This window comes from Streptomyces pacificus (genome assembly GCF_011766325.1).
GTDB lineage: Bacteria > Actinomycetota > Actinomycetes > Streptomycetales > Streptomycetaceae > Streptomyces > Streptomyces pacificus.
This window is the reverse complement of sequence record NZ_BLLG01000017.1, coordinates 1-115,343: the sequence shown is the minus strand read 5'-3', so window position 1 is coordinate 115,343 and position 115,343 is coordinate 1. Positions and strand designations below refer to the sequence as shown.

Sequence of the window (115,343 nt, the reverse complement as noted above, 5' to 3'; positions counted from 1 at the left end):
GCTCCGAGGTGAGTCCGGCCTTGCCGAGGTAGCCGCGCGCGAGGCCGCGTCCGGAGACGAAGAGTTCGCCCACCACGCCGGGCGGGACCGGACGAAGGCGGTCGTCCAGGACGTAGCAGCGCGTGTTGGGGTCGGGTCTGCCGATGGGGACCCGGCCGCCGGGCCGGCCGCCGTGCTCGCGCGCGGCCCACAGCGTGGAGTTGACCGTGGCCTCGGTGAGCCCGTATGCGCAGATGAGGTTGACCGTGGCGCCGAAGCGCTCGAACAGGTCCGGCGGCACCGTCTCCGTGCCGACGAGGACCGTGGCGCCCTCGGGCAGCTCGCAGCCCGGCGGCAGCGCCGACACCAGCGACGGCGGCAGGATCATATGGGTGATGCGCTGGTCCGCGAGGAAGTCGCTGAGGGCGGGGCCGGCGACCCGGGCCTCGTCGGTGATCAGGACGAGCCGTCCGCCGTGGCACAGGGCCATCGACAGCTCGAAGGCGAACACGTCGAAGCCGATCGAGGCGAACTGCAGGACCCGGCTGTCCGGTTGCAGGCCCATCCGGTCCACGGCGGTGGCGACGAGGCTGGCGATGCCCTCGTGCGGTACGACGACGCCCTTGGGGCGTCCCGTGGAACCGGATGTGTAGATCACGTAGGCGGCCTGGTCCAGGCCGATCGGTCCGCCGCCGACGGCGGTCTGCGGGGGACCGTCCGGTTCGGCGGCCACGGAGGGCTCGTCGAGCAGCAGCACCCGGGCGCCCGTCACGTCCGGGATCTTCCCGGCGACGGACTCGGTGCCGACCACGAGGGCCGCCCCCGAGTCCTCGATAATGTAGCGGAGCCGGTCGGCGGGGTGGGCCAGGTCGAGCGGCAGGAACGCGGCGCCGAGCTTGAGCACGGCGAGCACCGTGGCGACCATGTCGGCGGAGCGGGGCACGGCCACGCCGACCACGCTCTCGCGGCCGACGCCCCGCACGGCGAGCAGCCGGGCGACGCGGTCGGAGCGCTCGTCCAGCTCCCGGTACGTCACCGAGCGCGAGCGGTCCACGACGGCGACCGCTCGGGGCCGCTCGGCGAGCCGCCGGGCGAACATCGCCGGCAGGGTCTCCTCGTCGACCGGGCGCGGGGCGCCGTTGAACGTCTCCAGGACCAGGTGACGCTCGTCGGCGGTGAGGATCTCGGCCTGCGAGACGGGTCGCTCCGGGGCGGCGGCGAGGGCCGCGACGAGCGCGCGGAGCCGGTCGCCGATCCACTCGGCGGTCTCGTGGTCGAACAGTTCGGTGGCGAACTCCAGCCGGCAGACCAGGGAGCCCGCGGCGCCGTCGGCGTCCGTGTGCTCGGTGAAGCTGAACACCAGGTCGAACTTGGCCGAGCGGATGCGGAACGGCACGTACTCCACCCGGAGCCCGCCCGGTGCGAATGTGTCACCGGTACGGGCGTGATAGCCGACCATCACCTGGAACAGCGGGTTCCGGGAGAGCGACCGGGTCGGGTTGAGCTTCTCCACGACGGCCTCGAACGGCACGTCCGCGTGGGAGAAGGCTGCCAGGCCGGTCTCACGGACCCGGGTCAGCAGTTCGGTGAAGCTCGGGTCTCCGCTCAGGTCCGTGCGGAGCACCAGGGTGTTGACGAAGAAGCCCACCAGGTCCTCGAGCGCCTCATCGCCCCGGCCCGCGATGGGCGAGCCGAGGGGGATGTCCGTGCCCGCGCCCATGCGGTGCAGCAGGGCGGCCACGGCCGCGTGCACCACCATGAACATGCTGGCACCGGTCTTCCGGGCGAGCCGCTTCAGCCCGTCGTGGACATCGGCGCCGAAGTCGATGTCCAGCTCGGCTCCGGAGAAGGCGGGGCGGGCGGGACGGGGCCGGTCGGTGGGCAGTTCGAGCTCTTCGGGGGCGCCGGCGAGGGCCGACTGCCAGTAGTCCAGCTGCCGCGCGGCCAGGCTGCCCGCATCGCCCGGATCGCCGAGCAGCCGCTGCTGCCAGAGGACGTAGTCGGCGTACTGGACGGCCGGCGGCTCCCAGTCCGGGGCGCTGCCGTGCGAGAGGCGGGCTTCGTACGCGGTGCCCAGATCGCGCAGGAACGGGCGGTCGGACCACTCGTCGGTGGTGATGTGGTGCAGCAGCAGGATGACGACGTGGTCGTCGGGTGCGACCTCCACGATGGTGGCGCGCAGGGGGAGTTCGGCGGCGAGGTCGAAGGTCCGGCCGGTCTCGGCGTCGACGATGCCGGGCACTTCGTCCTCGGTGGCGCGGACGAGTCCGACCGCCGGCCGGGCCTGCCATGCCGGCAGGACCCGCTGGAACGCCTGGCCGTCGCGCTCGGCGAAGACCGTGCGCAGGGCCTCGTGACGGGCTGTGACATCGGCGAGCGCAGTCGTCCACGCCTCGACGTCCAGCGCTCCGCGCAGCCGCATGACCAGCGGGAAGTTGTACGCGGCTGAGGCGCGATCGAGCTGCTGGACGACCCAGAGCCGCCGCTGGGCGTGGGAAAGCGGCAGCTCTTCGGGGCGCTCGCCCGCGGTCAGCGCCGGGCGGGCGGGGCCGCCGGGGCGGGAGGCGCGTTCCACCAGCTCCGCGGCCGTCGGCGCCTCGAACAGGTCGCGGATGGCCAGTTCGGCGTCGAGCGCGGTGCGGGCGCGGCCGACCAGGCGGGTGGCGAGCAGCGAGTGGCCGCCGAGCTCGAAGAAGTCGCTGTCGATGCCGACGCTGCCCTCGGGCAGGCCGAGGACCTCGGCGAAGAGGGCGCAGAGGACCTCTTCCCGCGGCGTGCGCGGCGCGCGGCCCGGGCCCGTGCCGCCGAAGTCGGGGACGGGCAGCGCCCTGACATCGAGCTTTCCGTTGACGGTCAGCGGCAGCGTGTCCACGGCGACGAGTGCGGAGGGGACCATGTAGTCCGGCAGGCCGGCCTTCAGATGGTCGCGCAGCCGCTGAAGCATCTCCTGCCCCGCCTCGGCGCCGTCCTCCGCCACGAGGTAGCCGGCCAGGCGCCTGGTTCCGGCGGCCTCGTTCACGACCACGGTCGCGTGCGCGACCTCGGGGTGCGTGGACAGGGCCGCGGCGATCTCGCCGAGCTCGACCCGGTAGCCGCGGATCTTGACCTGGTCGTCGGTGCGGCCGAGGAAGTCGAGCAGGCCGCCGGGTCGCCGGCGTACGAGGTCGCCGGTGCGGTACATCCGCTCGCCCGGCTCGCCGAAGGGGTCCGCGACGAACCGCTCGGCGCTCAGGCCGGGCCGGCCGTGGTAGCCGCGGGCCAGGCCGGTGCCGGCGATGTACAGCTCGCCGGGGCAGCCCGGCGGGACGGGGCGCAGCATCGCGTCGAGGACGTAGGCGCGGGTGTTGCGGATGGGCAGACCGACCGTGGAGGTGGCGCTGTCCGTCGTCGAACCGCCGAGCGTGTTGATCGTGTACTCGGTCGGCCCGTAGAGGTTGTAGCCGTAGGTGCCGTCGGTGCGGCTCAGCTTCGTCCACACCGTCTCGGACACCGCCTCGCCGCCGAGCAGGACCAGTGCGGGGCGGTGCTTGCCCGCCGCCTTGTCGTGGTCGAGCAGGCCCTCCTCGATGAGGAGCTGGGCGTACGTCGGCGTCACATTGACCACGTCGACCCGGTGCCGGTCGCAGTAGGCGACCAGGGCCTCGGCGTCGCGGCGCAGTTCCTCGTCGCAGATGTGCACCTCGTGGCCCTCGACGAGCCAGAGCAGTTCCTCCCAGGACATGTCGAAGGCGAAGGACACGGTGTGCGCGATGCGCAGTCGCCGTCCGCCGGCCGAGGCGATGGCCGGGTCGAAGATCTCCTTCTGGTGGTTGAGCTGCATGTTCGTCAGTCCCCGGTAGGGGGTGACGACGCCCTTGGGCCTGCCTGTGGAGCCGGAGGTGTAGATGATGTACGCCGGGTGCTCCAGCCGGTCCGCCCGGTCGCGGGCGAACGCGGGCCGCTCGGCATCGGTGACCTCACCGCCGGGGAGCGCCGCCAGTTCGGCGGCCACGGCCTCCTCGTCCAGGAGGAGTTCGGGCGCTGCGGGGCCGTTCTCGCCGCGAAGGCCCGGGGCGACGGCGGTCGTGGACAGCAGGCAGAGCGGCCGGGTGTCCTCGACCATCAGCCGCAGCCGGCCGGCCGGGTGGTCGAGGTCCAGGGGCAGGTAGGCGGCACCCGTCCGCAGCACGGCGAACAGCGCGGCGACCATGTCGATGGAGCGCGGCAGCGCCAGGGCGACGGCCTTCTCCGGTCCGGCGCCCCGGGCGAGGAGGAGCCGGGCGATCCGGTTGATCCGCGTGTCGAGTTCGGCGTAGGTGAGGGCGCGCTCGCCGAAGACCAGAGCCACGGCCTCCGGGCTGCGTGCCGCCTGGGCGGCCAGCATGTCCGCGACGGTCTCGTTCGGCACCGGCTCCCGGCTGCCCGCCCAGTCGGCGGCGAGGGACTCCCGCTCGCCGGGCAGCAGCAGGTCCAGGGTGCCGACCCGGGTCGTGAGGTCGCCGATGAGCCGTTCCACCAGGGTGCCGAAGCGGTCCAGCGCGGCCTCGGCCTGCTCGTCGTTCACGAGGTCGGGCCGGTACTCCAGCTTGGCCCGGACCGTCTCCGCCGGGTTGACGATCAGCGTCATCGGGTAGTGGGTGGCATCCACGCTGCCCACCCCGGTGATGCCGTGGCGCTCGGTGAGCTGCCGGAAGGCGCCTTCGTCGGCGAAGTTCTGCAGGACGTACAGGGTGTCGAAGAGCGTCGGATGGCCGCCGGCGTGCTGGAGTTCGGCGAGGCCGAGGTACTCGTGGTCCATCACGGCCGCGCGCTCGGTCTGGATGCGGCGCAGCAGGTCCCCGACCGGCTCGGCGGGGTCGAGGGTGATCCGCTGGGGCACGGTGTTGAGGAACATGCCGATCGTCGTGTCGACGCGGGGCACGTCCGCCGGGCGTCCGGCGACGGTGGCGCCGAACACCACGTCGTCCCGGCCCACGGTGGAGGACAGGACAAGCGCCCACGCGGCGCAGAGCACGGCGTTGACGGTCAGTCCGTGCTCTCGCGCGGACGAGCGCAGCCGCTCGCTGAGGGCGCGTCCGAGGTCGAGGGTGCGGCGGCGCGGGATCGTCGGCTCGTCGCCGCGCTCGCGGGCGACGAGGGTCGGCTCGTCGAGCCCGGCGAGGGCGCCGCGCCACGTCTCGCGGGCCGCGTCGGGGTCCCGGCCGGCGAGCCAGCCCAGGTAGTCGCGGTAGCTGCCCGGTTCGGACAGGTGGCTGTCGTCGCCGGACGCCGCGTACAGCCCGAGGAGTTCGTCCAGGAAAAGGGACTGGGACCAGCCATCCCATGCGACCAGGTGATGGCTGAGCATCAGACGGTCGGCGGTGCCGGTGAGCCGGATCAGGGTGAGCCGGAACAGCGGCGGCGCGGCCAGGTCGAACCGCTGCCGCCGGTCGGTGTCGGATATCGCGGCGAGCCGGGCCTGCCGCTCGGTCTCGCCCAGCCCGGTCAGGTCGATCTCGGTCACCGGCGGGGGCAGTTCGCCGGCCGGGCACACGAACTGGACCGGCTCCGGCAGGCCGTCGCCGGTGATGCCGGCGCACAGGCTCGGGTGCCGGCGCAGCAGGGTCGCACAGGCGGCGCGCAGCCGCTGGGCGTCGAGCCGGTGGTCGAAGTCGAAGGTGTCCTGGGCGGTGTAGACGTCCAGTGCGGTCGTGTCGTAGCTGGCGTGGAAGTAGAGGCCTTCCTGGAGTGGCGACAGCGGCCAGATGTCGGCCACCGGCGCCGGGCTGACCCGCTCGACCAGCTCGATGTCGGCCTGGGTGAGGGCGACCAGCGGCACGTCCGAGGGCGTGAGGGAGCGGCGGGCGCCGGGCGCGGCGGTCCGGGCGACGAGTTCGCGCAGGGCGTCGGCCCAGGCGCGGCCCAAGTCGTGGACGTCGTTCTCGGTCAGTACGGTGCCGTCCGGCCAGGTCCAGGTGGCGCGCAGTTCGGGGCCGTCCGGGGTCTCCGCGCACACCGCGTTGATCTGGAGCGGGTACGGCAGGGCCAGGTCGGCGTCGGGGCCGAGGGACAGCGCGTCCGATTCGGCGGCCGGGGCCCAGTCGGCGGCCTGGCCGGCGGGCAGCCGGCCGAGGTAGTTGAACAGCACCTGGGCGGTGGACAACCGGGCGAAGACCGGGGCGAGCTGCGGGTTGAGGTACCGCAGCATCCCGTATCCGGCGCCGGAGTCGGGTGCGGAGCGGACCGACTCCTTGACCTGCTTCAGCGCGTCGAGCGGGTCCTCGGCTGCGGGCAGGCGGACCGGGTGGAGGCTGGTGAACCAGCCCACCGTGCGGGAGAGGTCGGCGTCGGTGACGCCGTCGCGGCCGTGGCGCTCCAGATCCACGAGCAGGTCGCCGTCCTGCCCCGGGCGCCGGCGCGACACGGCAAGGCGCAGTGCGGTGAGCAGCACCTCGGTGACATCGGCGCCGGCCGCGGCGGGCACGGTGGTGAGCAGCGCCCGGGTCTCGTCGGTGGGCAGGGTGACGACGTGCTCCCGCGCTGCGCCGGCGGTACCCGTGCGGGTGGCTCCGGGGACGAGCTCGGCCCCCGGCGCGAGGGTCTCGGCCCAGTAGGGGAGTTCGGCCTGGCGCCGCGGGGAGGTGGCCTGTTCGGCGACCTCGCGGGCGAACCCGCGCAGGGAGGTCGGCACCGGTTCCAGGGCCGGGCGCTCACCCCGTGCGACGGCGTCCCACGCGGCGGCGAGGTCGCCGAGGAGGACGCGCCAGGACACGCCGTCCATGACGAGGTGGTGGACGACGAGCAGCAGGCGGCCGGGCTGCTCGGCACCGGCGTCGAACCACACCGCCTGCACCGTCGCGCCGCTGTCGGGGTCGAGGCGGTTGGCGGCCGCGTCGGACTCCTCGCCGATGACCGCTCGCAGTGCGGTGCCGTCCGTCGCGCGTACGTCGACACGGCGGAGCAGCGGGGCGGCGTCGACCGTGCCGGGGGCGGAGGTCTGTGCGGACCACAGGGCGGGAATGGCGGGCCCCAGGTCCATGCGGGTGAGGGTCAGGCGCAGGCCGTCGTGGTGGTCGAGTACCGCCTGGAGGACACCGGTCAGCTTCTCGGCGTCCGCGGTGGCGGGAACCTGGAGCAGCATCGAGAGGTTGAAGCGGCCGATGGTGCCGCCGTCCTCGCGGAGCTGGTGGACGATCGGGAGCAGCGGCACGTCGCCTACGCCGCCGGCGTCGGCGACCGGGGCCGGGGCGGGGTCCGCGCCGGTGACGGCGGCGGCCAGGGCGGCCGGGGTGCGGTGCTCGAAGACCTCGCGCGGGGTCACCGCCAGGCCCGCCTTGCGGGCGCGGCCGGAGAGCGCCATGGACAGGATGCTGTCGCCGCCGAGCACGAAGAAGTCCTCGTCGGCCTCGACGGTGTCGAGGCCGAGGACCTCCGCGAAGATCGCGCACAGCCGGTGCTCATGGCCCTCGCGAGCACCCCCGCCATGCCTTCTGCGGACCTCGGGGGCCGGAAGGGTCTTGTGGTCCACCTTGCCTCCGGGGGTGAGGGGCAGTGCGTCCAGCCGGACGAAGTGGCTGGGCACCATGGGCGCGGGCACGAGGTCGCTCAGCGCGGCGCGTACCGCGTCGGTGTCCATGTCGGCGCCGGCGGCCGGGACCAGGTAGGCCACCAGCTGCTTGACTCCGCGCTCGTCGTCGCGGGCCACGACCGCGACGTCGCCGACGGCCGGCAGCTCGCGCAGCCGTGCTTCGATCTCGGCGGGTTCCACCCGGTTGCCCCTGATCTTGACCTGGTGGTCGGTGCGCCCGAGGTAGGTGAGCACACCGTCTCCACTGAACCGGACCATGTCTCCGGTGCGGTACATCCGCTCTCCCGGACCGCCGAACGGATCGGCGACGAAGCGCTCCGCGGTCAGTGCGGTGCGTCCGTGATAGCCGCGGGCGAGTTGTCCGCCCGCGATGTAGAGCTCGCCCGGCTCGCCCTCCGCGACGGGGCGGAGGTGGCGGTCGAGGACGTACAGGCGGGTGTTCCACACCGGGCGCCCGATGGGCACGGTGCCGCTCTCCTCAGCGGTGCCGCCCGCCTGCCAGCCGGTGACCTGGATGACGGCCTCGGTCGGGCCGTACAGGTTGAACAGCGGCACGCCGGTGCGCTCCCGCCAGCGGCGGGCCAGCGGCACGGGCAGGGCCTCGCCGCCGCTGAAGGCGCGGCGCACGGTGGTCCACCACTCCCCCGCCTCGTCCTCGGCGAGCAGCGCTGCGTAGAGGGAGGGCACGAGGTCGATGCCCGTGACCCCCTCGCGGCGGATCAGCTCGGCGAGGTACGCGGGGTCCCGGTGGCCGTCCGGCCGGGCGATCACGACGGTGCCGCCGGTCAGCAGCGGGGCGAAGATCTCCAGGACGGACGGGTCGAAGCCGGTGGAGTACTGGTGCAGGACCCGCTCGTCGGGGCCGTAGCCGAAGCGGTCGGCGGTCCAGGCGAGCTGGGCGACCACGCCGCGATGGGGCACGACGACGCCCTTGGGCCGGCCGGTGGATCCGGAGGTGTACATCACGTATGCGGCGCCGTCCGGGTGGACGGGCACGGAGGCGGGCGGCGCCCCGGGAACGGCCGCTTCGCCGACCGCGACGTACGCGACGCCGTCGAGGGCGGGCAGCCGGGTCCGGGACGCGGCGGTGACGATGACGGTCCGCGCCCCGGAGTCGGTGAGCAGATGGCGCACCCGGTCGGCAGGGTGGTCGGTGTCGACCGGCAGATAGGCCGCGCCCGCCTTGAGCACGCCGAGCAGCGCGACGAGCGTCTCGGCGGACCGGGGCACGGCGACGGCGACGACGGACTCGGGCGTGACGCCCTCGCCGAGCAGCCGGTGCGCCAGGGCCTCGGCGCGCGCGTCCAGTTCGGCGTACGTGGTCCGGCCGGCCTCGTGGGCCAGCGCGGTCGCGTCGGGGGTGCGGCGGGCCTGCCGGGCGAAGGCGGCGTGGAGCGTGTCGTCGGGCAGCTCGTGCGCGTGGTGCGGGCCGGTCAGCCGGTCGAGGGCCGCGCGCTCCTCGTCGGCGGTGAGGAGAGGCAGCCGGGCGACCGGGCGGAGCGGGTCGGTCACGATCCGGCCGAGCAGGCTCCGCAGCCGGTCCGCGAACCGCCGCGCTGCCGCGTCGTCGAGGCGGGCCGGGTCGTGCTCCAGGCGCAGCCGGAGCCGTTCGCCGGGCAGGACGGTGAGCGCCAGCGGGTAGTGGACGGCGTCGCGGATGTGCGAGGCGGTGACGCGGACCTGTCCCGCCGGGTCGGACGGCTCACCCGCGTCGGGCAGGTTCTCCACGACGGCGAACGCCTCGAACAGGTCACCGCGCCCCATCATGCGCTGGATCTCGGCGAGCCCCACGTGCTGGTGGTCCAGCAGCTCCGCCTGCTCGTCCTGGAAGCGGGTGAGGACGTCCACGAGCGACTGCTCGGGCTGCCACCGCAGGCGGGCCGGGAGCGTGTTGATGAGGAGGCCGACCAGCGTCTCGACTCCCTCGACGGCGGCCTGGCGGCCGGAGACCGTGTTGCCGAAGACCACGTCCCGCGAGCCGGTGAGGTCGCCGAGGAGGAGCCCGAAGCCGCCCTGGACGACGCTGCCGAGCGTCAGCCCCAGCCTACGGGTGCCGGCGGCGAGAGCTGCCGTGTCGGCCTCGGACAGCTCGGCGGTGACCGTGCCGGTGGCCTCTGCGGCGGTGTCCGCGGTGCGTACGGGAAGCCGGGCGGGTCCGTCGAAGCCGGCGAGGGCGTCGCTCCAGGCGCCGAGCGCGGAGTCCCGGTCGCGGGCGGCGAGGCAGCCCGCGTACGCGCGGTATGTCGGGTCCTCGTCGGGGCGGGACGTTTCACCGCCCGGACGGTAGCCGCTCAGGAGTTCCCGCATGAGCAGGGACAGCGACCAGCCGTCCACCAGGATGTGATGCAGCGTCAGTACCAGCTGCGACCGCTCGGCGCCGTAGCGGACGAGCGCGGCCCGAAGCAGAGGCGGGACGCCGAGGTCGAACCCGGCAGCCCGCTCCTGCGCCGCGACCTCGCCGGCGGCAGCGGCCTGCCGCCCGGCGTCCAGAGCGGACAGGTCGGCGTAGCGCCAGGGCAGCTCGGCCCGCTCGCCGATCAGCTGGACGATCCGGCCGTCGGGGAGCTGCTGGAAGGCGGCGCGAAGCAGCGGGTGGCGGTCGAGCAGGTGCTGGACGGCGGCCCCAAGGGCCTCGGGGTCGACGTCGCCTTCGAGTTCGACGGTGTCCTGTACCGCATAGCCGTCGGCACCGCCCTGGTCGACGACCGCGTGGAAGTAGAAGCCCTCCTGGAGCGGTGTGGCCGGAAGCACATCGGCGAGCTCGGGAACGGCCGCGGCGCACTCGGCGCGCTCGGCCTCGCTGAGAGTGACCAGCGAGAAGGGGGCGGGGAGTTCCCGTGAGGCGTTCGTGCCGTCCCCGTCCCCGTCCCCGGAGAGGCGGGCGAGAGCCGAGACCGTGCGGTGCCGGAAGACATCGCGCGGGGTGATGCCGAGTCCGGCCTCGCGGGCGCGGTTGACGAGCTGGATGGCGACGATGCTGTCGCCACCCAGCTCGAAGAAGCCGTCGTGGACGCCGACCGAGGGCAGCCCGAGCACCTCGGCGAAGAGCGCGGCGAGAGCCGTCTCGGCGGATGTGGCGGGCGCGTCGCCGCCGGCCGGGGCGGTCCACCGCGGCGGCGGCAGGGCGCGGCGGTCCAGCTTTCCGTTGGGGGTGAGCGGAAGCGGTCCGTCGAGGCGGACGACGGCGGACGGGACCATGGAGTCGGGCAGGCCGCCGGCGATCCGGGCCCGCGCGTCCGCGACGGCGGTGTCCGGGTCCACTCCGGTCTCGGTGACCAGGTAGGCGACGAGGCGCTTGACGTTCCGGTGGTCCTCGCGGACGAGGACGGCGGCCTGGGCGATGCCGGGGCAGGCCATGAAGGCGCTCTCGATCTCGCCGGGCTCGATGCGGTGGCCGCGGATCTTGATCTGGCCGTCGGCGCGGCCGAGGAACTCCAGGTTGCCGTCGGCGGTCCAGCGGACGCGGTCGCCGGTGCGGTACATGCGCGCGCCGGCCTCGTCGGCGAACGGGTCGGCGACGAAGCGCCCTGAGGTGAGACCCGGTCGGCCGAGGTAGCCGCGTGCGAGGCCGCGGCCGCCGACGTACAGCTCGCCCTCGGTGCCCACCGGCACGGGGCGCAGGGAGGCGTCGAGGACATAGGTGCGGGTGTTGGGGTCCGGCTCGCCGATGGGCGCGGGGCCGGGCCGGTCGGGATCGCAGACCCATAGCGTGGAGTTGACGGTCGCCTCGGTGAGGCCGTAGGCGACGACGACCCGGAGGCGTCCGGCCCAGCGGGCGATGAGCTCACCGGGCACGGCCTCCGTGCCGACGATCAGCACGGATCCGCCGGGAAGTTCGCAGTCCTGCGGCAACGCCGAGACGAGCGACGGCGGCAGGATCATATGGGTGGCGCGGTGCCGGGCGATGTAGTCGGTGAGGGCCGGTCCCGCGACGCGCCGCTCGGCGGGTACGACGATGATCCGGCCGCCGACGCACAGCGACATGACCAGGTCCCAGACCGTCACGTCGAAGCCGACGGAGGCGAACTGGACGACACCGCTGCCGGGCGTGATGCCGATGCGGTCGGTCGCGGTGGCGATGAGACTGCCGACGCCGTCGTGCGACACCACGACGCCCTTCGGGCGGCCGGTGGAGCCCGAGGTGTAGATGACGTAGGCCGCCTGGTCCAGGGCGACGGGCACGCCCGGGTCGCAGGCGCCGGACGCGGCGAGCTCGGCCACGACGGACGGCTCGTCCACCAGCAGGTGCCCGGTGCCGGGAACGTCCGGCAGGCCGGCGGAGAACGCGCGCGTCGTGATCACCGTACGGGCGCCGGCGTCGGCCAGCATGTAGGCGATGCGGTCCTGCGGGTGGTCGGCGTCCAGCGGGAGGTACGCGGCGCCCGCCTTCATCACGGCGAGCAGCGAGACGACGAGTTCGGGCGAGCGCGGAAGTGCGACACCGACGACGTGTTCGGCGCCGATGCCACGCGAGATGAGCAGCCGCGCGAGCCGGTTGGCGGCCGCGTTCAGCTCCGTGTACGTGAGCTCCCGGTCCTCGCACACGAGGGCCGCGGATTGCGGCGTGCGGAGCACCTGCCGCTCGAAGGCGGCGGGCCAGGACACCCCGGGTACCTCACGAGGTGCCGTGCCGAACTCGCCCAGGAGCTGCGCGCGTTCCTGGGAGGATGTCATTTCGATGCGGCCGAGGGGCTGGTCGGCCGCGTGGGCGAAGGCGTCGAGGAGGAGGCCGAAGCGGCGCTGGTGGCCGGCGAGCGCCTCCTCGTCGCACACGTCCGCGTCGGCGTCGAACAGGATCCGCACGGCGTCGCGTCCCGACTCGGCGACGGTGACGGCCAGGTCGCTCACCGGGCCCAGCCACTGGGGCCGGAGGTCGGAGTCGAGGTCGCCGAAGAGCAACCGGCCGGTGCCGGGCAGGATGTTGACCGCGGGTCCGACGAGTTCAGCCACGCCTTCGGTCAGGCCCAGGTCCCTGGCCAGGTCCTCGGCGCGGTAGCGCCCGTGCTCGAGCGTTTCGGCGATCCGGTCCCGTACCTGCGCCATGAGTTCCGCCGGGGTCATGGCCCCGTCGACGCGCAACCGGAGCGGCAGGATGTTGGACACCATACCGGGCACGTCGCGGACCGCCGGGTCCTGCCGGGTGGTGACGGGCAGCCCGAGGAGGACGTCCCGCGCACCCGTCACACGGTGCACATAGGCGGCCACGGCCGCCACCAGCAGCCGGGACATCCGTACGCCGGCACCCGCCGCGGCCGTGCGCAGCCGTGCGGTGTCCCGCCCGGAGAGCTCCGTGGTGCGCCGGTGGCGGCGGGATGTCAGCGTCGAGGAGCGTTCGACGAGGCGGACCGGCTCGGGCCGGTCGGCGAACCGGGCGAGCCAGTACGCCCGGTCGGCGGCGCGCTGCTCCGACTCGCGGTAGAGCCGCTCGGAGTCCAGCAGGCGCGTGACGGACCAGTCGGCCTCGCCGGCCGCCTCACCGGCGGTGTAGATCTCACCGGCCCTGCGGGAGAGCAGCGCGATGCCCACCCCGTCGATGACCACGTGGTGGTAGCGCTGGTGCCACAGGACCCGGTCGTCCGCGAGCCGCAGCAGGGTCTGGGCGAAGAGGGGACCATGCTCCGCGAGCCCGGTCGCGCGGGTACGGTCCTCCTCGATCCGGTCCCGGGCGGCGTCCTCGGGGTCGGGTGCGTCGCGGAGATCGAGGAGGGGGACGTCGACCGGGAACCGCGCCGGCCACCGGCGCGGGACCCCGTTCTCGACAGCGAAGCGCATATGCAGGCAGTCGGCCTCCTCCGTCGCCTGGCGGATGGCCGCGACAAGGCGGTCGAGGTCGGCGTCCCCGCGCAGTTCCAGGGTGAACGAGAGGCTGAAGGCCGAGCTGTCCGGCTCGATCTGCTGGGCAAGCCAGATGCCGGATTGCCCGCCGGTCACTGGCGTCCCGGCAGCGGAGGTCGGGGCCGACTCGGCGTCAAACATCGTTCGTGAGGCCTTTCCCTGACGTGGTGCTGAGGGGAGGTGGTTTCTGCACCGCGGTGGTGGGCGGCGGCAGGATCCTGTCGACGGCGTACGGGGCTTCTTCGTCCGGGCGCAGGCCGGGCGCGGTGCGGCGCGGCGCGGTGCGGGTGCGCCCGGCCGGTGGTGCCGGCCACCGGACGGGCGGGGGTGCGGGGAGCGGCCGCCGGCTCCGGGGCGTCCGGACCGGGTGCCCTACGGGACGGCCTCGAGCATCGGGACGACATGGTCGATCGCGTACGGGATCGACAGCACGGTGTTGAAGGACAGCGCGGCGCCGATGTCCGGGCTGTCGTACGGCAGGAACAGGTGCCGGTTCTCCTGGTTGGCCTTGGTCTTCTGGTACAGCGGGTCGGCCTTCAGGGCCTTCTCCGTGTCCGGCGTGCCCAGCCACACCGTGCGGTCGGCCTCCATGACGTCGAAGCGCTCGAAGCTGAGGTCCGCGACGTTCTCCTCGCCGAGGGCGGCCCGGTATGTGTCGGACGTGGTGAATCCCATCTCCGTCAGAAAGGCGACCTTCGGGTCCTTCGGGGAGAAGGCGGAGAACTTGCCCGGCTCGTAGGGCTCGCCCACCGTGACGGTCTTGCCCTTCCACTCGGGGTGCTTGTCGCGGACGGCCTCGAAGCGGGCGTCGATACCGGCGATCAGCTCCTCGGCCTCGGCGCTCTTGCCCAGCGCCTTGCCGATCTGCCTGCTCATGTCCTGCCAGGGCGCCTGGTAGTCCTCGTGGCCCTTGGGCTGGGCGACGACCTCGGCGATCCTGGACAGGGTGTCGTACTGCTCCTCCTTCATGCCCGAGTACTGCGCGATGATCAGATCCGGCTTGAGAGCGGCGATCTTCTCGACGTTGTACTCGTCGCGCTCACCCACGATCCGGGGCGGAGCCGACCCCCACCTGTCCTTCACCCACGGCCACTTGCCGTACGGCTCCTCCTTGAACCAGTCCACCGCCCCGACCGGCTTCACGCCCAGCGCGAGAACCGCGTCCTGGTCGGACAGGCCCAGCGTGACGACGTTCTTCGGCTCCCTGTCGATCGTCGTGCTGCCGTACTTGTGCTCCACCGTCACGGGAAAGGCGGCGGAGGTCTTGCCCGCTTCTCCGGACGGCTTGGACTCGCTCTTCTCGGAACCGCCCCCGCAGGCGGACAGGGCGAGCGCGGCCACCGCGGCGACGGCCCGTCGAGTGATGTCTCTGGCGAACCGCGCCAGAGCGGAACGTGGTACAGGAGACACGGGCGTTCCTTTCACGGGGGCTGCACGGTGCCCGCCCGGACCTCCGGGGGTGGCGGTGCTGCCGGCGATGCGGGCCAGTGGGGCTGGAGGGTGCGGGGCCTCCGGGCCGGGGCACTGCGCCGGCCCGGGGACTCCTAGCGGACGGAGCCGACGCCGCCGGCGACCGGCCGGGCGGGTTCGGGCACGGCCTCGGGGTCCCGGTCGAGGATCGAGTCCAGGATCTCGCCGACCCGTATCGCGGTGTTGGACAGCAGGGAGGAGGTGATGCCGTGGGTGTGCTCGGTGCCGCCCTGGAGGTAGATCCCGCAGCGGAAGTCGGGGTCGGTCCTCACGCGGTAGTCGCGCTCGACACGGACACGGCCCTGCTTGTCTCGGTGGCAGCGGTCCGCGACCTCGCCGAGGAGGACGAGGCCGTCCGCCTGCCGGTACCCGGTGGCGCACACCACGACGTCGGCGTCCAGCCGGGTCTCCTCGCCGGTGACCAGGGATGTGACGGTGACGCGGATCCCCTCTGCCGTCTGCTTGATGTCCGTCAGGCGCGAGACGTTGAGGAAGCGCAGGCGCTCGGTGCCGAGCACCTTCTCCTGGTACGCCTGCCGGTACAGCTCGTCGATGAGGTCGATGTCCACCACGGAGTAGTTGGTGTTGCCGTGGTAGTCCATCAGCCGGCGTTTGACGCCCTCCGGCGCGGTGAAGTACTCGTCGACCGCCTGCGGGTCGAAGATGCGGTTCGCGAAGCTGCTGTCGTCCGCCGGGCTGTAGCCGTACCGGGAGAAGACGGCGCAGACCTCGGCCTCCGGGAAGCGGCGGTGCAGATAGGCGACGTTCTCGGCGGCGCTCTGACCGGCGCCGACCACGACGAAGCGGGAGGGGGTGGCGCCTTCCAGACCGTCCACCTTCTCCAGCAGGTCGGAGTTGTGCCACACGCGGTCGGCCCGCTCGACGCCTTCCGGCATGACCGGGCGCAGCCCCGTGCCGATGACGAGGTTGCGGGCACGGTGGACGACGACCTCGTCGCCGGACCGGGCCGTCACGTCGAGGTACTCCACGACACCGCCGCGCACGACGGGTTCGACGGAGACGACCTCGTGGCCGTACGAGACCATGTCGTCGACCTTCGCCGCGGCCCACTCGAAATAGTCGTGGAACTCCACGCGCAGGGGGAAGAGGTTCTTGTGGTTGACGAAGTCGATCAGGCGGCCCTTGCTCTGCAGGTAGCGCAGGAAGGTGTACTCGCTGCTCGGGTTCCGGAGCGTCACGAGGTCCTTGAGGAACGACACCTGCATCGTCGCGTCGTCGATGAGCATGCCGCGGTGCCAGCCGAAGCTGGGCTGCTGCTCGAAGAAGTGGGCGGTGACGGCCTCCTGTCTTCCGACGCGCGCGTTGTGCTCGCTGAGCGCGATCGCCATGGCCACGTTGGACGGCCCGAATCCGATGCCGATCAGGTCGTGGATCAGTGGTGCGTCGCCAGGAAGAGCCTGTGACATGTCACTCCCATTCGTGCGGGACAGCCGCCTGCCGGACGTCCGGTCAGGCGTGGGGAAACGGGGAGTCCGGGCACACCGGTGACCGGCAGCCGAGTAGAACTTAGGTAAAGCTAACCTGATCCGCCCGCGCTGTCGACCGGGCAAAACAGACAGCCACCCCGCCCGGGACTGAACGAGCCTGAAGGCAGGGCCCGTTGCAACCTTAGGTAAGCCTTGCTTTACTTACCCTCGCCATTCGCTCTCCCGAGGAGGAACCCCGATGCGGGTCGTCATGTTCGGCTATCAAACCTGGGGCCATCGCACCCTGAAGGCGCTCCTGGACTCCGAGCACGACGTGGCGACGGTCGTGACGCACCCCAAGAGCGAGCATGCCTACGAGAAGATCTGGAGCGACTCGGTCGCCGAACTGGCCGAGGAACACGGCATTCCGGTCGTCATCCGCAATCGGCCCGACGACGAGGAGTTGTTCGACCTCCTGAAGTCGGCCGACCCGGACATCATCGTGGCCAACAACTGGCGGACCTGGATCCCGCCGCGGATCTACGGCCTCCCCCGCCACGGCACGCTGAACATCCACGACTCGCTGCTGCCCAAGTACGCCGGCTTCTCCCCGATCATCTGGGCCATGATCAACGGCGAGTCGGAAGTCGGCGTCACGGCGCACCTGATGGACGAGGTCCTCGACGCCGGCGACATCGTGGAGCAGCGCGCGGTCGCGGTGGAGCCCACCGACACGGCGACCGACCTCTTCCACAAGACGGTCGCCCTCATCGCGCCCGTCGCGATCGGCGCCCTCGCCCGAATAGCCGCCGGCGAGACCGAGTTCACCAAGCAGGACCGCTCCCAGGCGACCTTCTTCCACAAGCGGTCCGAGAAGGACATCCACGTCAACTGGGACTGGCCGGCCGAGGTCCTGGAGCGTCTGGTCCGCGCCCAGTCCGCGCCGTACCCGGCCGCGTTCACGTTCCACAAGGGCAAGCGCCTGGAGATCCTGGCGGCCGTCGTCTCGGAGGGCCGCTACGGCGGCACCCCCGGACGCATCTTCTACCGCGAGGACGACGGGGTGGTCATCGTCGCTGGCGCCGACGCCCGTACCGGCCGCAACCACGGTCTGGCCATCACGCGCGTACGGACGGAGGACGGCAGCGAACTGCCCGCGACCGAGTACTTCACTTCCCTGGGCGGGTACCTCACCAGCCGCCCGTAGGGCCGGGGCCGCGCGGGCCCCATTGGGCTCCGGCGCCCCCGGACGGTCCCGGGGGCGCCGGTATCGACGGCATGTGCGGTCCGCGCACGCGTTCCTCGAGCGGCTCACCGACGCATCCCTGGTCGGCCCCGGTGTGCCACTGGTCCTGGAACGCACGTACCGTTCCGACTCGACCGCGGCGGGCCTGCTGGGCCGAGGCTGGGCGACACCGTTCGACGCGAAGCCCACCGTCGTGGCAGGAAAGGCCACCCACCGGGCGGACGACGGGGCGTCATCCGTGATCACGCAGAACGGCGACGGGACGTGCAAGGCCCCGGCCGGGTCGGCGGCCGAGCTGGTCAAGGGCGCCATCAGGCGTGATGCGTGCTCGGATCTTGGACAGGGGGCCGGGTGGACGGCGAAGGGCGCGACCGTCCATGATCACGTGATTCCACTCGCATGATCGTGAAGGCCGCGCCCGCATGCCGTCCTGCCCGACCCTGCCCACGCCGCGCCAACTCGCCGATCAACATGGCCTCGTTCTTGAGGAGCTGTGCACCTCCGAGCGACTGCCGTCGTTGTCGGAGGCTGTCCGGGCCGTCCCCGACCCGCGCACATCGCACCCGGTCACGCACGCCTGGCCGATGCTGCTCGGCCTCGTCGCCTGCGCCACGCTGTGCGGGGTGCGCTCACTGCGCGGAGTGATCCGCTGGGCGAGCGGCCAGGGCGCCGGCACCCTCGCCGCGCTCGAAGTTCCCGACGGCGCCCCGCAAGAACGCACAAACGAGTGAAGGAGAGGCCGCGTGACGCGTACAACGCCGGAGCGACCCCTGGACATCGAGGCGGTCTTCCCCGCCCTCACGGCGCACCGGGGGACGGCGACGCGACTGCACCCACGGCCTGGTTCGCCCGAAGTCGGGGACAGTTCGGTGGGCGGCCCGTTCCTGTGGCCGGCCGATGAACCGTGGCCGATGTGCACTGCGCCGCACGACCGGACCAGCGGCTACCGGCCGGCCGACGTACGCCGCCAGCGGGCCATCCTCGCCGAAGCGTGGGGCCGAGCATCTCCGCAGGGACCGACCGACGCCGAACGGGCCGAGTTGGCCTCCCTCACCCCCGGCCCCCACGCACCCCATCTCGGCGAGCGCGACCCCGTCCCGTTGGTCGCACTGGCCCAGTTGACGGCACAGGATGTTCCCGGTCTGGAAGGACCGGAGGGGTGCGACGTCCTCCAGGTGCTGTGGTGCCCCTTCGAGGCACACGGCCCGCGCGGCAACGCCTTCGACGTCGTGCTGAAGTGGCGCCACCAGGCCGATGTCAAGGACGTCCTGGCCTCCCGGCCCGAGCCAGTCGTCATCGGCCGCGCCCAAGGGCTGCCCGACCCCTGCGTGCTCGACCCCGAGCAGGTCGTGGAGCACGAGTACATCGAACTGCTGGACGAGGACCTCCAAGAGGCCATCGAGGAGTGGGAGGAAGGCCAGGAGGAGGCCGCGGACGGGGCAGTGGACGAGGCGGTGGACGGGGCCACAGAGTCGGTGAGCTACCCCACATACGAGGCATACGAGGCGGCGATGCGCGCCGCCGAGCAGCATGCCGCCCCCGTCGCCACCTACACCGGTGACCTGTCGATCGCCCCCGGATGGAAAGTCGGCGGCTTCGCCTCCTGGCACCTCACCGGCCCCGCCCCGGTCGAACGCTGCGCCTGCGGCACGCCCATGAGCCTGCTCCTGACCGTCACGGAACGCGAGTGGGACAACGGTACGCAGAGTTGGGTACCCGCAGAGGACCAGGAGCTGATCGGTGTGAAGGGCGCGAACATCCCGACCGCCGTCTCTCCTGCCCGCGGCACCATGTACGTCTTCACCTGCCCCATCGACCCCTCGCACCCGCACCGAACCGCCTTCCAGTGACCATGCTGCCACGTGTCGTGCTCAGGGTTCGTGGGGCCGCTATGGAGCGCCAGGTCGTCATCGACGCCGGCACCCGCCTGGACGTCGTGGTCGGCCGGCCGCTCGCCGGGAACCGCGATGACGGCAAGGTGAGCTGCCTCAGGGGAGTGTGGGGCGCAAAGAGGATGCATGTGGGGGCGCGCAGAGGCGCGTAGGCATGCAAGATGCGCCATCGGAATGCCTGCGCGTTGCACTGCCGACATCGCCAAGGGCGGCAGACTCACCTCCAGATACATCAGTGCAGTTCGGGGCGGAGCCTTGGGGGGCGTGTGGTGCTCCGGCTCTGTGCTGCGCAGGTTCTTACGCTCGGCGCCGGCCGGGTGCTGCGGCATGGGATGCGTCAGGCGCGGGGCCGGTTCTGCTGCACGATCGGGATGCATCGCTCATGGAGCGCTCGGGCGCAATAGACATACACCATTGTGGTACATGCGCTAGTCTTGGTACATGTCGATGAAGCGCACTAATGTCTACGCCGATCCGAAAGACCTCGCGATCATCAAAGAGGCTGCGAAGCGGCGCGGTATCAGCGAGGCCGAGATCATCCGCCAGGGCATCCATCTCGCGGCCATGGCCAACCGTGTATGGGACGAGCCTCTCTTCTCCCGCACCTTCCGGGGAGCGGGACGCACTCCCGGTAAGCCTGACGTGCGTGACGCTGTCGCCGACGCGGTGCGCCGCGAGACCGGGACCGGGACCGGGACCGGGACCGGGACCGGGACCGGGACCGGGACCGCTGCGTGATCGTCGTCATCGCGGACACCTCCGGGCTGCTTGCGGCGCTCGACTCCGGCCACCCCGAGCACCAGGCGTCGAACGAAGCCATCATGGTTGCCGGGCTCCTGGTGATGTCCCCGCTGCTGCTCGCGGAGATCGACCACGTCGCCACGCGCGAGCTCGGTCGTGAAGCGGCCCTCAGCGCGGTCGACGACATCCGCCACTGGGTGCGCCGAGGACGCGTCGTTCTGCCCGAGATCACGGAGGACCACCTGGGTGTCGCCCAGTCGGTGCGCGCCCGCTATCGCGACTTGGACCTGGACCTCGCGGATGCGGTGAACGTGGCCCTTGCCGCTGAGTACGACACCGACGCGGTACTCACGCTCGACCGTCGCGATTTCCGGGCTGTGCGCCCGTTGGGCCGGCACAAGGCGTTCCGGGTGCTGCCCGACGACCTTCCGATCTGATGTTGGATCTGTCCGGCTGTGTCGTCAGATTCCGTTGGTCGTGACGCTCGCATGACGCCCGCGGCGCGCGTGGACTCTCCGATGAGGCGGGAAAACCTATCTGACCTGCAGTTTCCCGGATGCGGTTCCGGCTGACGTCTTTTCGATGACGTCGCACGTGGAGTGCGTGGCGATTCTGGAGCCTGCCGAGAAGGGCCTCTGACGCGTACATGGGCAGCAGGTCAGGGTGGGGCGGGCAGGGTCGGGTGCCCGGCGGCCGTGCTGGTCGCCGGAGTGCCGGCTCTGGTCGTTCGGGCCGCGCCTTCCAGAGGGTTGAGGCAGCGCACCGAGACCACCACCACGCACGCAGAAGCAGATCCTGACCGCCCTCGGACTGACCGAGCCGCCCCGCGTCTTCGAAGCCACCCCAAGCCCCTGACCAGCACGTTTCCCTCCGCCTCGCGACACGCCCCGTCCCTGGGTGAAACAGGTATTTCCGCAGGTCAACGCCATGATTCACCGAGTAGAGCGCCCGCACCCCTGCGGAACCCGGGCTCCGCTGACGCCGTCGTGTGTCCGAGGTCTCGAGTGGCTGGTATCACCTCGCCACCCAGATACCAGTCCGGTATCATTCCTGTATGGCGATGACACTCCGACTCCCCGACGACCTTGACGCGAAGCTCACCGAGCGAGCTCGTCGGGAGCGCCGAAGCAAGCAGGAACTTGCCATTGAGGCCATCCGTGAAGCCCAGGATCGGGCCGAGCTGAAGGTCGATGACGTTCTGGCCGAACTCATGGACAGTGATGCGGAGATCCTGGACTACCTGAAGTGACCGACGTCCGCTATGTCCAGATCGATGAGATCCTGGCCATCGCTCGCATGGTCACCGATACCGAACACAGTGTGCGTGACATGGGACTTCTGGTGTCAGCGATCGAACGGCCCCGGATGAGCGTGTTCGGGGTCGAGCTGTATCCCACGCTGCATGAGAAGGCGGCGGCACTGCTGCACTCCGTCGCCCGTAATCACGCGCTGATCGACGGCAACAAGCACACCGCCTGGCTTGCCATGCGTGTCCTCCTGCGGCTCAACGGCGTCAGCGCCAGTACCGCCCCGCCGCCCGTCTCCATTGCCGGCCCGTTCGTCGAGGAAGTCGCGCAGGACAACATCGATACACCGGCCATTGCCAAGCGTCTGTCGGTCTGGTTCCCCGTTTCCTGACGGTCGACGTCGTTCAGCGGTCTCTTCCCAACCCGAGTGCAGGGAGTGAGCGTCCGCGGGTCAGTGCGTTGCGGCAAAGGGAGTCCCTGTTCGATGAGCGGGGGCTTCTTCGTGTGCGGGGCATGACCAGTCGGGCGCCGGCGCCAGCGCCAGCGGCATGCTCCGCAGCTTCCTCGAGTCACTTGAGGTTCCTTTCGACCGACCCCTTGCTTGAGCTCTGGAGCAGCGCGACACGAAGCAGTGGCATGAGCACTCCCTTTGTGGCGGTACGGGGCGCGGGTGAAGTCTCCCTCATTGATCGGGCCTTGTGCTGGATGCTGCGTATATGGATTCAGGTGCGACGCCTCGCTCGCAGGGAGAGGCCCGGCGGGCTGTTGCTCGCGGTGCTCGCCGTCCGGAAACGGCCCGCTCTCCCCGCGACGTCACGGTCGAGTGCAAGGTCATCGAACCAGGACCCCTTCGCGTGGCCGCCGGCTTCGTTCAAACGCTCGCGTCGGCATCCATTCGAGGGGTCTGGGGCGGATCGTGCGGCAGCTTCCCGGCCGACCGCAGGATGATCACGTAGGACGCAGCGTGGCTCGCCCGGTGGGACCGGTGGTCCCACCGGGCGCTGCGGACTCACATTCATCGCCGGGTCCGGGAACGCCGTGCGTGTTTGCCACTCCCTGTGGGCAAACGGCCGGCTCGCCTCACGGGCGTCGGCCCGGAGGCGTTCTGGCTGCCTTCGTCGAGCCCGGGTCACCGGGGGCCGGAGACACCTTCACCACCGTCGAGGAGCATGGATGCACCTGATTCCGTCGGAGCAGGAGAAGCTGCTGCTGAGCGTGGCGGGGATGCTCGCCAGCTACCGCAAGGAGCGTGGCGTCAAGCTGAACTACCCCGAGGCTGTGGCCTACATCAGCTGTTGGGTCATCGAGGAGGCCCGGGCGGGCAACTACACCGTCGACCAGATGATGAGCGACGCCGGCGTTCCCCTGGAGCAGCGGAAGGGCGACACCCTGGGCGCGGGCGAGAGCGTCCTCACGACGGCCGACGTCATGGAGGGCGTCGCCGAGATGCTCCACGTCCTCCAGATCGAGGCGACGTTTCCCGACGGCCGCAAACTCGTCACCCTCTACGACCCGATCCGCGCCCCGAAGGCCGCCCCGACGCCCGCCCCGATCCACTGAGGACGGACCTGTGCCCTACTTCCAACCGCTGGCAGCGAAGCCCACGCCGACCGTGTGTCCGGGCGTGCGACCTGAGTGCCCGGTACCTGCCGAGTCCTTGCCGCCCTCCGAGCTGGATCCGGGCGAGGTCCACGACTTCTCCCGGTACGAGGTGGGCGGAGTGTGGGTCAGGGAGCCGACCGCGGAGCATGTCCTCAACTCCGTGGAGGGCAAGGCGACGGTCTATGTGGTCAACGTCGGTGACCGAGACATCCAAATCGGTTCGCACATCCACCTGGCCGACGTCAACGAGGACTTGCTGTTCTTCACTGACGAGGAAGCCGCCGCCGAGGCGGAGAAGGCGCTGACGGACCCGCGGCTTTCGCGGCTTGAGCAGATCGCCGCCGCCCGCCAGTTGGCGCACGACCGGTCGAAGACGCCGGGAGTGGCCCCCTGGGGCTACCGCCTCGACATCGCTCCCGGGGACTCCATGCGGTTCAGCCCGGAGCACGCGCCCAGCGACGCGATCGAGGTCGTACCGATCGGCGGGAATCGACGTGTTCCGGGCCTGCGCAAGGACAAGCGGCCCGGCGACACCGATCTCGACTGACCGCGCCCTCGTAAACCCGGCTGGAGCAGAGCAATGGCGAACATCACGCGGAAGCAGTACGCGAAGTCCTACGGCCCGACCGTGGGCGACCAGGTCCGCCTGGGCGACACCAACCTCTGGATCGAGATCACCGAGGATCTGACCTTCGGCGGTGACGAGGCGATCTTCGGCGGTGGCAAGACCATCCGCGAGTCGATGCTGCAGGGCAGCACCACCAGCGCGCAGGGCGCCCCCGACACGGTAATCACCAATGTGATCATCCTGGACGTCGCTCCCGCCCTGAAACGGCGGCGCAGCGACACCATCGTACGTGCCGACGTCGGGATCAAGGACGGTCTCATCGTCGCGATCGGCAAGGCCGGCAACAGCGACGTCATGGACGGGGTCACCGACGGGCTGGAGATCGGCCCCTCTACGGACGTGATCTCCGGCGAGGGCAAGATGCTCACCGCCGGCACCGTCGACACCCATGTGCACATCATCTCCCCCTCGGCCGTCATGGAGGCCGTGGCCACCGGCACCACCACGCTGATCGGCGGCGGCGTGGGCCCCTCCGAGGGGACCAAGGCGACCACCGTGACCCCTGGCCCGCAGCACCTGGTGAACCTCCACCGCAGCTTCGACGACCTGCCGGTCAACGTCATGCTGCTGGGCAAGGGCAATACCGTCAGCGAGGACGGCTTGGACGAGCAGGCGCTGGCGGGCGCCGGCGGATACAAGATCCACGAGGACTGGGGAGCCACCCCGGCGGCTCTGGACGCCGCGCTGAAGGCCGGAGAGGAGTGGGGCCTGCAGGTCACCCTGCACGCCGACTCCCTCAATGAGGCCGGCTTCGTCGAGACCACCCTCGATGCCATCGGCGGGCGCGGTGTTCACGTCTTCCACGCCGAGGGCGCCGGCGGCGGGCACGCGCCCGACATCCTGAAGGTGGCCGCCGAGGAGAACGTTCTGCCCGCCTCTACGAACCCGACGCTGCCGTACACCAGGAACACCCTGGCCGAGCACATCGACATGCTGGCCTCCGCCCACCACCTCGACCTCAGCAACAAGAACGACCAGGCGTTCGCCGACTCCCGGATCCGCTCCACCACCATGTTCGCCGAGGACGTGCTGCACGACATGGGCGCGATGTCCATCACCTCCTCCGACGCCCAGGCCATGGGCCGGATCGGGGAGGTCGTGACCCGCACCTGGCAGGTCGCACACGTCATGAAGGAGTGGAGCCACAAGACCTTCCAGGACGCGGACTTCTTCCACCGGTCCGGTCGGGGAGTGGGCGACAACGCCCGCGCCCTGCGCTATGTGGCCAAGTACACGATCAACCCCGCCATCGCCCACGGCATCGACGAGTACGTCGGTTCCGTGACGGAGGGCAAGCTGGCCGACCTGGTGCTGTGGGACCCGCGGTTCTTCGCCGTACGACCCGAGATCGTCATCAAGGGCGGAGCCATGGTGCTCGGCAACCTGGGCGACCCCAACGGCTCGGTGTCGACGCCTCAACCGACGCTCCTTCGCCCGGCGATGGCCCATGCGATCGCGTCCCAGCTGTCCTACTCGTTCGTCTCGGGCAAGGTCCTCAACCCGCCGCCCGGCACCGACCCCTACGATCCGGTGAGGGGCAAGGGCGTGTTCAAGGACTCTCTGCGCGCCACCCTCGGACTACGGCGTGAACTGAAGGGCGCCAAGCCCGTCAAGGACGTCGGGAAGGCCGACATGGTCTTCAACGCCGAGCGATTCGGCATCGACATCGATCCGAGTACGTTCAAGATCGCGGTGGAGATCCCGGAGCTCGCCACGACACGGAATCACAGCCTCACCAAGCACAAGAGCCGAGCCGGATTCTGGTATCTCGACCAGCCGAATCCGCCGAAGAACCTGCCGCTCGCCCAGCGCTATCTGATGTTCTGAGGCGCCCTGTGAGCACCACCTCCTCACTCCTGCTCGCCCTGCTGGGCGACGCCCGGCTCCCCTCCGGGGGACACACACAGTCAGCGGGTCTGGAGCCGGCGTTGCGGGCCGGTACGCCATCGGCCCAGGCGCCCGCCTATCTGCGTGCCCGCCTCCGTACGGTCACACGTGTGGAGGCGGGGGCCGCCGTGGTCGCCCGTGCGGTGGCAGCGGATGACGGCGACCTGGCCGAGGTCGAGGCCGCCTGGGCGGCCCGGACCCCCAGCCAGGCGCTGAGGGCCAACGGGCGGCGCCTGGGGCGTGGTTACCTGCGCGTCCTGCAGACGCTGTGGCCCGGCCCCGTGGACACGCGCGCACGCACCTGGTCGCGTCCCGTCGTGCTGGGGCTGCTCGCCCACCGCGCCGGGATGGGTCCCGCCGACCTGGCCCGCCTGGTCGGGTACGACGACGTCCAGACCGTGACGGCGGCCCTGCTCAAACTCGAGCCGCAGGACCCGCTGCTCATCGCCGCGTGGGTGAAGGACCTGCTGCCCGACATCGACGAGATGGCCACTCAGGTCGCCCACCTGCACACCACCGAGCAGATCCCGGCCCAGGGCGCCCCTCTCATCGAGCGCTGGGCCGAGACCCACGACACCACCACGGAGAGACTCTTCAGTGCCTGAGAACACCACCGCCCCCACCCGTGCCATGCGTCTGGGCGTAGCCGGTCCCGTCGGCACCGGCAAGAGTTCGCTGATCGCGACCCTGTGCCGGGCGCTGTCCGGCGAACTGCGCCTGGGTGTCATCACGAACGACATCTACACCGACGAGGACGCCCGCTACCTCAAGAGTGCCGGGGTGCTGGACCCCGAGCGGATCCGCCCGGTGGAGACGGGCGCGTGCCCGCACACCGCGATCCGGGACGACGTGACCGCCAACCTGCTGGCGGCCGAGGACCTGGAGGCCGACTTCGGCTCGCTGGACCTGGTCATCATCGAGTCCGGCGGCGACAACCTCACCGCGACATTCTCCCCGGCCCTGGTGGACGCCCAGCTGTTCGTCCTGGACGTCGCCGGCGGCGGTGACGTCGTACGCAAGGGCGGCCCCGGCATCGCCCGCGCCGACCTGCTCGTGATCAACAAGACCGACCTGGGCCCATACGTGGGCGTGGACGTCGAGCGTATGGCCCGCGAGGGCCGCGAAGCCCGCCGAGGGGGCTCGGTGGTCGCGCTGTCCCGACACGACGAGGAGTCCATCCGGATGCTGACCGGCTGGGTCCGCGACACCCTCGCCCGCTACCGCGCCGGCGACCACACCCCCGTCGACCCCGGCCCCATGGCCCCGCACTCCCACGCCGACCGGGACGGCAAGGGCGGTCACACGCACACCCACGCCGACAGCGCGACCCACACCCACGACCAGGCACCCGCGCATGCAGGGCCCAGCGCGTGACGGGCCCGACCCGCCTGGGCATCGCCCCCACGGGAAGCCGCTGCCACCTCCACCACAAGACCGGGCACCTGACGGTGCGGGTCATGAACCAGGACGCAGACGGAGCCAGGGTGGGCCTGCTCGCCACCCAGGCACTGCTGCTGTCCGGCGACGACGTCCGCATCGAGGTGGACGTCGCTCCCGGTGCCTGGCTCGACGTCGTGGAAACGACCGGCACGGTCGCCTACGAAGGCGAGGCACCCTCATCCTGGACAGTCGACGCCACCGTGGGTGACGGAGCCATCCTGACCTGGGCAGGCAAGCCGTTCGTGGTCTCGGACGAGATCGCAACCCACCGTCGCACCCGGATCCGGCTGCAGGGCACCGGCAGGGCACTGATGCAGGAGAAGATCGTACTGGGGCGTGCCGGGCAGCTGGGCGGGGATCTGAACATGTCCCTTGAGGCCAGCGACGACACCGGGCCGCTTCAGGTGGAATGCCTGGAGCTGGGCCAGGAGGCCCGCCGGATGCCCGGCATCCTCGGAAACCTACGCTCACTGGACACGGTCACCGCCCTGGGATGGACACCTGAACCAACCGGTGAACCTGAGGCCGGCACCACCGGCCCCGGGGAAACCCACTTCCCCCTGGACCGGTCAGGCGCCGTACTGCGCTGGATGGGCATCGGCCGATTCCGTGACCGGTTGTGTGACGCCACCTTCACCGCCTGGCACGAGGAAGCCATGCGCGACTACCGGCACCGACACGCCACCCAGCGCCTGCGTCCCGCACAGGCGGAGACCCGGCCCTGACGGTACCGAACCTGTCCGCGCGGCCGGGGCGGGCACGAACCGGGACCGGCGCCCGGGTGGGAGAGCCGGGCGGGCCCACGGAGCCCACGCGGGGGCCGGCTCGTCGGCAGTGGACCGCTGATCATTGACACATGAGCCGAATGCCCCTGACCGTCGCCCTCATACACATCTGACGCCCCGGCAGAACGAGCGTCAAACGAGCGTCGAGATTGTCTTGCCCTGGCTCCGCGGTAACCGGAGGACATCACTGCGATCCCCCCGTTCCTTGGTCGAAACCGCAGGTCAGAAGTTTTTGCCCGACAAGCGACGCACGTTCACGTCGTATGCCCATGGAAACATGTGGGCGCGACCCACCCGAAACTGGACAATCAGCAAACTAGCAGGTCAGCGGCCCTTTTCAGCAGGCTCAAGGATCGCCACGCTCCACATGCGAGGTCATCGGAAACATGTCACGATGTGCCATCGGGGGAGAACGTGCAGGTCAGCCTGGGTTTACGGTCCCGCCAGCAGGCTATCGGACGCCCGGAGCGTCGAATGAGCGTCACAGCCGCAGAGGGGGTCGCTGATCGAACCGTTGCTGCCCGAGCCGGGGCCGAAGCTGGACGCGGGCTAACTCACCGTGAGGGAAGGCGCCCGGCATCCTGGGTCGGCTCCTGAGCAAGCCCTTCCACACCAGTTCCCGCGCCGTGGGCCGCAGCGGCTCAGCCGGCCGCCGGGCTCGCGGCCGCATGCTTTCCGGCCGCACATCAGAAGTGTTTCGAACCACTCACCCGCGAGTCTTCGGGCCCCCGGGGCGGCACGTAGGCCGACGTCCTGCGATCGGGCCGCCGCGGCGTCCCGTAGTACTAGGCTGTTTTCGTCCCACTTATGGGGCTTCAGTGGTGCGGTCCGATATCTCACGTCCCTTTGCGGAGGCGTTCGCTGATCTGCCTCCCCAGAGCAGGTGTGAGGTAGCCGGATGGAAGGTCCACACCGAGCGACAGCGCGAGGTCGGCGGCGTACAAGTCCACGGCCGATTCAGTGAGGTCCGCCAGGTTGGTCGCCGCTTCCCGGCCGCGTCGCCAGCCGATGAGCAGGAGAACGGCGCCGACCAGGGCCGCTGGCCACCACTGTGTACCCAGGCACAGGTAGAGCAGGCCCCAGCCGCCCTGAATCGACGCGCCGGTCAGTGCCGCGCGGGCCGCGATCAGATCGTTGCGGCAGGTTTCAGGCAGCAAGGTCCACAATCGTGGCCAGGCGTACGGGAAGTCGAGCCCGTACTGGCCGTGGACGCGGACTCCCACGCCTCGCAGCCGGTCACCGATCCACGTCGGTCGGGCCGGCTGGGTGAGCGCGATGGCGTTGCGGGCTTCGGCGAGAGCGGCTCTGTCGACCTCGGAGACACGCTCGTCCGTGGATGCGCTCTCGACCGCGGAGTGCGCGCGACGCCACCGGTCCTGGCGTCGTCGGATGAGCCGGCCGGTCAACCACACCGGACCTGAGAGCAACCACACCCTCTCCACCACGCCGCCGAGTCCGCGCGCCAGCAGCCCGATGCCGGCCCCGACCCCCAGGATCACCACGGACAGCAGGACAGCCTGCACCGGGCGGAGGTCGAAGTGGGCGATGAAGTCCTCGGCGGCGCGGGCCAGTCGCCGCCAGTCCAGGGCGTCGCGGTGCCCGAGCACGGACCCCGCCGTCACAAGGGCGGTGAAGAGCGCGCCGGGCAGGGCCAGCACGCTCACCCAGCGTTCGGCGAGCTTCTTGCCCAGCTCGGACAGAAAGGTGTTCATCCGAAGGACATCGGCTCGCCGAACAGGGCGCATTCGGGCAGCGGGCCGCCCGGCGCGCGGTGCTTCCAACGTGAACAGCGCCGGCCCGGACAGGTGTAGAAGCCGGCCGGTGGCGGTGCGGGCGCCTGGCCGGGTGCCGGCTCGTACCCCCGCCGCCGCACCGGCCAGCCCAGGCGTCGGCGGACCTCTTCCGCCACGGCTGCCGCCGTCCGCGTACCGTTGCGCAACTCGTCGACGGCCCTGTCCAGATCGACGGCCCACTCCTTCTTTGCCGCCCATGTGCGCAGCTGCGGCAGGTCATCGCAGATCCACGTGAGTTCGCTGATGTCCGCAGCGGTGGGTTCCACCTGTTCGCCCCCTCTACACGCCCTTCACGGAATAGTCTCATTGGTCATACGTGTGAGTCATGAGTTCGGCGGCATTCCACGCGGCCACCCAGGGGCGTCATGAGCATCGAAACACTCACCTTCGCCATGGAGGACCGGCTCGCCGCCTTCTCCGCCAGCGGCGACCCCGCAGTCCTGCGGGGCCCCGAGGCACAACAGCTCGCCGAGCGCCTCTACTACGCCATCGACTGGCTGGCTCCCCAGACCGAGAAGGTGGAGACCGCGCGGGCGTTCAACGTCGCCGTGCTGCTGGCCAGCTTCCACTGGCAACGCTTCCAGTACGACGGCTCGGACGCGGACGCCGGGCGCGGCGGTCTGTTCTACAAGATGGTGAGCCAGGTGGCCCCGCACTGCGTACCCACCGACCTGTTGGAAGTGTTTATGGAGCAAGGGGAACCGATACGCGACACGCCCACAAGTCAACTGACCGCGTTGACGGCCCGGGGCGTCAGCCTGCTCAAAGAGGCGGAGATCAACGGAGATGCCCGGCTACTCGACGACGCCGTCGCCTTGTGCCTGTTCGCCGTACGGGCGAACCCACGGCAGGACGTAGTGTGGGCGGAGTCCCTCATCATGCTCGGGAATGTGCTCACCCGCCGGTACGAGTACACGGGCGACGCGGATTCCCTGACCCGAGCCTACAACGTGACGCTCATGGCCGAAGACGTGCTCCCTGAGGGTGACCCGTACCGCCCGAAGTGCTTCTCGACTCTCGGGCACATCGCGATCAGACTGTACGAGCGCGAAGGGGACCTGGACAGGCTGGACCTCGCCATCCGGGCGTTACGCGAGGCAGCGTACGGTGCCCCCGGCTACGACCAGTACCGCGCCGCCTACCTCACCAACCTCGCCACGGCCCTGAGCCAGCACTACGGTCACACCGGTCGGTTCGAATCCGCCACCGAGGCGCTGGAAGCACAGTTCGAGGCGGTCCGGACCACCCCGCGCGACCATCCGGACCTGCCGAGCCGACTGATGAACCTGGCGGCGGCGCTCCAGGGCCACCCCGGAACGGTCCCGAACGGAGTCGACCGACATGATGAAGCCGCCGCCCACATACGGCACGCCCTCTCGCTCACCACAGATGGCCATCCGGACCGGCCCCGCGGCCTGCGCCTCTTGGCCGGTGTCCTACAGAAGCGCTTCACGTCGAAACACGACCCCCGCGATCTCACCGATGCCGTCGAGGCAGGCCGGGCGGCGGTCGAGGCGTGCGGGGTCGGCAGCTACCAGCGGCCGTACCTGCTGCGCGGCTTCGCCGAGGCCCTGATGGCGTACGCCGACCACTTCTCGGCGGTGGACCAGCTCGACGAGGCCATCGGGGCGCTGAGAGAGGCCGACGCGCTCCTACCCAAAGACCACCCGTACCGCAGGGACACCCTGATGACGTTGGGGTACGCACTGCGGGACCGCGCCGGCGCAGACCCCGCCGACCGCGAGCAGGCGCTGCAGGCACTGCGCGACGCCTCCTCGATCACCTCCGCACCGGCCCGGGACCGCGCCTGGGCGGCCGTCGCGGCCGGGTACCTCGCGGCCGACTCGGAGGACTTCACCGGCGCTGTCGAGTCCTTCACCCTCGCCCTGGAGCAGCTGGAGCTGACCGCCTGGCGCGGCCTGGACCGGGCCGACCGGGAGCGCCTGATCGCGGAACACCCGAACTTGGTCGCGCACGCCGCCGCCGTCGCCGTACGGGCCGACCGGGCGGAACGCGCGGTGGAACTCATCGAACAGGGCCGTGGCATCCTGCTCGCCCAGGCCCTGGAAGCCCGTACCGACCATAGCGAGCTGCGCGCCCTGGCGCCGGAGCTCGACCACCGGCTCCGTCAGGTCCTCGACGAACTGGACCGGCTGCCCGACGGTTCGTACAGCACGGCCGCGGAGGAGGTGCACGAGCGCCGGCGTGCGAACGACCGACGCGCGGCCCTCGCCCGGGAGCGGGAGGAGGTCCTCGCCGACATACGCAAAGTATCCGACCTTGCCGACTTCCTGCGGCCGCGGCCCTTCGCCAAGCTACTCGTCGCCGCGGAGCGCGGGCCGGTGGTCCTCCTGTGCGCGAGCCGATACGGGTGCTACGCCCTGCTCCTGAGCGGGGCGGGGGTGCAGGTGCTCGACCTCAAGCTGGACGAGCGGCACGTGGCCAACCGGGTCATCCGCTTCACCCGCGCTGTCGACGGCGAACCGTCACCGCTAAGGGCCAGTGAGGCCCTCGTGGACGGCCTGTCCTGGCTGTGGGCAGTCGTCGCCAAGCCGGTGCTGGAAGCGCTGGGCCACACCAAGCCGATCGGCCCCGGGACCGAGTGGCCCCGTCTGTGGTGGTGCCCCACCGGACTGTTCACGCTGCTGCCCATGCACGCTGCGGGACATCATCGCCCGGAGAGCGGCGGTGACGCGGTGCTGGACCGCGTCGTCTCGTCCTACACCCCCACACTGCGGGCCCTGCTGTACACCCGAACGCATCCGCCGAAGCACCCCTTGACGCACCCCCGGCCGCCGAGCGCCAGGGAGGCCGCACGCGGCCTCATCGTCTCCATGCCCTCGACTCCGGGCTGGCCCGACCTTCCGGCCGCCGAGCAGGAAGCCCGGGCAGTGCACCGGCGGCACCCGGACGCCGAACTCGTCACCGGCCCCGCCGCCACGGCGCCGTCGGTTCGAGAGGCCCTCACCCACTGCTCCTGGGCACACTTCGCGTGCCATGGCAGGCAGGACCTCGGTCACCCGTCGCGCGGCGCGCTCATCCTGCACGACGGTCCGCTGACACTGCGCGACATCGTGAATCTCCGGTTGCCGCATGCGCAGTTCGCTTTCCTCTCAGCCTGCGAAACCTCGCGCGGCGGCATCGTCCTGGCCGACGAGGCCATCAGCTTCGCCACAGCACTCCAACTCGCCGGCTTCAGGGACGTCGTCGGCACCCTGTGGTCCATCGACGACACCCTCGCGTCGGACATCACCGACCTCGTGTACGAGCACATGTCTCGTCGGCCCGCGCCTAACCCGGCGACCGCGCTCCACGCCGCATTGCACGCCGTACGGGCACATCACCCCGACGACGTGATGGGCTGGGCACCGTACGTCCATGTAGGCCCGTAAGAGGTCGTTCGGTTGGTGACCGAACGACCTGGGGACTGGCGAAGGTGGACCCACCGGGTACGCGGCGGTAGACGAGGCGCGCCACGTTGGCGACCTGCTCCAACGACTTCTCGGCGTCCCGCAGCAGCGCTCGAGGCGAACACGATCCCGGACACCCTCATGTCGCGCCGCGGATCGATGCGGTAGCGGTACGGGCGCTCCTCCACGATCTCCATGGCACCTCCAGGATTCCTACTTCCAGGGTCCGCCGCTTCCCGGTCGCCGCCGAACCGGGCCCGGGCGCGAGTTCCGACCTACGCGCGCAGCTTCCGCCCCAGCCACAGCCCCTCTTGCATGTTCTACGGCACACTCCATCCTCGGCCTGGCGGTCCCCCATCTGACGCGGGTGGCGCTGGGCACCTCGGACCACCGGGCGCTGATCCCCGCGTCCATGCTCGCCGGAGCGTTCCTGGCGCTGGCGTGCGCGCCGCTGAGCCAGCCGCCCGACACCGACTCCGTGCTGCCGCTGAACGCCATCACCTCGCTGTTCGGCGCCCCCGTCGTCATCGCGTTCCTGATCCGCAGCCGCCGAGGCGTACAAGGAGTTGCCTCATGACCGACACCATGACCGAGCCGCTACGGACACGACCGGCGGGCCGGTCCGCTCCGGCGGCCTGGTCACGCAGGGTCTCGCCGTCGGCTACCGCACCCGGTCGCCGCGACGCGGGCGCGGAGCGGAGCGGGCCGTGCTCGCGGGGCTCGACCTCGAAGCATGGTCCGGCGAGTTGACCGTCCTACTCGGCCCCAACGGCGCGGGCAAGTCCACGCTCATGAGGACTCTGTGCGGACTGCTGCCGCCGCTCGACGGCCGGATACGGATCGGCGGAACCGACCTTGCGCAGGCGTCACCGTCCTCGCTCGCTCGGCAACTGGCGGTCGTCCTGACCGACCGGGTGGACCCCGGGCTGCTGTCCGTACGGGAACTGGCCGGGCTCGGCCGCCACCCGCACACCGGGTTCACAGGCCGCCTCACGGCGGTCGATCACGCGACCGTCGAGTGGTCCCTGCGGGCAGTGGGCGCGGGACATCTGGCGGACCGGCCGGCCGCCGAGCTCTCCGACGGCGAGCGCCAGCGCGTCCTGACCGCCCGCGCCCTCGCCCAGGAACCCGAGTTCGTCCTCCTCGACGAGCCGACCGCCTTCCTCGACGTCCCCTCACGCGTGGCGCTCACGGTGCTGCTGCGCGACCTCGCCCGGGACAGGGGCCTGACCATCGTGGTCAGCACCCACGACCTGGAATTGGCCCTGCGGGTGGCCGACGCAGTCTAGCTCGTCGACCACGAATCCCGTGTCCATGCCGGGGCGCCTGAGGACCTGATCCGCAGCGGCGCGGTCGCCGCCGCCTTCGACGCCGACCACCTCGCCTTCGACCCGGCGTCCGCACCTTTCGGCCTGCGCCGCACCGCACGCGCCGCGGTGGCGGTGGATGCACCGGCCGATGTGCTCCCCCTCCTCGAACGCGCCCTCGCCCGGGAAGGACTGGCCGTCGCCTACCGGGTGGACCCACCCGCCGACCGGCAGGTGCGCTGGGACGGCACCGACCGGCTCGCCCTCACCGGACCGGAGGGACAGACCGTCCACGTCCGAGGCTTCCACGTACTCACGCGGACGGTGCGGACGTGGTGACCACGACCCTCACCCCCGACGCCCTGGCACGGATCTCCACCATTGGCCCTCGCCGTGGCCACCCGCCCGCGCCCCGAAGCGGAGGGCTTCCGTCCGCTGACCGACCTGTACGAACACAGCGGCACGCTGGAGCTGCGTAGAAGCCGTCTCCGGGCGGCTGGGCATCGACCAGCCCAGGGTTGCGGCCTCCATCCTGCACCTGGGCACCGCCTCCCGGCTCTGGTCGGTCGCCCTGGCCTGCGCCGCGCTCACTGGCCGCGTCCCCGACCTGGCGCCCGACCGGCTGTGGTGGCGCCTGCCCGCCTCCGGCCCCCTCGACCTGTGACTCCCCGACCTCAGAGCAGTCGACCAGGAACCGCTCCCGGCCCTGCTCCACACCGTCGCCGTCCAGAACCTGGCCCCCTGGGCCGACGCCGTACGGCACGTGCCGGGCGTATCCCCGCACACCCTGCGCGGCAACGCCTCCTCGGCGCTGATCGGAGCCCACCGCGTCCTGCTGGCCAAGACGACGGCCCCCTTGCTCCCCCTCGTACGTCTCGTCCGCGGCCTGCTGGACCGGCCACCGCTGGCGGGCACCGGCACCTACCGCTTCACTCCTCCCAGACCACTCGCCTTCCGACGCCGCAGCTGCTGCCTGTACTACCGCGTGCCAGGCACGGGCACCTGCGGCGACTGCGTCCTCAACCCCAAGGAAAGGAGAAGACCCCATGACCACCACCGAGCCGACCGTCGTCGAAACCCGGGCGGCGGCACCCAGCACGTCTGGCCCCTCCCGGTCGACGAGGCCACCCTCCTCGACCTCGTCACCACCGTCTTCACCGACCACTGGCAGCACATCCACTTCGGCCCATCATCGAAGGCGCCGACGGGGAGGTCGGCGCCCCGAACGCGCCCACCGCCATCACCATGAACGACCGCTACGCCACCGTCGACTTCGGTGCCTGGCACTTCCACCTGTGCATCGGCGAGCACACCGCCTCCGGCCCCGAACTCGGCCGCATCCGCCGCTGCTCCCACACTGAGCTCTACCGCAGCATCGGCTCCGACGGCTCACCCGTCAGCTGGGGGATCCGCCTGTTCAACGGCCGCGACGAGCAGATGATGACCGTCCTGCTGCCCAACCCGTTCCTCACTGACCGCCAGGAGATTCTCGACACCCCCGACTTCACCCGGCTCAACGCGTGGGACGCATTGCGGGCCCGCTTCCTCTCACTGCCCGACGACCCGCTCGACCGCACAAGCAAGGGTTTCAAGCACAGCGGTTGACCGCAGCCCGAGACCCCGCGGCGCCGTACCGCCGACCCGGACACGGGTTGTCGCTGGCAACAGGGCGCACGCGAAACCATATTCACCCCGAGACGGATTGCGGTACCCGTGCGTTCGAACCGGTCGGCGCCCTCTCGGAGGATGAGCTCGCGGCGGAGAGCAGCACGGCGATCCGACGGTGGGACGTGAAGGAGATCGCCGAGTACCGCGGCGCGGAGCTGTTCGGCCCGCAGAACCTGGCCGCCGCTCTGAGGGCGTTGGTCGTTGAAGGAGTTCCAGATCATCCGCTGCCCATGGGGCCTTGACAGACTTAGTGCCGCATCTGGCAATGGCTGCGTTCTCGACCCCCGGTAGCCACCGTCGGGGGCTTGACGGTTTCGCAGGTGATGTAGCGTCAATCTCCCGCGCCCACGGAGCGTCCTTCGCCTGCACTCCGAACTCGGAAGCTAGGCTTCGACATTCCGAATGCGGAGGGAGGCCGATGTGTCGGCATTGCCACTGTGCTCCGACAGGAACAGCCGCACCCCGCCTCGGGCGACCTCCTTCCCCTGCTCTTCGACCTCCGGACCGCCCAGCAACAAATCCCTGACATGCCATCAGAACGAGCGTCAGGTGAGCGTCACGAGTGGCACCGGCCGTCCATGCGAATATCGCGGTCCGCAGCCCGGGGCCCTCCTGGCAGCTGTCGAAACGGCTAGTCGGAAGCTCTCCCGGACATACGGCAAGCCTCCACATCATGGACTTCGGGAAACAGGTCGAGCGCGCCCGGCCTCGCCTGAGAAACCTACAAAACCACAGGTCAGAGCCCCTTCACCGCAGGCTCAAGGATCGCCACGCACTCCACATGCGAGGTCATCGGGAACAGGTCGAACGCCCGCAGCGTCCGCACCCGGTACCCGTGCTCGCGGAAGTACCCCAGGTCCCGCGCCAGGGCCGCCGGGTCGCAGGCGACATAGGCGATGCGGCGCGCGCCGAGGCCGGAGACGTGCGCGACCGTGGAGCGGCCGGCGCCCGCGCGGGGCGGGTCGAGGACGACGAGGTCGGTTTCGGTGATGCCGGTGCGGGGCAGCGCGGACTCGACCCTTCCGTGTTCGATGCGGACCCGCGGCAGGTCCTGGAGGTTGTGGCGGGCGTCCTCCGCCGCGCGCTTGCCGGACTCGATGCCGAGCACGGCGCCCTTCTCCCCGACCCGCTGGGCGATGGCGCCCGCGAACAGGCCCACGCCGCAGTAGAGATCGAGCGCGGTGTCGCCCTTGCGGGGCATGAGCCCCTGCATCACGGCCTCCACCAGCGTCTGGGCCGCCTTCGGGTGGACCTGCCAGAAGCCGCCCAAGCCGACGCGGTAGGTGCGGTCGTCGGCGCGTTCGCGGACGAAGGGGCGGCCGTGGACGCGGTGGACGCTGCCGTCGCCCTCGTGGACGCGCAGGACCGACACCGGCCGGTCGAGTTCCACGAGCGGCAGCCGCGCGCCGGGCCTCGGGGTGAGGACCACCTGCCGGTCCTGGGAACCCGTCGCGGCGATGGCCTCGATCGCGGCCATGCCCTCCCAGTTCCGCTTCTCGACGCCGAGTTCGGCGACCCCGGGCGCCGCGATCATGCAGTGCTCGACCGGCTCCACCTCGTGGGAGCGGTGCCGGCGCAGCCCGGCGCGGCCCTGGCCGTCGACGGCGTACTGGACGCGGGTGCGCCAGGCCGGGACCTGGCCGGCGGGCAGTTTGTCGCCCTCCGCCGGCATCACGGTGCCGTCCCAGCCGGCCTCCTCCGGGGTCAGGCCCGCGAGCCGCTTCAGCTGCTCCGCGAGGACTTCACCCTTGAGGCGCCGCTGGGCGCCGGGCTTGGCGTGCTGCCAGTCGCAGCCGCCGCACCGTCCGGGCCCCGCGTACGGGCACGGGGCCTCGACGCGGTCCTTGGACGACTTGAGGACGCGCACGGCGTCGGCGCGCAGATAGCGGGAGCCCTCTTCGCCCTCGGTGATCCGGGCGACGACCTTCTCTCCGGGGAGCGCGTGCCGGACGAAGAGGACCCGGCCGGCGTCGGTGCGGGCGATGCAGTGGCCGCCGTGCGCGACGGGGCCGACCTCGACCTCGTACTCCTCCCCGACGAGCGAGGCAGCGGATGCGTTCGGCATGGCGGGGCGACTCCAGGGGGTACGTGACGCAGGGGTACGGGATACAGGGGTACGGGATACAGGGGTACGAGGGGGGCCGCCGCCGGTCCGCGCACGGCAGCCGCCCAGTCTACGCGGCCGGGAGGGCGCCCCCTCCCGTGCCGTCGGAAGCCCGCCCTCGCGCGGCGCGGCCCTCAGATCCCGCCGCTGGGCTCCTTGGCCCGCTCGTTCACCGGTCCGCGCCGCACCGATCCGGGCGCATTCCACTCCTGGCGCTTCTTGGCCCGCTTCCTCGCCAGCTCGGAGGACTGGAGCTGGTAGGGGACCGAGGTGACCATGACGCCCGGGGTGAACAGCAGCCGGCCCTTGAGGCGCAGGGCACTCTGGTTGTGCAGCACGTGCTCCCACCAGTGGCCGACCACATACTCGGGAATGATCACGCTGACGGCGTCGCGGGGGCTCTCGCGCCGCAGGTTCTTCACGTACTCCACGATCGGCCGGGTGATCTCCCGGTAGGGCGAGTGCAGGATCTTCAGCGGGATGTTGATGCCGCGCCGGTCCCATTCCACCTTGAGGGCCGTGGTCTCCACCGGGTCGACGTCGATGCTGATCGCCTCCAGCTTGTCGGAGCGCATCAGCTTGGCGTAGGCGAGGGCCCGCAGGGTCGGCCGGTGCACCTTGGACACCAGCACGATGGAGTGGACGCGGGACGGGCGCACATGGTCGTCACCGGGCTCGTCGGGCGCGGCGATCTCCTCCGACACCCGGTCGTAGTGGCGCCGGATCGCCGACATCGTCACGTAGAAGATCGCCATGCCCAGGAGCGCCACCCAGGCGCCGTGGGTGAACTTGGTGACGAGGACGACGACCAGGACGAGGCCCGTGAAGAACGCGCCGAAGGCGTTGATCGCCCGCGAGCGGGTCATACGGCGGCGGGCTGCCTGGTTCCGCTCCGTCCTCAGATGGCGGTTCCAGTGCCGGACCATGCCGGTCTGGCTGAGGGTGAAGGAGACGAAGACGCCGACGATGTAGAGCTGAATCAGCTTCGTCGAGTCGGCGTCGTAGATCCAGACCAGCAGCATGGCGGCGCCCGCGAGCAGCACGATGCCGTTGGAGAAGGCGAGCCGGTCCCCGCGGGTGTGCAGCTGACGCGGCAGGTACCGGTCCTGGGCGAGGATCGAGCCGAGCAGCGGAAAGCCGTTGTAGGCGGTGTTGGCCGCCAGGAAGAGGACGAGCGCGGTGGCAGCGGCGACGAGCACGAAGAAGAACGTCTGCTCGCCGAAGACGGCCGCCGCCACCTGCGAGATGACCGGGTCCTGGACGTAGTCGGGGCCGACCGGCTGTCCGTCGAGGGTCAGGTCGTGGGCCGGGTCCTCGGCCATCCGGACGTTGCTGGCCATGGCCAGGCCGATGATGCCGCAGAACATGGTGACCGCGAGCAGGCCCATCAGCAGCAGCGTCGTGGCGGCGTTGCGGCTCTTGGGCTTGCGGAAGGCGGGCACCCCGTTGCTGATGGCCTCGACGCCGGTGAGCGCGGCGCAGCCGGAGGAGAAGGCGCGCAGCAGCAGGAAGACCATGGCGAGGCCGGCCAGGCCCTGCTGCTCCGGTGCGATGTCGAACTCCGCGGTCGGGGCGCGCATGGTGTCGTCGAGGACGAGCCCCTTGAAGGCACCCCAGGCGATCATGGTGAAGACGCCGAAGACGAAGACGTAGGTGGGGATCGCGAAGAGCTTTCCGGACTCCCGCACGCCGCGCAGGTTCATCAGCGTCAGCAGCAGGATGATGGCGATAGCGCTGAGCACCTTGTGCTCGATCACGAAGTGGACCGCCGAGCCGAGGTTCTCCACTCCGGAGGAGATCGACACGGCCACGGTGAGGACGTAGTCGACGAGGAGGGCGCTCGCGACGGTGAGGCCCGCGCGCGGGCCGAGGTTGGTGTTCGCCACCTCGTAGTCGCCGCCGCCGCTCGGGTACGCATGGACGTTCTGCCGGTAGGACGCGACGACGGTGAACATCAGGACCACGACGGCGGCCGCGATCCAGGGGCTGTACTGGTAGGCCGACACGCCCGCGATCGACAGAACGAGCAGCACTTCGCCCGGTGCGTACGCGACGGAGGACAGCGGGTCGGAGGCGAAGACGGGGAGGGCGACGCGCTTCGGCAGCAGCGTCTCGCCCAGCCTGTCGCTTCGCAGCGCCCGGCCGATCAGAATCCGTTTGGGCAGGTCGGTCAGTTTGGACACGGAGAGGATCGTAAGGGTTCCTTCCGGCCAGGCCCAGGTGCGGGCCCGCCTCCATGCATTCGCCTCCCGGCGGCCACGCTGCGGCCACGCGCCCTCCACCGAGCGCGATGCCGCGCCGCCCTGCCGGCGGTATGGGCACCGCGGATGAGGGCAACGCGGTCACCGCGGCATAAGCTCGTCAGGGGCGGCAACCGCACGCTGCGCCCCGTCGTTGCCCGGGAGAGCCGGGAGAGAAGAGTGAGCAGGGTGTTTGCACAGGTCATCGGGATGACCAGGACTGCGGGGTAGAGAGGTGCACATCGTGATCATGGGTTGCGGGCGCGTGGGAGCGGCGCTCGCGCAGACCCTGGAGCGACAGGGGCACACGGTCGCCGTCATCGACCAGGACCCCACCGCCTTCCGCCGTCTGGGCTCCGGGTTCGGCGGCCGCCGGGTCACCGGCGTCGGCTTCGACCAGGACACGCTCCGCGAGGCGGGCATCGAGGAGGCCGGCGCCTTCGCGGCGGTCAGCAGCGGGGACAACTCCAACATCATCGCGGCCCGGGTCGCGCGCGAGACGTTCGGTATCGAGAACGTCGCCGCCCGTATCTACGACCCGCGGCGCGCCGAGGTCTACCAGCGGCTGGGGATTCCCACGGTGGCGACGGTCCGCTGGACGGCGGACCAGATGCTCCGCCGGCTGCTGCCCTCCGGGGCCCAGGCGCTGTGGCGGGACCCGAGCGGTGGCGTCCAGCTCGCCGAGGTGCACACCTCCCCTGCCTGGATCGGCCACAAGGTGAGCCGGCTCCAGGAGGAGACCGGTGTGCGGGTGGCCTTCCTCACCCGTCTGGGCGAGGCGGTGCTGCCGACCTCCCAGACCGTGCTGCAGGAAGGCGATCTGGTGCATGTGATGATGCGCACGGACGAGATGGAGAAGGTCGAGGCGGCGTTCGCCCAGGGTCCCGAGGGGAGCGGTCACTGATGCGGGTCACGATCGCCGGCGCCGGCGCGGTGGGCCGTTCCATCGCGGGGGAGCTGCTGGAGAACGGGCACGAGGTGCTCCTGGTCGACAAGGCGCCCACCGCCATCTCGGTGGAGCGGGTGCCGCAGGCGGAGTGGCTGCTGGCGGACGCCTGCGAGATCACCTCGCTGGACGAGGCGGCGCTGCAGCGCTGCAACGTGGTGATCGCGGCGACGGGTGACGACAAGGTGAACCTGGTCGTGTCCCTGCTCGCGAAGACCGAGTACGGGGTGCCGCGCGTGGTGGCCCGGGTGAACAACCCCAAGAACGAGTGGCTGTTCAACGAGTCCTGGGGCGTCGACGTGGCGGTGTCCACACCGCGGCTGATGTCGGCGCTGGTCGAGGAGGCCGTCAGCGTCGGCGACCTGGTGCGGCTGCTGCGTTTCAGCCACGGCGACGCCAATCTGGTCGAGCTGACCCTGCCCCCGGAGTCCGCGCTCGCCGGTACCCCGGTGGGCGATGTGGCCTGGCCGGAGGACACCTCGCTGGTGACGATCATCCGGGGCCCCCGGGTGCTCACCCCCCATGACGAGGAGACGCTGGAGCCGGGCGACGAACTCCTCTTCGTGGCGGCCCAGGCGCGCGAGGAGCAGTTGGAGGACCTGCTCTCGGTCCGACGCGAGGGCCCGACGGCGACGGGCTGACGGGGCGCCGGCCGCCAGGGCCCCGGCGGCATACCGGCCGCCCGCCGCGAGGCCCCGGCGGCATACCGGCTGGCAGACGCGGCCCGGCCGGACAGGGGCCGCCGGGATACCCGGGCACCGTGGACGGCCCGCGGGCTCAAGCCCCCGGGCCGTCCTACGCCTCGCTCTCGCGGGCCGCGGCCGCCTTGCGGGCCTCCTCGGCGCGCTCGCGCTCCTCCATCTCGGCGAAGACGTCGATGGGCGGTGGAGCCTTGGCCAGGAAGACCCAGGTCAGATAGACCGCCAGCAGGAACGGCGGAAGCTTGAGCGCCACCAGGACCCAGCCGAGCTGCGTCGTGTCGGCCCACCAGTAGAGCGGGAAGAGGATCGCGCACTTGGCAAGCAGGATCAGGCCCCAGGCCCAGCTCGCCTTCGCGTAGGCCTTTTTGCGGCCGGGGTTGCGGGTCCGCCAGGAGAGGTTCTCCTTGAAGACCGGTCCGAGGATGAGGCCGATCAGCGGGACGCCCGCCAGTGTCGTGATGATGTACGCGAGGGCGAGCCCCAGCGTGTACAGCATGCCCGGCAGATAGAAGTCCTTCGCGTTGCCGGTCATCATCGCGAAGACGACACCGAAGGCGACACCGAAGACGCCGCTGAAGGCGTGCTTCACGGTGTCCCGGCGGATCAGCCGCACGGCGACCAGCGCCAGCGACAGCCCGAGGGCCGCGATGGCCGATACGTGCAGATCCTTGTTGACGGTGTAGATCGAGACGAAGAGCAGTCCGGGCAGGATCGTCTCGACCGTGCCCCGGATGCCGCCGAAGGCCTCGAACAGGGCCGCCTCCGTCACGGCCCTGGCATGCCGGCCGCGGCCGTCGTCGCCCTGCTCCTGCGTGGTCGGCTTGTCGAGGGACGTCACCGGCTACTCCTGTCCGAGCGGTCGGAGCTCGTATGTGGGATTGAACAGCACCCGCCGGCCCTGGCTCATGGAGATCCTGCCGGAGGCGATCATCTTGCGGCCCGGCTCTATGCCCACGATGGAGCGCCGGCCCAGCCACACCACGTCCAGGGCCGCGGAGCCGTCGAACAGCTCCGCCTCCAGGGCCGGGACTCCGGCCCGCGGACGCAGGGTGACCGTGCGCAAGGTACCAGTCACCTTCACGATCTGCCGGTCGCCGCAGTCGCAGATGGGTGTGCAGCCGGATGCCTGCGCGTCCTCCTTGAGCTCCGCGGACTCGAGTTCCTGCGGGGAGCTGGACAGACGGTCGAGCATCCGCCGGAAGCGGCCCGCCGGCTTCTCGTCGTTCCCGGAGCGAGGTACAGCACTCATGAGGAAAGTCTACCGGTGCGGTGTACGGGCACGGCCGGGAGACGGGCGGCGCGAAGCCCGCACCGGCCCGTTCAGCGCTCGAACCGGTAGCCCATCCCCGGCTCGGTGACGAAGTGCCGGGGGTGCGAGGGGTCGGCCTCCAGCTTGCGGCGCAGCTGGGCCATGTAGACCCGCAGATAGTTGCTCTCCGTGCCGTACGAGGGCCCCCATACCTCCTGCAGCAGCTGCTTCTGGCTGACCAGCCGGCCGGTGTTGCGGACGAGGACCTCCAGCAGATGCCACTCGGTGGGGGTGAGCCGGACGTCCCTGCCGTCCCGGTTGACCTTCTTCGCCGCGAGGTCGACGGTGAAGCCCCGGGTCCCGACGGTCACGACCTCGTTCCCGCCGCCGGCGGCGGGTTCGGCACGGCGCACCGCGGCCCGCAGCCTGGCCAGCAGTTCGTCCATGCCGAACGGCTTGGTGACGTAGTCGTCGGCGCCGGCGTCGAGGGCCTCGACCTTCTCGTCGGAGGTGTGCCGGGCGGACAGGACCAGGATCGGCACGCGCGTCCGGTCGCGCAGCCCCCTGATCACGTCGACGCCGTCCATGTCGGGCAGCCCGAGGTCCAGGACGACCACGTCGGGGTGGTGCGCCGCGGCGAGCCGCAGCGCCGTCGCGCCGTCGGGGGCCGCGTCCACCTCGTAGGTGCGGGCCCTGAGGTTGATCACAAGGGCGCGTACGATCTGCGGCTCGTCGTCGACCACGAGCACTCGGGTCATGAGTGCCCTCCTTCCGTCTCTCGTCCGTCGTCGGGGCGGGGTGCGGGGTGTACGGGGTGTACGGGGTGTACGGGGTGTACGGGGTGTACGGGGTGTACGGGGTGTACGGGGTGTACGGGGTGTACGGGGTGTACGGGGGTGCGGTCAGCCGGTGACCCGCGCCGGGCCCCCGGAACCCGGCGCGGCGGCGCCGGAGGCCGCCTGGAGCGTGAGGACCATCGTCAGCCCGCCGCCGGGGGTGTCCTCCGCGGACAGTGTGCCGCCCATCGCCTCGACGAAGCCCCGTGCCACGGCGAGGCCGAGCCCGACCCCCGCGCCGCGCGGCGCGTCCCCGCAGCGCTGGAAGGGCTCGAAGATGCGGTCCTTGGCATCGTCGGGTACGCCGCGGCCGCGGTCGGCGACGCGCACCTCGACCCGGCCGCCGTGGGCGCTGGCGGAGACCGTGACGGGGACGGCGTCGGGACTGTACTTCACGGCGTTCTCCACGACGTTGGCGACCGCCCGCTCCAGCAGGCCCCTGTCCACGCCCACCATCGGCAGGGTCTCGGGGATGTCCAGTTCCACGCTGCCCTCGGGGACGCCCACGAGGGCCATCGGGACGACCTCGTCCAGATCGGTCCGGCGCACGAGCGGGGTGACGGTGCCGGTCTGCAGCCGGGACATGTCGAGCAGATTGCCGACGAGGTGGTCCAGCCGGTCGGCGCCCGACTCGATTCCCGCGAGCAGTTCGGCCCGGTCCTCCTCCGACCACTCGACGTCGTCGGAGCGCAGCGAGGTGACCGCCGCCTTGATACCGGCGAGCGGGGTGCGCAGATCGTGGCTGACGGCGGCGAGCAGCGCGGTGCGGATGCGGTTGCCCTCGGCGAGTTTGCGGCCCTCCTCGGCCCGGTCCACAAGCCGCTGCCGGTCCAGGACGACGGCGGCCTGGGCCGCGAAGGCGCCGAGGACGCGCCGGTCCTCGGCGGGCAGGAAGCGGCCGGACAGCGCCAGGGCCAGGTGCTCGCCGACGGGCATGTCCACGTCCGCCTCCTCGGGACGGCCTGCCGGCCGCGGTCCGGCACTGCCCGCACAGGTCCAGGGGCCGATGTCGCTCCGGCGCTCCAGCAGGGCCACGGACTCCATGCCGAAGGTCTCGCGGACCCGCTCCAGCAGGGCGCCGAGGGCGGTCTCGCCGCGCAGCACGCTGCCCGCCAGGAACGACAGGATCTCGGACTCGGCGCGCAGCCGGGCCGCCTGCTGCGTCCGCCGGGCGGCGAGGCCGACGACCGAGGCGACGGCGACGGCGACCCCGAAGAAGACCGCCATGGCGACGATGTTCCGGGGATCGGAGATCGTGAACCGGTGCAGGGGCGCCGCGAAGGAGTAGTTCAGCAGCAGGGACCCGAAGGCGGCGGACGCGAGGGCGGGCAGCAGGCCGCCGAGCAGCGCCGCCGCCACGGTCAGCGACAGGAACAGCAGCATGTCGTTGGCCAGGCCGAGCCCCGGGCTGACGTGGGTCAGCAGCAGCGTCAGCGGCACGGGGCCCGCGACGCCCACCAGCCAGCCCGCGGCACTCCGCGAGCGGCCCAGCCGCGCCCCCCGGGCCGCGGGCAGTCCGCGCCCCTTGGCTGCCTCCTCGTGGGTGACGATGTGGACGTCCAGGTCGGGGCCCGAATCACGGGCGACGGTGGCGCCCACTCCGGGGCCGAGGATGTACTGCCAGGCCTTGCGGCGGGAGGATCCGAGCACGATCTGGGTGGCGTTGACCCCGCGGGCGAACTCCAGCAGCGCGGAGGGGACGTCGTCGCCTGCGACATGGTGGAAGGTGCCGCCCAGGTCCTCGACGAGGGTGCGCTGGAGCGCCAGCTCCTCGGGGGACGCGGAGGTCGGTCCGTCCACGCGGGAGACGTAGACGGCGAGCACCTCGCCGCCCGCCCCCTTCTCGGCGAGGCGGACCGCGCGCCGGATCAGGGTGCGTCCCTCGGGGCCGCCGGTGAGGCCGACCACGATGCGCTCGCGGGTCTGCCAGGTGGTGCGGATGCCGTGTTCGCCCCGGTACTGCCGGAGGTGCCCGTCCACGTGGTCGGCGACCCACAGCAGGGCGAGTTCGCGCAGAGCGGTCAGGTTGCCGGGGCGGAAGTAGTCGGACAGGGCCGCGTCGACCTCGTCGGGCCGGTGGACGTTGCCGTGCGCCATGCGGCGGCGGAGCGCCTGCGGAGACATGTCGACCAACTCGATCTGGTCGGCACGGCGGACGACCTCGTCGGGGACGGTCTCCCGCTGGCGCACGCCGGTTATCGACCCGACGACATCGCCGAGCGACTCCAGGTGCTGGATGTTGACGGTCGAGATCACGTCGACTCCGGCGGCGAGGAGTTCCTCGACGTCCTGCCAGCGCTTGGCGTTGCGCGAGCCGGGCGCGTTGGTGTGGGCGAGTTCGTCCACGAGCGCGACGGCGGGCCGGCGGGCCAGGACCGCGTCCACGTCCATCTCGGTGAAGACGCCTTCCCGGTACGCAGGTTCCCGGCGGGGGACCTGCTCCAGGCCGCGCAGCAGGGCCTCGGTCCGCGGCCGTCCGTGGTGCTCCACCAGAGCGATCACGCAGTCCGTACCCCGTGCGACGCGCCGATGCGCCTCGGAGAGCATCGCGTAGGTCTTGCCCACCCCCGGTGCGGCCCCGAGATAGATCCGTAGCTTGCCGCGCGCCATGGCCACATTGTCCTTCACCGGCAGCCGGGCGCCGGCTGCCGGTGCCCGCCGCGGACGCCCCGTCGAGGCCGCAGCCGGGACACCGGGCGCATCGGGACCTCCGCCCCCGGGGGCCGTACCGAAGCGCTGCCCCCACGCCGGCGTCGACACCCTGCGTCCCGCTGCGGCCGCGGCGCGGCTCCGCAGCGCGGCTCCGCGGCTCCCCTCCGCAGCGCGGCTCCGCGGCTCCCCTCCGCGGCCGCGTCCGCGTTCAGCGCACCTCGGTGATCTCCGGGCCGCGCTGCAGCTGCCCCATGCCGCCGGAGAACCGGGACGTCTCCTGCTCCTCCTGCTGCACGCCCTCGGGCACCATCTGCGCGTCGTTCGGCAGCTTCAGCACGATCGGGTCGCGGGGGGCCATCGGCCCCTCGCCGCGGACCACCACCGTGTCCCGGAAGACCTGCTCCAGCAGGCCGGCGGTCCCCGGCTGCACCGCGCCCTGGCCGGAGATCACTCCGCGCAGGAACCACCGCGGTCCGTCCACACCGACGAAGCGCACCAGCTGCACGCCGCCGGTGCCGTCGGGCAGCTGGACGGGGACCTGGGCCCGCAGCTCCCAGCCCAGGGGGCCCTCGACCTCGTCGATCACACCACCCTGCTGGGTGATGCCGGAGGCGATCTCCTCCCGGACCTCGCCCCAGATGCCCTCCTTCTTGGGAGCGGCGAAGGCCTGCAGCTGGATCGCGCTGTCGCGCAGCACGACCGTCGCGGCCACGATCGCGTCACCCGCCACCTCCACGCGCAGTTCCATGCCCTCGACCCCGGGCACATGCACTCCGCCCAGGTCAACGCGCCCCTCCTCGGGCCGCTCGACCTCGGAGACGTCCCAGGGGCCGTCGGGCCGCGGCGCCGGCGGGAGGTTCAGCCGGCGGGGCTCGCCCTGCTCCGCCGCGTCGCCCGTGCCGGGCTCGTCGGCGACCTGCTCGGCCTCGCCCGCCACGTCCGCCGACTCGCCAGCGGGACTGCTCTTCTTGCGACGTCCGAACACGTCACTGTCCTTCCCGGTCGGATACGACCGAAGCGTATCGATTCCCACCCTGTGAGCCGCCCGATCCGCCCACGGCGGTATGACCGCCGGTGGACCCGAAGCCCCCCTCGCCCCGCGCCGAGCCGGGAAGCTCCGCCACCTCGTGGAAGCGCACCTTCTCGACCTGCTGGACGACCAGTTGCGCGATCCGGTCGAACCGCTCGAACCGCACGCTCTCGCATGGGTCCAGATTGACCACGATCACCTTGATCTCCCCACGGTACCCGGCATCCACCGTCCCCGGGGCATTCACGAGCGCCAGTCCGCAGCGGGCCGCCAGGCCGGACCGGGGGTGCACGAACGCCGCGTAGCCGTCCGGCAGCGCGATGGACACCCCGGTCGGCAGAACCACGCGCTCACCGGGGGCGAGCACGGCGGCCCGGGTGGTCACCAGATCGGCACCCGCGTCGCCCGGATGCCCGTACTGCGGAATCGGCACCTCCGGGTCCAGGCGCCGGATGAGCACGTCCACGGGTCGGCGCATCAGGGGTTCACCTCGAAGGCGCGGGCGCGCCTGGCCTGGTCGGGGTCGGCCATGGCCGCCTGGATCTCCTCCGGACGGCCGTTGTCGATGAAGTGGTCGACCTTGACTTCGATGAAGAGGGCCTCGGCACGGACGGCGACGGGGCCCTGCGGGCCGCCTATCCGCCCGGTCGCCCGGGAGTAGATCTTGCGGCCGGCCACCGCCGTCACCTCGGCTTCCAGGAACAGCACCGTGTCCACGGGAACCGGCCGGACGAAATCGGTCTCCAGCCGCCCGGTCACCGCGATCACCCGCAGCAGCCAGTTGAGCGAGCCGAGCGTCTCGTCGAGCGCGGTGGCCAGGACGCCGCCGTGGGCGAGGCCCGGTGCTCCCTGGTGGGCGGCGGTCACCGTGAACTCGGCGGTGAGACTGACGCCCTCGCCGGCCCGCGCCTCCAGGTGCAGCCCGTGGGACTGCGCACCGCCGCAGCCGAAGCAGTGGTCGTAGTGCGCGCCGAGGAGCCCACCGGGGGCGGGCGCGTCGGGGTGCCGTACCGGCGCCGCGGCATCGGCGGGAGGGGTCAGTGCAGTACTCACAGGCGCAGACCTTACCCGCGCGGCAACCTGACGGTCGCGTCATGCCAAGCTTGGATTCATGCAGCCCTCCCCCGCCGAGTCCGGCACCCCCGCCGCGCACGGGTCCGGCACGGTCACCGCGCCCCGTTTCGACGAGCGCCTCACCGTCCCCCGCTCCTGGTGGCTGATCACCGTTCTGGTCGCGGTCTCGGGCGGTCTGGTCCTGCTGCCGCTGGGGCCGGTGCCGATGCTGGGCGGGCTGATCGCGGCGGGGGCGCTGGCGGCGGCCGGGGCGAGTTCGTACGGCTCCGCCCGGATCCGTGTGGTGGCGGACTCGCTGGTGGCGGGCGACGCCCGGATCCCGGTCCCGGCGCTCGGCGAGCCCGAGGTACTGGACGCGGGGGAGGCGCGCGCATGGCGTTCGCACAAGGCTGATCCACGTGCGTTCATGCTGCTGCGCAGCTATGTGCCGACGGCGGTGCGGGTGCCGGTGACGGACCCTCGGGACCCGACGCCCTACCTGTATCTGTCGACGCGGGACCCGAGGGGCCTGGTCGCCGCACTGCAGGCCGCCCGGGACCGCTGAGGCGCGACCGGGGACCGGCCGGCGGACACCCCGGCCGAGGCCCGGCGCGGGCCCGGCCACGCCCGACGTCGCGGCCGGGCCGGGTGGGAACCCGCCGCGGAGGGGCCCAGGCGGGTCCGGTACGCCCGCCCCCGGACGGTCCGGTCTGCGGCAAGCGCCGGATGGCGCCGCCGGTTCCGGGGCGGCGATGCCGGGACGACACCGGGGCCGGGAAGACACCAGGGCCGGGGAAGGCACCGGACCCGGGGAGCACAGCAGGGCCGGGAGCGTCAGCCGCGCCAGGAGAGCCGGCCGCGTTCAGCGGTCGAGTTCGCGGCGGAGTTCGACGGGGAGCGTGTGCGGCAGTTCCCCGGGCTGTTCCAGCCGGGGCTGCGGTGCCAGGGCGTCCCAGGGGACCTGCCGGGCGCGCAGGTCCTTGCGGATGTGTGCGGCGAGCTTCCTGGTGTCGCGCCGGTTCATCACGGCGCCGACGGCGGCACCGATCATGAACGGCATCAGGTTCGGCAGGTTGCGGACCGTGCGCTTCATGATCTGCTGCCGGAGTTCGCGCTTCATCCGGCCGCCCAGGGCGGCGTTGATCGTCGACGGGTCCAGGACGTCGATGCCGCGCTCCTGCGACCAGCTGTCGAGGTAGGCGGCCGAGCGCTGGGTGAGGTTGCCGGGCGGACGCCGGCCGTAGACCTCGTGCAGCTCGGCGATGAGCTTGAGTTCGATCGCCGCGACGCCGATGATCTCCGTCGCCAGCTCGGCCGGCAGTGCGGGAGGTACGGGCATCATGGCCGCGGCACCGATCCCGGCGCCCACGGTCGATGTGCCGTTGGCCGCCCCCGCGATCAGCCTGTCGGCGATCTGCTCCGGGCCGAGGCCCGGGAACTGCGCCCGCAGGGTGGTGAGATCGCGGACCGGAATCCGCGGTGCGTTCTCGATGAGCCGGTCGGCGATGAAGCCCAGCGTGGCCTTCGCGGCCTCGCCGCTCCTGCGCACGGCGGCCCCGCCGCTTCTGCGGACTCCCTGCCTGACGGCGTCCAGGCGCCGGGCCCTGGTCGGGGGCCCCGCCTGGGGTGCGGCCTCGAGCGAGGCCGGCCGGCCCCGCTCGTCGTCGCGCGCGGTCGGGTGCGGCGGGTGAGGCGGGTCGGGAGCGTCGTCCCGCCCGTCCGAAGGCCTCCGGGTGTCCTGTGCGCCGCTACCGCCCGGATCGGGATCCGGGCGGCCCTTCCGGCCAAAGCGCCGCTTCGCCGGCCGGTCCGCCGGTCGGTCGCCTGCCACGGCCGGCCGGGCCTCAGTCGCAGTCGCGGCAGATCGGCTGGCCGTTCTTCTCGCGGGCCAGCTGGCTGCGGTGGTGGACCAGGAAGCAGCTCATGCAGGTGAACTCGTCCGCCTGCTTGGGCAGCACCCGGACGGCCAGTTCCTCGTTCGAGAGGTCCGCTCCGGGCAGTTCGAGGCCCTCGGCGGCCTCGAACTCGTCGACGTCGACCGTGGAGGTCGTCTTGTCGTTCCGGCGCGCCTTCAGCTCTTCCAGGCTGTCGGAATCGATGTCGTCGTCGGTCTTGCGTGGGGTGTCGTAATCCGTGGCCATGTCGCTCTCCCCCTCTGGGTGTTTGCGGTGTCTCCCGCGCACGTAACGCGTGAGAGGCCGGACTTGTGCCCGACCTGAGGCGGAGATTTTGCCTCACATCAAGGTCTGTTACTCAATCGACACCCAATCCGATCCCTCATGAGTGATCAGCTTGGATGGCGATCAGGACCGTACACGGTCCTAATGTCGCACTTCACGGGTGCCACCCCGTGTACTTCCCGTGATTCCGACCCCCGGAAACCCGGACGTACCCGGCATTCCAGAGGGTCTTCGACGACGGAGCGTACAGGGCCGGAGATTCGACCATGTGATCGATCACACAGCCGACCTTCGAGTCGGGGCCCCCGGGATTCAGCGTGAAGCGAACAAAGGGCTCTCCCACCGGGCCTCGGCGCCTCCGGGAGAGGTCCGCACTCCCGGTCAGAGCGGCAGGGTGACGCGCATGACGAGACCGCCGCCCTCGCGCGGCTCCGCGATGATACGGCCCCCGTGGGCCCTCGCGACCGACCGCGCGATCGACAGGCCGAGCCCCACCCCCCGGTCGCTGCCGGTGCGCTCCTGGCGGAGGCGCCGAAACGGCTCGAAGAGGTTGTCGATCTCGTAGCCGGGCACCACCGGGCCGGTGTTGGTGACCACCAGCACCGCCTGGCCGTGCTCCACCCCGGTCGTCACCTCCACCCAGCCGCCGTCCGCGATGTTGTAGCGCACCGCGTTCTGCACCAGGTTCAGGGCGATCCGCTCCAGCAGGACGCCATTGCCCTGGACGACCGCGGGCCCGCGTGCTCCGCGGATCCCGACGCCCCCCGCCTCGGCCTCCGCCCGCGTCTGGTCCACGGCGCGGCCGGCCACCTCGGCCAGGTCGACGGGCTTGCGCTCGACGATCTGGTTCTCGCTGCGGGCGAGCAGCAGCAGGCCCTCCACCAGCTGCTCACTGCGCTCGTTGGTCGCGAGCAGGGTCTTCCCCAGCTGCTGGAGCTCGGGCGGGGCGCCCGGGTCCGAGAGGTGCACCTCCAGCAGGGTCCGGTTGATCGCCAGCGGGGTGCGCAACTCGTGCGAGGCATTGGCGACGAACCGCTGCTGGGCGGAGAATGCCCTCTCCAGTCGCTCCAGCATCTCGTCGAACGTGTCGGCCAGCTCCTTCAGCTCGTCGTCCGGGCCGTCCAGCTCGATGCGCCGCGAGAGGTCGGTGCCGACGACCCGGCGAGCGGTGCGGGTGATCTTGCCGAGCGGGGACAGCACACGGCCGGCCATGGCGTAGCCGAACGCGAACGCGATCACGCTGAGGCCGAGCAGCGCGAAGAGGGAGCGGGTCAGCAGCTCGTCGAGGGCGCTCTGACGCTGCTCGGCGATGCACAGCTTCAGAGCGGCGTTGCGCTCGGAGTTGTCGATCAGGTCGTTGATGCGGGGGCAGGTGGGGCTGGTGATGGTGACGTTGGCCCCCGGGGCGGCGCCGACCTCGACGGACTGCCGGATTCCGTCGTGCAGCGCCTGCGCGGCCAGCAGATAGATGATCGACAGCAGCAGGATGCCCGCGATCAGGAACATCCCGCCGTACAGCAGGGTGAGCCGTATCCGGATGGTGGGGCGCAGCAGGGGCCCGCCGGGCTCTCTCGGGTCCCAGGTGGGCTTGGGGGGCGCGGTGGGAGGCGCGGGTGCCGTCGCCACGGTCAGATCCGGTAGCCGGAGCCCGGGACGGTGACGATCACCGGGGGCTCGCCGAGCTTGCGGCGCAGGGTCATGACGGTGACCCGGACGACGTTCGTGAACGGGTCGGTGTTCTCGTCCCAGGCCTTCTCGAGCAGCTGCTCGGCCGAGACGACCGCGCCCTCGCTGCGCATCAGGACCTCCAGCACGGCGAACTCCTTGGGGGCGAGCTGGATCTCCCGGCCCTCGCGGAAGACCTCGCGGCGGTTGGGGTCGAGCTTGATCCCGGCTCGTTCCAGGACGGGAGGCAGCGGCACGGTGGTGCGCCGGCCCAGCGCCCGCACGCGCGCGATGAGCTCGGTGAAGGCGAACGGCTTGGGCAGGTAGTCGTCCGCCCCGAGCTCCAGGCCCTCCACACGGTCGCTGACGTCGCCGGAGGCGGTGAGCATCAGGACGCGGGTGGGCATGCCGAGCTCGACGATCTTGCGGCAGACGTCGTCGCCGTGCACGACGGGCAGATCGCGATCGAGGACGACCACGTCGTAGTCGTTGACCCCGATGCGTTCCAGTGCGGCGGCGCCGTCGTACACGACGTCGACCGCCATGGCCTCCCGGCGCAGTCCGGTGGCCACCGCATCGGCGAGCAGTTGCTCGTCCTCGACGACGAGTACGCGCACGGGGCTGGTCCTTCCTCTGTGACTGCCCGGTCCATCCCCGGGCAGGTCGACGGCGACCCCGAGGGGGCGACGGTCGAATATCGGTTCGCTGTCGTCTCCATCCTGCCCCTTACGCGCGTAAACCGGCTGTAAGACGGAGAAGGCGACCCCGGTGGCTCCCGTGCGGCACCCGGGGCAGCGAGCCGGCGGCACCAGGCGTGCGCCGGGAATTCACGGGATAGGCGATCGAGTTGAGGTTTCCCCGGGGGTGGCCGTGGGGAGGACGAGTGCACACCCCGCGATCACGCCGTGTATGTGGCATGCCACACCCCGTCTCTCTGTCCCCCAGAGGGTGCGCGTGATCCACCACCCGCCACCGACCCACGACGAGGGGGCGCAACCATGGACGCATTCACCGCAGGTCTTCTGCAGCGCATCAGGACCACGGAGACCGACCTCACGCAGGCCCGCGAGGACGGCGACGACTTCCTGGCGGAGGTCGAGCAGGCCGAGCTCGAGGACCTGCACCGTCTCGCGGCGGAGCACGGCGTGAAGGTCGGCGCCGTCCGCGTCTGACCGGCCGGCGGGGGCCCGGTGCCGCAAGCGGAACCGGGCCCCCGCGCATGTCCGGGCGCGTGCGGCCGCCGGAGCCCGGCGGTACGCGGCCGCCCGGGCGGGTGCTCAGTCGTGCCAGGCCCCCAGGTCGTCGAGCAGCCGCTGGAGGGGCGCGAAGACTCCCGGCGACGCCGCCACGGCCAGGTCCCGGGACGGCGGCTCGCCGGGGCGGGATCCGGTGAGAGCACCCGCTTCGCGGGCGATGAGGTCCCCCGCGGCGAGGTCCCAGGGGTGGAGGCCCCGCTCGTAGTAGCCGTCCAGACGGCCGGCGGCGACGTCGCACAGGTCCACCGCCGCGGAGCCGCCGCGCCGGATGTCGCGGAGCCGCGGGATCAGCAGCCGGGCCACTTCCGCCTGATGGCGGCGCACCTGCTCGACGTAGTTGAAACCGGTGGACACCAGCGCCTGGTCCAGCGGCGGGGCGGGCCGGCAGCGGAGCGGGCGGTCGCCGCAGAAGGCGCCGCCTCCGCGCACGGCCCGGTACGTCTCGCCCCGCATCGGCACCTCGACGACCCCGGCGACGGTCTCGCCGTCCCGCTCCGCCGCGATGGACACGGCCCACGTCGGCAGGCCGTAGAGGTAGTTCACGGTGCCGTCGAGCGGGTCCACGATCCAGCGGACCCCGCTCGTGCCCGCGGTCGAGGCCCCCTCCTCGCCGAGGAAGCCGTCGTCCGGCCGGGCATCGGCGAGGAACCCGGTGATCAGCTTCTCCGCCGCGATGTCCATCTCGGTCACGACGTCGATCGGGCTGGACTTGGTCGCTGCCACGGCGAGGTCGTCGGGTCTGCCGTCCCGCAGCAGCTCGCCCGCCCTGCGCGCGGCCTCCAGCGCCAGGGAAAGCAGCTCGCCGTCGAGCTCGCCGTCGAGCTCGCCGTTCGGCTCGTCATGCGGGGAAGCGGGCAAGGGGTCGTGCAGGGGGTCGGTCACGGAATGGCTCCCGGGTGGTGGCTGTGTCGTGTACCGGAGCGCGTGCCGCGCTCGCGGCAGGCGCCCGTCTTGCGTCCTCGGGCGGAAGAGTCCGCACGCGGCGGCGGCCGACCGCGGCGTACACCCGCCCGCATACGGGGACCTGCTCAGCGGGCCGCCCGCACAGGGCCCCGGCCGGCGGCGGCCGTCCCCGGCCGTCGGCGGCGGTGTACACCCGCCCGCCGCTCAGGCGAACGGGCTGTCCGCGCCGGCCGCCGCCGGACGCTCGGACCTGGCGGGGCAGCATCCGACCGGGCACAGGTCGTGGGACGGCCCCAGCTCCCCGAGCGCGCACCGCCGCACCGACTGCCCCCTCTCGGTGGCCGCACGCTCCAGCAGCAGGTCGCGGATCGCCGCGGCGAAGCGCGGGTCCGCGCCGACGGTCGCCGACCTGCGGACCGGAAGCCCCAGCTCCGCAGCCTTCCCGGTGGCCTCCGTGTCCAGGTCGTAGCGGACCTCCATGTGGTCCGAGACGAAACCGATCGGCACCATCACTGCCGCCGGCACGCCCGCACCGTGCAGATCCTCCAGGTGGTCGCAGATGTCCGGCTCCAGCCAGGGGATGTGCGGGGCTCCGCTGCGCGACTGGTACACGAGCCGCCACGGGTAGGCGACGCCGGTCTCCTCACGGACCGCGTCCACGATCACCCGCGCCACGTCGAGGTGCTGCCGCACATACGCACCGCCTCCGCCGTGCTCGGCGACCGGGCCGGAACCGTCCGCGGCCGCGTCCGGGATGGAATGGGTGGTGAACGCCAGATGCGCGCCGGCCCGCACGTCCTCGGGCAGGTCGGCGAGCGAGGCGAGCACGCCCTCCACCATCGGGCCGATGAAGCCGGGGTGGTTGAAGTAGTGCCTCAGCTTGTCGACACGCGGCAGCGGCAGCCCCTCGGCCTCCAGCGCGGACAGCGCGTCCGCGAGGTTCTCCCGGTACTGGCGGCAGCCCGAGTACGAGGCGTACGCACTGGTGGCGAGCACCGCGACCCGGCGGTGCCCGTCCAGGACCACCTCCCGGAGGGCGTCGGTCAGATACGGCGCCCAGTTCCGGTTGCCCCAGTACACCGGCAGATCGATTCCGGCGCCCGCGAAGTCCTCGCGCAGCGCGTCCAGCAGGGCCCGGTTCTGGGCGTTGATGGGGCTGACTCCGCCGAAGAGGAAGTAGTGCCCGCCGACTTCCCTCAGGCGCTCCCTGGGGATGCCGCGGCCACGCGTCACATTCTCCAGGAAGGGGACCACGTCGTCCGGCCCCTCGGGGCCGCCGAAGGAGAGCAGCAGCAGGGCGTCGTAGGGTGCGGGGTCACGCAGGGCGGGATCGTGCTGTTCGGCCATGAGGCGATCCTCCCACCAGGCTCCGACAACGGGACAACCGCACTGGAGTAAGGCTTGCCTCACCAGTAAGCTGTACCGCCACTCACATTCCTTACGGAGCGCCGTCTTGCCCAGTCCCTACCGCGCGATATTCGCGGCCCCCGGCACCCTGGCGTTCTCCGCCGCGGGCCTCCTCGGGCGGATGCCGCTGTCCATGATGGGCGTCGGCATCGTGGCGATGGTCTCCCACGTCACGGGCCGCTACAGCCTCGCCGGCTGGCTCTCCGCGACCCTGGCGCTCTCGGCGGCGGTGCTCGGCCCCCAGGTGTCCCGGCTGGTCGACCGGCACGGCCAGCGCAGGGTGCTGCGTCCGGCCCTGCTGATCTCGGCCGCCGCGGTGGCGGGACTGCTCGTCAGCGTCCGGCAGGGGGCACCGCACTGGACGCTCTTCGCCTTCACCGCCTGCGCCGGCTGCATTCCGGCGGTCGGCGCGATGACCCGGGCCCGCTGGGCGGCGATCTACCACGGCTCCCCGCGCGAACTGCACACCGCCTACGCCTTCGAGTCGATCGTCGACGAGGTGTGCTTCATCGTCGGGCCGATCGTCTCCATCGGGCTGTCGACGGTCTGGTTCCCCGAGGCGGGCCCGCTGCTCGCGACGGCCTTCCTGGCGGTCGGCGTCCTCTGGCTCACCGCGCAGCGCGGGACCGAGCCCGCACCGCACCGGGACACGTCCGGAAGCGGCGGTTCCGCGCTGCGCTCCCCCGGTCTGCGCGTCCTGGCCGTGACGTTCGTCGCGACGGGTGCCGTCTTCGGCTCCGTAGACGTCGTCACGGTGGCCTTCGCCGAGGAGCAGGGCAGCAAGGCAGCGGCCAGTCTGGTCCTTGCGGTGTACGCGCTGGGGTCCTGCCTGGCCGGAGCGGTCTTCGGGCTGCTGCATCTGAAGGGCGAGCCCGCCCGCCGATGGGTGCTGGGCGTGTGCGCGATGGCCGTGAGTATGATCCCCCTCCAACTGGCCGGGAATCTGGCGGTCCTGGCCGTGGCGCTCTTCGTCGCGGGACTGGCCATCGCGCCCACCATGGTGACGACCATGGCCCTCGTCGAGGCGCACGTACCGCGCACCAAGCTGACCGAGGGCATGACCTGGACCGGTACCGGGCTCGCGGTCGGCGTCTCACTCGGTTTGTCGGCCTCGGGATGGGCGGTGGACGAGTACGGGGCCGGTGCCGCGTACGCGGTGCCCGCGACGGCGGGAGTGCTCGCGGTCGTGGTCGCGTTCCTGGGGTACCGCCGGCTGCGCAGGCCGGCGCCGACGCGGGAGGGGCGGGATGACGAGCACATCCGGAACCACGAAGGGGCGCGCGTGGCGTAACTGGGCCGGCACGGTCGCCGCCCGCCCGCTGCGGGAGGTCGCTCCGGCCTCCACCGGGGAGCTGGCCGAGGCCGTGCGCCGCGCCGCGGAGGACGGTCTGCGGGTGAAGACGGTCGGCACCGGCCACTCGTTCAACGCCATCGCCGCCACCGACGGCGTGCTGGTCCGGCCCGATCTCCTCACCGGCATCCGGGAGATCGACCGTGCGGCGATGACGGTGACCGTGGGGGCCGGCACCCCGCTGAAACGGCTCAACGCCGCGCTCGCCCGGGAGGATCTGTCGCTCGCCAACATGGGCGACGTCATGGAGCAGACGGCCGCGGGCGCCGTGAGCACCGGGACGCACGGCACGGGCCGCGACTCGGCCTCGATCGCGGCGCAGATCCGGGGCCTTGAGCTGGTCACCGCCGACGGTTCGGTGCTGACCGTCTCGGCGAAGGGCACCGAAGGGGAGCGGGAGATCTTCGCCGCCGCCCGGGTCGGGCTCGGCGCCCTGGGCGTGGTCAGCGCCCTCACCTTCGCCGTGGAGCCGTTGTTCCTCCTGTCGGCCCGCGAGGAACCGATGTCCTTCGATCGGGTGACATCGGAGTTCGACGAGCTGCACGCGGAGAACGAGCACTTCGAGTTCTACTGGTTCCCCCACACGGGCAACTGCAGCACCAAGCGCAACAACCGCAGCGCCGGCCCCCTCGCCCCACCCGGGGCGGTCAGCGGATGGATCACGGACGAGCTGCTCTCCAACGGGCTGTTCCAGGTGGTCAGTTCCGTCGGGCGCGCGGTTCCGGCCGCGGTACCGGCGATCGCGAGGGTCTCCAGCCGCGCGCTGTCCGCCCGCACCTACACGGACATCCCTTACAAGGTCTTCACAAGTCCCCGCCGGGTCCGCTTCGTGGAGATGGAGTACGCGCTTCCGAGGGAGACCGCCGTCGCGGCACTGCGCGAACTGAAGGCCATGGTCGACCGCTCACCGCTGCGCATCGGCTTCCCGGTGGAGGTGCGGACGGCGCCCGCCGACGACATCACGCTGTCCACCGCGTCCGGGCGGGACAGCGCGTACATCGCCGTGCACATGTACAGGCGCACGCCGTACCGCTCGTACTTCACCGCGGTGGAGCGGATCATGACCGCGTACGGCGGCCGGCCGCACTGGGGCAAGATCCACACACGCGACGCGGAGTACCTCGACGGCGTCTACCCGCGGTTCGGCGAGTTCCTGGCGCTGCGCGACCGGCTCGACCCCGGCCGGCTCTTCGGCAACGACCACCTGCGCCGGGTGCTGGGAGGCTGAGGGCCGCGCGGCCGGGAGTGGGGAGTGCGGGACCGCCACCGGCGAGGGCTACGGGCCGGTGCCGGCACCCGCCCCCGAGTCCTGCCCCGAAGGAGCGTCGGGCACCGCCTCGGGCAACGACGCCGGCGCGGATGCCGCAGGGTTCTCCGCAGCGGCGGACCCGGAGGGCTCGGGGTCCGGACTGCCCGCCCCGCCGCCGTCCGCTCCCGCAGCCGCTCCCGAGCCGGAATCCGTGCCGGAGTCCGAGCCCGAGTCCGAGCCCGAGTCCGAGTCCGCACCGGAGTCGGTGCCGGAATCCGTGCCGGAGTCCTCCGACGGGCCGCTGGACGCGGACGGCCCCGTGTCCGTTCCGGAACCGCTCCCCTGTCCTCCGTCCGGGTGCACCTGCTCCCCGCCGCCGTCGCCCGGAGAGTCCGACGCCGACCCCGAGGGCGAGTCCGAGGGCGAAGGGGACCCTCCGTAGCCGGTGCCGCCACCCCCGCCGCGCACGACCGTGCCCACGGTGGTGCCGGGTCCGCCGCTGAGGTCCCGGCCCGAGGCGAGCTCGTAGCCGGTGATGCCGACCATGGCGACCACGAAGACGACGACGGCGGCGAGCGCGGACCGCCTGCGGCCGCGGACGCGGGTGCCATGGGTGGTCGCCTCGCCGAATTCCCCGGACCCGAGCCGCTCCCGGTACACCGGGGGCCCCGCGCCCGGGGAGTCGCCCTGCGGCCGGGCACCCTCGGGCCGGGGTTGCCGGGTGACATCGCGAATCTGTTCGCCGGTTCGCCGGAACAGGTGCTGGAAGACCGAGCCTCCGCAGGTGGCCACGACACTCACCACTCCGGCGCCCAGGACCGTTCCGTAGACGCCGAGTCGGGAAGCGAGGACCGCCGCCGCGACCGCCGCGACGGCACTGCCCGCGACCTGCGGAAGGCTCAGGTCAAGCCGCCGTTCCTTCCGTTCCGCCGCATCATCCCTCGTCTGGTGCATCTCCGGCCTCTGCTCACCCATCGGTTTTACCGTGCACCAGGAAGGAACATATGGGCGAATCAAACAGTTCCGGTTCTGTGGATTCTGTGAAGCTTGCCACCCCTGAATTCGGGGTAGGGAAACGGAACTTGCCGTCTCCACGACAAAGCCGGCGGCGCGCCGGTCCACCGTGATGGCCCGAATGGAGTACTGTGACGAGCCCTGGGTCCGGTCTCTCTCACGGGTGTGCGGCCCCGGGAAAAGGGGGCCGAAAGCGGCACTCGAACCGGCGGCGCCGTGGCACCGCACGGTCGCCTGCGATACGAGGTGACGGCATCCGTCACCCTGCGTCGCAAACAGGTAACCGTGCCATAACGGCGGTCCAGGGCCCACGCCCGACACGCCGGGCAACTCGGCAAGGTTGTGGCAGGCTGCACCCGGGCAGGCCACACTCGACTAGCGGAAGCAGCGACGCACGTGACGTCGGCAGGCACCACCCGGGAGGTCCCCATGCCCGAACTGCGTGTCGTGGCCGTCTCGAACGACGGCACACGACTGGTGCTGAAGGCTGCGGACAGCACGGAGTACACGCTTCCGATCGACGAACGGCTGCGCGCCGCCGTCCGCAACGACCGCGCGCGCCTCGGCCAGATCGAGATCGAGGTCGAGAGCCACCTCCGCCCCCGCGACATCCAGGCGCGCATACGAGCGGGCGCCTCCGCGGAGGAGGTCGCCCAGCTCGCCGGCATCCCCGTGGAACGGGTGCGCCGGTTCGAGGGGCCCGTCCTCGCGGAGCGCGCGTTCATGGCGGAGCGTGCCCGCAAGACACCCGTCCGGCGCCCCGGGGAGAACGCAGGACCGCAGCTCGGTGAGGCCGTCCAGGAACGGCTGCTGCTGCGGGGCGCGGAGAAGGACACCGCCCAGTGGGACTCCTGGCGCAGGGACGACGGCACCTGGGAAGTGCTCCTGGTGTACCGGATGGCGGGCGAGCCGCACTCGGCGACCTGGACGTACGACCCGCCCCGCCGGCTCGTCCAGGCCGCCGACGACGAGGCCCGGGCACTGATCGGGGAGACCGACGACACGATCGGCGTCAGCCACGAGCCGAGCTCCCCGTTCGTACCCAGAATCGCCCGGCTCCCCCGGGACCGGCCGCTCGACCGCGCCCCGGACCGTGCCGCACAGCTCCCGGCAGCGGCACTCGAGACCGAAGAGACCGAGCGGGACTCGCTGACCAGCCTGCTGGAGGCGGTGCCGAGCTTCCGGGGCGACCTGGTCGTGCCGGAGCGGTCCGCGGCTGACGGACCCGGCACCGAAGCCGTCCAGGAGGCGGAGGCCGAGGAGCCCCCCGCCCCCGCGGCCTCCGCCGGCGCGGGGGCGGCCTACACGGACGTCCTGATGCCGCGCTCGGTCACCGGGCACCGCGACCGCCTCACCGGCACCACGGACCGGCAGGCCGAGGCCGACGGCGTCCGCCCGGGCCGCCGGGCGGCGGTGCCGAGCTGGGACGAGATCGTGTTCGGTACCCGCAGGAAGAAGCAGGAATAGACCCATCGGGCCCGCACAGTGGAGGGCTTCCACGGGTCGGCGGTTTCCGTATGAGCCCTCCCCCGCTCTCCGGTGCCGCGCCGGCAGCGTTCGCGGCGCCCGGCGCGGCACGGCGGCAAGCGGTGTCGCCGCATCAGCCGCATCAACCAAACCGACCGAACCAGCCGAACCAACCGAGCGGGCCCCCGACGAGTCCGATCCGGGGCCTTGCGCTGCACCGCATCGGACTCCGCTCCCTGACGGGCGGACCCTGCCTGACGCGGCACCAGCGGCCGGACGGCGCCCGAAGAGCCCGGCGCCCTCGGTCGGCGGGCCACCCCGCCCGGCGATGGGGCCCTCGCCGCGACCGGCGGGCCCCGGAAGCGGCCGGCCCCGTGTGGCGCCGGTGCGGGCCCGTCCCTCCCGCTACTGCGGGTCGGAGCCCGTCGCCACCGGCCGGGTGGGGTCGGAGGACCACTGCGACCAGGAACCGGCGTAGAGCGCCGCCGGGATTCCGGCGATCGCCAGGGCCAGGACCTCGTGGGCGCCGGAGACCCCGGAACCGCAGTAGACACCGACCTCGCGAGCGTCCTCGGCGCCCAGCCGCTTGAATCGGGCGGCCAGTTCCCCGCGGGACAGGAAGGTGGTGGCGCCCTCCGATACGTTCTCCGTGGTCGGAGCCGAGACCGCGCCGGGGATGTGCCCGCCGACGGGGTCGATCGGCTCGACGTCGCCCCGGTAGCGCTCGGCGGCCCGGGCGTCCAGCAGGAGCCCTGACCGGGCGAGGGCCGCGGCCCCGTCCGCGTCGAGCAGCGGCAGGCTCCCCGGCACGGGCGTGAAGTCTCCCGGCGCCGTGGGCGGGACGTCCGTACTCAACGGCCCGTTCCATGCCGCGAGACCCCCGTCCAGGACCCGGACGTCCGGATGCCCCGCCCACCGCAGCAGCCACCACGCCCGCGCCGCGGCCCAGCCCTGGCCGCCGTCGTACACCACGACCGGGGCACCGTCCGACACTCCCGCACGGCGCATCGCCACGCCGAACACGTCCATGTCCGGCAGCGGATGCCGGCCGCCCCGGCCGGGCGGTCCCGCCAGTTCGGAGTCGAGGTCGATGTACACGGCGCCGGGGATGTGCCCCGCGGCGTAGGCGGCCCGGCCGTCGAACGGCGCGGCGCCGGCCGGCCCTGCCGGGGTGAGCTGCCAGCGGACGTCGAGCAGCACCGGGGGCCGGGGGCCGGCCGACTCGCGGTGGAGCTCGGTAGCGGTGATGAGGGGGTTCATGAGGCCATCTTCGCGCAGTCGCACGGCGGACCGGCGGCAGCGACGACGGTGGCCGCACCGGTGATGCGTCGCGGATACGCACCCAAGGGCACGCCAGGGCTGATCCGCGGGACGCGGGACAGGAATGGACGGGGGGACGGGGGGACGGGCGGCGGGGGACGGGGATTCCGCATGGGGGATGGGGTATTGGGGGTACTGGGGGTACTGGGGGGCGAGGGACGCCGGGGGGGGTGTTCCAGGGGTGCGGGGCGCCGGAGCGGGCACCCTCCCCTGTGGGCATCCACCGGGCGGACGGCGGCGCGGCCGTGGCGCGCGGCGCGCGGCGTTCCCGGTGGTGCGAGCATCGGCACGGATGGGGGCCGTTCCCGCGCGGTGGCGGGCGGTCTCGCGGCACGGCCACGACGGCGATGGTCCGAGGAGAGGGCGACGATGACGACCGAGGCGACTCGGCGCAGACCCGGCACACCCTGCTGGGTGAGCCTCATGGTGCACGGACTCGATTCGGCGCAGGAGTTCTACCGGGAGCTGTTCGGCTGGGACTTCTTCCCCGGTCCGCGGTCTCTCGGCCCGTACGTCCGCGCACGGCTCGACGGCAAGGAGGTGGCGGGCATCGGGCGGCTCCCCCCGGACCGCCGTCTGCCGATCGCGTGGACGCCGTATCTGGCCTCGGACGACGTCGACGGGACCGCCGAGCGGATAAGGATGTGCGGCGGCACGATCGGCGTCGGGCCGCTCGGCACGGCGGACGCGGGCCGGCTTGTCGTGGCCGCCGACCCGGAGGGCGCCGTGTTCGGCGTCTGGCAGGCGGCCGGCCACACCGGGACCGCCCTCTTCGGCACCCACGGCACCCCCGTCTGGAACGAGCTGATGACCAGGGAGACTTCGGCGGTCGCCACGTTCTACCAGTCGGTCTTCGGTTACGACGTCAAGCCCGCGGTCGCGGCCGGCTCCGACTGCCTGACGCTGTACGGGGAGGGCCGCCCGGTGGCCTCGATCCACGGGGCCGGCCAGGCACTGCCGCGCGACCGGGGCCCGCACTGGATGACGTACTTCGAGGTGGCGGATCCCGACGGGACAGCGGCCGCGGTGGTGGCCCTCGGCGGCCGTGTGGTACGCGAACCGTGCGAGGGGGCCGGCGGTCGGAGGGCGACGGTGGCAGACCCCGAGGGGGCGGTCTTCACCGTGGTGCGGACGGCACCGGAGGGCTGACGGAGAGGGCTTCGGCGCCGCACTGTCCGTCGCCTTCCCCGGCGCCTCCGGCTCGGTCGCGGGTTCGGGCACGTGCCATCCGGGGCCCGTGGGCCGTACGGCGTTGAGCCGGGTCGCCCTCGCGGGGCGAGGCGGACGTCAGGAGCGTACTTCGAGCAGCGGGACGAGCTGCTCCACGGGGGTCATCGACCCGTGCATGCCGACCATGGCCGACTCGTTGGGCTCGTTGACCGAGGCGGTGATCACGACGTCGTCGTGGGCCGCCGCGACGACGTCCCCGATGCGCCGGTACACCCGCTCGTCGATCCGCGGGCCGAACCAGCCCGCCGCGACGGCCTCGTCCCGGCTCGCGATCCAGAACCGGTCGCCGAGCACCTCGCGCCAGACGGCGAGCACATCGGCCTCGGCACCGGGAACGGCGTAGACATGCCGGGCCCGGCCCTCGCCGCCGAGCAGGGCGACGCCCGCGCGCAGCTCCCAGTCCTCGTCGAAGTCGATCCGCGACTCCTCGTCGAACGGGATGTCGATCATGCCGTGATCGGCGGTGACGTAGAGCGCGGCGCGCGGCGGCAGTTGCTCGGCGAGACGCTGGACGAGCCGGTCGACGTACATCAGCTGGCCGCGCCAGGCGTCGGAGTCCATGCCGAAGCGGTGGCCCTTGCCGTCCAGTTCGCTGTAGTAGGTGTAGACCAGCGACCGGTCCCCCGCGGCGAGCTGCTCCGCGGCGCAGTCCATGCGCTCCTCCCCGGTGAGCCGGCCGTGGAACGTACCGCCGCTCAGCGCGATCGTGGTGAGCGGGGTGTCCTGGAACACGGGGGACGACACCTGGGCGGTGTGCACCCCCGACTCGTCGGCGAGCTGGAAGACCGTCGGGTACGGCTGCCAGACGCGCGGCGAGGTCCACGGCTTCCAGCGAAGCTGGTTCATCAACTCCCCGGTCTCCGGGTCGCGCACGGTGTAGCCGGGCAGGCCGTGTGCCCCGGGCGGCAGCCCGGTGCCGAAGGAGGCCAGCGACGTGGCCGTCGTGGCGGGGAATCCTGCGGTCAGCGGCCGGCCGGTGCCGCCCAGCGAGCCGGCGAGGAGCGAGCTGAGGTACGGCGCCTCTTCGGGGTGTGCCCTCAGCTGCTCCCAGCCGAGGCCGTCGATCAGGAAGACGCAGTTCCGGTCCGCGGGCGTCAGCTCCGGGATGCCGCGGTGCAGGCCCGGCACGCCCTGCCCGGCGGCGAGCGTCGGCAGCAGATCGGCGAGGGAGCCGGTGCCGTACGCGGGGACGGGTGCCGTGTCGAGGCCGAGCGGAACGACGTCCTCGGGCCAGTCGGGAAGGGCCATCAGCGGGTGGCGGCCGTGGCCTCGGACAGTGCCTGGGCGAAGGCGAGCGTCTGGCGTACCGCCTCCGGACCGTCACCGGCCTCGCTCACCCGGAGGCTGAGGTCGTCGGCCGTGGAACTGCCGGTGTAGCCGTGGTCGGCCTCGCAGTTGGTGTCGCCGCAGGCGGCGGGCTCCAGGTCGATCCGGGACACCGCGCCCCAGCCGATGGTGAGGACCACCTCGCGCGGCACGGTGCCCGGGGTGTACGACTCCGGGTTCCCGACGACGCGGCTCACCACGACGGACGAGATCCTCGGGAGCTTCACCGACTCGGTGGAGGTCGTCGCGTACGGCGTCGGCGAGCTGCTGTCGGCCGCCTGCTCGTCGGTGTGGCTGACGATGAACCGGGTGCCGGTCAGCACGAGGACGGTGACATGGCGGCGCACCTCGTTGGAGTCGAAGGTCGTCTCCTGGTGCACGAGGTACGACGAGATCGGCTCGCCGCCCACCGCCGCCTCCACCGCTTCGGCCACGAGAGCCGGGTAGTAGCCGCTGCGCTCGATCGCCGTGCGCAGCCCCTGGGTCGTCGTACCGGTCTTCGCCATGGGCTCCATCCTACGGGGCCCGGGGACCAGGCAGTGCGCTCACCGGCCTCCCGCCCCGGCTGCCCGCCGCAGGACCGGGTTCAGTAGCTCGGGAGGGTCCTGGGTCCCAGGTCGGTGCGGACCGGCGCCGGGGCGAGCCGTACCGAGGCCCCGAGCACGGAGAGGCCGTGCTGGGCGACCACGACCGGTTCGAGTCCGACGGCGACGACTTCCGGATGGTCGTCGACCAGGCGGGAGACGCGCAGCAGCAACTCCTCCAGCGCAGCGGTGTCGACGGGCGCGGAACCGCGCCAGCCGAAGAGGAGGGGGGCGGTCCTGACGGACCGGATGAGGCCGGCGGCGTCCCGGTCGGTGGCGGGGACGAGGCGGTGGGCCGTGTCGCCGAGCAGATCCGTGGCGGGGCCCGCGAGCCCGAAGGACAGCACGGCGCCCACGGCGGGATCGATCGCGGCCCGCACCACGGTGTCCACTCCTCTCGGCACCATCGACTGCACGACCGGCCGGAGCTCCTCGGGCTTTCCGAGGTCCCGTGTCATCTCCGCGTACGCCTGGCGCACCCTCCGCTCGTCGGCCAGGTCCAGCCGCACGCCGCCGAGGCCGGGGCGGTGGCGCAGATGGGGGGCGGTGGTCTTGAGGGCGACCGGGTAGCCCAGCCGGGCGGCGGCCCGGGCCGCGGTGTCCGCGTCGGGGGCGGGGAGCACGGGAAGGACGGCGATGCCGTAGCGCTCGAGCAGCCGCCGTGCCTCGTCGTCGGACAGGCCGACGCCGTGCGCGCCGGGGGCGGCGGGGACGGCAGGGACGGCGGGGACGGCAGGGACGGCAGGGGCGGCGGGGACGGCGGGGGCGGCAGGGGCGAGCAGACCCGCGATGATCTCGGCGGCACCGCGCTCGTCGATGTCGTCGTACTCCGGCACCCTGCCCGGCTCCGCCGCGTCCCCGCGCCACTGCCCGTACCGCACCGCCTCGGCCAGGGCGCGCACGGCGCGTTCGGCAGCGGGATACGCGGGGATGCGGCCGGCTCCTGCGCGGGACGCCACGGGCGCGTCCCGGCCGGCGGGTCCGTTCGCGAGCGCCACTGCGCCGGGCGGAGGCGGCGCGGTGGCGGGCACCGCGGTGGCACCGCGCACGCCGGGTCCGGCAGCCGGGGAGCCGGCCGCGGAACCGGCCCGGGAGGGTGCCCCGGGACCGGACGCGGAACCGGCCGGGGCCCCGCTCCCGGCGGCCGAGGCGGGACCGGACGCGCAGCCACCGGCGGCCCCGGCCGCGCCAGGAGGGCGAGGGCCGGACGCCGCGGTCTGGACGGCCGCCCGGGAACCGGCCGGTGGAGGCCCGACCTCCGGTGCCGTCGCGGCGCCCGCGGTGCCCGCACCCGGTTCCGGGGGGGCGCCCGTGGGCGCCGGGGCGGGGCCCGCCGGGGCTCCCCGGCCGCGGTGCGGGGAGGCCGGGGCCGAACTGCTGGCCACCGCGAGGGCGTCGGCGAGCCCGCCGAGTTCGACGTGCACGACGAGCACGGGCTTCGCCGGCCCGGCGGCGGTCGCGGCGAGGAGGGCGGCGGCGAGGACCTCGCCGTCGCCGGACTCGGTGGCGCCGTCCTCCCCCACCCACGGGATCGCGTTGACGACGACCGCGTCGCACGCGTCGTCCCGCAGCGCCCGGGCGAGTGCCTCGCGGAAGTCGTCCGGCCTGGCGGCCGTCGTCAGATCGCGCGGGGGCAGCGGGCGCAGCCCCTCTGTCAGACACGCGTCGTACGTCAGCAGGCCGAGGGACTCCGAGTTGCCCAGGATCGCCACCCGCGGCCCCGCGGGGAGCGGCTGGCTGGCCAGCAGCACCCCGACGTCGACGAGTTCGGTGACGGTGTCGACGCGGATCACGCCGGCCTGCCTCAGCAGCTCCGAGACCGTCGCGTACGGCACCCGCGTGGTCGGCACCGCGTGTCCCGGCGGAGCACTGCCGCTGTGCCGTGCGCTCCTCACCACGACGACCGGTTTGACCGCCGCCGTGCGCCGTGCGAGCCGGGTGAACTTCCTCGGGTTGCCGATCGATTCCAGGTAGAGCAGGACGACGTCGGTGTCCGGGTCGTCGTAGCAGTACTGGAGGAAGTCGTTGCCCGACACGTCCGCCCGGTTGCCCGCGGAGATGAACGAGGACAGCCCCGCGCCCCGGCGGTGCAGTCCGCTGAGCAGCGCTATGCCGATGGCGCCGGACTGGGTGAACAGCGCGGTGCGGCCGGGTGCGGGGGACTCCGGTGCCAGCGAGGCGTTGAGCCGCGCCCCGGCCGCGGTGTTGATGATCCCGAACGCGTTCGGGCCGATGATCCGCATCCCGTGCGCACGTGCCTGGCGCACGAGCCTGCGCTGGCGCTCCAGGCCCTCCGGGCCGCTCTCGGCGTACCCCGCGGTGATCACCACGAGTCCCTGCACGCCGTGCTCGCCGCAGTCCTCGACGACTTCGGGGACGCGTTCCGCGGGGACGGCGACGACGGCGAGGTCGACCGGCTCCCCGGTCGATGCGACGGCCTCCCCCACCGAGCGGTAGGCGGGCACCCCGTCGATCTCGTCCATGTCGAGGACGAGGGAGCGGTTCACCGCATAGGTCCGGCCCGGGTAGCCGGCGTCGAGGAGGTTGCGCAGCACCGCTCGCCCCACCCCACCGGGTACCCGCCCCGCGCCGACCACCGCCACCGAGCGGGGGACCAGCAGCCGCTGGACGGAACGGGCCTCGGCCCGCTGTTCCCTGGCACGCTGGACGGCGAGGGATCGGGCGGTCGGCTCGAGATCGAGGGTGAGGTGGACGGAGCCGTCCTCGAAGCTGCGCCGCTGGGTGTAGCCGGCGTCCGTGAACACCTTGATCATCTTGTTGTTGGCGGGCAGCACCTCCGCCGCGAACCTCCTGATCCCCCGCTCCCGCGCGACCGCGGCGATGTGTTCGAGCAGCGTGGAGGCGACACCCCGCCCCTGGTGGGCGTCCTGCACCAGGAAGGCCACCTCGGCCTCGTCGGCCGGGGCGGAGGCGGGCAGGCCCCGGGCGTCGATGCGGTCGTAGCGGACGGTCGCGATGAACTCGCCTCCGACGGTCACCGCGAGGCCCACCCGGTCGACGTAGTCGTGGTGCGTGAACCGGCGCACGTCCTTGGCGGAAAGCCGTGGGTGGGGCGCGAAGAACCGGTAGTACTTGGACTCGTCCGACACCTGCTCGTAGAAGCTGACGAGCCGCTCGGCGTCCTCGGTGGTGATGGGTCTGATGTGCGCGGTGCCACCGTCGCGCAGCACCACGTCGGCTTCCCAGTGGTCGGGGTACACGTGATCCGACGGGGTCTGCATGGGGCAAGGGTACGGGGCCCTGCCCGGGTCGCGTTCCCCGGAGTGCGGGGGCAGGCTGGGATGGCCGATCCGGGCCCCGCACCGGCAGGGGCCGGCGGCATTCCGCACCCCGGCGAGACCCCGGCCGGGCAGCCCCGGGACTCCCGACCGACGTGCCGGCGAACTTCCCGACCGACCACCCGACCGACCAGCCGGAAACTCCCCGACCGACCACCCGACCGACCAGCCGGGAACTCCCCGACTGACCACCCGACCGACCAGCCGGAAACTCCCCGCCGAGACCCGAAGGGCCCCACCATGGCTGAGCGCCGCGTCCACGTCGGCTGGGCCGACGGCCTGCACGCCCGCCCCGCGTCCCTCTTCGTCCGCGCCGCCACGGCTTCCGGCGTTCCGGTGACCATCGCCAAGGCGGGCGGCACCCCGGTCAGCGCCGCCTCGATGCTCGCGGTCCTCGGCCTCGGCGCCCGGGGCGGTGAGGAGATCGTGCTCGCGTCGGACGCGGAGGGCGCGGAGGCGGCACTGGAGCGTCTGGCGAAACTGGTCGCCGAGGGCCTCGAGGAGCTTCCCGAGACCGTCTGAGCACGGATAGCCCATAAGCGCGGGCCGCGGCGCCCCCATTCCCGAGAAAACATCCGGCACACTTTCCGGACCCCCGCCGCAGAGAGCATTTCCGGCAGCAGGAAACGGCCCGGGATTCCCTTTCCTTCTTTGTATACGCCGCGCGTGTTAAATACGGACGCCCGCCGTGTTTACGGAGTGTTGCGAGGTCCTCACGGCCGCCGGGATCCGAAGCCGGTGCGCGTCCGTCGTGCGCTCGGCGTGCAGGGCGGTGAGCCTGCGGGCGCGCTCCGCGTCCCCACGGGCCACCGCGTCCACGATCGCGCCGTACTCGGCCCAGGCCTCGAGGGGTCGGGCGGGCTGTTCGACCGCGTACATCCACGCGATCTTGTGCCGGAGCTGGGTCAGCAGCGCGGTCAGCCCCGGGCTCCCGCACGCCTGGGCCAGGGTCTCGTGGAACCAGGCGCCGAGCGGGCGCAGATCCTCGCCCTGGCCGCGCCGCGCCCGGTCACGGCCGAGCCGGACCAGTCCGCGCAGCACCTTGAGGTGCGCCTCGGTCCGCCGCTGAGCGGCCCGTGCCGCGCCGAGGGGCTCCAGCAGCATCCGGATCTCCAGCAGATCCGCGGCCTCCTGCTCGGTGGGCTCGGCCACGCACGCGCCGACATGGCGGCGGGTGACGACGAACCCCTCCGACTGCAGCGTGCGCAGCGCCTCCCGGACCGGGACGCGCGAGACGCCGTACCGGCGCGCCAGTTGCCCCTCGGTCAGCCGGCTGCCGCGCTCGAACAGACCGGAGACGATATCGCCGCGGATCGCCGTGCATACCGAGCGTGCGGGAACGCGCATACCGAACCTCCGCTTTAATCGCCGCGAAACCCCGTGGAGCGACGCCTGTTCCGGTGTTTCGGTGACTCTATGGCAGGTCGCCTGAATTTCCGAAGACCCCTCGTCATCCATGGATATCTTTTGGCCTGAACACACTCCGGCTCGGAGAGGAGCCTGGGCCGCGGGAGAACGAGGGTACGAGGGAGCGGTGCGCGCGTCAGACGGTCAGACGGTCAGACGCGGACGCCGTGCGAGCGGAGGTAGGCGATCGGGTCGATGTCCGAGCCGTAGTCCTGCCCGGTGCGGGCCTCGAAGTGGAGGTGGGGCCCGGTCGAGTTCCCGGTCGATCCGGCGAGGCCGATCTGCTGGCCCGGGGCGACCTGCTGGCCGGCCGAGACGCTGATCGAGGACAGATGCCCGTACTGGGTGTAGGTGCCGTCGTGCATGCGGATCACCACGTTGTTGCCGTAGGCGCCGGCCCAGCCGGCCTCCACGACGGTGCCCATGCCGACGGCGACGACCTTGCTTCCGGAGGCCGCGTGGAAGTCGACGCCGGTGTGGCTGCCGGAGGACCACAGTGCGCTTCCGGCGCGGTAGGCGGTGCTCACAGAGGAACCGGCGACCGGGAGCGTGTAGGTCGCCAGGCGCTTGCGCTCGGCCTCACGGGCAGCGCGCTCTGCGGCGTCACGAGCGGCCTTCACCCGCAGTTCGGCCTTGTGCTTTGCCTCGGCCTCGGCCTTCTCCTGCGCGGCGGCCAGAGTGGCTTCCTGCTGCTGGGCGTCCGCCTGGGCGCCGATCTGCTCGACGAGCGAGTCGGCGGCGACGACCTGCGTCAGTCCGGTGTCCTCGACGGGGGCGGGCCCCGCTGCCTCGGCGGCGAGGGCCGGGGAGGCGAGGGTGCCGATGACGCCGGTGGTGGCGACGGCCGCGGCGGAGGCGACGCCCGCGCTCTTGCGCGACAGGCGGCTCGGACCGCGGTGCTTCCCGGTGGCACGGGTGAACGCCATGAAGTGGCTGATCCTTTCCTTCCTTCTCGCCTACCGGGTTAGCTGACGGGTTCGGAGCAGGAAGGTCTCCTACGGGCCCCTCCGCGCGGACGCGAAGGCACCCGATTCACCCCGGGGGACATAGGGGTCCCCGGCTCCCCAGGCTCGCGCCGGACGGGGACTCGGCGATGGCTGCCCGATGCCGCGGGTGCGGCGAGTGCTGACGGCGGACAGCGCAGAAGACGCTAAGCCGATCTTCGTTCAATCGCCAAACAGACGCGGAAATGTGTAGTGCACGCCACAGGGCAGACCCGGACCCTTCTCACCGAACCGGACACGGGAAGGGGGTTTTCGGACGGGAGAGGGTCCCCCGGCGCGACACCGGGGCCCCCTCCCCCGTCCGAAAACCCGGGCGGTCAATCAGCCGGTGACAACGGTCACTTCGCCGATCCCCAGGGCCCTCACGGGCTCCTCGACCACGGACGCATCCCCGACGAGGACCGTCACGAGCCGGTCCACGGGGAAGGCGCTGACCACCGCGGCCGTCGCCTCCACCGTGCCGGTTCCGGCCAGCCGGGCGTACAACCGGGCCTGGTAGTCGTCCGGGAGGCCCTGCTCGACCTGGTCGGCCAGCGTGCCGGCCACGGAGACGGCCGTCTCGTACTTCAGCGGTGCCACACCGACGAGGTTCTGCACCGCGACATCGCGCTCCTCGTCCGTCAGGCCCTCGGCGGCGAGGGTGCGCAGCACAGTGAACAGGTCCGCGAGCGCGGGGCCGGTGTTCGGGGTGTCGACCGAACCGCTGATGGCGAGCATCGACGCCCCGGCGGCCCCACCCGGGGCCGCCGGGGCGTCGGAGCGCAGCACCTGCCCGAACGCCCGCACACCGTAGGTGTAGCCCTTCTCCTCCCGCAGGACCCGGTCCAGGCGGGAGGTGAGCGTGCCACCGAGGCAGTAGGTGCCCAGGACCTGGGCGGGCCAGACCCGGTCATGGCGGTCGGGGCCGATCCGGCCGATCAGCAGCTGGGTCTGCACGGCACCCGGGCGGTCCACGATGACGACACGGCCCGTGTCGTCGGCGGTGATCGGCGGCATCGGGCGGCTCTCGGCCGAGTCGCCCGTCCAGGCGCCGAGGGTCTCGGCGAGTACGGCGTCCAGATCCACGCCTTCCAGGTCGCCGACGACCACGGCCGTGGCTGCGGCGGGCCGGACGTGCGCCTCGTAGAAGGCCCGGACCGCCGACGAGTCGATGCGCTCGACGGTCTCCTCCGTGCCCTGCCGCGGACGGGACATCCGGGAGGACGCCGGGAAGAGCTGCCGGGAGAGCTCCTTGGCCGCCCGGCGGCCCGGGTTCGCCGTCTCGTGCGGGATCTCGTCGAGCCGGTTGCGGACGAGCCGCTCGACCTCGCCGTCGGCGAACAGCGGTGCGCGCAGCGCCTCGGCGAGCAGGCCGAGGGCCTTGGGCAGCCGGGAGACGGGTACCTCCAGGGAGAGCCGGACCCCCGGATGGTCGGCGTGCGAGTCGAACGTGGCGCCGCAGCGCTCCAGTTCGGCCGCGAACTCCTCTGCCGAGTGCTTGTCGGTGCCCTCGGACAGCGCCCGGGCCATGATCGTGGCGACGCCGTCGAGGCCCTCGGGCTCGGCGTCCAGCGGCGCGTCGAGGAAGATCTCCACGGCCACGACCCGCTGACCCGGCCGGTTGCAGCGCAGCACGGTCAGGCCGTTGCCCAGTGTGCCGCGCTCGGGGGCGGGAAACGCCCAGGGCCTGGCCTCGCCGGGCCGCGGCTGCGGATGGAGGTCCATGGTCACGGCAGCGTCGGTCACTGGTCCGTCCCCTCTGCGTCGTCGTTGTCCCCGGTGTGCGCGGCGCCACCGGCGTTGCCCCCGGCGTGGTCGGGGTCCCCGGAGTCACCGGATTCGCCGGAGTCGTCTGCGGGCGCGGCCGGCTCGTACACCAGCACCGCCCGGTTGTCCGGGCGCAGCCGCGCCGCGGCGACGGCCCGCACCTCCTCGGCCGTGACGTCGAGCACCCGTTGGACCGCGGTCAGCGCCAGCTGGGGGTCGCCGAAGAGCACGGTGTACCGGCACAGTTCGTCGGCCCGGCCGGCCACGGTGCCGAGGCGGTCCAGCCACTCCCGCTCGAGCTGGGCCTGGGCGCGCTCCAGTTCCTCCGGTGTGGGGCCCTCGGCGGCGAAACGGGCCAGCTCCTCGTCGACCGCGGCCTCGACCTCGGGGACCTCGACGCCCCCGGAGGTCTTCACGTCCAGCCAGCCCAGCGAAGGGGCGCCGGCGAGGCGGAGCAGGCCGAAGCCGGCGGCGACGGCCGTGCGGTCGCGCCGGACCAGCCGGTTGTACAGCCGGGAGGACTCGCCACCGCCGAGGACGGTCAGCGCCAGGTCGGCGGCGTCGGCGGCGCGGGTGCCGTCGTGCGGGAGGCGGTACGCGGCCATCAGGGCCCGGGCCGGAACCTCCTCCTCCAGCACCTCGCGCAGCTGCCCGCCGATGATCTCCGGGAGCGAGCCGTCGCGCGGCGGCTGCTTGCCGTCGTGCATCGGGATGGACCCGAAGTACTTCTCGATCCAGGCGAGCGTCTGCTCCGGGTCGATGTCGCCGACGACGGACAGCACGGCGTTGTTGGGCGCGTAGTAGGTGCGGAAGAAGTTCCGGGCGTCCTCGAGCGTCGCCGCGTCCAGGTCGGCCATCGAGCCGATCGGGGTATGGTGGTAGGGGTGGCCCTCGGGGTAGGTCAGCGCGGTCAGCTTCTCGAAGGCGGTGCCGTACGGCACGTTGTCGTAGCGCTGGCGGCGCTCGTTTTTCACGACGTCCCGCTGGTTCTCCATGGACTCGTCGTCGAGGGCGGCCAGCAGGGAGCCCATGCGGTCGGCCTCCAGCCAGAGCGCGAGCTCCAGCTGGTGGGCGGGCATGGTCTCGAAGTAGTTGGTGCGCTCGAAGCTGGTGGTGCCGTTGAGCGAGCCGCCCGCCCCCTGCACCAGCTCGAAGTGGCCGTTGCCGGGCACCTGGGCGGAGCCCTGGAACATGAGGTGCTCGAACAGGTGGGCCAGGCCGGTGCGGCCCTCGACCTCGTGGCGGGAGCCGACGTCGTACCAGAGGCAGACCGCGGCGACCGGGGTGAGGTGGTCCTCGGAGAGCACCACGCGCAGGCCGTTGGCAAGGCGGTGCTCGGTCGCTGTCAGGCCTCCGGAGCCGGCCCGGGCTGTGGCCGTGTGACCCATGGGCATGTGGTCCCTTCGATCGCGTTGCAGGATGTCCTGCCACTGTATGCACACCACGCAGGTAACCGGCGAAGTTCCCGGGGCTTCCACCCCCTCGTCCCGGGTCGCGGTCCGCGTTGTCGGCGCGACGGTCCACAATGGTCGGCGTCAGATCCCGTTCATGGTTCATGTTGGTGAAGGAGCCGCAGCAGCGATGGCCCGCCGCAGCACGAAGACGCCGCCGCCCGACGACTTCGAGGAGAGGATCCTCGACATCGACGTCGTCGACGAGATGCAGGGCTCCTTTCTCGAGTACGCGTACTCGGTGATCTACTCCCGCGCCCTGCCCGACGCCCGGGACGGCATGAAGCCGGTGCACCGCCGGATCGTGTACCAGATGAACGAGATGGGGCTGCGTCCCGACCGGGGCTATGTGAAGTGCGCCCGGGTCGTCGGCGAGGTGATGGGAAAGCTCCACCCGCACGGCGACGCGTCGATCTACGACGCGCTGGTGCGCATGGCCCAGCCCTTCTCGATGCGGCTGCCGCTGGTCGACGGCCACGGGAACTTCGGCTCCCTGGGCAACGACGACCCTCCGGCGGCGATGCGTTACACCGAGTGCCGGATGGCCGACGCGACCAGCCTGATGACCGAGTCCATCGACGAGGACACGGTCGACTTCGCACCCAACTACGACGGTCAGGAGCGGGAACCGCTGGCCCTGCCGGCGGCGTACCCGAACCTGCTGGTGAACGGCGCGTCGGGGATCGCGGTCGGCATGGCGACCAACATGCCGCCGCACAACCTCGGCGAGGTGATCGCCGCCGCCCGCCATCTGATCAGGTACCCGGGCGCGGACCTGGAGACGCTGATGCGCCATGTGCCGGGCCCCGACCTGCCCACCGGCGGGCGCATCGTCGGCCTGTCCGGGATCAAGGACGCGTACGAGACCGGCCGCGGCACGTTCAAGATCCGCGCCACGGTGTCGGTGGAGCCGGTGACGGCGCGCCGCAAGGGCCTCGTCGTCACCGAACTGCCGTTCAGCGTCGGCCCGGAAAAGGTGATCTCCAAGATCAAGGACCTGGTCGGCCAGAAGAAGCTGCAGGGCATCGCCGACGTCAAGGACCTCACGGACCGGGAGCACGGGCTGCGCCTGGTCATCGAGGTCAAGAACGGTTTCATCCCCGAGGCGGTCCTGGAGCAGCTGTACAAGCTGACGCCGATGGAGGAGTCCTTCGGCATCAACAACGTGGCGCTGGTCGACGGGCAGCCGCTGACGCTGGGGCTCAAGGAGTTGCTCGAGGTCTATCTCGACCACCGCTTCGACGTGGTGCGCCGCCGCAGCGAGTTCCGCCGCGGGAAGCGGAAGGACCGGCTCCACCTGGTCGAGGGCCTGCTGGTCGCGCTGGTCGACATCGACGAGGTCATCCGGCTGATCCGTGCCAGCGAGAACGCGGCGCAGGCCAAGGAGCGGCTGATGGAGCGCTTCTCCCTCAGCGACGTCCAGACGCAGTACATCCTGGACACCCCCCTGCGCCGGCTCACCAGGTTCGACCGGATCGAGCTGGAGGCCGAACGCGACAGGCTCACGGACGAGATCGCCGCACTGACCGGGATCCTGGAGTCGGACAGCGAGCTGCGCAAGCTCGTCTCGGCCGAACTGGCCTCGGTCGCCAAGAAGTTCGGGACCCCCCGGCGCACCGTTCTGCTGGAGTCCACCGGTACCCCGGTCCCGGCCTCCGCGCTGCAGGTCGCGGACGATCCATGCCGGGTACTGCTGTCCTCCACGGGGCTGCTCGCCCGCACGGTCACCGCCGAGCCGCCGCCCCGCGCGGGCAAGCGCGCCAAGCACGATGTGGTCCTTTCCTCGGTGGCGGCCACCGCCCGCGGCGAGGTGGGCGTGGTGACCTCGGCGGGCCGGCTGCTCCGGCTGTCGGTGATCGACCTCCCGCAGCTCCCCGAGTCGGCGCAGGCGCCGAACCTCTCGGGCGGCGCGCAGATCTCGGAGTTCCTGTCGCTGGAGGCGGACGAGACGGTCGTCTGCCTGACGAGTCTGGCGGAGTCCTCGGCAGGGCTTGCGCTGGGCACGCTCCAGGGCGTGGTCAAGCGGGTGGTAGCGGACTACCCGGCCAACAAGGACGAACTCGAGGTCATCGCGCTCAGAGAGGGCGACCGAATCGTCGGCGGCAGCGAACTGCGCACGGGCGAGGAGGACCTGGTCTTCATCACCTCCGACGCGCAACTGCTGCGCTTCCAGGCCGCGCAGGTGCGGCCGCAGGGCAGGCCGGCGGGCGGCATGGCAGGTGTCAAGCTCACCGAGGGGGCCGAAGTGGTCTCGTTCACCGCGGTCGACCCGGCCGCGGACGCCGTGGTCTTCACCGTCGCGGGGGCGGCCGGGACACTGGACGACTCGGTGACGACGGCGAAACTGACACCGTTCGACCAGTACCCGCGCAAGGGCCGGGCCACCGGCGGCGTCCGCTGCCAGCGGTTCCTGAAGGGCGAGGACCGGCTGGTCTTCGCCTGGGCGGGGGTGAGCGCGGCGCGCGCGGCCCAGAAGAACGGCTCCCCGGCCGAGCTTCCCGAGACCGACCCGCGCCGGGACGGCTCGGGCACGCCCCTGGCCAAGCCGGTCGCGGCCCTGGCGGGTCCGGTGTCATAGCGCTCGACACGCCGGGGCCCAGCACCTACCCGGTCGCTCGACGGGCCGCTGCCGGTGAGGGGCCGCCGCCTCTGCGCATGCAGCCGGGCCCTCCCCGCCGCGCCGCCTCCTCGCGGTGGCCCACGGAGGGAGGCCCCGGGAGGCCGGGGGAGGCGGTCCGCTGGGATGCGGATCGGGCGGCGAAGGCCGTGCCGGGGCGTCCTTCGGGCGGAGGGCCCGCCGGGAGCGGGGCGGGGTGGCGGTCGGGCCGGGGTCAGCCCCGGGCAACGTCTCCGGCGGCGTCGCACGCCACTTCCCCGCAGGCTTCCGGCCGCTCGGGCACATAGCGCAGCACGCCCCACATGCTGTGCTCCTCCGGGCGGTCGCCGGGGCCGGTGACCCTGGCCGCGCCGAGCCGGGCGAGCAGCGCCCCGATGTCGGTGCCCGAACCGATGAGCACGAGCCGGGTGCGCTTCCCGGTGCCGCCGTCGGGCCAGGGCTCCGGGTGGAACCGGAGAAAGCGGCCGACCGCGTGGACCTCGTAGCGGTTGACCGGATCGGCTTCGCCGAAGTCCACGAACCCCTTGATCCGGTACAGCCCTTCGGGCCGCGCGTCGAGGAAGTCCAGCAGCCTGCGCGGGTGCAGCGGCTCGGCGGCCTCGAAGGACACGGTCTCGTAGGCCGCGTGCAGATGGTCGTGGTGGCGGCCACCGCAGTCCTCGCCGTGGTCGCTCTCGTGGTCGCTCTCGTGGCCGTGGCCGTGGCCGTGGTCGTGGCCGTGGTCGTGGAGGTCGTCGAAGGAGAGCTGGCCCACCCGCTCCCCGGGAGGGCGGCAGTCGAAGAGCAGCTCCGGGTCGACACGCCCGTACCTCGCCTCGATCACCGCGGCCCCGTCGGCGAGCCGGGTGATCCGCTCCACCAGGCGCTGCCGCGTCTCGGCGCCGATCCGGTCCGTCTTGTTGACCACGACCAGATCGGCGATGCCCAGATGCCGTTCGATCTCGGGGTGCCGCTGCCGGGTCGCCTCGAACTCGGCGGCGTCGACGACCTCGACCAGGCCGCCGTACACGATCCGCCGGTTCTCGCTGGCGAGAACCATCCGGACCAGCTCCTGGGGTTCGGCGAGACCGCTCGCCTCGATGACGATCACATCGAGGCGGGCGGATGGCCGGGTGAGCTTGTCCAGGAAGACGTCCAGTTCGCTGGAGTCGACGGCACAGCAGAGGCAGCCGTTACCCAGGGACACCGTGGAATCGCCGAGCTGCCCGGCCACGGTCATGGCATCGATCTCGATCGCCCCGAAGTCGTTCACGATCGCGCCGATCCGAGTCCCGCGGCCGGCTTTCAGCAGATGGTTGAGCAGGGTGGTCTTGCCCGATCCCAGAAAGCCCGCGAGGACGATGACGGGGATCTGCGGACTGCTCACGGCGGGACCTCCTGGGCTGCTCGCGCTTCGGCCCCCAGGATATGGGCAGGGCCGGGACGGCGGTTCCGGGGACGGCGGTTCCGGGAACGGCGGGGCGGTGCAGCCCGGGTGCGCTAAGCGGCACGGGGGTGGGCTGGGCGCGGAGTTCACCGCCGTCCGAACCCGAGGCGCCGGCCCGCCCCGAGGCCGGCCGGGAACTCACGGCGACGGAAGAGAGGGGCTGACGGACGGGCCCGAGGTACCGACCGGGTTCCTCGTACGCGGCGACGGCCTCCGCCCGCCGCGGCCGACGGGAGCGGTGACCGGTGGCGGGTCCCGGCCCGGACCGCGCCCACCCGGGTGCACCGGGGAGCTCCGGGTTCGAGGAGCCCTACCCGGTTCAGACCGCACCCGCCCCCGTCAGCGCCCGCACCTCCGTCTCCGCGTGCTTGGCCTCGTGCGGTTCCTCGGCGGACGTCGCGGTGCCGAGCCAGCCGGCGAGGAAGCCGAGCGGGATGGAGACGAGGCCGGGGTTCTGCAGCGGGAAGTACTGGAAGTCCAGGTGGGGGAACAGCGCCTCGGGGCTGCCCGACACCACGGGTGAGAGGAGCACGAGCAGCACCGCGGGAACGAGGCCGCCGTACACCGACCACACCGCGCCCCGGGTGGTGAAGTCGCGCCAGAACAGCGAGTAGAGCAGCACCGGGAGGTTCGCCGAAGCGGCCACGGCGAAGGCGAGGCCGACCAGGAACGCCACGTTGAGGTCGCGGGCGAGCAGGCCGAGCGCGATGGCGGCGGCGCCGATGACCGCGGCGGCGACACGGGCCACCGTGACCTCGCTGAGCCCTCCGCCGGGCCGCCGCCTCAGCGACGCGTAGAGGTCGTGGGCGACCGACGCCGACGATGCCAGGGTGACGCCGGCGACGACGGCGAGGATCGTCGCGAACGCGACCGCCGCGACGACGGCGAACAGCACCGTGCCTCCGGTGGAGCCCGCCCCACCGCCGAGATCGAGGGCGAGCAGCGGGACCGCCGTGTTTCCCGCGGCGTTCGACGAGCGCACCGTGCCGGTGCCGAGGATGGCGGCGGCGCCGAACCCGAGCACGATCGTCATCAGGTAGAAACTGCCGATGAGCCCGATGGACCAGACGACCGAGCGGCGGGCCGCCCGGGCCGTGGGCACGGTGTAGAAGCGGGACAGGATGTGCGGCAGACCGGCGGTCCCGAGTACCAGGGCGAGGCCGAGGCTGATGAAGTCCAGACGCGCGGTCCAGTCCGTGCCGTACCGCAGTCCCGGCGACAGGAAGTCCCTGCCGTGCCCGCTCTGCGCGGCGGCGGAGTCGAGCATCGCGTTGACGTCGCCGTGGAAGCGGGCCAGGACGAGCACGGTGAGCGCGGTGGCACCGGCCATCAGCAGCACGGCCTTGACGATCTGGATCCAGGTGGTGGCCCTCATCCCTCCCATCGAGACGTAGACCACCATCAGCGCCCCGACGCCGACGACGGTCCACGAGCGCGCGGCATCGCTCGTCCCGCCGAGGAGCAGGGCGACCAGGCTGCCGGCGCCCACCATCTGCGCGACCAGGTAGAGGACGGAGACGGCGACCGAGGAGGTTCCCGAGGCGATGCGGACGGGACGCTCGCACATCCGGCTGGCGACGACGTCGGCCAGCGTGAAGCGGCCGCAGTTGCGGACCAGTTCGGCCACCAGGAACAGCACGACCAGCCAGGCGACGAGGAAGCCCACGGAATAGAGCATTCCGTCGTAGCCGTAGAGGGCGATCAGCCCGGAGATACCGAGGAACGAGGCCGCCGACATGTAGTCGCCCGCGATCGCGAAGCCGTTCTCCATCGGGGAGAACAGCCGCCCGCCTGCGTAGAACTCCTCGGCCGAGCCGCGCCGGTTGCGGCTGACCCAGGTGGTGATGGCCAGGGTCACCGCGATGAACGCGCTGAACAGCACGAGGGCCAGTGTCTGGTGGTCGCCCGTCACTTCCCGTCCTCCCCCGCGCCGGCGTGCCCGGGCGCCGGGAGGCCGGTGGGACTCCCCCACCAGCCGTCCTCACCGGGTACCGACTCCGTGTCCCGGGTGCGGTCGAAGACCGCCCAGCGGAGATCGAGTGCGGCACGGTCCCTGCGCAACCGGGCGTGCCGGGCGTAGGCCCAGGTCAGCAGGAAGGTGCTGAGGAACTGGCCGAGCCCCGCCACCATCGCCACGTTGACGGCGCCGATCACCTGGCGGGCCATCAGCGCGGGTGCCGCGGTGGCCGTGATCACATAGGCCACATACCAGATGAAGAAGGCGGTGGTCGCCGGCACCACGAACCGCCGATAGCGGCTGCGGACCTCCTGGAAGGCCGCGCTGCGGTGAACTTCCAGGTAGATCTCGCCCGTCCGGTGCCCCGGCCCGCCGACCGCCGTGGCCGGGGCCGCCGGGGCACCCGGGGGAACAGGATCGTCCGCACCACCCGGCTCGCCCCAGCCGGCGGCCAGCGCGTCGTACCACGGGTCCTCGATGTGCACCGCGGCGTCGTCCCGGTCCTGCTGCTTCTCCACGCTCAGTTCTCCTTGTCAGCGAACCGTTGCGGCCGCGTGCCCAAGGATGGACAGAACGGGGGGATTCCGGACTCCTCTCTGCAGCTCTTCACCCCATCAGGTGACGGAGGTTGGCAGTGCGCGCGCATAGCGCAGGAACTGCAGGTCCTGCGCCCGGGGCCGGAGAACGCCCGGGTCCGTCCCCGGGGTCAGGCGTCGATGCGCGAACGGTCCAGGGTCGCCGCGGAGCTGGTGATGAACTCCTTGCGCGGTGCGACCTCGTTCCCCATCAGCAGGTCGAAGACCCGCTCCGCCCCCTCCAGATCCCCGATGTTGATCCGGCGCAGTGTGCGGTGGCGCGGGTCCATCGTGGTCTCCGCGAGCTGATCGGCGTCCATCTCGCCGAGGCCCTTGTAGCGCTGGATCGAGTCCTTGAAGCGAATGCCCTTGCGCTGGAACTCCAGCAGGGTCGAGCGGAGTTCGTTGTCCGAGTAGGTGTAGACGTACCGGTCCTGGCCCTTCCTGGGCTGGATCAGCTCGATCCGGTGCAGCGGCGGCACCGCGGCGAAGACGCGGCCGGCCTCGACCATCGGCCGCATATAGCGCTGGAAGAGCGTGAGCAGCAGGCAGCGGATGTGCGCGCCGTCGACATCGGCGTCCACCAGCAGGACGATCTTGCCGTAGCGGGCGGCGTCGATGTCGAAGGTGCGTCCCGAGCCGGCTCCTATGACCTGGATGATCGAACCGCACTCGGCGTTCTTGAGCATGTCGGAGACCGACGACTTCTGCACGTTGAGGATCTTGCCGCGGATCGGCAGCAGCGCCTGGAACTCCGAGTTGCGGGCGAGCTTGGCCGTGCCGAGCGCGGAGTCGCCCTCGACGATGAAGAGTTCGCTGCGCTCGACGTCGTCGCTGCGGCAGTCGGCGAGCTTGGCCGGCAGCGACGACGACTCCAGGGCCGTCTTACGCCGCTGCGCCTCCTTGTGCTGGCGGGCGGCGATGCGCGTGCGCGCGGCGGCGACGGCCTTCTCCAGGACGGCCCGTGCCTGCGCCTTGGCGTCGCGCTTGGTCGAGGTGAGGAACGCCTTGAGCTCCCTGGCGACCACGTTGGCGACGATGCGGTTGGCCGCGGAGGTGCCCAGGACCTCCTTGGTCTGCCCCTCGAACTGGGGCTCGGCGAGCCGCACGGTCACCACGGCGGTCAGCCCCTCGAGGGCGTCGTCCTTGACGACGTCGTCCTCGGCGACGCGGAGCAGTTTGGTGGAGCGGAGCGCCTCGTTGACCGTCTTGGTGACGGAGCGCTCGAAGCCGGTGACATGGGTACCGCCCTTGGGAGTGGCGATGATGTTCACGAACGACCTGACCGTCGTGTCGTAACCGGTGCCCCAGCGCAGCGCGATGTCGACGCCGAGTTCCCGGGTGACCTCGGTGGGCGTCATATGGCCGCGGTCATCGAGGACGGGGACGGTCTCCTTGAACGTACCGTGGCCGCTCAGCCGCAGGACGTCGCAGACCGCCCTGTCCTGGGCGAGGAACTCGCAGAACTCGCTGATCCCGCCGTCGAAACGGAAGATCTCCTGCGACTTTCCCTCGCCCTCGAGATCGCGCTCGTCGCGCACCACGATCGTGAGGCCGGGCACGAGGAACGCCGTCTGGCGGGCGCGCTGGTGGAGCGTCTCCAGCTGGAGCCGGGCGTCCTTGAGGAAGATCTGGCGGTCCGCCCAGTAGCGGACCCGGGTGCCCGTCCGGTTCCTGGGCACCCGCTTGCCCTTGATCAGTCCGTTCGCCGGATCGAACGGCGCGTCCGGCCCGGACTCGGTGAAGATGCCGGGAACACCCCTGCGGAAGCTGATCGAATGGGTCGCGGCGCCGCGGTCGACCTCGACGTCGAGACGGGCCGAGAGCGCGTTGACGACGGAAGCGCCCACACCGTGCAGACCGCCGGAGGCCGCGTACGAGCCGCCGCCGAACTTTCCGCCGGCGTGCAGCTTGGTCATGACGACCTCGACGCCGGACAGCCCGGTCTTGGGCTCCACGTCGACCGGGATACCGCGGCCGTTGTCGCGGACCTCGACCGAGCCGTCGTCGTGGAGGACGACCTCGATGTGGTCGCAGTGGCCGCCGAGGGCCTCGTCCACCGAGTTGTCGATGATCTCCCACAGGCAGTGCATCAGGCCCCGGCTGTCCGTCGAGCCGATGTACATGCCCGGCCGCTTGCGGACGGCCTCGAGCCCCTCGAGGACGAGCAGGTGCCGCGCGGTGTAGTTGGAACCGTCACGGTCTGCGGTCAGCAGCGCACTGGACGGCACGGACGTTTCGGCGGTCACGCGGTTCGCTCCTCGCTGAATTCGGATGGTGGCCGTGTGGGGGAGACGGCCGGCGTCGGTCGACCGTCAGAGGGTACCGAGGCCTGGTAGAGCCGATGTCACGCCACCCTCATGATTCAACATGCTAGTCCAGAGTCGCATGCGCGTTCGATACCTCGATGGAGTGACATGCACATCACGTTCCCTTCCAGGCATGAACCATTTAGGCTCCGGGCACGTCCTCATGAACAACCGGCAACCCCGCCGGGAGGACCCAAGGCCCAGAGAAGCCAAGCGAAACCGTAGAGCCAAGCAATACGGCACATTCGCCGCCAACCGGCAGCAGACAGCCATCGTGACCGAGAAGTCTCAGGGAAAAGGCAGGAGCGGGAACGTTTTCGGCCTGGTTGGATGTTGACCCTGGTACGACAGCTCGTCGAGCTAGAGAAGAGGCGACGTGACTACTGTTCTGACCCCCGCGAGCCCGCTGACGGCCGCTGACCGCTGCGACCGCTGCGGCGCCCAGGCGTACCTGCGCGTCGTCCTGACAAGCGGCGGTGAGCTGCTCTTCTGTGCCCACCACGGGCGCAAGTTCGAGCCGGAACTCAAGAAGATCGCCGCTGAGATACAGGATGAGACGGACCGCCTGACGGCTGTACCGGCCAGCGCCGGAGACGACGAGCGCTGACGGCGCTGGCGTCTCTCATCCCACGACGAGCCAGAGGCCGGTCCAGGACCGGCCGACGGGCGGCCGCCCCCGGTAGGGGGGCAGCCGCCCGTTCTGCTCGCCCCGCCACGCGGCGACACGGCGCGCCCCCGCGGTGATCCCCCTGCGGACCCCGGGCCCGGCCGACGGGGCCGCGGCCCGCAACCGTCCGGGCCGGGGGCACCGGGCACCGCCGACCGGCGCGGGGATCAGTGCCGATCGGCCACGGTGGGCAGCACCTCGCCGACCCGGGTGTAGACGCCCGGAGCGTCCGCCCGCCCGCAGCCGCTGCCCCAGGAGACGATCCCGATCAGCCGGCCCCGCGCCACCAGCGGGCCACCGCTGTCGCCCTGGCAGGCATCGTGACCGCCCCTGGCGTCTCCGGCGCACATCATGGTCGCCGGCAGGTAGCGACCCCCCAGCACGCTTCCGGGATAGGCTCGCGCGCACACCGAGTCCGGCTGCACCTGCACCGGGGCGGCATGCAGCGTACCGGAGTACGTCCCGAACCCCGTCGTGTCCCCCCAGCCGTAGACCGTCGCCGGGGTGCCCGGCCGGTAGGCCTCGTCGCCCCGGCGGGCCGTAGCGACGGCATGGTGCGCGGGCAGGGCGGCCCCCAGGGTGAGCACGGCCAGATCCGCTGAGCCGGTCACGGGGTCGTAACCGGGCGCAAGCCGGACCTCCCGCACCGGGATCTCGTGGCCGTCGGATTTGCTCAGATCCTCACGCCCCGCGATCACCCGGAGGTCCCGCACCTCGCCCACCGGCTTCCCCAGCACCTCGCGGCTGAGGCAGTGGGCCGCGGTGAGCACCTGGGTGGGCGCGACCACCGCACCACCGCAGAACTGACCGGCCCTGATACCCCCGAACCGGTCACGGCTGGACAGCGCGACGACCCAGGGGATCTCCGAGGAGCGCACCGCCGCGCCTCCGATGATCACGCTGTCGGCCGCCGCCGGAGCCTGGGCGGCAAGTGGCGTCAGGGCCGCGGCAGAGGCCAGGGCCACGGCCGCCGGCAGGCATCGGATGATGGGACGTCGCATGCGCTCTCCTGACTCTCCGGACCTCTCCGTGCACTCAGCGTCAGACAGCGGAGCTCCGTCTGCACCCGCGCGGGAGGGGTGCGCCTGCGGCTTCCGGCGGACCGGCTCCGAGGGGCCCGACGCCGGCAACGGCCGGCGCGGCGACGAGAGGACGGCCCCCGGGGCGGCCTGACCACAGGCCGTCCGGGGTCTGTCCGGGCCCGGACAGACCCCGGGCCCGGCGCACCCCGTGGTTCCGGGGGTGCGCCGGGCCCACTGCCGGACGGCCCGTGCTTCGGCGCCGCTCGGCCGGTCCACGGCCGGTCCGGCCGGTCCCGCCAGTCCAGCTAGTCCAGGTAGTCGCGCAGCACCTGGGACCGGGACGGGTGGCGCAGCTTGGACATCGTCTTGGACTCGATCTGACGGATGCGCTCGCGGGTCACGCCGTAGACCTTGCCGATCTCGTCGAGCGTCTTCGGCTGGCCGTCGGTGAGGCCGAATCGCATGGAGACCACGCCCGCCTCACGCTCCGAGAGCGTGTCGAGCACCGAGTGCAGCTGCTCCTGGAGGAGGGTGAAACTCACGGCGTCGGCCGGGACGACGGCCTCGGAGTCCTCGATCAGGTCACCGAACTCGCTGTCGCCGTCCTCGCCCAGCGGGGTGTGCAGCGAGATCGGCTCACGGCCGTACTTCTGGACCTCGATGACCTTCTCCGGGGTCATGTCGAGTTCCTTGGCCAGCTCCTCCGGGGTGGGCTCGCGGCCCAGGTCCTGGAGCATCTGGCGCTGAACGCGCGCGAGCTTGTTGATGACCTCGACCATGTGCACCGGGATGCGGATCGTACGGGCCTGGTCGGCCATGGCGCGGGTGATCGCCTGACGGATCCACCAGGTGGCGTACGTGGAGAACTTGTAGCCCTTGGTGTAGTCGAACTTCTCCACGGCACGGATCAGACCGAGATTGCCCTCCTGGATCAGGTCCAGGAAGAGCATGCCGCGGCCGGTGTAGCGCTTGGCCAGCGACACGACCAGTCGGAGGTTGGCCTCCAGCAGGTGGTTCTTGGCGCGGCGGCCGTCCTCGGCGATGATCTCCAGCTCACGCTTGAGCTTCGGGGCGAGCTTGTCGGAGTTGGCGAGCTTGTCCTCGGCGAAGAGGCCGGCCTCGATGCGCTTGGCCAGCTCGACCTCCTGCTCGGCGTTGAGCAGGGGGACCTTGCCGATCTGCTTCAGGTAGTCCTTCACCGGGTCGGCGGTCGCCCCGGCCGCCGCCACCTGCTGCGCGGGAGCGTCGTCCTCGTCCTCGTCGGACAGCACAAAGCCGGCGTTCTCGGCCCCCTCCGGCTCGTCGCCGCCGGCCTTGCCGGTCTGCGGCTCCTCGAGCGCCTCCTCGCCCTCGAGCAGTTCCTCCGCGTCCTTCTTGGCCGCCGTCGCCTTCTTGGCCGCGGTCTTCTTCGCTGCCGTCTTCTTGGCGGGCGTCGCCTTCTTGGCCGCGGTCTTCTTCGCTGCGGTCTTCCTGGCGGGTGCGGAGGTCTCCCCGGCGGCCGCGGGGGCCTCGTCGCCGGTGGTGGCCGCCGCGGCGGAGGCGGCGGTCTTGGCCGCTGCCGTCCTGGTCGCGACGGTCTTGGTGGCGGTGCGCTTCGCCGGGCTCTTCGCTGCGACGCTCTTGCGGGTGCGCTTGGGCGACTCCGCGGCACTGACCATCAGCGTCACACCCTCTTCCTCGAGGATCTGGTTGAGGCTGCGCAGAACATTCTTCCACTGGGTTGGCGGAATCTGGTCGGCCTCGAAGGCCCGACGCACGTCATCGCCGGCGATCTGCCCATCAGCCTTTCCCCGCTCGATGAGCGCCATCACAGACTCGGACTCGGCGATCTCCGGCGGGAGCGTACGGGATGTGCTGGCCGACACGAACAACCTCTCGGAACGATGGAAACGGCTTCCGGCCCCGCCCGTGATCGGGCCGGAGCCGACGACCGCCGGTTGGGGATGTACCGACGGCGCGGGGTGAACCTCGGAGAGTGAACAGCGCCGCGATCGGCGCCCGTATTCCCTCCTCGGCTGTCACCTCTTAGGTCATCGCGCTGCCTCGAGGAGTGTTACGCCCATGACGCGTGGCCCGAGTCACACCCCATACGCGGCCAAACGGCCAAACAGGGTGCCCGTTCGGTGTCCGGACCCACGATCGTGTCGCCGGACCCCATGGTCCGGCGACACACGAGGGTGCACCTCGAACACCCCGGCCACAGCCGCCGGTCAGTGCTCGCGCGGAGCCGGGACCACACGCTCCACCTCGGGGTGGGCGGTGAGAAGTTGCCGCATGGCCGTCTCGGCGCCGTTCGCGTCGCCGGCGGCGACGGTGTCCACGATGCGCGCGTGGTGCGCCAGGGACGCCTCGGACGGGCGATCGCAGCCCGCGGCAGGCCCCCCGGACACCTGCAGGGCGGCGGCCACGATGCCCGACAGGTGCTCCAGCATGCGGTTGCCCGCGACCTGGATCAGCAGCGAGTGGAACTCGGCGTCGGCACGGCCGAACGTGATCCCGTCGCCCTGCGCCAGCGAGTGGTTCATGATCTCCACCATGTCGGCGAGACGCTGCTGGACCTCCTCGCGACCGTGCCCCGCCGCCAGCCGGGCGGCGAGCGGCTCGATCGTCCAGCGGAGCTCGGTCAGCTCGCGGCGCTGGTCGTCGCGCTGGGGACCGAAGGCTCGCCACTCGATGATGTCGGGGTCCAGCAGGTTCCAGTCGCTGACCGGACGAACCCTGGTGCCCACGTTCGGGCGGGCGCTGACAAGGCCCTTGGCCTCGAGGACCCGCAGCGACTCGCGGACCACGGTGCGGGAGACCTCGAAGCGCTGGCCGATCTCCTCCGGCACGAGCGGACGGTCGGCCCCGAGGTCCCCGGAGACGATCATCTGGCCGAGCTGCTGGACGAGTTGACCGTGGAGCCCGCGACCCCGGCTGCCCGCGGCACGGCGGCCGGCCCGGCCCAACTCGCTTTCCGCGGTGTCCCAGGCCGGGGGGCCGACCCGGTCGACGCCGGGCACCTCCGGGTAAGGGTATCGGTCGAGGTTGCCCGGGCCGGCGAGACCGGATTCGGCGGGGCGGGCGGCGGTCATCATGGTGTGCGCAAGGGTACTCACGCATCTTTATGTCGGCGTGCCCTCAGCCACCCTTGAGGTCTTTGGTGAAAAGCACACGAAAGGGTGATCGGCGCCCACCTCGCAATTGACGCCTTATCGGGAAGAAACGGTCATTCTTCGGGGAGTTACGGGCAGCCCCTCACACCACGATCGCGCTCGGTCACCAACGAGCCCTGCCGCGAAGTCCGATGAGCAGATACGAGCACAGCAGGACAACAAGCGACAACATCAGTGCTGCACCCACAGGTTGCACGAACACCCGCAGCCCGGCGAGCAACCAGCGGTCCACCTCATGCGGCCAGCCCGGCCAGGTCAGCTCCTGCAGACGCCCCGCGAATCCCGCGAGCGAGCCGCCGGACGGGCCGTCCAACGCCTTTCGCACGAGGGGGACCACGACCACGGGTACCACCGCCACCGCCGCCACACCCGCGGCCGTGCCGCGGAAGGTGCCAGCGGCGAGCAGGCCCGACCACGCGCTGCCGACCAGGAGCCCGGACCAACTCAGGCACAGAGCAGCCCAGTTCCCAGGAACGGGCAGCGGGTCCAACCCGTACAGGAGCCACAGCGCCTGGGCGTCGAGCACGACGACGGCGCCGCCGATCGCGAGGGCCGCCACGGCCGTCACCGCAAGCTTGGCGAGGAGCAGCCCGAGCCGCCGGGGAACGGTTCCGCGGGCGGCCGCCAGAGCGGGATAGCGGAACTCCTCCCCGAACGAGAGGGCTCCGAGCACGCCGGCCCCCACGGCGGCCGGAGGCAGGGGCCACCCGTCGGGCCAGGCCCCGAGGAGGCCCGGCAGCGGGGTGCGGCCGACGTGGCCGAGCAGGGCGGAGAGTGCGGCCGAGGAGACGAGCACGGCCGCGACGACCAGAAGGGTCGTCCGGACACCGAGGAAGCGGCGCAGTTCGTACCGCAGCGGCTGGAGCGGCTGCGACGGCAGCCGCCCGGCGCGGGACGCCCCCCTGCGGGGGCGGGCGGAGGGCTGCCCTTCCGCGGCAGGCCGAGCGAAGCGCACAGCTCCCCGGCCGCTGCGGAGGGGACCGGTGCGCGGCGCGCCGCCCGCCCGAGGCTCCACAGAGGCGTCCGGGCCGGGCTCCGTGGAGCCTCGGGCCCCGGGCGGGGGAGCTGCGGGGCCCAAGGCCCCGGCCCCCGCCACGGGCATGTGGGCAAAGGCGTGGCCGTGGATACGGCTGCGGGCAGCGGGCTCGTGGCCCGCATCGCGGACTCCGGGGCAGGGCGGCGAGGCAGCCGGATCCGGACCGGCGTCCGGGCGGCGCACCGCGGGTGAACGGGAGGCCGCCCCGTGAGGAGCGGCGCGGTGGCAGCCGGGATCCTGCGGCACCGCGGGGTGGGGATCCGCACCGGGCTCGGGCGCGTACGGGAGGCCGTCGTCCGGGGATACCGGCCGGGCGGCATCCCCGGCGGTGAGCCGAGGACCGGCACGACCGCACCGCGCCGGTACGGGGCCGGGGCCGGCCGGCTCCGCGCGGGCGGTGCCCTCCGCCGGCTCGCCCGTGCGCACGGCTGCGGACAGCGGACGAGGGCCGGCGTCACCGGTCTCCTCTGCGAGCCGGTGGACGGGAACGCCGTACCGAAAGGCGGCGTCCCCGATCTCCGCGCAGCTGCTGCCGTACACGGAGAGCCGGTTCGCGCCCTCGATGACGACCTCGACGGAGCGGTGTCCGGCCCGCGACTCGCGGCTCAGTGCCGCGGCGAGCCTTCCGGTGTGCGGTGTGCGGACCGCGACCCGCGGCCGGAGCCGGGTACGGGCGAAGTCGGCGGCATCCTGGTCGGCGACGAGCCGGCCGTGGTCGATCGTGACCACGCGATCTGCGGCCCCGGCGGCCTCCTTGGGGTCCGCGGTCGTGTAGAGGACGGTCCCGCCGTGCGCGGCATGAGCGCGCAGCAGGCCGAACAGCCAGCTGTGTTCGCGCGGCGAGAGTCCCCGGGACGGGGCGTCGAGAAGCAGGGTGTGCGGATCGCCCAGCAGCGCGGAAGCCAGTCCCAGCCGGCGGCCCATTCCGAGCGAGAGGGAGCCGAGTCGGGCGTCCCGCAGTGCGGCGATGCCCACGAGGTCGAGCATGTCGTCCGCGCGCGACACCGGCACTCCGGCGGCCGCGCAGAGCATGCGGAGCTGCCCCCGTGCGGTGCGGGCGGGATGCCCGGGGACATCGGCCAGCAGCACTCCGACCTCCCGGGCCGGGGTCGCCATGGCGTGCAGGGGGCGTCCGCGGAAGTACGCGACGCCCCGGCCGGCCTCGAGCCCGAGCATCAGGCGCAGGGCCGTGCTCTTGCCCGAACCCCTGGCCCCGAGCAGGGCGGTGACGTCGCCGGGCCTGGCCTCGAAGGTCAGATCGTCGACGGCACGCGCGCGGTGGTGGCGGGAGGTGCTGGTGAGTCCGATGGCCTGGAGCATCGCTTCCCTTGCGGAGGTGAGACCGCTCGGCGGCAGTGCGGGTATGCGGCAGGTGTGGATACCGCAGCACGATAACGCGACATTTCAGACATTCTTTGCAGCCCCGGAATGCCGGGTGTCAGATGCCGCCGCGGCTTCCGCAACTCCACGGCCGCGGGCCTCAGACCTCGGGGCGCAGCATCGGCGGATTGAGCAGGGTCGCACCGCCCGCCCTGAAGAGCTGGGCCGGGCGCCCTCCCTGGCGGGTCGTGGTACCGCCCGTGGGCACCAGGAAACCGGGGGTCCCGGTCACCTTGCGATGGAAGTTGCGCGGGTCCAGGGCGACTCCCCACACCGCCTCGTACACCCGTCGCAGCTCGCCCACGGTGAACTCCGGCGGGCAGAAGGCCGTGGCCAGCGACGAGTACTCAATCTTGGAGCGGGCCCGCTCCACGCCGTCCGCCAGGATCCTGGTGTGGTCGAAGGCGAGCTGTCCGTACTGGTCCTCGTGACGCGCACCCCCCTGCTGGCTCAGCAGCGACCCGACGGGCGACCAGCGCGCCTGGTTCGCATCACCCCCGGCACGCGGTGGCGGGAGGTCCGGGGCGAGTGCCAGATGCGCCACACTGACCACGCGCATCCGCGGGTCCCTCTTCGGGTCACCGTAGGTCGCGAGCTGCTCGAGGTGGGCGCCGCTACCGGGCGCGGGGGAACGCGGGTCGTGCACGCAGAGCCCCGTCTCCTCGGCGAGTTCACGCGCCGCCGCAGCCGTGAGGTCCTCCTCGGCCCTGACGAATCCTCCGGGCAGTGCCCACCGCCCCTGGAACGGCTGCTCACCGCGTCGCACGACCAGAGCGCACAGCGCGTCGCGCCGCACGGTGAGAACGACCAGGTCGACGGTGACGGCGAAGGGCGGGAAGGCCGACGGGTCGTAGGGCATGCCGCGATCATAGTCGTCTCCCTGACGATAAACACTCCCTTCCGTGCGGGAACGGCGACTTCCCGTGCTCATCGAGTCGACTGCGCACTCCCCCGCCGGGCCCCGGCCCGACGCCCCGGCGGCCGCCCCCGCCCGCTTCCCCCGGGAGCGCGGTCGCGGCGGGCCACTGATTCGGGCGTGCTGCGAAAGTTCCTCCCGGCCCGCGGTTCCCGGCACGCACTTCCCCGGTTCCCTTCGGGCTCGGGGGGTGCTCCGGTGCCGCGTTGCCGGAGGCATCCGGGTACGTCCGGTGGCGAGGACGCCCATCCGCCGCGCCCTCGCAGGCACCGGACACCGGGGCCCCGCCCTGCGGAGGGAGCCGCCGTCGCCGCGCCCCGCAGGCCGCGCCCGCCCGTCGCTCCCCGGCAGGGCCGGACACCGCGTACAGACCGCCGTCCGTGGGGGCTTCAGGCCCGGGGCACGCCGGCACGGAGCTCAAGCCGGGGCACCCCGCCCACCGGGGCGGGGACCGGACCGGGGGGAGGCGGAGCACGGATCGGGGCAGTGGCACGCGACGGCGTCGGATGCGCGAGTCGGCGGCGACCTCGCGAGCCCGGCGGGCCCGACCAGGGGATATGCGGGCACGGGCAGGCGGAGGGTGCTTGGACGGCTCCCGGTGCCCGACCGGCACCGGGCGGCTCCTGTCGCCCGGTCCGGCATCGCCGCCCAGCCGGACGGAGGCACCAGCGCGAGCCCGGGGCCGATCAGACTCCGTCCCCTGCGCCCCTTCCCGTGCCACGCTCACCGGAGCGGCCTGCCGGGCACGGGCCGCCGCATGCCGCCCCGCCACCGTCGGCAGGCGAAGCAGAAGGCCGCCTCGATGCGGTGACTGCTCCCGAAGCTGCGGAGCCCGCTGCCGTCTGCTTCCGAACCGCCGGGCGCACCCGGTACCCCGGGTGCGCCCCGGATCGCCGCGGCTCCTCGGTGCGGTGACACGAAGATCGGGCCGGGCCGGAGGTCCGCATACCGTCGCCCTCCGCGTCCGGCATATCCGCGGGGGAGGCGGACGGGTCATGGCCCGATCCGGGACGCTCGGCTGGGGTGCGCCCCGGTGCCACCGCGGCCGGGGAAGCGCCTTCAGCGGCCTGCTCGGCAAGGGGCGGCTCCGGGAGGGGGCCAGCAGGACCAGGCGCGCTTCCCGCGCACCCGGCCCTGGGCTCAGCGACCGCGGAGCCCGGCCCCGACCCCGACCCCGCCGAACCATCCGTGAGCTCCGCGACCGCAGGCCCCGACCCCGGCCGGGCGGCACCGGTCGGGGTGACCTCGTCCGCCGGGACGGGCGCGGACGCCCCTGCCCGCCGCGGCTCCTGCGCCGCCGGCCGGGTGCGCAGGCAGCGGCGCAGGTCCTCGGGATCCAGCCCGTCGTTGCACGCCTGGTGCAGCAGCCGTGCGAAGACGTACTCCGGATCTACGCGCAGAGCGAGGCTGAGAGCCACTCTCGCACCCGGCTCGTCGCCCGTGGACCAGGACACCCAGCCGGCCAGCGAGAGCGGAGCGGCTGCGTGCTCCACATAGGGGCCGACGCAGCGACGGGCGAGCGCGCGCCACAGCCTGAGCGCGCGATGGCCCTCCGGGCCCTCCATCCAACCGGCGGCCCGGTCACGGGTGTCGCGGTCCTGGAGACCGAGGATCACCGCGGCGGCCTCGGCATGGGAGATCAGCTCGTCATCCTGCGCGTCAGCCGGGGAACGGTCCGTGTCCGGCGTCGCGCTCTCCCCCAGGCGCTTCATCAACCGGCGGGCGAGGCCCAACGTCTCGGACCCGACCCGCTCCCTGCTCCCTCCGTCCAGGATCCTCGGCAGCAGAGCAGCGCCGGCGGAGTCCAGGGCCCGCTCCTGACCGGCCATGGCCGGGGTTCCGAGCGGCTCCAGACGGGCCTCCATCTCCCGCAGTGAGCCCCGCACCTGGATGCCCGCATAGGCCGCGGCCGCGGCCATCACCGAGGTGCCCGGGACCGCCGTCGCCGTCCCCTCCACCGGACAGCAGCGCGCATCCGGGCAGCAGTAGCTCCAGAAGCGGCCGCCCGAAACGCACAGGGCCTCCGGGACCGGCACGTCGAGTGCGCCGCAGGAGGTCCGGAGCCACTGCGCGAGCGGGCGCAGCCGCTCTATCACGGCCCGGCCGGACTCCCCTTCCGCGGGGTCCCGGCACAGGAAGACGACGATGCCGTCGGGCCGGGCGCCCCGGCTCTCGCTGCCCTCGACGAGGCACTCGGCGAGGTGCCGGGCGACGGGCAGCCACTCTCGGGGTGATTCCGGGATGCCCACCCGGAGCCGCCCTCCGAAGCGGCCCCGCCTGCCGTGGAGCGCGACGAGCACGATCGAGTCGGTCGGGTGGAAGCCCAGCATGTACGGCAGGGCGTCGGCGAGTTCGGCGGGCCCGCGCAGGATGACCTGCTGCTGATCGTCGGCGGGCGGCCCGTGGGATTCGTGGTGCCTGTTCATGGCACGACGTTCCCGCGGACCGCCAACGGACCGCGACCCCTGTGGATAACGTTCTCCACAGGAAGTCCGGCCCGTTCGCGCATTGCCCGTGCCATCGGGTTGCATGGGGGCATGACCAACGCAGATCGCGCACGGCTCAGGGCGTCGGCCGACGCAGTACTCGCACGTCTCGTCGAGGACACCACCGGGGCGGCGAGGCTCCGCGAGGACCAGTGGCGGGCCATCGAGGCACTCGTGGCGGAGAAGCGCCGGGCGCTGGTCGTGCAGCGGACGGGTTGGGGCAAGTCCGCCGTGTACTTCGTCGCCACCTCCTTGCTCCGTGAGCGGGGCAGCGGCCCGACAGTGATCGTCTCGCCGCTGCTCGCACTCATGCGGAACCAGGTGGAGGCCGCCGCGCGGGCGGGCATCCGGGCGCGGACGATCAACTCGTCGAACACGGAGGAGTGGGAGTCGGTCCAGGACGAGGTGGCGGCGGGCGAGGTCGACGTGCTGCTGGTGAGCCCCGAGCGGCTGAACAACCCCGACTTCCGAGACGGGGTACTGCCGAAGCTCGCGGCGGCGACCGGTCTGCTCGTGGTGGACGAGGCGCACTGCATCTCCGACTGGGGCCATGACTTCCGGCCCGACTACCGGCGGCTGCGCACGATGCTCGCCGATCTGGCGCCCGGAGTCCCGGTGCTGGCCACGACGGCGACGGCCAACGCCCGGGTGACCGCCGACGTCGCCGAGCAACTGGGCACGGGTGCGGGCACCGACGCGCTGGTGCTGCGCGGGCCGCTCGACCGGGAAAGCCTCAGTCTCGGCGTGCTCCGGCTCCCCGACGCCGCCCATCGGCTGGCCTGGCTCGCCGACCACCTCGACGAGCTGCCCGGCTCCGGGATCGTCTACACGCTGACCGTCGCCGCCGCGGAGGAGGTGACGGCATATCTGCGGCACTGCGGACACACGGTGGCCTCGTACACGGGCCGCACCGAGAACGCGGAGCGGCAGCAGGCGGAGGACGACCTGCTGACGAACCGGGTGAAGGCCCTGGTCGCCACCTCCGCGCTCGGAATGGGTTTCGACAAGCCCGACCTCGGCTTCGTCGTCCACCTCGGATCGCCCTCCTCTCCCATCGCCTACTACCAGCAGGTGGGCCGGGCGGGGCGCGGGGTGGAACACGCCGAGGTGCTGCTCCTGCCCGGCAGGGAGGACGAGGCGATCTGGCAGTACTTCGCCTCCGTCGCCTTCCCGTCCGAGGACCTCGTGCGACGTACCCTCGATGTCCTGGCACAGGCGGAGCGGCCCCTGTCGCTCCCGGCGCTGGAGCCGCTCGTCGAGCTGCGACGCACACGGCTGGAGGCCATGCTCAAGGTCCTCGACGTGGACGGAGCCGTGCACCGGGTCAGGGGCGGCTGGACGACGACCGGCCGGCCGTGGGTGTACGACTCCCAGCGCTATGCGTGGGTGGCGCGCCAACGAGAGAACGAGCAGCAGGCAATGCGCGACTACGCCTCGGCCGCGGGCTGCCGGATGGAGTTTCTGCGCCGGCAGCTCGACGACGGGGACGCGGCCCCGTGCGGACGCTGCGACAACTGCGCCGGGCCCCGCTTCGACGCCTCCGTGTCGGCCGCCGCGCTGGACGCCGCCCGAGGCGAACTGGGCCGCCCCGGCGTGGAGGTGGAGGCCCGCAAGATGTGGCCCACGGGCCTTTCGGCGGTCGGGGTGGACCTGAAGGGCCGTATTCCCGCGGGCGAGCGGGCCCTCACCGGCCGGGCGCTGGGCAGACTCTCCGACATCGGCTGGGGCAACCGGCTTCGGCCGATGCTCGCCGTGCAGTCCCCGGACGGCCCGGTGCCCGCCGATGTGGCCGACGCCGTCGTGAGTGTGCTGGCCGACTGGGCCAGGGGACCCGGTGGTTGGTCCTCCGGGGCCCCGGGGGCTCCGGCCCGCCCCGTCGGGGTCGTGACCATGGCCTCGCGCACCAGACCTCGACTCGTGGAATCGCTCGGAGCCCGCATCGCGGAGGTCGGAAGGATGCCCGTCCTCGGCACCATCGGCTACGCGGACGGTTGGCAGGACCGGCACATCTCCCGTACGAACAGCGCGCAGCGGGTGCGCGGGCTGCATGAGGCCTTCGTCCTTCCACCGGAGCTCGTGCGGGCGCTGACGGAAGCGGGGGGCCCGGTGCTGCTTGTGGACGATCTTTCGGACAGCGGCTGGACCCTCGCCGTCGCCTCACGGCTGCTGCTGCGGGCGGGAGCCGAGGGAGTCCTTCCACTGGTCCTGGCAGTTCAGGCGTAGAGGTTGCGGCGCGTAGTGGGTCGACGCGCAGGGAAATCAGCGCCATTTCCGTCTATTCCAGTCAGCGGCGTCAATTGCTCGTTGCCGCCCGCCCCCGGGCCCGCAAGAATTGGAACCACCGCCCCCGCCCGGTCCGATCGCGGTCCGCAAGGGCCATGCCGCGGTGCGCCCTCACTCGACCCTGCCCGTGCTGCGGGCGCGTATGCGAAGGGAGGACCGTGACCTTCGGATTCGCCTCGTCCGCAGCCACTTCGTTCCATGGATCGGCCGGCTCCGCCAGCCGCCTCACCAGACTGCTGGCACCCGCGGAGTGGGCGGAAGCGGGGATACCCCTCCTTCGCAACCCGCGCGAGGTGGTCAGCGGGCTGCATGTCCGGCATGAGCCCGCGCTCTCGACGGCCGTGGTCGCCGTGCTCGACACCGAGGAACGCCTCGTCGCCAGTGCCTCGTTCGCCCGGCGGCCCGCCCCGGCCGACGGGTGGGAGTTCCGCAACACCCTGCTGGCGCAACTGCGCCGAGTCATCCCCCACGACCTGCGGCGCCGCTCACCGGTGCGTACCGCCGTGCTGCTCTACTGCCGTGAGGGCGACGAGCGTTGGACGGAGGAGGACGGCGCCTGGATGTGGGGCCTGCGGGACGCGTGCACCTTGCACGGGCTGCGCTGCGGCGCGTACATCACGCTCACGCGCGGCGGGTGGCAGGTGCTCGGTGATGGGCGCGGCGGCCGCCGGCCCAGCTCCGGATCTCCACCGGCCGGTTTCGCGGAGCTGGTGTCCGGCCCGGGGAGGGCACCCATGCGCACGGCGAGCGGCGCCGCCGAGGCGATGCGCCGTACGGCGGCCCGCTGAAGCCTCCGGTGGCCGTCTCCGGCATCCGGGTCCCGGCCTCGCTCGTGCGCGTCGGCTGACATCACCCCATCACCCGTCAGGCACCACGCCGAGCGGCGCCGGCCGCCTCAGGCGAGGTTCGCCCTGTCGCGCCGCCCGGCAGGGCAGACACGAGGAACCGCGGCGCTGCCGAATCAGCCGAATTCACCGAGTAGGCCTACGACGAGGCCGATCCGGCGCCTTGCGGGGCACCGCAACGAACCCCGCGCCGCCCTGCGCCGCGCCGCTCCCTGACGGGCGAACCCTGCCTGCTCCGGCACTCGCCCGCACCGGCGCCTGCGGTGCAGGGACCACGGCTCCGCAGACGAGGACAGGGCAGGCGCCCACGCCCGGGCCGCGCCCCGTGCTCCGGTGGTGCGCCGCACCGCCGCGGGCCCGGCCCCGTGCCGGTGCACGCCCGCACCGCACCGGGCTGGACACCGCGTCAGGACCGAGCATGGCGCCGGACACATTCCGCGCCGCCCCCGGTCCGACCGCAGACGCCGCCGGGCCGCTCGCTCAGGCAGCCGCACCGAGCGCCGCGTTGATCCGCTCGGGGTCACCACACACGATCAGCAGCGCTCGCGCGCGCCCCAGGGCAACGGGCAGCACCTGGGCGGCGCCGTCGCCGCTGTCGCCGTTCACGGCGACGACGACCACGGTCCGGGGCGAGGCGCGTCCCACCGAGGCGGCGTCCGCGTAGAACACGTCGTCGGCGGCATCGTGCTGGGCCCAGTAGGCGCTCTCGCCGAAGGACAGCTCGTGAGTCGCCCAGGGATGCTGCTCGCCCGTGGTCAGAACGAGTATCTCGCCCGGGGCGCGCCCCGAGTCGAGCAGCAGGTCGACGGCCTCACCGGCGGCGTCGAGCGCCCCCTCGGCGGAAGCGGGGATGAGTTGGATCTGCGGCGCGGAACGATTCTGCTTCCGGGGCGACGCCGGAGCGGCGGAGCCGTGCGCGCGCTGCGCGGGCGGAGCGGGCCTGGCCGGACCGGGGCCGGGGCGCCCGGAACGGGGGGCGGCCACGCTGCGCGGACCGGGTACGGGACGGGGGGTCGGCGCGGTGCGGCCTGCGGCCGAGGCGCGGGGACCCTGGGCACTCTCGTGAATCTGAGGCTCCTCGGGGATGAGAGGCATGGGTGGATTTCTATCAAACGCCGGTGCGACGAGCATCGGCGGGTGGTACATGAGTGCGACCGGCTATCGGGCCGGTCGGCACAGTACTCCTGGTACGGCCGGTTCAGAAGTCGAAGCCGAGTTGGCCCCCGCTTTCCAGAGCGGCCGCCTGCGCGGGGGTCCGGACCTTCCTCAGATGCCGCCAGCGCGGCATCTGCTCGAGGTAGGCCCAGGACAGCCGGTGGAAGGGCGTGGGACCGAGGTCGTGCAGCGCTGCCCTGTGCACCGGCGACGGGTAGCCGGCGTTCTCGGCGAACGCGTACGGCCCGACGGCCGCCGTCCCCCGTCCCAGCGCGGCCATGAGCTCGTCCCGCCGCACCTTGGCGATCACCGAGGCGGCCGCGACGGCGACACAGGACCGGTCGCCCTTGATGACCGTCCGAACCCGCCACGGTGCGCCGAGGTAGTCGTGCTTGCCGTCCAGGATCACCGCGTCGGGACGGACCGGAAGCCCCTCCAGGGCCCGGGACGCCGCCAGGCGCAGGGCCGCCGTCATGCCCAGATCGTCGATCTCCTCCGGGGAGGCGTGCCCGAGCGCATGACAGGAGACCCAGCGCTCCAGCTCCGCCGCCAGCGCCGCACGGCGCCTGGGTGTGATCAGCTTGGAGTCGGTCAGCCCGGCGGGCGGCCGGCGCAGACCCGTGACGGCCGCGCACACCGTGACCGGACCGGCCCACGCCCCTCGCCCGACCTCGTCGACACCGGCGACGATCTTGGCACCGGTGGTGGCGCGGAGGGAGCGCTGGACAGTGTGCGTGGGTGGTTCGTACGGCATGGCGCCAGACAGGTTACGCCGCGCGGCCCGGTCGCGACACCCCGGCTCCCCTTCCCCGGACGGGACCGCAGTCGGCCGCTGCTCAGGACGCGCGCGTCGCACCACTTCCGGACCGGCCGGATCGGCGGAACCGGTAGCCGGCACTTCGCTTCCGCACACTCCGGGCCGGTACACCGCCATCGCCGGGTGCGCGGCGATGACCGGCGGCGCCGGAGTCGCAACACCGCGTCGACATCCGCCGCACCACCGCGAACCCCCTCCGGAAGCGGCCCGCAGACGGCTCGACGAGAGCACCGGCGCCCGGCTCACGAAGGCCCCGCGCCGCCCCGGCGCATCGCACTCGTGAAGCACCACCCGAAGGGCCCGTCCAAGACTCGGGGGTGCATCGCCCGCGGACGGGCGCGGTCGGCGGGCGGATCGGCGGAGATCGCCGCAGTCGCCTCCATGCCCACGCGCGCCCACGCGTGAGCGGGGGCGGTCGGCCGTGCGGACCGCCGGGCGCCCCCGGGCACGGGCATCCGACGACCCCGGTGCGGCGGACCGGGCACGCCCCGGCGCAAGGGTGCCGCGGCCCCCGGGGTCAGGCAGCCCGGGCCCGCAGCCAGCCGGGCAGGGCCTCGGTCTGCTCCAGCCAGAGAGCGGGCGGAGCCCCGGCCCCGGCCGCCGCGACCACTCCCCCCGCGATGGCGCAGGTCGTGTCGACGTCCCCGCCCACCTGGGCGGTGGTCCAGAAGGTCTCCTCGAAGTCCCCGAGGGCCCGGGCCGCCGACCAGAGCGCGAACGGGACGGTGTCGTGCGCGCTGGTGCGGCGCCCCCGGCCGAGCACCGCCGCGACCGTCCCGGCGTCGGCGTAGTCGAGCATGTCCCGCGCGCGGCGGAGACCCTGCCCCACGGCACTGCGCGGCACCAGCGCGATCACCCCGTCCAACAACTCGCCGGGCGCCGGGACCCCGTCCTCGGAGGCCGCGAGCGCAGCGGCCGCGGCGACCGCCATGCACCCGGCGACGGCCTCGCGGTGCTGGTGCGTGGTGTACGCGGAGATCTCCGCCTGATGGGTGGCCTGCTCGGGGTCGTCGGCGTACCAGGCGCCGAGCGGGGCGATGCGCATGGCGGCGCCATTGCCCCACGAGCCCTGTCCGTTGAACAGCCCTGCGGCCAGGTCGCGCCAGTCGCCGCCCTCGCGGATCAGCCTCAGCATCCGGTTCACGGCGGGACCGTAGCCCCGGTCGAAGTCGTGGTGGTGGGCGAAGGACCGGGCGAGTGCGTCCTGGTCGATGCGGCTGTGGTCGGCGAGTACGGCCACCACCGAGCAGGCCATCTCGGTGTCGTCGGTCCACTGCCAGGGTCCGGACGGCAGGGCCCGCCGCTTCAGCAGCGCGTGGTGGGAGGGCACGAAGAACTGGGAGCCCAGGGCGTCCCCCACGGACAGCCCGCGCAGGCTCGCCAGGGCGCGGCCGAGGCGCCGGTCGAGAATGGAGTCAGCGGTCATCGCACTGCCACTCTATCCGGTGACTCCGTACCACTCGGGTGTGCACCAGCGCTCGAAGGGCCTGTCCAGTGCGTATCGGCCGTCCTCGCCGAGCAGCAGCGTCCTCGTCTCGCCGTTGCCGGGGTTGGACAGCGACTCGAACTCGGGCACCGTCCAGTGGAACCAGCGCATGCAGAACAGGCGCATGGTCAGGCCATGGGTGACGAGCAGGACGTTGGGCGGGTGCTCGGGGGACTCGAAGCTCCGGTGGAGACTCTCCAGGAAGGCCCCGACCCGGTCGTAGACGTCCGCGCCCGACTCGCCCTGCGGCAAACGGTAGAAGAAGTGGCCGTAGGCGTCACGGGAGGCCTTCTGAAGCCGCACGGCGTCCCGCTCCTGCCAGTTGCCCCAGTCCTGCTCGCGCAGTCGCGGTTCCTCTCTGATCCTGACGAGCCGGGAGTCGAGCCGGAACGCGTGGAGCGTCTGGTGGGTGCGCCGATAGGGCGACACGTAGACACTGACGCGCTCATGCCCAAAGAGGGTGGCCAGCCGGCTGCCGGTCTCCTCGGCCTGGCGCCATCCGCGGTCGGTGAGGCTCAGCGCGTGGTCGGGCTTGCGCTCGTAGACCGAGTCGTCGGCGTTGCCCTCCGACTCGCCGTGCCGGACGAGGACGATGCGCCGTGGTCGTGCCATAGGACAAACCCTAGTGCCGCCACCCGCCGCGCCCGTCCGGCGCAGCCCCCGGCCGGCACCCGTGCACCGCCGGCCACGGGGCCTGCGCGGTGCCCGCGGCCGAGCCGCCGGCGGACGCGGCGAGGATGCGCCGCAGGCGTGAGCCGGCTCCGGGGCGGCGGATCGGGGCGGAAGGCCGCAGCGCGGATGCCGCGGCCGCTGCATGACGTGTGCACAGCCGCCGATCCCGGCCCGGAACCGCGGGCGGTTCCGCGCGTCCGCCCGCGGCCACGGGGTATCCCTCCCCGGTCTGCGGCAGCCCGGCGGCACCGGGTCGGTCACACCGTCCAGGAGGGGTCGAGTTGCACGACGTCACCCGCCAGCGCCGCGATGTCCGCCTCCGTCTGCGCCCTGAGGGACAGCCGCTCCACCCGCTCCACCCGGTACTTGCCGCGCTCGGCGGCCGACTGCCACATGGACAGCACCAGGAACTCGTTGCCCGGCGCTTCGCCGAACAGCCCCCGCACCATGCCGGGGGACCCGGCCATGGCCGGGTTCCACACCTTCGACTGCATCAGCGAGAAGTGCTCGACCCTGTCCTCGTGGACCCTGCAGTGGGCGACGCGCACCACGTCCGCGTCCGTGAATCCAGGCTCGAATCCGGTCTTCACGTCGAACCGGTGAGCGAAGAGCTGCGCCCGGAGGTTCCGATAGGTGCCCGACTGGGCGGATGCGAGGCGGTCGTGCGACCGCGCCATGAACGAGTCGTAGAACGCACGGGTCTCCCAGAAGGCGAACACATGGGCGACACCCGGCCGCCCTCGGCTCCAGCCGCCGCCCTGCCCCCGGAAGCCCGGCTCCCCCCGCAGCCGCGCCCACTTCCGCTGCCCGCGCTCGAACTCCCGCCGGTCCACGACGTTGCAGCGCATCCACTTGACCAGCACCGCACCATCGTACGACCAGGGGACGTAATCTCGATCACTCTCCCGGGTGAAGGAGGGTCCATGGTCACCCGCCCACCGGAACAGGTCTCCGCTTCCCGGTCACCGCCGGACCGCGCCCGTCACATGACACGATGACAGTTCGCGCACGGGACCGGGAGTTACGGCCCCGCAGCCGGGCTGCCCGCGGGGAGCCTCCGCCGTCCACGAGGAAGGGAATTCGGGTGAGCAGTCTCAGCAAAGGGCTCCGGAAGGTCCAGGTGACACTCAAATGGGACCCCAGCCCCATCGGAGCCGCCCCCCACGACCTCGACATCGTGGCGGCCACCTACACGGCGGACGCACCCCACGGCACGCCCGCCTACCTCGTGCACTTCGACAGCCGGTCGCCCGACGGCACGATCACCCTCGACAGGGACAGCCGCACCGGGCAGGGCTTCGGCGCCGACGAGGTGATGACCCTCGAACTCCAGCGGCTGGCCCCGTCCTACGCCAGGGTCGTGGTCGGAGTCGTCATCCAGCAGCGGACCGCGGAGAAGACCTTCTCCGACATCCCCAACACCGGGGTCCAGATACTCGACGGCCCGCAGGAGCTGGCGAGCGATGATCTCTCGGGCGTCCCGGACGCCTCTGCCGCCACAATCGCCGAGTTCACCCGGGACGACTCGGGCGCGTGGCGACTGCGGCCCGTCCTGCGCGGCTTCACCGCGGCCCCGGCCGAGTTCGCCGGGCTGATGGGTACGGCGCCGGCCTGAGCGGAGCGTCGGGACAGCCGGTCCCGGCCGGCGCCCGTGTCCCCACCCGCCCCGGGGCCGGTGGGTCCGGCGAGCCGTCCGCCCGACTGCCACGTGCGTGAGGGCCGGTGCACCCCCGTGCTGCCGCACAACGCCGGGGAGGGGCGCCGGCACGAAGCCGGCGCCCCTCCCGGAGATCACCGCCCGGTCCGCGGCGCCGTGTGCCGCTTACGGCACACGGCGCCCGGTATCAGCTGCAGCCGCTCGTCGAGCCGCAGCCCTCGCAGATGTAGCAGGAACCGGCACGCTGCATCTTCGTGCCGCAGGAGAAGCAGAGCGGGGCATCGGCGCTGATGCCGAGCTGCATCTCCACGAGCTCCGCGGAGGTGTGCGCCTGCTGCGGGGCGGGCGCCTCGGCCTTCGGCTCGGTCACCGGCCTCGGCGTCTCCTGCCGGCGGGGGGCGGACTGGGCCAGACCTTCGACGTCCACCTCGTCCTCGGCGGGCTCGTAGGAACCCGTCTCCAGATGCCGCTGCCGTTCGTCGGCCGAGTGGATGCCCAGCGCCGAGCGGGTCTCGAACGGCAGGAAGTCCAGCGCCAGGCGGCGGAAGATGTAGTCGACGATCGACTGGGCCATCCGCACGTCCGGGTCGTCCGTCATACCGGCCGGCTCGAAGCGCATGTTCGTGAACTTCGAGACGTAGGTCTCGAGCGGAACGCCGTACTGCAGACCGACCGACACCGCGATCGAGAAGGCGTCCATCATGCCCGCGAGGGTGGAGCCCTGCTTGGACATCTTCAGGAAGACCTCGCCGAGACCGTCGTCCGGGTAGGAGTTGGCCGTCATATAGCCCTCGGCGCCACCGACCGTGAAGGACGTCGTGATGCCCGGCCGGCCCTTCGGGAGGCGCTTGCGGACGGGGCGGTACTCGACCACCTTCTCGACCGCGCTGCGGACGGCCTCCTCGGCCCGCTCCGCGATCTCGGCCTTGTCCTCCTTCTTCTTGGCGGAGAGCGGCTGACCGACCTTGCAGTTGTCGCGGTAGATCGCGAGGGCCTTGACCCCCATCTTCCAGGCCTCGAAATAGATCTCCTCGACCTCCTCGACGGTCGCCGACTCCGGCATATTGACCGTCTTGGACAGGGCGCCGGAGATCCACGGCTGGATCGCGGCCATCATCCGGACGTGGCCCATCGGGGAGATGGCACGCTCGCCCATGGCGCAGTCGAAGACCTCGTAGTGCTCGGTCTTCAGTCCCGGCGCACCGATCACATTGCCGTGCTCGGAGATGTGGGCGACGATCGCCTCGATCTGCTCCTCCTGGTAGCCGAGGCGGCGCAGCGCCTGCGGCACGGTGCCGTTGACGATCTGCATCGAGCCGCCGCCGACCAGCTTCTTGAACTTGACCAGCGCGAGGTCGGGCTCCAGGCCGGTGGTGTCGCAGGACATGGCGAGGCCGATGGTGCCGGTAGGGGCGATGACAGAGGCCTGGGCGTTGCGGAAGCCGTTCTTCGCGCCGAGACGGATCACGTCCTGCCAGGCCTCGGTGGCCGCGGCCCAGATCGGGGTGTCCAGGTCGTCCATGCGGACGGCGGCACCGTTGGCGTCGGCGTGCTGCTTCATCACCCGCTGGTGCGGCTCGGCGTTGCGTGCGTAGCCGTCGTAGGGACCGACGACCGCGGCGAGCTCGGCGGAGCGCCGGTAGGAGGTGCCGGTCATCAGCGAGGTGAGGGCACCGGCCAGGGCGCGGCCGCCGTCGGAGTCGTACGCGTGGCCGGTCGCCATCAGCAGAGCGCCCAGGTTGGCGTAGCCGATGCCGAGCTGGCGGAAGGCACGGGTGTTCTCGCCGATCTTCTGGGTCGGGAAGTCCGCGAAGCAGATGGAGATGTCCATCGCCGTGATGACGAGTTCGACGATCTTCTGGAAGCGCTCGGCGTCGAAGGACTGGTTGCCCTTGCCGTCGTCCTTGAGGAACTTCATCAGGTTCAGCGAGGCGAGGTTGCAGGACGTGTTGTCCAGGTGCATGTACTCGCTGCACGGGTTCGAGCCGTTGATCCGGCCGGACTCGGGACAGGTGTGCCAGCGGTTGATGGTGTCGTCGTACTGGATGCCCGGGTCGGCGCAGGCCCACGCGGCCTCGGCCATCTTGCGGAAGAGCGACTTGGCGTCGACCTCCTCGATGACCTCACCGGTCATCCGGGCACGCAGCCCGAACTTCCCGCCGGACTCGACGGCCTTCATGAACGCGTCGTTCACGCGGACGGAGTTGTTGGCGTTCTGGTACTGGACGGACGTGATGTCGTCGCCGCCCAGGTCCATGTCGAAGCCCGCGTCGCGCAGCGCGCGGATCTTCTCCTCCTCCTTGACCTTGGTCTGGATGAAGTCCTCGATGTCGGGGTGGTCGACATCGAGGATGACCATCTTGGCGGCCCGCCGGGTGGCACCGCCGGACTTGATCGTTCCGGCGGAGGCGTCGGCTCCGCGCATGAAGGAGACGGGTCCGGACGCGTTGCCGCCGGAGGACAGCAGCTCCCTGGAGGACCGGATGCGGGAGAGGTTCAGCCCGGCGCCGGAACCGCCCTTGAAGATCATGCCCTCTTCCTTGTACCAGTCGAGGATCGACTCCATGGAGTCGTCGACGGACAGGATGAAGCAGGCGGACACCTGCTGCGGCTGGGGCGTGCCGACGTTGAACCACACCGGCGAGTTGAAGCTGAAGACCTGGTGCAGCAGGGCGTACGCCAACTCGTGCTCGAAGATCTCCGCGTCGGCGGGCGAGGAGAAGTAGTCGTGGTCCTCACCTGCCTTGCGGTACGTCTTCACGATGCGGTCGACGAGCTGCTTCAGACTCGTCTCACGCTGCGGGGTGCCGACCGCCCCGCGGAAGTATTTGCTGGTGACGATGTTGACCGCGTTGACCGACCAGAAATCGGGGAACTCGACGCCACGCTGTTCGAAGTTGACCGAGCCGTCGCGCCAGTTGGTCATGACGACGTCACGGCGCTCCCAGGCCACCTCGTCGTACGGGTGTACGCCGGGGTTGGTGTGGACGCGCTCGATACGCAGGCCCCGCCGGGCCGCGGCAGCCTTGGTCCCCTTGGCTCGGGGACCTCGTGCCGGGCCGCTCGCCGTCTCTGTCATGCCGCCTCCCATATACGGGCGAAAACGCCCTGAAGTGCCCAGATCTTCCCGGGGCACAGTCTGTTCCTGACGTCCCGGGCACCGCGCCGCGCGCCACGCCGGGGACACATCTGCTCAGCCGCTCCGCGACCGATCTCCGCCCGCTGCGGCGGGCCCGGTGATCAGTCGGCGGCTCTGGCGGGCTCGCGGGCCCCGTGCGGCGCACCGGGCCCGCCCGGCCCGGCGGGCGGCCGCGGCTCACGGAGCTCCGTGATGGCGGCCTCGAAGTCCTCGAGCGAATCGAACGCTCGGTACACGGACGCGAAGCGCAGATACGCAACGAGGTCGAGCTCCTGCAGGGGGCCGAGTATGGCCAGACCCACGTCATGGGTGGTCAGCTCGGCACTGCCGGTGGCGCGCACCGCCTCCTCGACCCGCTGGCCGAGCTGGGCGAGTGCGTCCTCGGTGACGGGCCGCCCCTGGCACGCCTTGCGCACACCGGAGATGACCTTGGTTCGGCTGAAGGGCTCGGTGACCCCGCTGCGCTTGACCACCATCAGCGACGCCGTCTCGACCGTCGTGAAACGACGGGAGCAGTCGGGGCACTGGCGGCGGCGGCGGATCGACGTGCCGTCGTCGGTGGTCCGGCTGTCGACGACCCGGCTGTCGGGGTGCCTGCAGAAGGGGCAGTGCATGGTTCCTCGACCCTCCTTTGACCGCGCGGCTGAACAGCCTCGCGGGGGCGCGCCGGCCCCCGTGAAGCAGCCACCAGCATAGGCGATCGCCTCGACCCTCAATGGACCGGGGACCACAACTTCTGGGCGGCTGGGACAATCCAACCACTAGATCTGGGGTTTGGCCGCCAATCACCCCTGACGCGTGTCGTGCGGCAGGGACGCCCGGCGCAGGGGCCGCAGGCCGGCACCGGTCGGCGACGAGGCTACCCGGGGCGCCCGGCACGCCCGGACCCGGGCCCGGGTCGACCTCTCCGGCGGCATCGGATGACAGACTGGAACCACCCCGCCAGATCAGGACCAGATCAGGACCAGGCCGGGAGGGGTGGGCACGCCGTCGGCCCCGGAGTGCGCGCCCAGCGCGGTCCGGCAGCCGCGAAGACCCGCACCACCGGCGCAAAAGCAGTCCTCCATACACCGAGCCCCAGACAAGCGTAAGGTGATCTGCGTTTTTTCACTCGAACGTGTGTTTGGCGCAACCTTTCGAAAGCAACTACCGTTGTCCAGCTAGGGAGACCATCTCGAGAGGGGCCGACGTGACCACCACCGCTGACAGTGCCGCCGTTGACAGTGCCGCCATCACTGCCCAGAACCGCTCCCAGAACCGATTCGAGCCGGTGCATGCCATGAATGACGCAGCCACGACCCCGGAGGGCGCCGAGCCCGCGCGCCCCGCCCGTTCGCTACCCGGTCGGCCTCCGGGTATCCGCGCGGACAGCTCGGGGCTCACGGACCGCCAGCGCAGGGTCATCGAGGTCATCCGCGACTCGGTGCAGCGCCGCGGATACCCGCCGTCGATGCGCGAGATCGGTCAGGCGGTGGGCCTGTCCAGCACGTCGTCCGTGGCACATCAGCTGATGGCCCTGGAGCGGAAGGGCTTCCTCCGTCGTGACCCGCACCGGCCCCGGGCCTACGAGGTGCGGGGCTCCGACCAGCCGGCCACACAGCCGGCCGACACGACGGGCAAGCCCGCGGCCTCGTACGTGCCGTTGGTCGGCCGAATCGCCGCCGGTGGCCCCATCCTCGCCGAGGAGTCGGTCGAGGATGTCTTCCCTCTCCCCCGCCAGCTCGTCGGAGACGGCGAGCTGTTCGTTCTGAAGGTCGTGGGTGACTCGATGATCGAGGCCGCGATCTGCGACGGCGACTGGGTCACCGTCCGCCGTCAGCCGGTCGCCGAGAACGGCGACATCGTCGCGGCCATGCTCGACGGCGAGGCCACCGTGAAGCGCTTCAGGCGCGAGGACGGCCACGTATGGCTACTCCCCCATAACGCGGCGTATCAGCCGATCCCGGGCGACGAGGCCACGATTCTCGGCAAGGTGGTGGCGGTGCTTCGGCGAGTGTGAGCACACCTCGTCGGCTCTGACCGGGCCCCGGGACCCACTGCGCCGGTCCCGGGGCCCCTCGTATCCGCGGCTCTGCGACGGCGGATGCATAGTGCCCGATACACGTTGCCCGATGACCGAGGCCCGCCCCCTACTGGGCCGCACCATGCCAGAAGCCTCCCGGCGCCGCCGACCTCGGCCTACGCCCCGTCGGCCTTCGCCGCCTCATCGATCGCCGCGAGGGAGCGGCGCACCTGATTGCGGTCCGTGGTGTACCAGAAGTCCGGCAGTGACGCCTTCAGATAGCTCCCGTAGCGCGCCGTGGCAAGCCTCTGATCGAGCACGGCGACCACACCGCGGTCTGCGGTGGCCCGCACCAGGCGGCCCGCGCCCTGAGCCATCAGCAGCGCCGCATGGGTCGCCGCCACGGCCATGAAGCCGTTTCCGCCGGCTTCCTCCACCGCCTTCTGCCGTGCGCTCATCAAAGGATCGTCGGGGCGCGGAAACGGAATCTTGTCCATCACCACCAGCTGGCAGCTCGCTCCGGGGACGTCGACACCCTGCCAGAGGGAGAGCGTGCCGAACAGGCATGTCCGGGGGTCGGCCGCGAAGCCCCTGATCAGCTCCCCGAGGGTTTCCTCGCCTTGCAGCAGGATCGGGAACTCCGGAATACGGGAACGCAGTTCCTCGGCCGCGAGCTGGGCCGCCCGCATGGAGGAGAACAGTCCGAGCGTGCGTCCGCCGGCCGCCTGGATCAGTTCGGTGAGTTCATCGAGCATGTCGTCACGCCCACCGTCCCGGACAGGGCGCGACAGATGCCTCGCGACATAGAGAATGCCCTGCCTGGGGTAGTCGAACGGCGAGCCCACATCGACGCCCTTCCAGACGGGCAGGTCATCGCCCTCGGCGCCCTCGGGCGCCAACCCGAGGGACGCCCCCACCCCGTTGAAGTCACCACCCAGTTTGAGCGTCGCCGAGGTGAGCACCACCGAGCGCTCGGCGAAGAGCTTCTCGCGCAGCAGGCCCGACACCGAAAGCGGGGCCACACGCAGCGACGCCCCGAAGCGGTCGTGGCGCTCGTACCACACCACGTCGTACTCGGAGCCCTGGCTGATCCGCTCGGCGACCTCGTGCACGGACTCGACCGACGCGAGCGCCTGCTTGCGAACGGCGTCCTCGTCCTGTGCGGACTGATCGCGGGCAGCGCCCAGCGCCGAGATCACCGTGCGGGCGGCGTCGCGCAGCGCCGCCAGCGCATAGCCCAGGTCCTCGGGAATCTCGTCGAGGCGGCCGGGCAGCGCCAGCTCCATCAGCCTCTCGAAGCCCTCGGCGGCCGTCTGGAGCTGATCGGCCGCCTTCTCGTCGACCAGCTTGGCCGCGCGCCGCACCGCGCGGTTGACCTGGCCGGGAGTGAGTTCGCCCGTGGCGACCCCGGTGACCCGCGAGACCAGCTCATGGGCCTCGTCCACGATCAGGACCTCGTGCTGCGGAAGCACCGGAGCGCCCTCGATCGCGTCGATGGCGAGCAGGGCGTGGTTCGTCACGACCACCTCGGCGAGCTTCGCACGCTCCCGCGCCATCTCCGCGAAGCACTCCGCTCCGTAGGCGCACCTGCTCGCGCCGAGGCACTCCCGGGAGGACACGGAGACCTGCGACCACGCCCGGTCGGACACGCCGGGGGTGAGGTCGTCCCGGTCACCGGTCTCCGTCTCGTCCGACCAGTCGCGCAGCCGCATCAGGTCCTGGCCCAGCTTGCTGGTGGGGCCGGTCGAGACCGTGTCCCCCGTGCCGAAGGCCGGGTGGGGGTCGAAGAGCCCTTCCCCCTCCTCCTGGGGGACACCCTCGTGGAGCCGGTGCAGGCACAGGTAGTTCGACCGGCCCTTGAGCATGGCGAACTCCGGTCTGCGGCGAAGCAGCGGGTGGAGGGCCTCCACCGTCCTCGGCAGGTCCCGCTCGACGAGCTGGCGCTGCAGCGCGAGCGTCGCCGTGGCGACCACCACGCGGTCCCCGTGGGCCAGGGCGGGCACCAGGTACCCCAGCGACTTGCCGGTGCCGGTGCCGGCCTGGATGAGCAGATGTGATCCGTCGTCGATGGCCTCCGAGACGGACTCGGCCATGGTGACCTGGCCGGGCCGCTCGACCCCGCCGACGGCGGTGACGGCTGCGTGGAGGAGCTCGGGGAGGGATGGCTTCGTCATAGGACGCCCACCCTACGGGCCGCCACCGACAGCGCGACCCGTTCCCGGCCGGCCCAGGGCGCCAACCCGTGCTCAGGTGGTTGCGGGCCGAGCTCCTGGGCGGAGAGGCGCTCGGGGTGTCGGGACCGGCACACCGCGGTGGGCGGCACGGCCGTCACCGGCGGCGATCCGGCGCGGCCGCACCGGGGTGCGTGCCTCAAGGGCCCCTTGCGGCGTCGTGTGCCGAAAGGCCGGTGCGGCCCTTGACAACGACGTGCCGGGGGGTGACCGGTCCGGTGGCCGTCCGGGAAGGCGTGGTCCAGGTCGGCGAGGCCGGACGGCGGGGACTTCGGCACAGGGGATCCTCGGCTGGAACCGCTGCGGCTCGGGCGGTCTCTCGGGGGCCCGCCTCAGGCGGCGGGCCGTTCACAGCACCTTGCTCAGCGCCCGGTCGCGGACCATGAGCGCGGCTCGCTTATCGGGGAGGTCGACTTCCGCGGAGAAGCGGAAGCCGGCGCTGAGGAAGGCCGAGACGGAGGGGACGTTGCGCAGGTCGGGTTCGGCGACGACCCGTGCGCAGTGGGGGCGGTGGTCGAGTACGTGGTCGGCCGCCGCCCGGAGCAGCGCCGTGCCGAGGCCGCGGCCGCGGTCGGCGACGCCTCCGATGAGGAGGTGGATGCCGGTGTCGTGGGGCCGGGCCGGGTAGTGGCGCGCAACCGGGTCGAGGTCGGCCCGGTAGATCTCGAAATAGCCCTTCGGCACCCCGTCGAGGACGCCGAGGCAGGGAACGCTGCGGCCGTCGCCGGCGAGCTGGCCGCCGAGATGGTGTTCCGTGACGGACTCCGGTCCGGCGAGTTCCCAGAAGGCCGCGACGGCGGGGTCGTTCATCCAGCGGCTGATGAGTCGCAGATCCCGATCGATCTGGACGGGCACCAGCTGGAAGGCGCCGAAGGGGGTGGCTGCGGCACCCCACCCGGCGAGGGCGTCGAGCAGGTCCTCGCCGGGGAGGGGCCGGCCGGGTGGGGGCTCCCCGTCGCGGGCACCGCGGGGGACGGCGCGCCGCGGTTCCCGGCCGTCCGGTGCCGCAGCGCGGGACTGCCGGTCCTGCCCGAGCAGCTCCGCGAGTTCGCCGGGCAGCCGCAGTTCGAGGGTGTCCTCCACGCCGCTGCCGTCGCAGGGGGTGTCTGGTCCGCCTGTCTCGGCGCTCGCTCCGGTGGGCGACATCGCTGACGCTCTCCTCTCGGCAGTTCGGACGGGCTGGTCGCCGAACGGGGGTGCCGGTCCCGGGTGACCGGTCTCCCCGGTGGCGGGTGGGCTTTGACGGGTGGGCTTTGACGGGTGGACCGCGGGTCGGCGCCGGCAGGGGGAGGCTCGGCCGGCGGGGCCCTTCGGGGGCGGCGCCGGACGCGCCGGGGCGCGTCTCCTCACGGGTGCAGCGGGTTGCCGATGGTGACGTAGACGGACTGGGTGTCCACGGGTCCGGCCAGCTCGTCCAGGCCGTGGAGCCGGGTGAGCAGGTTCGCCTTGCACCGCAGGGACGGGCTGTCCAGGAGCTGCGCCGGCAGCGGTGAACCCAGGTGGCGGGCGGCGTGGAGGAAGCGGCGGAAGCCGGCGAGGAGGACGCTTTCTGCGGCGAGCCGCTGGGACCCGAAGGCGCCGATGAGACCGAGCACGTTGTTGACGGCGAGGTAGTAGGTGAAGCGTTCGTCGGTGACGGCATCGTCGACGAAGGTGTCGCTGAGGGCGCCGATGCCCGGGAGCCGGCGGTCGAGTTCGGCACGGCGCGACTCCCGGAAGTAGTACCCCTGGTTGTCGCGGTAGCGGCCGCCGGCAGGCCAGCCCTGGGGATCGAGGATGACCAGAATGTTCTGCTGGTGGGCCTCGAGGGCGACACCTGCTGTGGCGTCCAGCCAGAGCACCGGGCGCACGACCTGGTCGAGGTAGCGCAGGAACCACTCGGCGGCGACTTCGGCGGTGGGGCGGCCCGTCCGGGTGGCGAGCCCGCCGATGACCTCGGCGAGCCGGGAGCGGAGCGCCGTACGGCCCGGCCAGGGCCGGGGAGCTGTGAGGCCCGCGAGGCAGACGGCGTCGTCCCCGGGGCCGAACGGGTTGTGCCGGATCATGACGTCGAGTCCGGTCAGCGGCGCTCCGTCCGGTGTGTCCACCGCGAGCCATGCCGGGTCGCGGACGATGTCGAAGCGTGGGTGCGCGGTCCGCCACTGCGCGCCCAGGCCGCCGCGGAGCAGCCGGTGCACCTCCACACCCCGGTGGAGTTCCTTGCGGAGGTTCTCACGGCGGGAGTTGGTGATGCGTACACCGAGGGAGAGCTTGAGCATGGCCGGCGCGCCGGACCGGTACACGGTGCGCACCGAGGAGGTGGGATGCCAGGGCTGGCCTGCGGGCCCCAGGTCGGTCAGGAGGCCCGCGTCGAACAGCGCGGCGGCTTCCGGCCGGTGGACCATCCTGCGTGCCTGCCAGGGGTGCAGTGGCAGGGCCGCGGTGCCGGGAGGGAGGCGGAGGCCGCCCGCCAGCCGGGAGGTGATCCGCTCGGCGGGCACCGTGCGGCCTTCCTCCGTCCAGGCCGAGTCGCAGGCCAGCACGGACCGGTCGACGGCGAGCCAGTGGAGGGGGAAGGAGGCGCCCAGCTCCGGCGAGTAGAGCCGGGCCTCCGCCTCGGAGAGCCCTTCGCGGCTCTTGGGAGTGGGATGCAGCGGATGGCCCAGGACCAGCGACTGCTCGGCGGTCAGGAACAGGTCGGCGCCGTGCGCGGGGGCGGGACACCGCCGCCGGACGTCGATGAACACGGCCGTACGGAGGACGGAGTCCGCTACGCGTCCGGCGAGGTCGACCGCTCCCGGACGGCGTCCCCCACCGCCTCCCCGGAGGCCGCCGGTCCGGGGACCTGCACCGTCGCCGGCCGGTTCCCGGGTGAGGAGGGCCGCGACGGTGAGGGCGTCGGCGGGGGGTGCGTCCGCCGGCGCGCCTTCCAGTACGGGCGGGCCGAAGCGGTGCCAGCCGGTGGGGGACCAGTGGAGGACCGGCACCAGCAGAGCGGTACCGCTGGCGTGGAGCGCGATGCGCAGACCGTCCCCGCCGGGCTCGGGGAGGTCGTTCTCACGGACCCAGCAGCGCAGCAGGTTCTCCACGGCGGCGGCGTCCGCGGCCACCAGGGGGTCGCGGTGGTCCAGCGGTTCGGCCACCGCGCCCGGAGGGGCCGCCGCGGACCCGGCGGCAGCCCCCGCGGCGGTCCCGGCCGCGGACCCGCCGCCTTCGTCGCCGGGTGCCCCGGGCGACTGCCTCGGTACGGTCCCCGCCTCGGCGGCGGGGGCGGCCGAGGTAGTCCACCCGGGGCGGTGGCCCGCGGTGCGGCGGTGGTCGGGTTCTGGGGTGCCGGCGGCGGGGGTGCGGTTCACGGGGGATTCCTTGTGGTGTCGTCCGGGATCACAGAGACGGTCCGGTGTCGTCGCGGTGGTGCGGTGCGCGCACGGCCGCTTCCAGGGAGTCGGCGAAGCGGTCGAGGACGGCCTCGGCCTGCTCGTCGGTGAGCGTGAGGGGAGGCAGCAGACGGACCACCCCGCGGTGGCGTCCGCCGACTTCGACGATGAGCCCGCGGCGCAGGCACTCCCGCTGCACGGCGGCGGCCAGGACCGGGGCGGCCGGCGGGACGCCACCCCCCGGGACACCGGCCCTTGCGACGCCGGGCTGCGGGGCAGCGGCCGGCGGGGCATCGGTGTCGGGTCGGACCAGCTCGACGCCGATCATCAGACCCCGGCCGGGTACGTCGCCGACGCACCGGTGGGTCGCGGCGAGGCCCTGCAGCCGCCCCAGCATGCGCGCGCCGAGGGCGGCGGCCCGCTCTGCGAGCAGGTTCTCCCGGACGAAGGCCAGGGTGGCCGCGCCCGCGGCCATGGCGAGCTGGTTGCCCCGGAACGCGCCGGCGTGCGCACCGGGCCGCCAGACGTCCAGGTCGGTTCGGTAGACGATCACGGCGAGTGGGAGGGAGCCGCCGATGGCCTTGGACAGCACCATCACATCGGGGTCGACCCCGATGTGCTCGACCGCGCCGCCGCCCGTCCGCCCCCTCGATCGTCAGCCCCCTGGCCCGTACCGGGACGATGGGCAGCGAGCGGGCGCAGGTCCGCGCCGCCGACTCGCGGAGCGCCTGGCGGCGCAGGACGCCTTCGTGCGCGAGGGGCTGTGCCCGGTGAGCGGGCTCGGTCACGGCCACGGTTGTTCGTCCTCCGACTGTCACGGTGGTGTCGCGCCTCGTCCTGCGGTCGGCCGGCACCTGGCGGCGGTGGGCGCCGGAACCGCGTCCCCCTCCGTACCAACGACTCCGGAAGCGGCGGATCACGGCCGTGCCGGAAGATCCCCGGCCCGGGAACCGCGGCCCTGCCGGTCGCCGTCCCCACCGGCACCGGCATGGTGGGCGCGGCGCCGCCGGGCCGTGCGCGGTCCGTCCCGTTCCGTAGGCACGCACCTGATGAAGTCCCAGGGGGATCACCACATGCGGCCCCATCGCCCGGTCTTCGCGGCACGGCGGGCGGCGGCCGCCGCCCGCAGACCGGTGCTCCGGGCGGCCGCCCTGGCCGCCGCGCTCGCGCCGAGGGCGACAGCCTGCGGGTCCGGTGAGAACGGCGCAGCGGGCGGGCCGAGCGCCCCGGCGGCGGCCTGCGGCACGGCCGACGGCAAGATCATCATCCCGTACGACCTCAAGGACCGCCTCAGGGAGCATGGGATCGATCCGGACAAGTGGCGCGACGGGAAAGGGAAGGACTGGGACAGGGAAAGGGACACCTGGCTCCGCGAGGGCGGGGCGCGCCGCGCGCCTTCGCTGTGACGGCGAATGCCGTGTACGACGCCGTCAGCCGCAGGTTCGCGGGCCGGTGGCCGCGCCCTGTGCCGGGGCCCCACCCGCGGTGGGGGCGCCCCGCGTCGAGGCGCGTTCCCGGGCCGGGATGGCACGGTCGTACGGAGAGAGCGGACCGGGAAGGGCTCAGCGCGCCGCGGGGACG

General features: G+C 72.2%; 83 protein-coding genes, 5 pseudogenes and 1 riboswitch (1 of these 89 running past the window's edge). Of the genes and pseudogenes, 38 read left to right on the top strand and 50 right to left on the bottom strand.

The features are described from left to right. The 3 genes from SCWH03_RS22775 to SCWH03_RS22765 all read right to left on the bottom strand — a co-directional run. On the bottom strand, positions 1–13,501 hold the 5' portion of the coding sequence (locus SCWH03_RS22775) for a non-ribosomal peptide synthetase (protein ID WP_173266159.1). The gene continues 2,003 nt to the left of window position 1, outside the view; the window shows 13,501 of its 15,504 coding nt (coding positions 1–13,501); it begins with the start codon at positions 13,499–13,501; its stop codon lies beyond the left edge, outside the window. A gap of 231 nt (positions 13,502–13,732) precedes the next feature. Beyond that, the gene (locus SCWH03_RS22770; RefSeq protein WP_173266158.1) at positions 13,733–14,770 is read right to left on the bottom strand and encodes an iron-siderophore ABC transporter substrate-binding protein; all 1,038 of its coding nucleotides are present in this window, start codon (positions 14,768–14,770) and stop codon (positions 13,733–13,735) included. A gap of 134 nt (positions 14,771–14,904) precedes the next feature. Further along, complete coding sequence (locus SCWH03_RS22765; protein WP_173266157.1) at positions 14,905–16,257, bottom strand: lysine N(6)-hydroxylase/L-ornithine N(5)-oxygenase family protein; 1,353 nt, start codon at positions 16,255–16,257, stop codon at positions 14,905–14,907. Positions 16,258–16,516: 259 nt separating this feature from the next. On the opposite strand from SCWH03_RS22765, the gene SCWH03_RS22760 reads away from it, so the two are divergent. The 16 genes and pseudogenes from SCWH03_RS22760 to SCWH03_RS29345 all read left to right on the top strand — a co-directional run. Beyond that, complete coding sequence (locus SCWH03_RS22760) at positions 16,517–17,464, top strand: methionyl-tRNA formyltransferase (RefSeq protein ID WP_173266156.1); 948 nt, start codon at positions 16,517–16,519, stop codon at positions 17,462–17,464. Between the two features lie 73 nt (positions 17,465–17,537). Continuing rightward, positions 17,538–17,906 (top strand): DUF6531 domain-containing protein, encoded by a 369-nt coding sequence (locus SCWH03_RS22755; protein ID WP_254076960.1) that lies wholly within the window; start codon positions 17,538–17,540, stop codon positions 17,904–17,906. 19 nt (positions 17,907–17,925) lie between these two features. Beyond that, entirely contained in the window at positions 17,926–18,234 is a 309-nt protein-coding gene (locus tag SCWH03_RS22750; RefSeq protein WP_173266155.1) for a transposase family protein, read from the top strand. A 12-nt stretch (positions 18,235–18,246) separates the two neighbouring features. Further along, a complete protein-coding gene (locus SCWH03_RS22745; RefSeq protein ID WP_173266154.1) occupies positions 18,247–19,353 on the top strand; it encodes a hypothetical protein in 1,107 nt (368 codons plus the stop codon). Positions 19,354–19,403: 50 nt separating this feature from the next. Then, positions 19,404–19,481 (top strand): annotated as a pseudogene (locus SCWH03_RS22740) (IS5/IS1182 family transposase); the annotation flags it as partial. 355 nt (positions 19,482–19,836) lie between these two features. Beyond that, positions 19,837–20,133, top strand: a complete 297-nt coding sequence (locus SCWH03_RS22735; protein ID WP_173266153.1) for a ribbon-helix-helix domain-containing protein — start codon at positions 19,837–19,839, stop codon at positions 20,131–20,133. Beyond that, positions 20,130–20,573 (top strand): PIN domain-containing protein, encoded by a 444-nt coding sequence (locus SCWH03_RS22730; protein ID WP_173266152.1) that lies wholly within the window; start codon positions 20,130–20,132, stop codon positions 20,571–20,573. The genes SCWH03_RS22735 and SCWH03_RS22730 overlap by 4 nt, the downstream gene beginning before the upstream one ends. Before the next feature lie 617 nt (positions 20,574–21,190). Further along, complete coding sequence (locus SCWH03_RS22725) at positions 21,191–21,385, top strand: ribbon-helix-helix protein, CopG family (protein WP_173266151.1); 195 nt, start codon at positions 21,191–21,193, stop codon at positions 21,383–21,385. Continuing rightward, entirely contained in the window at positions 21,382–21,774 is a 393-nt protein-coding gene (locus SCWH03_RS22720; protein WP_173266150.1) for a type II toxin-antitoxin system death-on-curing family toxin, read from the top strand. Before SCWH03_RS22725 ends, SCWH03_RS22720 begins: the two co-directional genes overlap by 4 nt. Before the next feature lie 782 nt (positions 21,775–22,556). Then, positions 22,557–22,943, top strand: a complete 387-nt coding sequence (gene ureA, locus SCWH03_RS22715) for an urease subunit gamma (RefSeq protein ID WP_173266149.1) — start codon at positions 22,557–22,559, stop codon at positions 22,941–22,943. 97 nt (positions 22,944–23,040) lie between these two features. Then, on the top strand, positions 23,041–23,532 hold the full coding sequence (locus tag SCWH03_RS22710; RefSeq protein ID WP_254076959.1) for an urease subunit beta: 492 nt from the start codon (positions 23,041–23,043) through the stop codon (positions 23,530–23,532). 33 nt (positions 23,533–23,565) lie between these two features. Beyond that, positions 23,566–25,440 (top strand): urease subunit alpha, encoded by a 1,875-nt coding sequence (gene ureC, locus SCWH03_RS22705; protein ID WP_173266148.1) that lies wholly within the window; start codon positions 23,566–23,568, stop codon positions 25,438–25,440. Between the two features lie 8 nt (positions 25,441–25,448). Continuing rightward, a complete protein-coding gene (locus SCWH03_RS22700; RefSeq protein ID WP_216854786.1) occupies positions 25,449–26,105 on the top strand; it encodes an urease accessory protein UreF in 657 nt (218 codons plus the stop codon). Positions 26,106–26,130: 25 nt separating this feature from the next. Continuing rightward, on the top strand, positions 26,131–26,874 hold the full coding sequence (gene ureG, locus SCWH03_RS22695; protein ID WP_173266174.1) for an urease accessory protein UreG: 744 nt from the start codon (positions 26,131–26,133) through the stop codon (positions 26,872–26,874). Next, complete coding sequence (locus SCWH03_RS22690) at positions 26,871–27,665, top strand: urease accessory protein UreD (protein WP_173266147.1); 795 nt, start codon at positions 26,871–26,873, stop codon at positions 27,663–27,665. The genes ureG and SCWH03_RS22690 overlap by 4 nt, the downstream gene beginning before the upstream one ends. A gap of 623 nt (positions 27,666–28,288) precedes the next feature. Continuing rightward, positions 28,289–28,396, top strand: a pseudogene (locus SCWH03_RS29345) (DUF6411 family protein); the annotation flags it as partial. 165 nt (positions 28,397–28,561) lie between these two features. On the opposite strand, the gene SCWH03_RS22685 reads toward SCWH03_RS29345, so the two are convergent. Further along, complete coding sequence (locus SCWH03_RS22685; RefSeq protein WP_162602735.1) at positions 28,562–29,437, bottom strand: hypothetical protein; 876 nt, start codon at positions 29,435–29,437, stop codon at positions 28,562–28,564. Then, the gene (locus SCWH03_RS22680; RefSeq protein ID WP_109296541.1) at positions 29,434–29,784 is read right to left on the bottom strand and encodes a hypothetical protein; all 351 of its coding nucleotides are present in this window, start codon (positions 29,782–29,784) and stop codon (positions 29,434–29,436) included. The genes SCWH03_RS22685 and SCWH03_RS22680 overlap by 4 nt, the downstream gene beginning before the upstream one ends. A gap of 99 nt (positions 29,785–29,883) precedes the next feature. On the opposite strand from SCWH03_RS22680, the gene SCWH03_RS22675 reads away from it, so the two are divergent. From SCWH03_RS22675 to SCWH03_RS30085, 5 genes and pseudogenes are all read left to right on the top strand, one after another. Then, positions 29,884–32,910 carry a CHAT domain-containing protein gene (locus SCWH03_RS22675; protein ID WP_173266146.1) on the top strand — a complete coding sequence of 1,009 codons (3,027 nt, stop codon included), beginning with the start codon at positions 29,884–29,886 and terminating at the stop codon, positions 32,908–32,910. Positions 32,911–32,938: 28 nt separating this feature from the next. Then, on the top strand, positions 32,939–33,505 hold the full coding sequence (locus SCWH03_RS29790) for an iron chelate uptake ABC transporter family permease subunit (protein ID WP_308788882.1): 567 nt from the start codon (positions 32,939–32,941) through the stop codon (positions 33,503–33,505). Further along, on the top strand, positions 33,495–34,217 hold the full coding sequence (locus SCWH03_RS22665) for an ABC transporter ATP-binding protein (protein WP_254076956.1): 723 nt from the start codon (positions 33,495–33,497) through the stop codon (positions 34,215–34,217). Before SCWH03_RS29790 ends, SCWH03_RS22665 begins: the two co-directional genes overlap by 11 nt. A 153-nt stretch (positions 34,218–34,370) precedes the next feature. Next, positions 34,371–34,574, top strand: a complete 204-nt coding sequence (locus SCWH03_RS29340; protein WP_254076955.1) for a hypothetical protein — start codon at positions 34,371–34,373, stop codon at positions 34,572–34,574. Positions 34,575–34,998: 424 nt separating this feature from the next. Continuing rightward, positions 34,999–35,840, top strand: a pseudogene (locus SCWH03_RS30085) (DUF7676 family protein). Positions 35,841–36,639: 799 nt separating this feature from the next. Here SCWH03_RS30085 and SCWH03_RS22650 read toward each other — a convergent pair. Both SCWH03_RS22650 and SCWH03_RS22645 read right to left on the bottom strand, forming a co-directional pair. Then, positions 36,640–37,968: a class I SAM-dependent RNA methyltransferase gene (locus SCWH03_RS22650; RefSeq protein ID WP_173266145.1), complete on the bottom strand. Its 1,329-nt coding sequence runs from the start codon at positions 37,966–37,968 to the stop codon at positions 36,640–36,642. A gap of 173 nt (positions 37,969–38,141) precedes the next feature. Beyond that, positions 38,142–40,190 (bottom strand): APC family permease, encoded by a 2,049-nt coding sequence (locus tag SCWH03_RS22645; RefSeq protein WP_173266144.1) that lies wholly within the window; start codon positions 40,188–40,190, stop codon positions 38,142–38,144. A gap of 292 nt (positions 40,191–40,482) precedes the next feature. Here SCWH03_RS22645 and SCWH03_RS22640 point away from each other — a divergent pair, with 292 nt between their 5' ends. Both SCWH03_RS22640 and SCWH03_RS22635 read left to right on the top strand, forming a co-directional pair. Beyond that, on the top strand, positions 40,483–41,151 hold the full coding sequence (locus SCWH03_RS22640) for a potassium channel family protein (protein ID WP_173266143.1): 669 nt from the start codon (positions 40,483–40,485) through the stop codon (positions 41,149–41,151). Beyond that, positions 41,151–41,834, top strand: a complete 684-nt coding sequence (locus SCWH03_RS22635; RefSeq protein WP_173266142.1) for a potassium channel family protein — start codon at positions 41,151–41,153, stop codon at positions 41,832–41,834. The genes SCWH03_RS22640 and SCWH03_RS22635 overlap by 1 nt, the downstream gene beginning before the upstream one ends. A 154-nt stretch (positions 41,835–41,988) precedes the next feature. Here the strand turns inward: SCWH03_RS22635 and SCWH03_RS22630 are convergent, their stop codons facing one another. The 3 genes from SCWH03_RS22630 to SCWH03_RS22620 all read right to left on the bottom strand — a co-directional run bounded on the left by SCWH03_RS22630 (position 41,989) and on the right by SCWH03_RS22620 (position 43,901). Beyond that, complete coding sequence (locus SCWH03_RS22630; RefSeq protein ID WP_173266141.1) at positions 41,989–42,732, bottom strand: DUF3159 domain-containing protein; 744 nt, start codon at positions 42,730–42,732, stop codon at positions 41,989–41,991. Positions 42,733–42,735: 3 nt separating this feature from the next. Beyond that, positions 42,736–43,143 carry an OB-fold nucleic acid binding domain-containing protein gene (locus SCWH03_RS22625; protein WP_173266140.1) on the bottom strand — a complete coding sequence of 136 codons (408 nt, stop codon included), beginning with the start codon at positions 43,141–43,143 and terminating at the stop codon, positions 42,736–42,738. Between the two features lie 71 nt (positions 43,144–43,214). Then, positions 43,215–43,901: a response regulator gene (locus SCWH03_RS22620; RefSeq protein ID WP_173266139.1), complete on the bottom strand. Its 687-nt coding sequence runs from the start codon at positions 43,899–43,901 to the stop codon at positions 43,215–43,217. 2 nt (positions 43,902–43,903) lie between these two features. Between SCWH03_RS22620 and SCWH03_RS22615 the strand changes: the two genes are divergently transcribed. After that, positions 43,904–44,056 carry a hypothetical protein gene (locus SCWH03_RS22615; RefSeq protein WP_173266138.1) on the top strand — a complete coding sequence of 51 codons (153 nt, stop codon included), beginning with the start codon at positions 43,904–43,906 and terminating at the stop codon, positions 44,054–44,056. Here SCWH03_RS22615 and SCWH03_RS22610 read toward each other — a convergent pair. From SCWH03_RS22610 to SCWH03_RS22595, 4 genes are all read right to left on the bottom strand, one after another. After that, on the bottom strand, positions 44,046–46,589 hold the full coding sequence (locus tag SCWH03_RS22610; protein WP_173266137.1) for an ATP-binding protein: 2,544 nt from the start codon (positions 46,587–46,589) through the stop codon (positions 44,046–44,048). The two genes, SCWH03_RS22615 and SCWH03_RS22610, sit on opposite strands and share 11 nt — an antisense overlap. Before the next feature lie 250 nt (positions 46,590–46,839). Continuing rightward, on the bottom strand, positions 46,840–47,616 hold the full coding sequence (locus SCWH03_RS22605; protein WP_173266136.1) for a DUF3710 domain-containing protein: 777 nt from the start codon (positions 47,614–47,616) through the stop codon (positions 46,840–46,842). Position 47,617: 1 nt separating this feature from the next. Next, positions 47,618–48,139 carry a dUTP diphosphatase gene (dut, locus tag SCWH03_RS22600; RefSeq protein ID WP_173266135.1) on the bottom strand — a complete coding sequence of 174 codons (522 nt, stop codon included), beginning with the start codon at positions 48,137–48,139 and terminating at the stop codon, positions 47,618–47,620. Further along, positions 48,139–48,714: a PaaI family thioesterase gene (locus SCWH03_RS22595; RefSeq protein WP_173266134.1), complete on the bottom strand. Its 576-nt coding sequence runs from the start codon at positions 48,712–48,714 to the stop codon at positions 48,139–48,141. Before SCWH03_RS22595 ends, dut begins: the two co-directional genes overlap by 1 nt. Before the next feature lie 58 nt (positions 48,715–48,772). On the opposite strand from SCWH03_RS22595, the gene SCWH03_RS22590 reads away from it, so the two are divergent. After that, on the top strand, positions 48,773–49,279 hold the full coding sequence (locus SCWH03_RS22590; RefSeq protein ID WP_173266133.1) for a DUF3093 domain-containing protein: 507 nt from the start codon (positions 48,773–48,775) through the stop codon (positions 49,277–49,279). A 297-nt stretch (positions 49,280–49,576) separates the two neighbouring features. Here the strand turns inward: SCWH03_RS22590 and SCWH03_RS22585 are convergent, their stop codons facing one another. From SCWH03_RS22585 to SCWH03_RS22570, 4 genes are all read right to left on the bottom strand, one after another. Beyond that, positions 49,577–50,545 carry a hypothetical protein gene (locus SCWH03_RS22585; protein ID WP_173266132.1) on the bottom strand — a complete coding sequence of 323 codons (969 nt, stop codon included), beginning with the start codon at positions 50,543–50,545 and terminating at the stop codon, positions 49,577–49,579. A 13-nt stretch (positions 50,546–50,558) separates the two neighbouring features. Further along, complete coding sequence (locus tag SCWH03_RS22580; RefSeq protein ID WP_017946571.1) at positions 50,559–50,855, bottom strand: DUF4193 domain-containing protein; 297 nt, start codon at positions 50,853–50,855, stop codon at positions 50,559–50,561. Between the two features lie 420 nt (positions 50,856–51,275). Continuing rightward, a complete protein-coding gene (locus SCWH03_RS22575) occupies positions 51,276–52,520 on the bottom strand; it encodes a sensor histidine kinase (protein ID WP_173266131.1) in 1,245 nt (414 codons plus the stop codon). A gap of 2 nt (positions 52,521–52,522) precedes the next feature. Then, on the bottom strand, positions 52,523–53,176 hold the full coding sequence (locus SCWH03_RS22570) for a response regulator transcription factor (protein WP_173266130.1): 654 nt from the start codon (positions 53,174–53,176) through the stop codon (positions 52,523–52,525). A 381-nt stretch (positions 53,177–53,557) separates the two neighbouring features. Between SCWH03_RS22570 and SCWH03_RS22565 the strand changes: the two genes are divergently transcribed. Further along, positions 53,558–53,731: a hypothetical protein gene (locus tag SCWH03_RS22565; RefSeq protein WP_173266129.1), complete on the top strand. Its 174-nt coding sequence runs from the start codon at positions 53,558–53,560 to the stop codon at positions 53,729–53,731. A gap of 105 nt (positions 53,732–53,836) precedes the next feature. On the opposite strand, the gene SCWH03_RS22560 is transcribed toward SCWH03_RS22565, so the two are convergent. Together SCWH03_RS22560 and SCWH03_RS22555 are read right to left on the bottom strand one after the other, a co-directional pair. Beyond that, entirely contained in the window at positions 53,837–54,673 is an 837-nt protein-coding gene (locus SCWH03_RS22560) for an inositol monophosphatase family protein (RefSeq protein ID WP_173266173.1), read from the bottom strand. 249 nt (positions 54,674–54,922) lie between these two features. Beyond that, positions 54,923–56,065, bottom strand: a complete 1,143-nt coding sequence (locus tag SCWH03_RS22555; protein WP_173266128.1) for a ferrochelatase — start codon at positions 56,063–56,065, stop codon at positions 54,923–54,925. Between the two features lie 106 nt (positions 56,066–56,171). Between SCWH03_RS22555 and SCWH03_RS22550 the strand changes: the two genes are divergently transcribed. Continuing rightward, a complete protein-coding gene (locus SCWH03_RS22550) occupies positions 56,172–57,416 on the top strand; it encodes an MFS transporter (protein ID WP_173266127.1) in 1,245 nt (414 codons plus the stop codon). Beyond that, positions 57,373–58,704, top strand: a complete 1,332-nt coding sequence (locus SCWH03_RS22545) for a D-arabinono-1,4-lactone oxidase (RefSeq protein ID WP_173266126.1) — start codon at positions 57,373–57,375, stop codon at positions 58,702–58,704. Before SCWH03_RS22550 ends, SCWH03_RS22545 begins: the two co-directional genes overlap by 44 nt. A gap of 48 nt (positions 58,705–58,752) precedes the next feature. On the opposite strand, the gene SCWH03_RS22540 is transcribed toward SCWH03_RS22545, so the two are convergent. Next, the gene (locus SCWH03_RS22540) at positions 58,753–59,700 is read right to left on the bottom strand and encodes a hypothetical protein (protein ID WP_173266125.1); all 948 of its coding nucleotides are present in this window, start codon (positions 59,698–59,700) and stop codon (positions 58,753–58,755) included. A 435-nt stretch (positions 59,701–60,135) separates the two neighbouring features. On the opposite strand from SCWH03_RS22540, the gene sepH reads away from it, so the two are divergent. Then, positions 60,136–61,206 (top strand): septation protein SepH, encoded by a 1,071-nt coding sequence (sepH, locus tag SCWH03_RS22535; RefSeq protein ID WP_173266124.1) that lies wholly within the window; start codon positions 60,136–60,138, stop codon positions 61,204–61,206. Between the two features lie 405 nt (positions 61,207–61,611). On the opposite strand, the gene SCWH03_RS22530 is transcribed toward sepH, so the two are convergent. Beyond that, entirely contained in the window at positions 61,612–62,466 is an 855-nt protein-coding gene (locus SCWH03_RS22530) for a sulfurtransferase (protein WP_173266123.1), read from the bottom strand. A gap of 429 nt (positions 62,467–62,895) precedes the next feature. On the opposite strand from SCWH03_RS22530, the gene SCWH03_RS22525 reads away from it, so the two are divergent. Next, entirely contained in the window at positions 62,896–63,675 is a 780-nt protein-coding gene (locus SCWH03_RS22525; protein ID WP_173266122.1) for a VOC family protein, read from the top strand. Between the two features lie 138 nt (positions 63,676–63,813). Here SCWH03_RS22525 and SCWH03_RS22520 read toward each other — a convergent pair whose 3' ends face one another. The 3 genes from SCWH03_RS22520 to SCWH03_RS22510 form a co-directional block, all read right to left on the bottom strand. Then, a complete protein-coding gene (locus tag SCWH03_RS22520; RefSeq protein ID WP_173266121.1) occupies positions 63,814–65,004 on the bottom strand; it encodes an alkaline phosphatase family protein in 1,191 nt (396 codons plus the stop codon). After that, positions 65,004–65,588: a DUF5998 family protein gene (locus tag SCWH03_RS22515; protein WP_173266120.1), complete on the bottom strand. Its 585-nt coding sequence runs from the start codon at positions 65,586–65,588 to the stop codon at positions 65,004–65,006. Before SCWH03_RS22515 ends, SCWH03_RS22520 begins: the two co-directional genes overlap by 1 nt. Before the next feature lie 80 nt (positions 65,589–65,668). After that, on the bottom strand, positions 65,669–68,908 hold the full coding sequence (locus SCWH03_RS22510; protein ID WP_173266119.1) for a bifunctional acetate--CoA ligase family protein/GNAT family N-acetyltransferase: 3,240 nt from the start codon (positions 68,906–68,908) through the stop codon (positions 65,669–65,671). Positions 68,909–69,205: 297 nt separating this feature from the next. Between SCWH03_RS22510 and SCWH03_RS22505 the strand changes: the two genes are divergently transcribed. After that, positions 69,206–69,487: an HPr family phosphocarrier protein gene (locus tag SCWH03_RS22505; RefSeq protein ID WP_173266118.1), complete on the top strand. Its 282-nt coding sequence runs from the start codon at positions 69,206–69,208 to the stop codon at positions 69,485–69,487. 147 nt (positions 69,488–69,634) lie between these two features. On the opposite strand, the gene SCWH03_RS22500 is transcribed toward SCWH03_RS22505, so the two are convergent. From SCWH03_RS22500 to SCWH03_RS22485, 4 genes are all read right to left on the bottom strand, one after another. Then, a complete protein-coding gene (locus SCWH03_RS22500) occupies positions 69,635–70,312 on the bottom strand; it encodes a GntR family transcriptional regulator (protein ID WP_173266117.1) in 678 nt (225 codons plus the stop codon). Between the two features lie 212 nt (positions 70,313–70,524). Further along, the gene (locus SCWH03_RS22495) at positions 70,525–71,298 is read right to left on the bottom strand and encodes a M23 family metallopeptidase (RefSeq protein ID WP_173266116.1); all 774 of its coding nucleotides are present in this window, start codon (positions 71,296–71,298) and stop codon (positions 70,525–70,527) included. 13 nt (positions 71,299–71,311) lie between these two features. Further along, positions 71,312–71,475: riboswitch (cyclic di-AMP (ydaO/yuaA leader) on the bottom strand. Positions 71,476–71,697: 222 nt separating this feature from the next. Next, the gene (locus SCWH03_RS22490) at positions 71,698–73,101 is read right to left on the bottom strand and encodes a M16 family metallopeptidase (protein ID WP_173266115.1); all 1,404 of its coding nucleotides are present in this window, start codon (positions 73,099–73,101) and stop codon (positions 71,698–71,700) included. Beyond that, on the bottom strand, positions 73,098–74,510 hold the full coding sequence (locus SCWH03_RS22485; protein WP_173266172.1) for a M16 family metallopeptidase: 1,413 nt from the start codon (positions 74,508–74,510) through the stop codon (positions 73,098–73,100). Before SCWH03_RS22485 ends, SCWH03_RS22490 begins: the two co-directional genes overlap by 4 nt. A 193-nt stretch (positions 74,511–74,703) precedes the next feature. Here SCWH03_RS22485 and SCWH03_RS22480 point away from each other — a divergent pair, with 193 nt between their 5' ends. Further along, entirely contained in the window at positions 74,704–77,151 is a 2,448-nt protein-coding gene (locus SCWH03_RS22480) for a DNA gyrase/topoisomerase IV subunit A (protein ID WP_173266114.1), read from the top strand. Between the two features lie 253 nt (positions 77,152–77,404). Here the strand turns inward: SCWH03_RS22480 and SCWH03_RS22475 are convergent, their stop codons facing one another. The 4 genes from SCWH03_RS22475 to SCWH03_RS22460 form a co-directional block, all read right to left on the bottom strand. Beyond that, positions 77,405–78,556, bottom strand: a complete 1,152-nt coding sequence (locus SCWH03_RS22475) for a CobW family GTP-binding protein (RefSeq protein ID WP_173266113.1) — start codon at positions 78,554–78,556, stop codon at positions 77,405–77,407. A 379-nt stretch (positions 78,557–78,935) separates the two neighbouring features. Beyond that, entirely contained in the window at positions 78,936–80,528 is a 1,593-nt protein-coding gene (locus tag SCWH03_RS22470) for a monocarboxylic acid transporter (RefSeq protein WP_173266112.1), read from the bottom strand. Further along, the gene (locus SCWH03_RS22465; protein WP_254076952.1) at positions 80,525–81,091 is read right to left on the bottom strand and encodes a DUF485 domain-containing protein; all 567 of its coding nucleotides are present in this window, start codon (positions 81,089–81,091) and stop codon (positions 80,525–80,527) included. The genes SCWH03_RS22470 and SCWH03_RS22465 overlap by 4 nt, the downstream gene beginning before the upstream one ends. A gap of 188 nt (positions 81,092–81,279) precedes the next feature. Beyond that, positions 81,280–83,397, bottom strand: coding sequence for a DNA gyrase/topoisomerase IV subunit B (locus tag SCWH03_RS22460; protein WP_173266111.1), 2,118 nt, complete (start codon positions 83,395–83,397; stop codon positions 81,280–81,282). Positions 83,398–83,833: 436 nt separating this feature from the next. Here SCWH03_RS22460 and SCWH03_RS22455 point away from each other — a divergent pair, with 436 nt between their 5' ends. Then, a complete protein-coding gene (locus SCWH03_RS22455; protein ID WP_017949380.1) occupies positions 83,834–84,064 on the top strand; it encodes a DUF7455 domain-containing protein in 231 nt (76 codons plus the stop codon). A gap of 227 nt (positions 84,065–84,291) precedes the next feature. Here the strand turns inward: SCWH03_RS22455 and SCWH03_RS22450 are convergent, their stop codons facing one another. From SCWH03_RS22450 to SCWH03_RS22425, 6 genes are all read right to left on the bottom strand, one after another. After that, entirely contained in the window at positions 84,292–85,125 is an 834-nt protein-coding gene (locus SCWH03_RS22450; protein WP_173266110.1) for a S1 family serine peptidase, read from the bottom strand. Between the two features lie 326 nt (positions 85,126–85,451). Further along, positions 85,452–87,011 carry an RNA polymerase sigma factor gene (locus SCWH03_RS22445; protein WP_173266109.1) on the bottom strand — a complete coding sequence of 520 codons (1,560 nt, stop codon included), beginning with the start codon at positions 87,009–87,011 and terminating at the stop codon, positions 85,452–85,454. 345 nt (positions 87,012–87,356) lie between these two features. Continuing rightward, complete coding sequence (locus tag SCWH03_RS22440; RefSeq protein WP_272491112.1) at positions 87,357–88,223, bottom strand: FadR/GntR family transcriptional regulator; 867 nt, start codon at positions 88,221–88,223, stop codon at positions 87,357–87,359. A gap of 181 nt (positions 88,224–88,404) precedes the next feature. Continuing rightward, positions 88,405–90,657, bottom strand: a complete 2,253-nt coding sequence (locus tag SCWH03_RS22435; protein ID WP_173266107.1) for an ATP-binding cassette domain-containing protein — start codon at positions 90,655–90,657, stop codon at positions 88,405–88,407. 160 nt (positions 90,658–90,817) lie between these two features. Further along, on the bottom strand, positions 90,818–91,576 hold the full coding sequence (locus tag SCWH03_RS22430; protein WP_173266106.1) for an NUDIX hydrolase: 759 nt from the start codon (positions 91,574–91,576) through the stop codon (positions 90,818–90,820). A 743-nt stretch (positions 91,577–92,319) separates the two neighbouring features. Beyond that, entirely contained in the window at positions 92,320–94,059 is a 1,740-nt protein-coding gene (locus SCWH03_RS22425; RefSeq protein WP_173266105.1) for a DUF4192 domain-containing protein, read from the bottom strand. Positions 94,060–94,170: 111 nt separating this feature from the next. Here SCWH03_RS22425 and SCWH03_RS22420 point away from each other — a divergent pair, with 111 nt between their 5' ends. Together SCWH03_RS22420 and SCWH03_RS22415 are read left to right on the top strand one after the other, a co-directional pair. After that, entirely contained in the window at positions 94,171–96,342 is a 2,172-nt protein-coding gene (locus tag SCWH03_RS22420) for a RecQ family ATP-dependent DNA helicase (RefSeq protein WP_173266104.1), read from the top strand. A gap of 218 nt (positions 96,343–96,560) precedes the next feature. After that, complete coding sequence (locus SCWH03_RS22415) at positions 96,561–97,190, top strand: hypothetical protein (protein WP_173266103.1); 630 nt, start codon at positions 96,561–96,563, stop codon at positions 97,188–97,190. 537 nt (positions 97,191–97,727) lie between these two features. Here the strand turns inward: SCWH03_RS22415 and SCWH03_RS22410 are convergent. From SCWH03_RS22410 to SCWH03_RS22390, 5 genes are all read right to left on the bottom strand, one after another. Further along, positions 97,728–98,342 carry a hypothetical protein gene (locus SCWH03_RS22410; protein WP_173266102.1) on the bottom strand — a complete coding sequence of 205 codons (615 nt, stop codon included), beginning with the start codon at positions 98,340–98,342 and terminating at the stop codon, positions 97,728–97,730. A gap of 103 nt (positions 98,343–98,445) precedes the next feature. Then, positions 98,446–99,156 (bottom strand): ribonuclease HII, encoded by a 711-nt coding sequence (gene rnhB, locus SCWH03_RS22405; RefSeq protein ID WP_173266101.1) that lies wholly within the window; start codon positions 99,154–99,156, stop codon positions 98,446–98,448. 580 nt (positions 99,157–99,736) lie between these two features. Next, complete coding sequence (locus SCWH03_RS22400) at positions 99,737–100,645, bottom strand: ADP-ribosylglycohydrolase family protein (RefSeq protein WP_173266100.1); 909 nt, start codon at positions 100,643–100,645, stop codon at positions 99,737–99,739. Between the two features lie 12 nt (positions 100,646–100,657). After that, on the bottom strand, positions 100,658–101,317 hold the full coding sequence (locus SCWH03_RS22395; protein WP_173266099.1) for a histidine phosphatase family protein: 660 nt from the start codon (positions 101,315–101,317) through the stop codon (positions 100,658–100,660). Positions 101,318–101,634: 317 nt separating this feature from the next. Further along, entirely contained in the window at positions 101,635–102,240 is a 606-nt protein-coding gene (locus SCWH03_RS22390; RefSeq protein WP_173266098.1) for a YdbC family protein, read from the bottom strand. Between the two features lie 221 nt (positions 102,241–102,461). On the opposite strand from SCWH03_RS22390, the gene SCWH03_RS22385 reads away from it, so the two are divergent. Beyond that, complete coding sequence (locus SCWH03_RS22385) at positions 102,462–102,992, top strand: TerD family protein (RefSeq protein WP_173266097.1); 531 nt, start codon at positions 102,462–102,464, stop codon at positions 102,990–102,992. Between the two features lie 229 nt (positions 102,993–103,221). On the opposite strand, the gene SCWH03_RS22380 is transcribed toward SCWH03_RS22385, so the two are convergent. Further along, entirely contained in the window at positions 103,222–106,113 is a 2,892-nt protein-coding gene (locus SCWH03_RS22380; protein ID WP_173266096.1) for a vitamin B12-dependent ribonucleotide reductase, read from the bottom strand. A gap of 161 nt (positions 106,114–106,274) precedes the next feature. Further along, complete coding sequence (gene nrdR / locus SCWH03_RS22375) at positions 106,275–106,787, bottom strand: transcriptional regulator NrdR (protein ID WP_173266095.1); 513 nt, start codon at positions 106,785–106,787, stop codon at positions 106,275–106,277. Between the two features lie 575 nt (positions 106,788–107,362). On the opposite strand from nrdR, the gene lexA reads away from it, so the two are divergent. Continuing rightward, on the top strand, positions 107,363–108,172 hold the full coding sequence (lexA, locus tag SCWH03_RS22370) for a transcriptional repressor LexA (protein WP_173266094.1): 810 nt from the start codon (positions 107,363–107,365) through the stop codon (positions 108,170–108,172). 179 nt (positions 108,173–108,351) lie between these two features. Here the strand turns inward: lexA and SCWH03_RS22365 are convergent, their stop codons facing one another. The 4 genes and pseudogenes from SCWH03_RS22365 to SCWH03_RS22350 form a co-directional block, all read right to left on the bottom strand. Then, positions 108,352–110,349: an ATP-dependent DNA helicase gene (locus SCWH03_RS22365; protein ID WP_173266093.1), complete on the bottom strand. Its 1,998-nt coding sequence runs from the start codon at positions 110,347–110,349 to the stop codon at positions 108,352–108,354. Between the two features lie 405 nt (positions 110,350–110,754). Continuing rightward, positions 110,755–111,552, bottom strand: coding sequence for a GNAT family N-acetyltransferase (locus tag SCWH03_RS22360; protein ID WP_173266092.1), 798 nt, complete (start codon positions 111,550–111,552; stop codon positions 110,755–110,757). A gap of 200 nt (positions 111,553–111,752) precedes the next feature. After that, positions 111,753–113,741, bottom strand: coding sequence for an IucA/IucC family protein (locus SCWH03_RS22355; RefSeq protein WP_173266091.1), 1,989 nt, complete (start codon positions 113,739–113,741; stop codon positions 111,753–111,755). 28 nt (positions 113,742–113,769) lie between these two features. After that, positions 113,770–114,408: pseudogene (locus SCWH03_RS22350) on the bottom strand (aminotransferase class III-fold pyridoxal phosphate-dependent enzyme); the annotation flags it as partial. Positions 114,409–114,835: 427 nt separating this feature from the next. Here SCWH03_RS22350 and SCWH03_RS22345 point away from each other — a divergent pair. Continuing rightward, a pseudogene (locus SCWH03_RS22345) lies at positions 114,836–115,138 on the top strand (hypothetical protein); the annotation flags it as partial. Between the last annotated feature and the right edge of the window lie 205 nt (positions 115,139–115,343).

Excerpts from the sequence above, each read along its gene's own strand:
- SCWH03_RS22765 (WP_173266157.1), bottom strand. The coding sequence starts at position 16,257 with ATGTCACAGGCTCTTCCTGGCGACGCACCACTGATCCACGACCTGATC.
- SCWH03_RS22760 (WP_173266156.1), top strand. The coding sequence starts at position 16,517 with ATGCGGGTCGTCATGTTCGGCTATCAAACCTGGGGCCATCGCACCCTG.
- SCWH03_RS22750 (WP_173266155.1), top strand. The coding sequence starts at position 17,926 with ATGCCGTCCTGCCCGACCCTGCCCACGCCGCGCCAACTCGCCGATCAA.
- SCWH03_RS22735 (WP_173266153.1), top strand. The coding sequence starts at position 19,837 with ATGTCGATGAAGCGCACTAATGTCTACGCCGATCCGAAAGACCTCGCG.
- SCWH03_RS22725 (WP_173266151.1), top strand. The coding sequence starts at position 21,191 with ATGGCGATGACACTCCGACTCCCCGACGACCTTGACGCGAAGCTCACC.
- ureA (WP_173266149.1), top strand. The coding sequence starts at position 22,557 with ATGCACCTGATTCCGTCGGAGCAGGAGAAGCTGCTGCTGAGCGTGGCG.
- ureC (WP_173266148.1), top strand. The coding sequence starts at position 23,566 with ATGGCGAACATCACGCGGAAGCAGTACGCGAAGTCCTACGGCCCGACC.
- ureG (WP_173266174.1), top strand. The coding sequence starts at position 26,131 with ATGCGTCTGGGCGTAGCCGGTCCCGTCGGCACCGGCAAGAGTTCGCTG.
- SCWH03_RS22685 (WP_162602735.1), bottom strand. The coding sequence starts at position 29,437 with ATGAACACCTTTCTGTCCGAGCTGGGCAAGAAGCTCGCCGAACGCTGG.
- SCWH03_RS22675 (WP_173266146.1), top strand. The coding sequence starts at position 29,884 with ATGAGCATCGAAACACTCACCTTCGCCATGGAGGACCGGCTCGCCGCC.
- SCWH03_RS22650 (WP_173266145.1), bottom strand. The coding sequence starts at position 37,968 with ATGCCGAACGCATCCGCTGCCTCGCTCGTCGGGGAGGAGTACGAGGTC.
- SCWH03_RS22635 (WP_173266142.1), top strand. The coding sequence starts at position 41,151 with ATGCGGGTCACGATCGCCGGCGCCGGCGCGGTGGGCCGTTCCATCGCG.
- SCWH03_RS22625 (WP_173266140.1), bottom strand. The coding sequence starts at position 43,143 with ATGAGTGCTGTACCTCGCTCCGGGAACGACGAGAAGCCGGCGGGCCGC.
- SCWH03_RS22620 (WP_173266139.1), bottom strand. The coding sequence starts at position 43,901 with ATGACCCGAGTGCTCGTGGTCGACGACGAGCCGCAGATCGTACGCGCC.
- SCWH03_RS22610 (WP_173266137.1), bottom strand. The coding sequence starts at position 46,589 with ATGGCGCGCGGCAAGCTACGGATCTATCTCGGGGCCGCACCGGGGGTG.
- dut (WP_173266135.1), bottom strand. The coding sequence starts at position 48,139 with ATGCGCCGACCCGTGGACGTGCTCATCCGGCGCCTGGACCCGGAGGTG.
- SCWH03_RS22590 (WP_173266133.1), top strand. The coding sequence starts at position 48,773 with ATGCAGCCCTCCCCCGCCGAGTCCGGCACCCCCGCCGCGCACGGGTCC.
- SCWH03_RS22580 (WP_017946571.1), bottom strand. The coding sequence starts at position 50,855 with ATGGCCACGGATTACGACACCCCACGCAAGACCGACGACGACATCGAT.
- SCWH03_RS22565 (WP_173266129.1), top strand. The coding sequence starts at position 53,558 with ATGGACGCATTCACCGCAGGTCTTCTGCAGCGCATCAGGACCACGGAG.
- SCWH03_RS22555 (WP_173266128.1), bottom strand. The coding sequence starts at position 56,065 with ATGGCCGAACAGCACGATCCCGCCCTGCGTGACCCCGCACCCTACGAC.
- SCWH03_RS22545 (WP_173266126.1), top strand. The coding sequence starts at position 57,373 with ATGACGAGCACATCCGGAACCACGAAGGGGCGCGCGTGGCGTAACTGG.
- SCWH03_RS22540 (WP_173266125.1), bottom strand. The coding sequence starts at position 59,700 with ATGGGTGAGCAGAGGCCGGAGATGCACCAGACGAGGGATGATGCGGCG.
- SCWH03_RS22530 (WP_173266123.1), bottom strand. The coding sequence starts at position 62,466 with ATGAACCCCCTCATCACCGCTACCGAGCTCCACCGCGAGTCGGCCGGC.
- SCWH03_RS22525 (WP_173266122.1), top strand. The coding sequence starts at position 62,896 with ATGACGACCGAGGCGACTCGGCGCAGACCCGGCACACCCTGCTGGGTG.
- SCWH03_RS22520 (WP_173266121.1), bottom strand. The coding sequence starts at position 65,004 with ATGGCCCTTCCCGACTGGCCCGAGGACGTCGTTCCGCTCGGCCTCGAC.
- SCWH03_RS22515 (WP_173266120.1), bottom strand. The coding sequence starts at position 65,588 with ATGGCGAAGACCGGTACGACGACCCAGGGGCTGCGCACGGCGATCGAG.
- SCWH03_RS22510 (WP_173266119.1), bottom strand. The coding sequence starts at position 68,908 with ATGCAGACCCCGTCGGATCACGTGTACCCCGACCACTGGGAAGCCGAC.
- SCWH03_RS22505 (WP_173266118.1), top strand. The coding sequence starts at position 69,206 with ATGGCTGAGCGCCGCGTCCACGTCGGCTGGGCCGACGGCCTGCACGCC.
- SCWH03_RS22500 (WP_173266117.1), bottom strand. The coding sequence starts at position 70,312 with ATGCGCGTTCCCGCACGCTCGGTATGCACGGCGATCCGCGGCGATATC.
- SCWH03_RS22495 (WP_173266116.1), bottom strand. The coding sequence starts at position 71,298 with ATGGCGTTCACCCGTGCCACCGGGAAGCACCGCGGTCCGAGCCGCCTG.
- SCWH03_RS22485 (WP_173266172.1), bottom strand. The coding sequence starts at position 74,510 with ATGGGTCACACGGCCACAGCCCGGGCCGGCTCCGGAGGCCTGACAGCG.
- SCWH03_RS22480 (WP_173266114.1), top strand. The coding sequence starts at position 74,704 with ATGGCCCGCCGCAGCACGAAGACGCCGCCGCCCGACGACTTCGAGGAG.
- SCWH03_RS22450 (WP_173266110.1), bottom strand. The coding sequence starts at position 85,125 with ATGCGACGTCCCATCATCCGATGCCTGCCGGCGGCCGTGGCCCTGGCC.
- SCWH03_RS22440 (WP_272491112.1), bottom strand. The coding sequence starts at position 88,223 with ATGATGACCGCCGCCCGCCCCGCCGAATCCGGTCTCGCCGGCCCGGGC.
- SCWH03_RS22435 (WP_173266107.1), bottom strand. The coding sequence starts at position 90,657 with ATGCTCCAGGCCATCGGACTCACCAGCACCTCCCGCCACCACCGCGCG.
- SCWH03_RS22430 (WP_173266106.1), bottom strand. The coding sequence starts at position 91,576 with ATGCCCTACGACCCGTCGGCCTTCCCGCCCTTCGCCGTCACCGTCGAC.
- SCWH03_RS22425 (WP_173266105.1), bottom strand. The coding sequence starts at position 94,059 with ATGAACAGGCACCACGAATCCCACGGGCCGCCCGCCGACGATCAGCAG.
- SCWH03_RS22420 (WP_173266104.1), top strand. The coding sequence starts at position 94,171 with ATGACCAACGCAGATCGCGCACGGCTCAGGGCGTCGGCCGACGCAGTA.
- SCWH03_RS22410 (WP_173266102.1), bottom strand. The coding sequence starts at position 98,342 with ATGCCTCTCATCCCCGAGGAGCCTCAGATTCACGAGAGTGCCCAGGGT.
- rnhB (WP_173266101.1), bottom strand. The coding sequence starts at position 99,156 with ATGCCGTACGAACCACCCACGCACACTGTCCAGCGCTCCCTCCGCGCC.
- SCWH03_RS22400 (WP_173266100.1), bottom strand. The coding sequence starts at position 100,645 with ATGACCGCTGACTCCATTCTCGACCGGCGCCTCGGCCGCGCCCTGGCG.
- SCWH03_RS22395 (WP_173266099.1), bottom strand. The coding sequence starts at position 101,317 with ATGGCACGACCACGGCGCATCGTCCTCGTCCGGCACGGCGAGTCGGAG.
- SCWH03_RS22380 (WP_173266096.1), bottom strand. The coding sequence starts at position 106,113 with ATGACAGAGACGGCGAGCGGCCCGGCACGAGGTCCCCGAGCCAAGGGG.
- nrdR (WP_173266095.1), bottom strand. The coding sequence starts at position 106,787 with ATGCACTGCCCCTTCTGCAGGCACCCCGACAGCCGGGTCGTCGACAGC.
- SCWH03_RS22365 (WP_173266093.1), bottom strand. The coding sequence starts at position 110,349 with ATGACGAAGCCATCCCTCCCCGAGCTCCTCCACGCAGCCGTCACCGCC.
- SCWH03_RS22360 (WP_173266092.1), bottom strand. The coding sequence starts at position 111,552 with ATGTCGCCCACCGGAGCGAGCGCCGAGACAGGCGGACCAGACACCCCC.